Annotated in this window: 98 protein-coding genes and 2 pseudogenes (1 of these 100 running past the window's edge); 48 read left to right on the forward strand and 52 right to left on the reverse strand. The window is 67.5% G+C overall.

Annotation, left to right across the window (positions count from 1 at the left end; all coding sequences use genetic code 11):
• The coding region (locus ACIHAX_RS30465; protein WP_397281026.1) for a hypothetical protein at positions 1 to 340 on the reverse strand (340 nt) is incomplete at its 3' end.
• On the opposite strand from ACIHAX_RS30465, the gene ACIHAX_RS30470 reads away from it, so the two are divergent.
• The 5 genes from ACIHAX_RS30470 (at position 339) to ACIHAX_RS30490 (ending at position 5,083) form a co-directional block, all read left to right on the forward strand.
• Positions 339 to 794, forward strand: a complete 456-nt coding sequence (locus tag ACIHAX_RS30470; RefSeq protein ID WP_397281028.1) for a hypothetical protein — start codon at positions 339 to 341, stop codon at positions 792 to 794. The two genes, ACIHAX_RS30465 and ACIHAX_RS30470, sit on opposite strands and share 2 nt — an antisense overlap.
• A 15-nt stretch (positions 795 to 809) precedes the next feature.
• The gene (locus ACIHAX_RS30475; RefSeq protein ID WP_397281030.1) at positions 810 to 1,889 is read left to right on the forward strand and encodes a glycosyltransferase; all 1,080 of its coding nucleotides are present in this window, start codon (positions 810 to 812) and stop codon (positions 1,887 to 1,889) included.
• Positions 1,890 to 1,936: 47 nt separating this feature from the next.
• A complete protein-coding gene (locus tag ACIHAX_RS30480; RefSeq protein WP_397281032.1) occupies positions 1,937 to 3,547 on the forward strand; it encodes a DUF707 domain-containing protein in 1,611 nt (536 codons plus the stop codon).
• A 395-nt stretch (positions 3,548 to 3,942) separates the two neighbouring features.
• Complete coding sequence (locus tag ACIHAX_RS30485; RefSeq protein WP_397281034.1) at positions 3,943 to 4,587, forward strand: hypothetical protein; 645 nt, start codon at positions 3,943 to 3,945, stop codon at positions 4,585 to 4,587.
• The gene (locus tag ACIHAX_RS30490) at positions 4,538 to 5,083 is read left to right on the forward strand and encodes a TetR/AcrR family transcriptional regulator (RefSeq protein WP_397281205.1); all 546 of its coding nucleotides are present in this window, start codon (positions 4,538 to 4,540) and stop codon (positions 5,081 to 5,083) included. Before ACIHAX_RS30485 ends, ACIHAX_RS30490 begins: the two co-directional genes overlap by 50 nt.
• A gap of 46 nt (positions 5,084 to 5,129) precedes the next feature.
• On the opposite strand, the gene ACIHAX_RS30495 is transcribed toward ACIHAX_RS30490, so the two are convergent.
• Positions 5,130 to 5,333, reverse strand: a complete 204-nt coding sequence (locus tag ACIHAX_RS30495) for a DUF6011 domain-containing protein (protein WP_397281036.1) — start codon at positions 5,331 to 5,333, stop codon at positions 5,130 to 5,132.
• A 415-nt stretch (positions 5,334 to 5,748) separates the two neighbouring features.
• Here ACIHAX_RS30495 and ACIHAX_RS30500 point away from each other — a divergent pair, with 415 nt between their 5' ends.
• Both ACIHAX_RS30500 and ACIHAX_RS30505 read left to right on the forward strand, forming a co-directional pair.
• Entirely contained in the window at positions 5,749 to 6,276 is a 528-nt protein-coding gene (locus ACIHAX_RS30500) for a cupin domain-containing protein (RefSeq protein ID WP_397281038.1), read from the forward strand.
• An 8-nt stretch (positions 6,277 to 6,284) separates the two neighbouring features.
• Positions 6,285 to 7,175 carry an SDR family NAD(P)-dependent oxidoreductase gene (locus tag ACIHAX_RS30505; protein WP_397281040.1) on the forward strand — a complete coding sequence of 297 codons (891 nt, stop codon included), beginning with the start codon at positions 6,285 to 6,287 and terminating at the stop codon, positions 7,173 to 7,175.
• A gap of 106 nt (positions 7,176 to 7,281) precedes the next feature.
• On the opposite strand, the gene ACIHAX_RS30510 is transcribed toward ACIHAX_RS30505, so the two are convergent.
• From ACIHAX_RS30510 to ACIHAX_RS30520, 3 genes are all read right to left on the reverse strand, one after another.
• Positions 7,282 to 8,526 carry a cytochrome P450 gene (locus ACIHAX_RS30510; protein WP_397281042.1) on the reverse strand — a complete coding sequence of 415 codons (1,245 nt, stop codon included), beginning with the start codon at positions 8,524 to 8,526 and terminating at the stop codon, positions 7,282 to 7,284.
• Positions 8,527 to 8,736: 210 nt separating this feature from the next.
• Positions 8,737 to 8,895, reverse strand: a complete 159-nt coding sequence (locus ACIHAX_RS30515; protein WP_364437068.1) for a hypothetical protein — start codon at positions 8,893 to 8,895, stop codon at positions 8,737 to 8,739.
• A gap of 188 nt (positions 8,896 to 9,083) precedes the next feature.
• A complete protein-coding gene (locus ACIHAX_RS30520; protein ID WP_397281044.1) occupies positions 9,084 to 9,488 on the reverse strand; it encodes a Zn-ribbon domain-containing OB-fold protein in 405 nt (134 codons plus the stop codon).
• 381 nt (positions 9,489 to 9,869) lie between these two features.
• Here ACIHAX_RS30520 and ACIHAX_RS30525 point away from each other — a divergent pair, with 381 nt between their 5' ends.
• From ACIHAX_RS30525 to ACIHAX_RS30540, 4 genes are all read left to right on the forward strand, one after another.
• Entirely contained in the window at positions 9,870 to 10,691 is an 822-nt protein-coding gene (locus tag ACIHAX_RS30525; protein WP_397281046.1) for an acyl-CoA thioesterase domain-containing protein, read from the forward strand.
• A gap of 98 nt (positions 10,692 to 10,789) precedes the next feature.
• Positions 10,790 to 14,119: a protein kinase gene (locus ACIHAX_RS30530; protein ID WP_397281048.1), complete on the forward strand. Its 3,330-nt coding sequence runs from the start codon at positions 10,790 to 10,792 to the stop codon at positions 14,117 to 14,119.
• A 180-nt stretch (positions 14,120 to 14,299) separates the two neighbouring features.
• A complete protein-coding gene (locus ACIHAX_RS30535) occupies positions 14,300 to 15,523 on the forward strand; it encodes a PucR family transcriptional regulator (RefSeq protein ID WP_397281050.1) in 1,224 nt (407 codons plus the stop codon).
• A gap of 203 nt (positions 15,524 to 15,726) precedes the next feature.
• Positions 15,727 to 16,596, forward strand: coding sequence for a S9 family peptidase (locus tag ACIHAX_RS30540; RefSeq protein WP_195043138.1), 870 nt, complete (start codon positions 15,727 to 15,729; stop codon positions 16,594 to 16,596).
• Positions 16,597 to 16,641: 45 nt separating this feature from the next.
• Here ACIHAX_RS30540 and ACIHAX_RS30545 read toward each other — a convergent pair whose 3' ends face one another.
• Complete coding sequence (locus ACIHAX_RS30545; protein ID WP_397281052.1) at positions 16,642 to 18,972, reverse strand: ATP-binding protein; 2,331 nt, start codon at positions 18,970 to 18,972, stop codon at positions 16,642 to 16,644.
• 254 nt (positions 18,973 to 19,226) lie between these two features.
• Positions 19,227 to 20,162, reverse strand: coding sequence for an alpha/beta hydrolase (locus ACIHAX_RS30550; protein ID WP_397281054.1), 936 nt, complete (start codon positions 20,160 to 20,162; stop codon positions 19,227 to 19,229).
• A gap of 423 nt (positions 20,163 to 20,585) precedes the next feature.
• Between ACIHAX_RS30550 and ACIHAX_RS30555 the strand changes: the two genes are divergently transcribed.
• Together ACIHAX_RS30555 and ACIHAX_RS30560 are read left to right on the forward strand one after the other, a co-directional pair.
• Complete coding sequence (locus ACIHAX_RS30555; protein ID WP_397281056.1) at positions 20,586 to 21,278, forward strand: hypothetical protein; 693 nt, start codon at positions 20,586 to 20,588, stop codon at positions 21,276 to 21,278.
• 620 nt (positions 21,279 to 21,898) lie between these two features.
• A complete protein-coding gene (locus ACIHAX_RS30560) occupies positions 21,899 to 23,020 on the forward strand; it encodes an NDMA-dependent alcohol dehydrogenase (RefSeq protein ID WP_397281058.1) in 1,122 nt (373 codons plus the stop codon).
• 201 nt (positions 23,021 to 23,221) lie between these two features.
• Here the strand turns inward: ACIHAX_RS30560 and ACIHAX_RS30565 are convergent, their stop codons facing one another.
• The 7 genes from ACIHAX_RS30565 to ACIHAX_RS30595 form a co-directional block, all read right to left on the reverse strand.
• Positions 23,222 to 24,136 (reverse strand): mycofactocin-coupled SDR family oxidoreductase, encoded by a 915-nt coding sequence (locus ACIHAX_RS30565; protein WP_397281060.1) that lies wholly within the window; start codon positions 24,134 to 24,136, stop codon positions 23,222 to 23,224.
• A gap of 315 nt (positions 24,137 to 24,451) precedes the next feature.
• Positions 24,452 to 25,597 (reverse strand): CaiB/BaiF CoA transferase family protein, encoded by a 1,146-nt coding sequence (locus ACIHAX_RS30570; RefSeq protein ID WP_397281062.1) that lies wholly within the window; start codon positions 25,595 to 25,597, stop codon positions 24,452 to 24,454.
• On the reverse strand, positions 25,594 to 26,724 hold the full coding sequence (locus ACIHAX_RS30575) for a CaiB/BaiF CoA transferase family protein (protein WP_397281064.1): 1,131 nt from the start codon (positions 26,722 to 26,724) through the stop codon (positions 25,594 to 25,596). The genes ACIHAX_RS30570 and ACIHAX_RS30575 overlap by 4 nt, the downstream gene beginning before the upstream one ends.
• 40 nt (positions 26,725 to 26,764) lie before the next feature.
• Entirely contained in the window at positions 26,765 to 27,187 is a 423-nt protein-coding gene (locus tag ACIHAX_RS30580) for a Zn-ribbon domain-containing OB-fold protein (protein WP_397281066.1), read from the reverse strand.
• Positions 27,188 to 27,203: 16 nt separating this feature from the next.
• A complete protein-coding gene (locus ACIHAX_RS30585) occupies positions 27,204 to 28,415 on the reverse strand; it encodes a thiolase family protein (RefSeq protein WP_397281068.1) in 1,212 nt (403 codons plus the stop codon).
• Positions 28,416 to 28,419: 4 nt separating this feature from the next.
• Positions 28,420 to 28,923 (reverse strand): MaoC/PaaZ C-terminal domain-containing protein, encoded by a 504-nt coding sequence (locus ACIHAX_RS30590; RefSeq protein WP_364437027.1) that lies wholly within the window; start codon positions 28,921 to 28,923, stop codon positions 28,420 to 28,422.
• 36 nt (positions 28,924 to 28,959) lie between these two features.
• Entirely contained in the window at positions 28,960 to 30,117 is a 1,158-nt protein-coding gene (locus ACIHAX_RS30595) for an acyl-CoA dehydrogenase family protein (protein ID WP_397281071.1), read from the reverse strand.
• Between the two features lie 339 nt (positions 30,118 to 30,456).
• Between ACIHAX_RS30595 and ACIHAX_RS30600 the strand changes: the two genes are divergently transcribed.
• The 3 genes from ACIHAX_RS30600 (at position 30,457) to ACIHAX_RS30610 (ending at position 34,543) form a co-directional block, all read left to right on the forward strand.
• Positions 30,457 to 31,803 carry a phenylacetate--CoA ligase family protein gene (locus ACIHAX_RS30600; protein WP_397281074.1) on the forward strand — a complete coding sequence of 449 codons (1,347 nt, stop codon included), beginning with the start codon at positions 30,457 to 30,459 and terminating at the stop codon, positions 31,801 to 31,803.
• Between the two features lie 91 nt (positions 31,804 to 31,894).
• Positions 31,895 to 32,848, forward strand: a complete 954-nt coding sequence (locus ACIHAX_RS30605; protein ID WP_397281076.1) for a LysR family transcriptional regulator — start codon at positions 31,895 to 31,897, stop codon at positions 32,846 to 32,848.
• Positions 32,849 to 33,382: 534 nt separating this feature from the next.
• The gene (locus ACIHAX_RS30610) at positions 33,383 to 34,543 is read left to right on the forward strand and encodes a lactonase family protein (protein ID WP_397281078.1); all 1,161 of its coding nucleotides are present in this window, start codon (positions 33,383 to 33,385) and stop codon (positions 34,541 to 34,543) included.
• A gap of 12 nt (positions 34,544 to 34,555) precedes the next feature.
• On the opposite strand, the gene ACIHAX_RS30615 is transcribed toward ACIHAX_RS30610, so the two are convergent.
• The 6 genes and pseudogenes from ACIHAX_RS30615 to ACIHAX_RS30640 all read right to left on the reverse strand — a co-directional run bounded on the left by ACIHAX_RS30615 (position 34,556) and on the right by ACIHAX_RS30640 (position 41,335).
• The gene (locus tag ACIHAX_RS30615) at positions 34,556 to 36,037 is read right to left on the reverse strand and encodes an aldehyde dehydrogenase family protein (protein WP_397281080.1); all 1,482 of its coding nucleotides are present in this window, start codon (positions 36,035 to 36,037) and stop codon (positions 34,556 to 34,558) included.
• Between the two features lie 31 nt (positions 36,038 to 36,068).
• Positions 36,069 to 37,085, reverse strand: a complete 1,017-nt coding sequence (locus tag ACIHAX_RS30620; RefSeq protein ID WP_364437013.1) for an alcohol dehydrogenase catalytic domain-containing protein — start codon at positions 37,083 to 37,085, stop codon at positions 36,069 to 36,071.
• Positions 37,085 to 37,978, reverse strand: coding sequence for a hydantoinase B/oxoprolinase family protein (locus ACIHAX_RS30625; RefSeq protein WP_397281082.1), 894 nt, complete (start codon positions 37,976 to 37,978; stop codon positions 37,085 to 37,087). Before ACIHAX_RS30625 ends, ACIHAX_RS30620 begins: the two co-directional genes overlap by 1 nt.
• 85 nt (positions 37,979 to 38,063) lie before the next feature.
• Positions 38,064 to 39,056: pseudogene (locus ACIHAX_RS30630) on the reverse strand (hydantoinase B/oxoprolinase family protein); the annotation flags it as partial.
• A gap of 1 nt (position 39,057) precedes the next feature.
• On the reverse strand, positions 39,058 to 41,100 hold the full coding sequence (locus ACIHAX_RS30635) for a hydantoinase/oxoprolinase family protein (RefSeq protein WP_397281084.1): 2,043 nt from the start codon (positions 41,098 to 41,100) through the stop codon (positions 39,058 to 39,060).
• A 25-nt stretch (positions 41,101 to 41,125) separates the two neighbouring features.
• Positions 41,126 to 41,335, reverse strand: a complete 210-nt coding sequence (locus tag ACIHAX_RS30640; protein WP_067809743.1) for a hypothetical protein — start codon at positions 41,333 to 41,335, stop codon at positions 41,126 to 41,128.
• A 187-nt stretch (positions 41,336 to 41,522) separates the two neighbouring features.
• Between ACIHAX_RS30640 and ACIHAX_RS30645 the strand changes: the two genes are divergently transcribed.
• The 6 genes from ACIHAX_RS30645 to ACIHAX_RS30670 all read left to right on the forward strand — a co-directional run bounded on the left by ACIHAX_RS30645 (position 41,523) and on the right by ACIHAX_RS30670 (position 49,638).
• Positions 41,523 to 42,518 (forward strand): AraC family transcriptional regulator, encoded by a 996-nt coding sequence (locus ACIHAX_RS30645; protein ID WP_228827021.1) that lies wholly within the window; start codon positions 41,523 to 41,525, stop codon positions 42,516 to 42,518.
• Positions 42,519 to 42,634: 116 nt separating this feature from the next.
• The gene (locus tag ACIHAX_RS30650; protein WP_397281087.1) at positions 42,635 to 43,726 is read left to right on the forward strand and encodes a LuxR C-terminal-related transcriptional regulator; all 1,092 of its coding nucleotides are present in this window, start codon (positions 42,635 to 42,637) and stop codon (positions 43,724 to 43,726) included.
• A gap of 131 nt (positions 43,727 to 43,857) precedes the next feature.
• On the forward strand, positions 43,858 to 45,924 hold the full coding sequence (locus tag ACIHAX_RS30655; protein WP_397281089.1) for a hydantoinase/oxoprolinase family protein: 2,067 nt from the start codon (positions 43,858 to 43,860) through the stop codon (positions 45,922 to 45,924).
• A gap of 9 nt (positions 45,925 to 45,933) precedes the next feature.
• On the forward strand, positions 45,934 to 47,853 hold the full coding sequence (locus ACIHAX_RS30660; protein ID WP_364436995.1) for a hydantoinase B/oxoprolinase family protein: 1,920 nt from the start codon (positions 45,934 to 45,936) through the stop codon (positions 47,851 to 47,853).
• Positions 47,854 to 47,870: 17 nt separating this feature from the next.
• Positions 47,871 to 48,131, forward strand: coding sequence for a hypothetical protein (locus ACIHAX_RS30665; protein ID WP_364436992.1), 261 nt, complete (start codon positions 47,871 to 47,873; stop codon positions 48,129 to 48,131).
• 43 nt (positions 48,132 to 48,174) lie between these two features.
• A complete protein-coding gene (locus tag ACIHAX_RS30670; protein ID WP_397281091.1) occupies positions 48,175 to 49,638 on the forward strand; it encodes an aldehyde dehydrogenase family protein in 1,464 nt (487 codons plus the stop codon).
• 164 nt (positions 49,639 to 49,802) lie between these two features.
• Here the strand turns inward: ACIHAX_RS30670 and ACIHAX_RS30675 are convergent, their stop codons facing one another.
• The 12 genes from ACIHAX_RS30675 to ACIHAX_RS30730 form a co-directional block, all read right to left on the reverse strand.
• A complete protein-coding gene (locus ACIHAX_RS30675; protein ID WP_397281093.1) occupies positions 49,803 to 50,954 on the reverse strand; it encodes a lactonase family protein in 1,152 nt (383 codons plus the stop codon).
• Between the two features lie 134 nt (positions 50,955 to 51,088).
• A complete protein-coding gene (locus ACIHAX_RS30680; protein ID WP_364436983.1) occupies positions 51,089 to 51,517 on the reverse strand; it encodes a nuclear transport factor 2 family protein in 429 nt (142 codons plus the stop codon).
• A 68-nt stretch (positions 51,518 to 51,585) separates the two neighbouring features.
• Positions 51,586 to 51,957, reverse strand: coding sequence for a hypothetical protein (locus ACIHAX_RS30685; RefSeq protein ID WP_364436980.1), 372 nt, complete (start codon positions 51,955 to 51,957; stop codon positions 51,586 to 51,588).
• 111 nt (positions 51,958 to 52,068) lie between these two features.
• Positions 52,069 to 52,962: a CoA ester lyase gene (locus ACIHAX_RS30690; protein ID WP_364436977.1), complete on the reverse strand. Its 894-nt coding sequence runs from the start codon at positions 52,960 to 52,962 to the stop codon at positions 52,069 to 52,071.
• 57 nt (positions 52,963 to 53,019) lie between these two features.
• The gene (locus tag ACIHAX_RS30695) at positions 53,020 to 54,156 is read right to left on the reverse strand and encodes a lactonase family protein (RefSeq protein WP_397281097.1); all 1,137 of its coding nucleotides are present in this window, start codon (positions 54,154 to 54,156) and stop codon (positions 53,020 to 53,022) included.
• Positions 54,157 to 54,411: 255 nt separating this feature from the next.
• Complete coding sequence (locus ACIHAX_RS30700; RefSeq protein WP_364436971.1) at positions 54,412 to 55,170, reverse strand: glucose 1-dehydrogenase; 759 nt, start codon at positions 55,168 to 55,170, stop codon at positions 54,412 to 54,414.
• Positions 55,171 to 55,221: 51 nt separating this feature from the next.
• A complete protein-coding gene (locus tag ACIHAX_RS30705) occupies positions 55,222 to 56,721 on the reverse strand; it encodes an aldehyde dehydrogenase (RefSeq protein WP_397281100.1) in 1,500 nt (499 codons plus the stop codon).
• Positions 56,722 to 56,850: 129 nt separating this feature from the next.
• On the reverse strand, positions 56,851 to 57,459 hold the full coding sequence (locus tag ACIHAX_RS30710) for a GTP-binding protein (protein WP_397281102.1): 609 nt from the start codon (positions 57,457 to 57,459) through the stop codon (positions 56,851 to 56,853).
• Positions 57,440 to 57,820 (reverse strand): DUF742 domain-containing protein, encoded by a 381-nt coding sequence (locus tag ACIHAX_RS30715; RefSeq protein WP_067809767.1) that lies wholly within the window; start codon positions 57,818 to 57,820, stop codon positions 57,440 to 57,442. Before ACIHAX_RS30715 ends, ACIHAX_RS30710 begins: the two co-directional genes overlap by 20 nt.
• Positions 57,817 to 58,245: a roadblock/LC7 domain-containing protein gene (locus ACIHAX_RS30720; RefSeq protein WP_364436961.1), complete on the reverse strand. Its 429-nt coding sequence runs from the start codon at positions 58,243 to 58,245 to the stop codon at positions 57,817 to 57,819. Before ACIHAX_RS30720 ends, ACIHAX_RS30715 begins: the two co-directional genes overlap by 4 nt.
• Positions 58,246 to 58,259: 14 nt before the next feature.
• Entirely contained in the window at positions 58,260 to 60,548 is a 2,289-nt protein-coding gene (locus tag ACIHAX_RS30725) for a nitrate- and nitrite sensing domain-containing protein (protein WP_397281104.1), read from the reverse strand.
• Positions 60,549 to 60,717: 169 nt separating this feature from the next.
• On the reverse strand, positions 60,718 to 61,851 hold the full coding sequence (locus ACIHAX_RS30730; protein WP_397281106.1) for a lactonase family protein: 1,134 nt from the start codon (positions 61,849 to 61,851) through the stop codon (positions 60,718 to 60,720).
• A 251-nt stretch (positions 61,852 to 62,102) separates the two neighbouring features.
• Here ACIHAX_RS30730 and ACIHAX_RS30735 point away from each other — a divergent pair, with 251 nt between their 5' ends.
• Complete coding sequence (locus ACIHAX_RS30735; protein ID WP_364436952.1) at positions 62,103 to 63,233, forward strand: beta-propeller fold lactonase family protein; 1,131 nt, start codon at positions 62,103 to 62,105, stop codon at positions 63,231 to 63,233.
• Positions 63,234 to 63,301: 68 nt separating this feature from the next.
• Here ACIHAX_RS30735 and ACIHAX_RS30740 read toward each other — a convergent pair whose 3' ends face one another.
• Entirely contained in the window at positions 63,302 to 64,015 is a 714-nt protein-coding gene (locus tag ACIHAX_RS30740) for a GntR family transcriptional regulator (RefSeq protein WP_067809775.1), read from the reverse strand.
• A gap of 248 nt (positions 64,016 to 64,263) precedes the next feature.
• On the opposite strand from ACIHAX_RS30740, the gene ACIHAX_RS30745 reads away from it, so the two are divergent.
• Together ACIHAX_RS30745 and ACIHAX_RS30750 are read left to right on the forward strand one after the other, a co-directional pair.
• A complete protein-coding gene (locus ACIHAX_RS30745) occupies positions 64,264 to 64,464 on the forward strand; it encodes a hypothetical protein (RefSeq protein WP_067809778.1) in 201 nt (66 codons plus the stop codon).
• Between the two features lie 29 nt (positions 64,465 to 64,493).
• Complete coding sequence (locus ACIHAX_RS30750; protein ID WP_244892134.1) at positions 64,494 to 64,805, forward strand: WhiB family transcriptional regulator; 312 nt, start codon at positions 64,494 to 64,496, stop codon at positions 64,803 to 64,805.
• 548 nt (positions 64,806 to 65,353) lie between these two features.
• Here the strand turns inward: ACIHAX_RS30750 and ACIHAX_RS30755 are convergent.
• Positions 65,354 to 66,730: an aromatic acid/H+ symport family MFS transporter gene (locus ACIHAX_RS30755; RefSeq protein ID WP_364436947.1), complete on the reverse strand. Its 1,377-nt coding sequence runs from the start codon at positions 66,728 to 66,730 to the stop codon at positions 65,354 to 65,356.
• Between the two features lie 417 nt (positions 66,731 to 67,147).
• Positions 67,148 to 67,741, reverse strand: a complete 594-nt coding sequence (locus ACIHAX_RS30760) for a helix-turn-helix domain-containing protein (protein WP_364437095.1) — start codon at positions 67,739 to 67,741, stop codon at positions 67,148 to 67,150.
• Between the two features lie 93 nt (positions 67,742 to 67,834).
• Here ACIHAX_RS30760 and ACIHAX_RS30765 point away from each other — a divergent pair, with 93 nt between their 5' ends.
• Genes ACIHAX_RS30765 through ACIHAX_RS30785 form a run of 5 tightly spaced genes read left to right on the forward strand, consistent with a single transcriptional unit; the run spans position 67,835 to position 73,485 of the window.
• Positions 67,835 to 68,692, forward strand: coding sequence for a CoA transferase (locus ACIHAX_RS30765; RefSeq protein WP_364436944.1), 858 nt, complete (start codon positions 67,835 to 67,837; stop codon positions 68,690 to 68,692).
• Positions 68,682 to 69,857 (forward strand): thiolase family protein, encoded by a 1,176-nt coding sequence (locus tag ACIHAX_RS30770; protein WP_397281110.1) that lies wholly within the window; start codon positions 68,682 to 68,684, stop codon positions 69,855 to 69,857. Before ACIHAX_RS30765 ends, ACIHAX_RS30770 begins: the two co-directional genes overlap by 11 nt.
• Before the next feature lie 7 nt (positions 69,858 to 69,864).
• Complete coding sequence (locus tag ACIHAX_RS30775) at positions 69,865 to 71,532, forward strand: long-chain-fatty-acid--CoA ligase (protein WP_067809784.1); 1,668 nt, start codon at positions 69,865 to 69,867, stop codon at positions 71,530 to 71,532.
• Positions 71,529 to 72,317 carry an enoyl-CoA hydratase/isomerase family protein gene (locus ACIHAX_RS30780; RefSeq protein WP_397281112.1) on the forward strand — a complete coding sequence of 263 codons (789 nt, stop codon included), beginning with the start codon at positions 71,529 to 71,531 and terminating at the stop codon, positions 72,315 to 72,317. The genes ACIHAX_RS30775 and ACIHAX_RS30780 overlap by 4 nt, the downstream gene beginning before the upstream one ends.
• A 7-nt stretch (positions 72,318 to 72,324) precedes the next feature.
• Positions 72,325 to 73,485 carry an acyl-CoA dehydrogenase family protein gene (locus ACIHAX_RS30785; protein WP_397281114.1) on the forward strand — a complete coding sequence of 387 codons (1,161 nt, stop codon included), beginning with the start codon at positions 72,325 to 72,327 and terminating at the stop codon, positions 73,483 to 73,485.
• A gap of 78 nt (positions 73,486 to 73,563) precedes the next feature.
• Here ACIHAX_RS30785 and ACIHAX_RS30790 read toward each other — a convergent pair whose 3' ends face one another.
• From ACIHAX_RS30790 to ACIHAX_RS30805, 4 genes are all read right to left on the reverse strand, one after another.
• Positions 73,564 to 73,710, reverse strand: a complete 147-nt coding sequence (locus tag ACIHAX_RS30790) for an integrase core domain-containing protein (protein WP_397281116.1) — start codon at positions 73,708 to 73,710, stop codon at positions 73,564 to 73,566.
• A gap of 159 nt (positions 73,711 to 73,869) precedes the next feature.
• A complete protein-coding gene (locus ACIHAX_RS30795) occupies positions 73,870 to 75,345 on the reverse strand; it encodes an aldehyde dehydrogenase family protein (RefSeq protein WP_397281118.1) in 1,476 nt (491 codons plus the stop codon).
• Positions 75,342 to 75,500 (reverse strand): hypothetical protein, encoded by a 159-nt coding sequence (locus tag ACIHAX_RS30800; RefSeq protein ID WP_364436926.1) that lies wholly within the window; start codon positions 75,498 to 75,500, stop codon positions 75,342 to 75,344. Before ACIHAX_RS30800 ends, ACIHAX_RS30795 begins: the two co-directional genes overlap by 4 nt.
• Entirely contained in the window at positions 75,497 to 76,339 is an 843-nt protein-coding gene (locus ACIHAX_RS30805) for an N-acyl homoserine lactonase family protein (RefSeq protein WP_397281120.1), read from the reverse strand. The genes ACIHAX_RS30800 and ACIHAX_RS30805 overlap by 4 nt, the downstream gene beginning before the upstream one ends.
• A 465-nt stretch (positions 76,340 to 76,804) precedes the next feature.
• On the opposite strand from ACIHAX_RS30805, the gene ACIHAX_RS30810 reads away from it, so the two are divergent.
• Complete coding sequence (locus ACIHAX_RS30810) at positions 76,805 to 78,091, forward strand: MFS transporter (protein ID WP_397281122.1); 1,287 nt, start codon at positions 76,805 to 76,807, stop codon at positions 78,089 to 78,091.
• 25 nt (positions 78,092 to 78,116) lie between these two features.
• Here the strand turns inward: ACIHAX_RS30810 and ACIHAX_RS30815 are convergent, their stop codons facing one another.
• Positions 78,117 to 78,761, reverse strand: coding sequence for a TetR/AcrR family transcriptional regulator (locus tag ACIHAX_RS30815; protein WP_364436919.1), 645 nt, complete (start codon positions 78,759 to 78,761; stop codon positions 78,117 to 78,119).
• A gap of 202 nt (positions 78,762 to 78,963) precedes the next feature.
• Between ACIHAX_RS30815 and ACIHAX_RS30820 the strand changes: the two genes are divergently transcribed.
• From ACIHAX_RS30820 to ACIHAX_RS30840, 5 genes are all read left to right on the forward strand, one after another.
• Positions 78,964 to 80,412: an aldehyde dehydrogenase family protein gene (locus ACIHAX_RS30820; RefSeq protein ID WP_195042940.1), complete on the forward strand. Its 1,449-nt coding sequence runs from the start codon at positions 78,964 to 78,966 to the stop codon at positions 80,410 to 80,412.
• Between the two features lie 19 nt (positions 80,413 to 80,431).
• Positions 80,432 to 81,628 carry a CaiB/BaiF CoA transferase family protein gene (locus ACIHAX_RS30825; protein ID WP_397281125.1) on the forward strand — a complete coding sequence of 399 codons (1,197 nt, stop codon included), beginning with the start codon at positions 80,432 to 80,434 and terminating at the stop codon, positions 81,626 to 81,628.
• A gap of 52 nt (positions 81,629 to 81,680) precedes the next feature.
• The gene (locus ACIHAX_RS30830) at positions 81,681 to 83,255 is read left to right on the forward strand and encodes a class I adenylate-forming enzyme family protein (RefSeq protein WP_397281127.1); all 1,575 of its coding nucleotides are present in this window, start codon (positions 81,681 to 81,683) and stop codon (positions 83,253 to 83,255) included.
• Complete coding sequence (locus tag ACIHAX_RS30835) at positions 83,252 to 84,346, forward strand: Zn-dependent alcohol dehydrogenase (protein ID WP_397281129.1); 1,095 nt, start codon at positions 83,252 to 83,254, stop codon at positions 84,344 to 84,346. Before ACIHAX_RS30830 ends, ACIHAX_RS30835 begins: the two co-directional genes overlap by 4 nt.
• 292 nt (positions 84,347 to 84,638) lie before the next feature.
• A complete protein-coding gene (locus tag ACIHAX_RS30840) occupies positions 84,639 to 84,857 on the forward strand; it encodes a hypothetical protein (RefSeq protein ID WP_397281131.1) in 219 nt (72 codons plus the stop codon).
• Positions 84,858 to 84,941: 84 nt separating this feature from the next.
• Here the strand turns inward: ACIHAX_RS30840 and ACIHAX_RS30845 are convergent, their stop codons facing one another.
• Both ACIHAX_RS30845 and ACIHAX_RS30850 read right to left on the reverse strand, forming a co-directional pair.
• Positions 84,942 to 85,796: a hypothetical protein gene (locus ACIHAX_RS30845; protein ID WP_397281133.1), complete on the reverse strand. Its 855-nt coding sequence runs from the start codon at positions 85,794 to 85,796 to the stop codon at positions 84,942 to 84,944.
• Positions 85,797 to 86,151: 355 nt separating this feature from the next.
• Positions 86,152 to 86,628: a helix-turn-helix domain-containing protein gene (locus ACIHAX_RS30850; protein WP_397281208.1), complete on the reverse strand. Its 477-nt coding sequence runs from the start codon at positions 86,626 to 86,628 to the stop codon at positions 86,152 to 86,154.
• A 244-nt stretch (positions 86,629 to 86,872) separates the two neighbouring features.
• Between ACIHAX_RS30850 and ACIHAX_RS30855 the strand changes: the two are divergent.
• The 6 genes and pseudogenes from ACIHAX_RS30855 to ACIHAX_RS30880 all read left to right on the forward strand — a co-directional run.
• Positions 86,873 to 87,151 (forward strand): annotated as a pseudogene (locus tag ACIHAX_RS30855) (IS3 family transposase); the annotation flags it as partial.
• A 327-nt stretch (positions 87,152 to 87,478) separates the two neighbouring features.
• Positions 87,479 to 90,325: a DEAD/DEAH box helicase family protein gene (locus ACIHAX_RS30860; RefSeq protein ID WP_397281210.1), complete on the forward strand. Its 2,847-nt coding sequence runs from the start codon at positions 87,479 to 87,481 to the stop codon at positions 90,323 to 90,325.
• Positions 90,322 to 91,671, forward strand: a complete 1,350-nt coding sequence (locus tag ACIHAX_RS30865; protein ID WP_397281135.1) for a restriction endonuclease subunit S — start codon at positions 90,322 to 90,324, stop codon at positions 91,669 to 91,671. Before ACIHAX_RS30860 ends, ACIHAX_RS30865 begins: the two co-directional genes overlap by 4 nt.
• Positions 91,668 to 93,182, forward strand: coding sequence for an N-6 DNA methylase (locus ACIHAX_RS30870; protein ID WP_397281137.1), 1,515 nt, complete (start codon positions 91,668 to 91,670; stop codon positions 93,180 to 93,182). Before ACIHAX_RS30865 ends, ACIHAX_RS30870 begins: the two co-directional genes overlap by 4 nt.
• A gap of 34 nt (positions 93,183 to 93,216) precedes the next feature.
• On the forward strand, positions 93,217 to 94,851 hold the full coding sequence (locus tag ACIHAX_RS30875; RefSeq protein WP_397281139.1) for an AAA family ATPase: 1,635 nt from the start codon (positions 93,217 to 93,219) through the stop codon (positions 94,849 to 94,851).
• 20 nt (positions 94,852 to 94,871) lie between these two features.
• A complete protein-coding gene (locus tag ACIHAX_RS30880; protein WP_397281141.1) occupies positions 94,872 to 95,984 on the forward strand; it encodes a hypothetical protein in 1,113 nt (370 codons plus the stop codon).
• Positions 95,985 to 96,224: 240 nt separating this feature from the next.
• Here the strand turns inward: ACIHAX_RS30880 and ACIHAX_RS30885 are convergent, their stop codons facing one another.
• Entirely contained in the window at positions 96,225 to 96,449 is a 225-nt protein-coding gene (locus ACIHAX_RS30885) for an integrase core domain-containing protein (RefSeq protein WP_397281143.1), read from the reverse strand.
• A 789-nt stretch (positions 96,450 to 97,238) separates the two neighbouring features.
• Between ACIHAX_RS30885 and ACIHAX_RS30890 the strand changes: the two genes are divergently transcribed.
• From ACIHAX_RS30890 to ACIHAX_RS30905, 4 genes are all read left to right on the forward strand, one after another.
• Positions 97,239 to 100,361, forward strand: a complete 3,123-nt coding sequence (locus ACIHAX_RS30890; RefSeq protein ID WP_397281145.1) for a CHAT domain-containing protein — start codon at positions 97,239 to 97,241, stop codon at positions 100,359 to 100,361.
• Positions 100,358 to 101,020 (forward strand): hypothetical protein, encoded by a 663-nt coding sequence (locus tag ACIHAX_RS30895; RefSeq protein WP_397281147.1) that lies wholly within the window; start codon positions 100,358 to 100,360, stop codon positions 101,018 to 101,020. The genes ACIHAX_RS30890 and ACIHAX_RS30895 overlap by 4 nt, the downstream gene beginning before the upstream one ends.
• Before the next feature lie 111 nt (positions 101,021 to 101,131).
• The gene (locus ACIHAX_RS30900; protein WP_397281149.1) at positions 101,132 to 101,491 is read left to right on the forward strand and encodes an alpha-hydroxy-acid oxidizing protein; all 360 of its coding nucleotides are present in this window, start codon (positions 101,132 to 101,134) and stop codon (positions 101,489 to 101,491) included.
• Positions 101,492 to 101,675: 184 nt separating this feature from the next.
• Entirely contained in the window at positions 101,676 to 102,032 is a 357-nt protein-coding gene (locus ACIHAX_RS30905) for a hypothetical protein (RefSeq protein ID WP_397281151.1), read from the forward strand.
• A gap of 46 nt (positions 102,033 to 102,078) precedes the next feature.
• Here ACIHAX_RS30905 and ACIHAX_RS30910 read toward each other — a convergent pair whose 3' ends face one another.
• From ACIHAX_RS30910 to ACIHAX_RS30950, 9 genes are all read right to left on the reverse strand, one after another.
• The gene (locus tag ACIHAX_RS30910) at positions 102,079 to 103,002 is read right to left on the reverse strand and encodes an alpha/beta hydrolase (RefSeq protein ID WP_397281153.1); all 924 of its coding nucleotides are present in this window, start codon (positions 103,000 to 103,002) and stop codon (positions 102,079 to 102,081) included.
• 443 nt (positions 103,003 to 103,445) lie between these two features.
• On the reverse strand, positions 103,446 to 103,610 hold the full coding sequence (locus ACIHAX_RS30915; protein ID WP_397281154.1) for a hypothetical protein: 165 nt from the start codon (positions 103,608 to 103,610) through the stop codon (positions 103,446 to 103,448).
• A gap of 146 nt (positions 103,611 to 103,756) precedes the next feature.
• Positions 103,757 to 104,662, reverse strand: coding sequence for an alpha/beta hydrolase (locus ACIHAX_RS30920; protein ID WP_397281156.1), 906 nt, complete (start codon positions 104,660 to 104,662; stop codon positions 103,757 to 103,759).
• Between the two features lie 143 nt (positions 104,663 to 104,805).
• Positions 104,806 to 106,308 carry a sugar ABC transporter ATP-binding protein gene (locus tag ACIHAX_RS30925; protein WP_397281158.1) on the reverse strand — a complete coding sequence of 501 codons (1,503 nt, stop codon included), beginning with the start codon at positions 106,306 to 106,308 and terminating at the stop codon, positions 104,806 to 104,808.
• Positions 106,305 to 107,402 (reverse strand): hypothetical protein, encoded by a 1,098-nt coding sequence (locus ACIHAX_RS30930; RefSeq protein WP_397281160.1) that lies wholly within the window; start codon positions 107,400 to 107,402, stop codon positions 106,305 to 106,307. The genes ACIHAX_RS30925 and ACIHAX_RS30930 overlap by 4 nt, the downstream gene beginning before the upstream one ends.
• Positions 107,399 to 109,552: an ABC transporter permease gene (locus ACIHAX_RS30935; RefSeq protein ID WP_397281162.1), complete on the reverse strand. Its 2,154-nt coding sequence runs from the start codon at positions 109,550 to 109,552 to the stop codon at positions 107,399 to 107,401. The genes ACIHAX_RS30930 and ACIHAX_RS30935 overlap by 4 nt, the downstream gene beginning before the upstream one ends.
• Complete coding sequence (locus tag ACIHAX_RS30940) at positions 109,552 to 110,625, reverse strand: substrate-binding domain-containing protein (protein WP_067810311.1); 1,074 nt, start codon at positions 110,623 to 110,625, stop codon at positions 109,552 to 109,554. Before ACIHAX_RS30940 ends, ACIHAX_RS30935 begins: the two co-directional genes overlap by 1 nt.
• 38 nt (positions 110,626 to 110,663) lie before the next feature.
• Positions 110,664 to 111,686 carry an ABC transporter permease gene (locus ACIHAX_RS30945; protein WP_397281164.1) on the reverse strand — a complete coding sequence of 341 codons (1,023 nt, stop codon included), beginning with the start codon at positions 111,684 to 111,686 and terminating at the stop codon, positions 110,664 to 110,666.
• 11 nt (positions 111,687 to 111,697) lie between these two features.
• Complete coding sequence (locus tag ACIHAX_RS30950) at positions 111,698 to 112,747, reverse strand: zinc-binding dehydrogenase (RefSeq protein WP_397281166.1); 1,050 nt, start codon at positions 112,745 to 112,747, stop codon at positions 111,698 to 111,700.
• A gap of 260 nt (positions 112,748 to 113,007) precedes the next feature.
• Here ACIHAX_RS30950 and ACIHAX_RS30955 point away from each other — a divergent pair, with 260 nt between their 5' ends.
• Together ACIHAX_RS30955 and ACIHAX_RS30960 are read left to right on the forward strand one after the other, a co-directional pair.
• Positions 113,008 to 114,066: a LuxR C-terminal-related transcriptional regulator gene (locus ACIHAX_RS30955; RefSeq protein WP_397281168.1), complete on the forward strand. Its 1,059-nt coding sequence runs from the start codon at positions 113,008 to 113,010 to the stop codon at positions 114,064 to 114,066.
• 107 nt (positions 114,067 to 114,173) lie between these two features.
• Positions 114,174 to 115,343: the 5' portion of an MmgE/PrpD family protein gene (locus ACIHAX_RS30960; protein WP_397281170.1), read on the forward strand. 261 nt of this gene lie beyond the right edge of the window; the window shows 1,170 of its 1,431 coding nt (coding positions 1–1,170); the start codon lies at positions 114,174 to 114,176; its stop codon lies off the right edge, out of view.

The following is a 115,343-nucleotide window of genomic DNA, read 5'->3' on the forward strand; positions in this document are numbered from 1 at the left end:
CCGGCCAGGTCCCCGAATTCGTCGACCCGAATACCGCGGCACCCCCCACCAACGGTGGAACAGGCAGTGGCGGCGGAACCGGAAACAACAACGGCGGCAACGGCAACAACGGCAACAACAGCGGCGGAGACAACAACAACGGCAAATCCAACGCAAACGGAAACTCTCCCCAGCCCAGCAGCGACGGCGCCAACCCTCCCACCAGCGGCCTTCCGCCTTCATCATCCAAAAGCGGCTTGGACTCCACGGGCAACCAACCGACGCCGACCGGGTCGACCGGTCCGACCAACTCGACCAGCCCGCTCGGCAGTTCGGGGCCGTTGTCCAAGCTCGCGGACATGCTGGCTCAGCTGAATTCAGGCCCCATGTTCAGTGGTTCCCCCAGCCCGTTCGGCGCGTCCGGCCCGTGGGGCGCGTCCGGCCCATGGGGCGCGGCGGGTCCGTCCGGGTCGATCACTCCGGCGGGCCTCGGCGGCGGATCGGCCGGCGGCGGAGCGGGGATCGCCAGTCCGGTTGACGACAAACTGTTCCCTCGCGCCGGCGCCCCCGGGACCGGTACCCCCACCGACACCGGCCGCGCTGGACTCCCGGCCACCGCAACCCAAACCAACGCCGCCTATCCGATGGGGATGGGCGGCTACCCACTGGGCGGAGGTATGGGCGGCGGCATGGGCGGACAAGGTCAGCAACAACAGCAGGAGCGCAAACGTGCCGCCTACCTGGACGGTCCCGAGCACCTCGAGGAAGCCGTCGGCGACGATCCACTGTCGGTCCGGCCCATCATCGATCGTTGAGACAGGTGCCCGACCATGCGCTTTCATATCGTGAACTTTCCCAATACCGAGACCACCCGGCACTATCAGCCGTGCGCGTACACGCAGAAGAATCGGCGCTTCGCCTCGATGATGACCGAGCTCGGTCACGAGGTATTCCTGTACGGCGGCGAGGAGAACGACGCGGCGTGCGCGGAATTCGTCCCGATCGTCACCAGGGCCGAGCAATCCGAGTGGTTCGGCGGTGCCGATCTCTATAAGGACCCCATCAATCTCACATGGAGTCCCCATGATGTGCATTGGCAGATTTCCAACGAGCGCGCGGTCACCGAGATCGCCCAGCGGAAGGGCAAGCGCGACTTCATCGGAATTCTCGGTGGCACTTGCCAAAAGCCCATCGCGGATACCTTCCCCGAGCTGATGACCGTCGAATTCGGCATCGGCTACAGCGGGGTGTTCGCCAACTACCGGGTGTTCGAGAGCTACGCGTGGATGCATGCTGTCTACGGCTCGTATGCGAGTGTTCCCGGCGTCATGAGCGCCCGCGGCCAGTTCTACGACGCCGTGATCCCGAACTACTATGACGTGGCGGATTTCCCGTTCTCCGAGGACAAGGACGGCTACTTCCTGTTCATCGGCAGGATGGTCGAGGCCAAAGGCATTCAGATCGCAATCGACACCTGCACGCGGCTCGGCGTGAATCTGATCGTCGCCGGCGCGGGGGAAGTCCCCGAGGCCGACTGCGTCGAATACGTCGGTGTAGTCGACTCGACGCGCCGCGGCGAGTTGATGAGCCGGGCCCGTGCGGTTTTCGTGCCGACGCTCTATCTCGAACCTTTCGGTGGCGTCCACGCCGAGGCGATGCTGTGCGGGACCCCGGTGATCACCACCGATTGGGGTGTGTTCACCGAAACCGTGCAGCACGGCGTGCAGGGTTTTCGCTGCCGGACGCTGCGCGAGTTCTGCGATGCCGCTGACGCCGTCCACAAACTCGACTATCGCGGAATCCGTGACTACGCGATCTCGAAATTTTCCACCGACGTCGTCGCCCCACAGTACGAGGCGTACTTCGAACGCCTACTCACGCTGTGGGGCGATGGCTGGTACGCGACATAGGAGGTCAGTGTGACGGGACACTGGCGCGGGCGCACACGAGGCCTACCGTGCTGACGGAATCGGGGCGCCGGAACCTGGTCGTACTGAGGGCGGGCGACGAATCACTGCACGAGCAGTGGCTGGCCGGGCCGCATCCACGTACCTGGGATCTGGTGGTGAGCTATTTCGGTGACGACCCGGACCGCTACCGGGTGGCGGACGTGGCCAGGATCGACCGTAAAGGCCCGAAATGGCCTGCCCTGCATCATGTCCTGACGACCGATTTGGCTGCGGTGCTCGATCGATACGATTACGTCTGGCTCCCCGACGACGACCTGGCCGCCGACACCTCCAGCATCAACGAGCTGTTCCACTGCGCGGCGCAGCACCGGCTCGCACTGACCCAACCCGCGCTCACCGAGGACAGCTACTACTCCCACGAGATCACGCTCGTCGATCGACGATTCAACCTCCGGCACACGAACTTCGTCGAAATCATGGCACCCTGTTTCAGCCGGGAATTCCTGCGCCGTTGCCTGCCGACCTTCGACGCCACCCAGACCGGCTGGGGTCTGGACTTCCACTGGCCGCGATTCATCACCGACTCCACATCGATCGCCATCGTCGACGCCGTAACGGTCCGGCACACCCGACCGGTGGGCGGGCCGAATTACGCCGCGGCCCGGGCGGGTGGGATCGACACGTGGGCGGAGTATTGCGAATACCTGGTCACGCACGAAATCAGCGACTTGACGCCACGCGTGCATCGCGGCGTCGGAGCACCCAACCGGCCCGCGGAAACCCTCGAACCCACCGCGATCTGCGTGACCATCGACCGGTGGCGCCCCGAGCTGGCCGACTGGTTCGACTTCCACTCCGCGCAAGCGGAATTGACCATCATCTATACGGATGACCCCGATGTCCGGGCCGCGCTGTGCGCAGTGCGCGGTGAGCGGCCCGTCATCCTTCGCGACCACGCGACACCCAACGATGACACGGTTGCTCGCGAGGTAGCCAACATCGCCGACGCCGCCGCAACGGCCGAGGCGGCGGGTATGCAATGGCTGCTGCCACTCGGCCCAGACGAGGTCTTCTATGACGACGGTCGCCGCCGCTGGCAGATTCCCGGCGCCGGGCAGGTGACATTCATCGGACACGAAGCCGTCCCTTCCCCCGTGCCGGTGACCGATCCCATCCACGAGTGCACCGTGTTCCGGATCAGCGGTCGATCCCCCTTTCTCGACACTCCGGCCAACCGCAGCGCGGTCCGTCTCGGCCCCGCTGTCGCGCCGGTGGACGAGTACGGTTTCACCGGATTCGACGGCGTGCACGGCACCGTGACTGCGCCGATGATCCTGCACTACCCGTATCCGAGTTTCGAGAGCTGGCTGGCCCGAGCCGAAGAAGTCGCCGAGGTCGGAGGCCGCAAGGCGCGGCACTTCGCCCATCACTCCAGAGACCTGCTCCAGGTGGCCCTCGCCCACGGCGAGCTCTCAGGCGCACGTGCCTGCTTCCAAGCCGGAATCCCGTCCGCCGGCATGGTCGACCGGATGCTCCTGAACGGCGAACTCATGCGCGCCGAGCCGCTACGACTGATGCGCGACCCCCCGGCGCGAGAGCGGCTGCCGTCAGTCGGTGAGGTCGAGGGCAGCGCGCACGAGGTGTCGATGCCGTTGTAGCGGTAGACGTCGTCGAGCGATCCGAATCGGCCGAATATATTGCTGACCCCCAGTGCGATACGGCGCACCGGGTTGCGCGTGGCCAGGAAGACCAGGGTCGAGGCGGCAACCCGCGGCGCGGTCGCGGCGACAGGCGGCCCGCTCGTCGACGGCTGGCGCGAGCGGTCCGACGCCGAATGTGACGCTGCCGGAACGCGCCGTCCTGAGCGCGGCCGGCCACGGCGATCCTCCGGGATGAAAGGGATCGGGTCGGTCGGCAGAGTAGTCCGCGCGGCCGCCGTTGACCTTGGAATCCGCCGATCACCGCAGGCAGCGGACCCGCACGCGTTTGCGTGCGTATGTCGGTGCGCAAAGGGTAGGCCGCATATGCACCTACTTCGACGAATGGAGGCGTCATGAGAGACGTCGACGACACCGTTCACGCAGACCCCGGCCGTCGCCTTCGAATTCCCCGTAGCCGAGGAGCCCTCGGCGGGCTCGCGGTGCTACTGCTGGGCTTGTGGGGTGCGCTGATCCCGTTCATCGGACCCTATTTCGGCTTCGCGTTCACTCCGGACGACCCGTGGGTGTGGACGGCGGCGCGCGGGTGGCTCCAGGTATTGCCCGGCGTCGCCGCGATCATCGGTGGATTGCTCATGCTGGCCAGCCGCAACCGGCTCGTGGCGAGCTTCGGCGCGTGGCTGGCAGCGGCGGCGGGCTTGTGGTTCGTGATCGGGCCGATACTGGCGGACACCCTGAAAATCGGGGATGTGGGCGAACCCGTCGCCACGTCCGATCTGAAACGGGCCCTGCTACAACTGGCCTACTTCTATGGTCTCGGAGCGCTGATCCTGTTCTTCGCCGCGACCTCACTCGGCCGATTGTCCGTGCGCAGCGCACGCGATATCGCCTTCGCGCGACGCGAGGTCGACACCAGAGCCGCCGCCGAGGCCGACAGTCGGCGTCGCGTAGCCGACGCGCCGGGCCCTGTGGAACCCGCCTCCCGTGCCGATGCCACACCGGGGCCGCGACCGAACAAACCCGGGTTGTATCGCACCTGACCTCACCTCCGACGCTGCCGAGAACGGTGGCCGCCGTGCATCGCTCAATGAGGTCGCCCGCCGTGCGGATGTCGGGCCGGGCACTCTGTATCGCCATTTCCCGGATCGGCAATCGCTGCAGCTCGCGGTGTTGCAGGACCGCATCGAAGCTCTCTGCGGATGCGGCGAGGAATTGCTGTCCGCACCGGACGCGCACGCGGCGCTCGGAGAATGGTTGCGGGCACTGCTATTCCACGCTCGCAACGACCGGGGACTCGGTGCAGCCGCACTCACCGGGCCCATCGGTTCGAACTTCGAGTGCCGGGAAGCCATCAGGCGAACAGCGGAGAAGCTGTTGACGCGCGCACAAGGAGCAGGCACCGTGCGAACCGATACGTCCGCGGACGATCTCATCCAACTGGTGGCCGGGATCGGCCTCGCCGCCACGGACAGCCGCGATGCCGGCCAGCCCGATCGGCTACTCGGAATCGCCGTCGACGGACTCATCACCCATTGAACCCGCCTAGTGTATGTGCCCGTCTGCGTGGACTGGTACGGGATCGTCAACTGCTCCGCGGCGGAGAGAGGTCGAACAGAGTCGGGTCGTGGAGCTGCCGTGCCGCTGCGGCGCGCTGTTCGGCCCGCTCACGAACCGCGCAGGTCGGCCCGATGCCCTGGACCACCGATTGCGGTGACAGCAGCCAACCGTGACAGCGGTGGCAGTGCGCGACGAGTCGCACGGTGGGCTGATCACCGGTCTCGGCCACGGTGTCCTTCCAGAAGTCCGAACGAACTGGGTGTCCGTGCGGGGAAGGGCACCGCTACTTCGAGCCAGGGCAGACCCCTTTCCAGCCACACCCGCACGGTAACCCGCCGGGACGCAAGCCATTAGTGAGCCACACCGAACAAGACCGGGGGCAGCCGCATAGGGAGCCTCCCACCGGGCACCTGAGACTCGATCCTGGCCGGGATCAAGCCCTGACACCAGTCTTGAGTAGGCAACTCCTTTCGCTAGTTCGACCCCACACCGAACGGCCCCAGCCGTCCTCGCGTCGTCGGCGACATCAGATCATCGAAGCCATGACCCATGGATAGTATTTAATATTGCAGATGTCTAGCTCTAGCGCGTTTAATATAATATATAATGGCGGAGCGCAGCATGGACCTCGGGAAAGGAGCGTCATGGGTGGCGAACACCTGAACAAGACAGCGCGGCGAGTGATCGCGGGGCTGGATGCCGATGGCAAGTCGACGGTCGTCGCGGACGAGAACACCGCCACCCGGGTGGCCCTTCCGGCGTTCACGGTCAACGACGTCTGGCGGGTCGATTCCCTGCCCGGCCGGTACCAGGACGAGGACACGTTGAAAGCGGATGTGGAACTCGATCCGCCGGCCAACGGCCTGGTGGTCCGGCTCGCCACCTTCCCCCCGGACAGCGAGATCGATCCCGCGGTGTACGCGGAGTCGATCGGAAACCTGCACGGCGAAGACGCCAACGCCGACAGTGAGGGCATCGTCGGCCTGCACGCGACGGAGACCATCGATATCGCCACGATCCTCGACGGTGAGATATACGCGCTCTACGAAACCGGCGAAACCCTGCTGCGCGCCGGCGACACCGTGATCAACCGCGGCATCAAACATGCCTGGAGCAACCGCACCGACAAACCCGTGACGATGGTCGCGGTCATGCTGCCGGCAAAGGACTGAGGAGTTTCATGTTGTCATTCGACGGACGCGTCGCCATCGTCACCGGCTCGGGACGTGGCCTCGGCGCCTCGCACGCCAAGTTCCTGGCATCCCGGGGTGCGGCGGTGGTGATCAACGATCTGGGCGGTTCCGCTCAGGGCACCGGGGCCAGTTCTGGTCCGGCGGAGGAGGTGGTAGCCGACATCGTTGCCGCCGGGGGACGCGCGGTGGCGAACTTCGACTCGGTCACCGAGAACCCGGAAGGCATCGTGCAGACCGCGATCGACGCGTTCGGACGCCTCGACATCCTGGTCAACAACGCCGGCATCAACCAGGCGCACGCCTTCGGCCGCGATATCCTGCCATCGATCCGGCAGCACATGGAGGTGCATTTCTTCGGTACCGCCGGGGTCACCGCCGCCGCCTGGCCGCACCTGATCGAGAGCGGATCCGGGCGCGTCGTGAGCACCACCTCCCCCACCCTGATCGGCTTCCCGCAGCAGACACCCTACGTCGCCGCCAAGGGCGCGATCTTCGCCTTCACCCGGACTCTGGCCCTCGAGGGGCAGGAGGTGGGCATCAAGGTCAACGCGATCGCTCCGACCGCGGCGACCCGGATGTCCGACGCGGCGGATCTGCCCGACGAGTTCAAGCAGTTCATGCGCGACAACTTGCCGACCTCGCTGGTCAGCCCCGTAGTGGCGTATCTGGCGCACGAGAACTGCGCGATCAACGGCGAGGTGCTCCAGGCCCAGGGCGGCGAAGTGCAGCGGCTGGTACTCGGTTTCAACGAGGGCTTCACGAGCAAGGACCTCACCCCGGAGTTGGTGCAGCAGCACATCGACCAAATCCTCCATCCCGCAACACATGTTCCGTTCAAGACGATCGATGAGCAGGATCTCAGCGCGGTGGGCAAGTAGGACAGCTGTCGCGTCAGGGCAGCTGATGTCGCGACGAAAAGCGCGTCGGCCGGTACTCGCGGCCGCCGCGCTTTCACCTGGCCCACTCGACTTCCGGCCGTCGAAGTCAGCCCACGCTCAGCGGTGGCGACGGCGGGAACACGACGGGGAGCTCGGTCAGCGCCCGATGGAACGGGCCGGGGCGCCAGCTCAGTTCGTCGGCCGGCACCGCGAGCCGTATCTCGGGCAGGGAATCGAGCAGTTGATCGACCGCGTCCTGCGCGACCAGATAGGCCACGGATCGGGCCGGGCAGGCATGGAGCCCGACACTCCACGACAGATGGGAACTGTTGTCGACGTATTCGCCGACTACGACCGAGGGATCGTTGTTGCACGCGGCCATGCTGATGACGACCGGCTGGTGCGCCGGCAGCCAGACGCCGTCGATGAGCATCGGCTGCCGGGGAAAGGTCGTGCACATATTGGCGAGCGGCGGGTCGGTGAACAGCACCTCGTCCAGTGCAGCGCGGGTGGTCATGCTGCCGCCGAGCAGCCCGCCCGCGAACCGGTCTTCGGTGAGCAGCATGCGCACCGTGTTGACGATCAGATTGTGCAGCGGTTCGATCCCCGCACCGTAGAAGCTGAACAACTGCGCGATCATCTCGTCCTGGTCCAGCTGCACCGAATGCCGCAGCAGCCGCGAGGTGATGTCGTTGCCCGGCTCCTCACGCCGCAGCGCGATCAGGTCTGCCAGCGCCGCGATGAGCAGCGCCTCGGCCTTGTGGGTCTCGGCACCGTCGAATATCGCGGAGAAGGCGTCGGCAGCACGGCGGCCGATATCGGCGGGGCAGCCGAGTAGCGAATTGACCACCTGGAAAGTGAGCGGATAGGCGTACTCGGTGATGATCTCCGCGGTCCCGGTCGTGCAGAACGCATTGATCAGCGGAACCGCGATCTGCTCCACCGTATGGTGCAGCGCGAACATTTCTACCTCGCGCAACGCGGCCACGGTGGGGGTGCGGTAGCGGGCGTGTTCGGCTCCGGCGTTGCGAAAGGCGTTGGGCCGCCATCCCATCAGCGGAAGTACCGGGCAGCCGGCCGGTATCCGCGGCTGCCAATGACGGGGATCGGCCGGGAAGTGTTCGGGGTCGTTGAGAATCCGCCGTGCGACCTGGTAGTCGATCACCAGGGTGGCGGGTACGCCCGGCGCGAGGTCGATCGGCACGAGCGCGCCGAACCGCTCACGCATCTCGCGGTAGATCCGATGCGGGTCGGCGGCGAACTCTTCGGTGTACAGGGGGATTCGAGGGCCGCTGCCGTCGACCGGCGAACCGTAGTGGGCCGGACCGGGGGGCTGCGATGAGGTGGTCATGAACGTACTCCGGACTGTCGAGCAACCGATGCGGACCGCCGGTCGAGTACGACGGCGGCGGCCGGTCGGGATGGTATCCGGAGACGCACGATGCCCGTGGGAAGTTAAATATATCCCGCACTTAATCTTATCCGTTGTCGATGCGCAGCGTGGGTGACCCACAGGTAGCCGTAATCGCCCCCGCGGCCCACTCCCCGCTGGGCATCGTTTTTATTGTGGCGCAGTGAGGACCGTGTCCGGTCCGTCGGAGAACACGAGTCCGGTGTCGGTTACCGGGACGCCGGACGGAGCCAGACTTCCGTCCGCGGCGACGGTGTACGAGTGGACCTGGGTGGTGCCGTGCACAGTCAGCGCGTCGATGAGGAACACCTTCCGATTCAACCGCCACCGAGCCGCCGAAATCCGAGTATGCCCGGCAGTGGCTCTCCGCCGCCGGCGGTAAGCTGTCGAGCCCGTGGCGGCACTCCACATCGCATAGCTGTTACACCCTTCGGCCGTCTCCGCCCTCACCCCGGGGCGATGTAGCCGCTGCCTCCTGCCGCCGCCCCGGCTGTGTTTCACTGATCGGCGCTGACCGCGAAGACCGGAAACCTGTCGTGCCAGGGACGCGGCTGGAACTGCACGCGTACCGGTCGGCGCGGAAGCGAGGGGACTATCCCTTCGATGGATGTGTAGACCCATGGACCTTCATCGAGTTCGACGATGGCGATCGTCAGCGGGACCAGCCCACCCCGTCTATCCGTCGGAGCGCGATCTATCGCGCGCCAAGACACGATCGAACCCACGCCCGACGACGGCGTCCACTCGAGATCATCGGATCCGCAGGCTGAACATCCAGCGGTCATCGGCGCGAGCAGCATGTCACAGTCCGCGCAACGGCAAATCATCAACGCGTCACCTACACGACGCGCATCGCGGGCGCTGATGCCGTTCGATGTGTGCCTCGGATTGTGCGCGTGCATACAGGCCTCCGCGGGATGGTGCCGGCTGGTTCCGCTCCAGGGTCTCCGGATCAGGGCGTTGCGGCGACGGTCGATCGACCGGGGGCATACCTATTTCCCGCCCGCGCCGCGAGCTGTCGGGCCGCGATGCGGTGTCCGACGGCGCCGGCGATCCATCTCCTCCACCTGCGCCGTACGATGCACAGCGACTCGCATATATAATACATAATGCTTCAGATGCGGTACCGAAGAGTCGACTGGGGCTCGCGTCGTGTGCGATCGCCGGGTAGCTCGCTCCCAAGGCTCGGCCTGCCATGCGACGTGCGCTTCCGGTGTTCGACGACCCCTCCCGCGCCGACACGTTGCCCACCTGGCGAAATAGTGTTCCCTGAAAGGAATTCGATGCGACGCTCCGCGTTCTTCGACACCGACTCCGACGACCGGATCCTGTCCCCTCTGCCCACGGCCGGCAGTGGCTGGAACGGCGGTCAGATGCGGGGGATGGCGGTCAGCGCCGTACTTGCTCGCGCGGTCGAGCGCCGCCTGGCCGACCTCAGTCCAGACCGGCTTCGGCCCGCCCGCTGGACTGTGGACCTCTTCCACCCCGTCGCCATGCGCCCCTGTTCGGTCGAGACCGAGATCGTGCGGGCGGGCAAGCGGCTGCGTCTGGTGGACGCGCGCCTCCTCCAGGATGGGCAGCCCGTAGCCGCGGCCAGGGCGCTGTTCCTCGCAGCGGGCTCGGATCCAGCCGGTGACTGCTGGTCGGCGGGCAAGGCACTCCCGCCACCGCCTGCCTCATGGCGACGGAGCGAAGACCGTGCCCGCGTCTATTACAGCGACGACGCCGGCTGGGATGCCGATCCCGCCCAGCACCACAACAGGAGCCGGAACCGCTTGTGGCACGGGCCTATCGACATTGTCACCGGGGAGGAACCGTCACCGTTCCAGTTCGCCTGCGGCGTCGCCGATGTCTCCAATCTCGTCGCAAACCTGGGTACCCATGGGCTCGAATACATCAACGCCGACGTAACCGTGGCGTTCAGCCGCCTCCCCACCGGCGGCGAAATGGGAATCTCCGCGACGGATCGACAGGAGTACGACGGCATCTCGGTGGGCACCGCCGTGCTCTACGACCGGCTCGGCGCCTTCGGCTCGTCGACCGTCACGGCCATCACCGCGCCCGCCCCCGCCGACCTGCGGGTGGCGAGCACCGCGAGCCCCTAGGGCAGGCCACTGCTGCTGCTCGAGGCACGGAGTTATCCTCGGGAAGGACGACCCCACCGCCGGATCGTCCGCGAGTTCGTCCCGAATCGAGGCCGACGATGGGCGATATCCCGCCGACCCAGCGCAGCCCCTCCTCGGGCATCGTCGCGGAGTTGAGTGCCGAAGGCTTCGACGATGCCGAGGAGATCGGCCGCGGGGGCTTCGGCGTGGTGTATCGCTGCACGCAACCCGACTTGGATCGGGTGGTCGCGGTGAAGATCCTCACCGCGGAACTCGACCCGGACGGACTCCAGCGTTTCGTCCGCGAGCAGCAAGCCATGGGCCGCTTGTCCGGGCACCCCCACATCGTGGCGGTGTTCCAGGTCGGCACCACGCGCGGCGGACACCCCTACCTGGTGATGCCTTACCACGCACACGGCTCGCTCGAGCAGCGCATCCGGGACGACGGACCGCTCGGGTGGGCTGCGGTCCTGCGGCTGGGAGTGAAGATCTCGGGCGCGCTGGAAACCGCGCATCGCGCCGGGATCCTCCATCGCGACGTGAAACCGGGCAACATCTTGCTGACCGAATACGGGGAGCCGGAATTGACGGATTTCGGCATCGCGCGAATACCGGGAGGCTTCCGCACGACCAGCGGAATCATCACTGCCTCGCCGGCGTTCACCGCGCCGGAGGTACTGCGCGGCTCGCCGCCGACGCCGGTCTCGGACGTGTACAGCCTGGGAGCCACTCTGTTCTGCTCCCTCACCGGGCACGTGGCCTACGAACGTCGTGTCGGCGAGCAGGTGATGGCGCAATTCTTCCGGGTCTCCGAGCAGCCCGTCCCGGATCTCGGGGAACGGGACGTGCCGGAAGAGGTGCGTGCGGCCATCGAACACGCGATGGCCACGGAGCCTGCGGACCGGCCCGCGGGCGCCGCGAGCCTCGGCCAGGAACTGCGCCGGGTCCAGGAACGTACCGGCGGTCCGGTCGATTCCTTGGTTCTGCCGCCCACACACCGGTCGTCGGTCGCACCCGCTGAGGTGTCGTCCAGTCGACGGGAAAGAGACGCTGTCCCACCGACTCCCGCGACGAAGTACCGTCCGCCCGGCCTCCCACGGACGCCTCTCCCCAGGAAATGGCTGCTGGATCAGCTTCGGTCGAACGAACACACCCGGCTCACCTGGATCCACGCACCGAGCGGATTCGGCAAGACGACGCTGGCCGCGCAGTGGCGCGACGAGCTGCTACGTAAGGGCGCGGCGGTAGCCTGGCTCACCGTCGACGAGGACGACAACAATGTCGCCTGGTTCCTCGCACACGTGGTGGAAGCGCTCCGCTCGGCCTACCCGCGGCTCGCCGATGAACTCGCCGATGTTCTCGACGCGCATCCCGACCCCACCCGCGCGATGCTGACCGCGCTCGTCGACGCACTGCATACCCGGCAGGATCGGCTCACCCTGGTGCTCGACGACTGGCAACGGGTGAACGCCCCGGCATCGGTCGCCGCGGTCCGATTCCTTCTCGAACACGGCTGCCATCATCTGCCGATCATGGTGACGAGCACGTCCAGGTCCGGATTGCCGTTGAGCAGACTGCGCATGCACGGCGATCTGGTGGAGATCGACGCGACGGCGTTGCGATTCGATAGCGACGAAGTGCGCGAGTTTCTCGCGGAAGCGGGTGGATTGCGGCTGAACCGGGCCGATATCGACACCCTCGCGCGCGTCACCGACGGCTGGATCGCCGCGCTTCAGCTGGCCGTACTGTCGCTGCGCGCAGGCGAGGATCCCGCGCGTCTGCTCGAACGGCTCGCCGAGCACCCCGACATCGGCGAGTTCCTGGCCGAGAACGTGCTCGGCGCGCTCGACCCCGGCACCCTCGAATTCCTCATGCTCACCTCGCTCTGTGAGCGCGTCTGCGGCGACCTCGCCGCCACGCTCACCGGAAACGATCACGCCCAGGAACTGCTCGAGGACATCGAAGACCGAGGCATGTTCCTGCAGCGGGCCGACCCGGAGCGGCGATGGTTCCGCTATCACCAGCTGTTCGCCGGGTACTTGCGGCGACGGTTGGTCTCCGAGCGTCCGGACGAGATCCCCGCCCTGCGGCTTCGAGCGTCGACTTGGTTCGCAGAGCACCACCTGCTCAACGAGGCGGTCGATCAGGCGCTCGCGGCCGGGGACGAGGACCGGGCCGCCGACCTCGTCGAGCGAGATGGCCAATACCTGCTGGAGCGATCGCGGATATCGCTGCTGCAAGGCATTCTCGCCAAGCTGCCCGTGCGGGCCAGCCGCACGCGACCCCGGCTCCAGCTGCTCGCGACCTGGGTGAACCTCGTCCTGCGCCGACCGGGGCCAACCGCGGCGGCCCTGGCCCGATTCGATGCCGCCCTCGACGAGGCGGCCCCGCCCGAGAGTGAACGCGCGCAGATGCGGACCGAGGCCGACGTCCTGACGAGCGTCGGCGAGATGTTCGCCGACCGGGTTGCCGACCTGGACCGGCTGATCGGCGACGCGCTGGCGCGGCCGGAGGCCTTCTCGCCGTTCGTGGCGGGAGCGGCGGGCAATATCGCCACCTACGCCGCGATCCAGCGCTTCGATTTCGACGCCGCCCGCCGCTGGCAGCAGTGGGCCACCCCGTATCACGAGGCGACCGGTCCGTTTCCCAGGGTCTACGGCTGCTGCTTCGGCGGAATGGCAGCCAGGGAACAGCTCGACCTCCCGGCCGCCGAGGAGATGTTCCGAACAGCGCTCGATACCGCCCGCGCCACCATGGGGAACACTTCGCACGCGGCCCGTCTCGCAAGCGCCCTGCTCGGCGACTTACGTTACGAGACAGGTGATCTCGAGGAAGCCGCCGAGCTGCTCGAAGAGAGCAGGGGGCTGGCGACCGAAGGCGGAGGCGGTGTCGACTTCATGATGGCCACCTACGCGACGGGCGCGCGAGTCCGGGCGCTGCTGGGTGACCAAGACACCGCGCGGGGACTGTTGGACGAGGGCATGGCGCACGCCGAACGCCTGGCACTGCCGCGCCTGGCCGCACGGGTGCGCAATGAGCGGGTCCGACTTGGGTTCGAGCTCGAGCACGGCGAACCGGAGGCGATCCTGCGCCGACGCGCGCCCCAGCGCAGGGACGGGATAGCGACTTTCATCGATGAATGCGACGAAGACTCCGCCATCCGGCTGCTGCTCGCCGACCCGAACGCCGAACGCCGTAGCGAGGCGGTCGAGCGAGCGCGCACCCTCACCTCCGGCATCGACGCGGTGAGCAGACCGCTCGCCGCACTGCGCGCCGGTTTCCTGCTCGGCGTAGCGCTGCGGCTTACCGGCCGGTCCGAGGAAGCGGAGCAGACGCTCGCACCGCTGGCACGGCATTCCGCCCGACTGGGACTGTCCCGCCTACCCGTCGATTCGGCGGCCGGAACAGCGCCCCGGCCCACCGGCTGAACAGGGCGCCGGCGGTCGTAGTGGCCGGCTATCGCCTCCGCGAGCCGCCACGACCGAGTTCAGAGGGGCGATATAGACGCACACCGTGTCCAAGTTCTTGCACACTCCCGCCTCGGGACTCCCTTTAGTGTCGAGAGCACTCGTTATTCGGCGAAGCGCCACGAGGACAGGGAGCGAGAGTTGCCGAAGGGCTATCCGGCACAGGCCGGTCTCACCATCGATTATCCGGTGTCCGCGGTGGAGGACACCGCGCAGGCCAGCGGATACTTGCTGGCCGCCGTGCGGGATTGTCTCGAAGTATCGATCTGCCTGCTCGACGGGCCCGCACAGCCCGAGCAGCTCCGCAGGCTCGAAGAGGAGGCTGCGCGGTGGGCATGCGCGGACATCCCGATCGTCACCATCCTGCGCGTCGTCCACGATGGCGTCCGGCTCGGCATCGAACTGGCCGGCGACCGGGCGTCGACCGAGGCCGGCCAGCTCGGCGCCGTCGATACGGACCGGGTGCTGGGGTTGCTCGGCACCGTCACCGCCGCCGTCGCCCGCGGCTACACGCGGCAGTTGCACACCGCGGCCCATCAGCACCACACCGCCACGCGCGCCCTTGCCTCCGCACTGCTCGAGGGACAGCCGACCTCGACATTGGCGCGCCACAACGGCATCGAGGTCGCCGACGAGTACTGGATCCTGGCCGTCGCTGTCCCCCGTCCCGCCAGCGCCGCAGCCCAGTCACGTGTCCGGACCGAACGTCCGCTCCGGCGCATCCGAGCCGAACTCGCCCACCGTTCCCAGGGCGCCGCGCTGTCGATCCTCTCGCCCACCGGCGGCACCATCCTGCTGCCCACCGCACTCGCCGGCGACAGCACACTGGACGAGTGGATCGCCGCCATCGCCCGCATCGCCGGAGTTCCGGTCACCGCGACGCTCATCCGCGCGGCGACGCCGGATATTCCCTCCTGCGCCGCCCAAGCCCATGAACTGCTCGACTTGGTCCACCGGCTCGGATTGCGAGACGGGCTGCACCGCTTCGCCGATCTGGCACTGGAATACCAGCTCACGCGTCCTGGTCCTGGACTCGAATGGCTCAGCGCCCTGCTCGACCCCCTCGACGAGGAGCCCGAACTGCTCGAGACCCTGCGGTGTCACGTCGCCAACGGTATGAATCGAAGACGAACCGCCCAGATGCTGTACCTGCATCCGAACACCGTCGACAACCGGCTCAAACGAATAGCCCAGATCATCGGCTTGGACGCGACCCAGTCTTCCGGGCTGTGGTATCTGCGATCGGCTTTGATCGCCCGTAGGCACCGCGCTGCCGCTCCGAAGCGGGTCCGCCGCGAACCGCCCACCGGACCCGAGCTACCGCGACAACTCCGCGAAGTGGCCCTTCGTAAACATTATGCATAATGCTTGATACGTAACCTTTTCAATTTTGTGCGCTGAATCCGCTTCAGATGCCCGTCGCCGGGTAGGTCTCATGGGGAGACAGATCCGACTGACAAAGGAGGCGTACCGGCATGACGGACACGACGGCCAAGGCGAAGGACGCACTGACCGATGTCGCCACGAAGGCCATAGGGGCCGTGGCGCCGAAGAAGATCATCGAACCGATGGTCGAACTCTGGGCCCACGGCAAACGGACTCCCGTATATCGGCGTCCTGACGAGGTGGGGTTGGCATACGAGGACGTGTTCTTCCCCGCGATGGACGGCCTGACGTTGGAGGGCTGGTTCATCCCCGCCGACTCCGACCGGTTGATCATCCACAATCACTTCCTGCCGGGCAACCGCTATGGCTACGCGGGCCACCTCGACGGTTTACAGGACTTCGGCGGGTTCGAGGTGAGTTTCCTGCCCGAGTACAGGGCTCTGCACGATGCCGGTTACAACATCCTGTGCTACGACATCCGCAATCACGGCCTCAGCCCCGACGGCCACGGCCGCACCGTCGGTATCGGCCTGCTCGAATACCGTGATGTGATCGGCTCGATCCGCTACGCGAAGTCCCGGCCCGACACCGCGAACATGACCACCGGATTGCTGAGCGTGTGTCTGGGGGCGGATTCGACCTTCGTGGCGATCGACAAGCATCCCGGCGAATTCACCCACATCAAGGCGATGATCGCGTTGCAACCCATCTCGGCTCGCGCGTTCGTCGAGCGCACGATTGTCGAAGGCGCAGGCATCGACAACGGCGTCGAGCTGTTCGACCAGGCGTTGCACGCCCGCACCGGCTTCCACGTCGACGAGCAATCGCCGATTCCACGGGCCGCGTCGGTGCGTATGCCGACGCTGGTGGCGCAGGTACGGGACGACACGTTGACTTATCCGTCCGATGTGCAGGCGATCTACGACAACATCGCCGCCCGCGACAAGAAACTGCACTGGATCGAAGGGACCGACCAGCGCTTCCGCGGATACAACTATTTCGGCGAGCGCCCCGAAGTGATGCTGGATTGGTTCGACTCGCACATGAAGTAGAAGCTCATCCCGCGGCACCGGCCGGGTGGTGGCGAACGCCTGCGATCAAGAGCTCTCCCCCTTGGCGTCCTCCACGACCCAGGCGGCGATCTGGGCGCGGGAGGTGAAGCCGAGTTTGGTCAGGATGTGTTCGACGTGGCCTTGCGCGGTTCGCTGGGAGATGACCAGCGCGGTGGCGATCTGCCTGTTGGTGAGACCTCGGGAGACGAGATCGGCGACCTGCCGCTCGCGCTTGGTCAGTTCCGCGGCTCCCGAGGCGGAGCTCGGGACAGCGGGCTGTTCACCCAGTGCGTAAGCCGCTGCGGCGTCCATGTCCATCGCCAACCCCCGCCGACGGGCCGCGTCGAATCGGCGTTCCCCGAGCATCCGCCGCGTCCGCTGTTCGCATTCGCGGTGGAAGCGCAGCATGTTCGGGAAGACACTCGTGGCGCTGCTTCCGGCCGGCCACGCGGTCTCGGCGGCTCCCAGCAGAACGGCCGCGCGCTCCGCGTCGCTCGGGTCGACAGTCCACGCCAGTGCCTCGAGGGCGAAGGCGGCCACGAAGGGGTTGCCCAGGCGCTGGTTGACGCGTAGCGAGTCCTCCAGCAATGCCCGTGCGCGGTGATGGTCGCCTTCTTGCCAGGCGACGACGGCGAGACCGCGCAATGCGGCCGCGCGATGGAGTAGTTCGCCGGAAGTCTCCGTCACAGCGAGGATCTGCCGGTAGCAATCCGTTGCCTTGGCGACGTCGCCGCCCAGCTCACATGCCCAGCCGAGCAACGCCAGGGCGTTGAGCCGCAGATTCTCGGTGCTGCCCGGCCCGAGCGACCGCAACGACCGCTCGAAGGCTGAAGTCGCATGGGCGGCGTCGCCCCGGGCGAGTGCGAGGGCCCCCTCGGAGTAAGCGATGCGCGCCAGGGTCAACGGGCTCGGCGATCGCTCGGCGAGCACCCGTCCCTCCTCCAAGAGAGCGGTCGCCGCCTGGAAATCTCCTTGCGCAGCGGCCAACTGGCTGTCGGCACGGAGAGCGTTGACGCGATCGGGTATCGATGAGGCGAGTGGGTGGGCCAGGGCTCGGTCCAGCCAGGACCGGCCTTCCCCGTACATGCCGCGGAAGTTCCAGAAATCGAACATCGCCGCGGCCATGGTCATCCCGCCGTCTCCGGCCGCGCCGGTCTCATCGGAGAGAAACGATTCGAGCGCTTCACGCATGTTCGGTTGTTCGCGGTCGAGCCGGGCGACCCAGTCCGGCGCGCGTGCGCCGATCCACTCCGCGTCCCAGTCCAGCGCCAGTTGCCGGTACCACTGGCGGTGCCTGCGGCGCAGGTTCTCCTCCTCACCGGACACCTGCAGCTTCTCCCGGCCGTAGTCGCGCAAGGTCTCGAGCATCCGGAAGCGCACGACGGTGTCGAATTCCTCGCGGATCAGGATCGACTTGTCCACCAGGGACGACAGCACGTCCAAGACGGCGTGCGGCGCGAAGTCGAAGCCGCATACCCGCTCGGCGGCGTCGAGTTCGCAGGTGCCCGCGAACACCGACAGCCGCGCCCAGAAACGCCGCTCCGCCGCGGTGCACAGCTCATAGCTCCAGTCGACACACCAGCGCAGCGTCTGCTGCCGGGCCGGTGCGGTGCGGCTGCCCCGGGTGAGAAACGCGTAGCGGTCGTCGAGCCGTTGCAAGATCTGCTGCGGCGACATCGTGCGTATCCGGGCCGCGGCCAACTCGATCGCCAGCGGCAATCCCTCGAGCCGGGCACAGATCCTGGCCACCGCGGTTTTGTTGTCCTCATCGAGTTCGAAGCCGGGCAGCGCCGCGGCGGCGCGATCGGCGAACAACGTCACCGCGTCGAAGCGCGGCAACCCCCGCAGCGACGGTTCTCGGTCCGGATCGGGAACCGTCAGCGGAGACACCCGTAGCACAGCCTCGCCCTCGGCATTCAGCGGCTCGCGGCTGGTCACCAGGATCCGCAGGTCCGGACAGGCGCGCAAGAACGTCTCGGTCAGCTGGGCGACCGCATCCACCAGCTGCTCGCAGTTGTCCAGTATCAGCAGCAGTTCCCGCGAACGCAGAGACCGGACAAGCGTCTCGAGCAGCGCCTCCGCCGAATCGTCCCGCACATTCAGGCTCGCCGCCACCACTTCGACCAGCAGCCCGGGATCGGAAACGTCGGCTAGTTCGACCGACCACACCCCGTCACGGAAGTCGCGCCGCGCACTCGAGGCGGCGCGCAGGGCCAGTCTCGTCTTTCCGACGCCCCCGCTTCCGGTCAACGTCACCAGCCGCGACGTCGTCAGCAGATTCCGCACCTCGGACACCTCGGTGCGCCGACCGACGAAACTGGTCAACTCCAGCGGCAAGCTGCCTTCGAAGCTTCGCACGCCGGATGTGCTTGCCATGGCGGGTGTACTCACCTCCCGGCGTGTCCGCAGCGGCTTATCGGCGACCGGAAGGACACGACCGCGCGGTCGAACCGATACGTGGAGCGGATACCACCCGCGACCGCAGAACAAACCGTTCGTTCGGTCTACCGGGCCGGCACAAGCACCGCCGCTTCGGCCAGGAAGCACACCGAGCCGCCCACCCGCTCGCAAGCGATACTCGCGGCGGTGATGAGCGAGCCCGCGGCGCCTCGCTCCGTGTTCCGAGCCGATCAGCTCAGGTGCTTGCGGAAGAACGGCACCAGGTTCTCCAGCGCGACACCGGTCGGGCCCGGCTTGTCGTACAGGTCGTAGTGCGACGCGCCCTCGACCACGACGAGTTGCTTGTCCTTCGACGCAGCTCGACCGTACAGCTCCATGCTGAGCCGCTGCGAACCGAAGGCGCCGACCTTGTCGCCGATCACGACGCACAGCGGCTGGGTCAGGAAGACCTCGACGCGGTCGTACGCATCCCAGTCGGCCAAGGCAGCCTGACGACCGAAGTTGAAGCTGGTCTTACCACCAGGGGCTTGACCGCGATCGGTTTTGTAGTACTCCGTGGCCTCGACGACGTCGACATCCGTGATACCCGCCTGCTTCGCCGCGTCGACCGACGGAGGCAGCAGATCGTTGATCACCTGGGCCTGTCCGCGAGCCTCCGCGGTGCGCTGCGCGGCGATGGCCTCGAGCATCCCCATCGGGTTGTACTCCGAGAAGCCCTCTCGCATCAGCCGGCCGACGTTGCTGCCGACGACGGTGCCCAGTGCCTTGATCCGGCGGTCGATCTTGGTGGCTGCCACGGCGTAACCCGCTCCGCCGCAGATCGCGAGCACACCGATGTTGTCCGCGTCGACGTAGGGCAGGGTGACGAGGTAGTCGATCACAAAGCTGAAGTCGCTGGTCCGGAAACCGGGATCCTCGACCGACCGCGGATCGCCACCGCTTTCACCCTGGAAGCTCGCATCGAAGGCGGCCACCACGAAGCCCGCCTCGGCCAGCGCCTTGCCGTAGACGTTGCCCGAAGTCTGCGCCTTACAGCTACCGGTGGGATGGGCCGAGACGATCGTCGGATACGTCTTCGACTCATCGAAACCGGGTGGGAAGTAGATATCCGTGGCGATGTCCCAGGCCCAACCCTTGACCGCCACCGTTTCGATATTGCCTGCCATGATCTTCCTCTCCCGTGCTCGACCGCTTACAAAGGCAAATCTATGAGCGTTTGGGCAGCAGGGGCAGGGCGCGACGGCGCCTAGGAAAAATCCCTCCCACAAGGATTCCCCACGCCCCCGACGGGGCCGCACCGAAGCCGAGCCGACATTCGTGCGGTATCCCACTTACCTCGTCGAAACGGACCAGCGCTATCGCCGCCATGTGATCGATCGGCCCCGACGGCTCGCCGATGCCCCGAGCAGCGCTTACCAGCGCTGTGACCCAGCCCACCCGCGGAGGTTGACAACATAATATATAAAGCATAGTGTGCTCGATCACATCCTTCGAGCGAGAAAGGCCAGGTCGAGCTCAAACAGCAGCAACGGACTGCCGTCGTGCCCGTTCGCTGAAACATCACCCCCCGAAAGAACAAGGAAGTTCAGATGAGGATCAGCACCGTCGTCGCCACCACTGTGGCCGCCGCATTCGCCGTCGTCGCCGGAACCGCCGGCGCCACCCCGGACAACCCGGACGCCGTCGGTTTCACAGCGCATGCCGTTGGCGACCGGAGTGTCATCGAGACCGACGCGGGCTCGCTTGCGGTGGAGAACGACATGTTCGAAGTCAAGGCCGCCGACGGAACCGTCCTCGCCGCGACGCCGTTGCGATTCCGGGTCGACGAGTTCGAATTTCCCATCAGCGCGGAGGTCGCCGGTCGCACCGCCACCTTGACACCCCGGTTCGATCTCGAGCACGCGGTGTACGCACCGGTCGCCCTGCCGTACGAGGACAAAGCGCCGTGGAAGAACGAGTACGACCGTGAACAGGCCGCTTGGAGCCGCATGACCAGCACCATCACCATGGGCGCCACGCTCGGCACCCTCATCGGCGGCCTCGGCGGCGGCGCCGTGGGCTGTGTGCTCGGCGGAATCGCCGGCGCGACGATCGCCGCGGCCACGATCGCCGGCCTCTTCGGCCCGTTCATTCCCGCCGCCGCGGTCGGCTGCCTCGGCGGGATCGTCGCTGTCGGCGCGCTGGGCACCATCGCCGGACAGCTGTTCGTCACGGCGCCCATCGCCACTGTCGCCGTCATCCAGTATCTGTCTACCGTGAATTCACCGCTGCCGGAAAAGTGATCGGCCCTGCCGAACCCGACTGTCGATGCTCCAGTCCGGCGGGTGGAGCATCGACCGTCGTGAAATTCCTGCCGCCGAACTGCGCCAGAGCGTCGAGCACCGACTGCGACGCCGTGCAACCGCCCTGCTTCGGCCTGGTGTAGTAGCCGGCGCTGATCACGGCGAGCGTCGCCGGCATGGGAATGTGGCATCGGCATCAACTGCTTCGTCAGCGTCGGCAATCAGGCCGCGCTCGGCGGGCCCACCCGAGCACTGCCCACCGAAATCGGTTGCAGGCGAGACCCGATGGATGGCCCGATCCGCACCGGCGTGGTCGCCGAAGGCCGATCTCGCGACCGGGCCGCTGCGTGTTGTGACGGCGATTCGAGTGCTCGTCCCGGAATGCCGGGCCGGAACTTCACCTTCCGGGCCACTAGCCCGCAGTCGTCAATGAATGTGACACCTTTCACAGGCGAATCGGAGACTATCGGCGCGCGCAACCGGGACCAAGTGAATGTTTCCGAATTCCGGGTTCGAAAATCGTGAATTGACCGCTGCGGCAGCCGGTGCGAGCATGCGTTTATCAGGTATCACAAGGGGTCACCCGGTTGGCCCGGGCGAATTCTCCGAGGGAGTCATCGATGTTGACACGGGGCGCGGTGCTGCGCGAATCACCGGGAATCTACGAAATCGTCGAAATGGAACTCGACGATCCGCGACGCGGGGAAATCCGGGTCAGGATGGTGGCCAGCGGCCTGTGTCATTCCGACGATCATTTCGCCACCGGCGACCAGACTCCCGGCATTCTGCCCATCGCGGGCGGGCACGAGGGCGCCGGCATCGTGGAGGCGGTCGGGCCAGGGACGACCGGCTTCGCCGAGGGCGATCACGTGGTGTTCTCCTTCCTGCCGGTATGCGGCCGCTGCCGGTGGTGCGCGAAAGGGTTACAGAACCTGTGCGACCTCGGCGCGTTCCTGGCCACCGGCGCCCGCTTCGACGACCCGACCTCGTTCCGGCTGTCGCTGGGCGGTGCGCCGGTCGGGCAACTCGCCGGGCTGGGCACGTTCTGCGAGTACGTCACCGTGTCGGTGTCCTCGGCCATCCGCATCGATCCCGCGATTCCCCTGGACGTCGCGGTGCTCGCCGGTTGCGGTGTCGGCACCGGGTGGGGCGCGGCCGTCAACTCCGCGCAGGTGCGCCCGGGAGACGTCACCATCGTGATGGGTGTCGGCGGCATCGGGATCAACGCGGTCCAGGGCGCCGCCCAAGCGGGCGCGAGCGCGGTGATCGCGGTCGACCCCGTCGCTTTCAAGCGCGAGTCGGCGCGGAAACTCGGTGCCACCCATGCTGTCTCGTCCATCGAGGAGGCCGAGGAACTCGCCCGCTCCATGACCAACGGTCAAGGCGCGGACTCGGCGATCGTCAGCGTCGGCGTGACCACCGGCAAGCACATCGGCCAGGCGCTGCAGGCGGTGCGCAAGGCGGGCACCTGCGTCGCCGTCGGCCTTGGCGACACCTTCGTCAAGGACGGCGACATCGACCTGCACCAGCTCATCCTGTTCCAGAAGCGGTTGCAGGGCTCGCTTTTCGGCGCCTGCGCGCCGACCGCCGACATCCCCGCCCAGCTCGCGATGTACCAGCAGGGCACCCTGAAACTCGAAGAACTCGTCACCACCCGCTACGCGCTCGAGGACGTCAATCAGGGCTTCGAGGACATGAAGGCGGGCCGTAATCTGCGCGGAATCATCATTCACGAGGGCTGACCGTTACGCACCCTGCGCTCCTCCGGATCGGCCGCCGCATTCGTCTTCGACGCGTTTCATCCGGCCGAGCGACTGCTGACCCAGCCGCTGCTCGTCGTGTGCGGGATCGAGCCGTTCTTCTCCGCACACCTGTGACCGTGAATGCGATGGCCGGTCCGGTGCGCCGGGTCGGCCATCGCGACAATATGCGGCCGCGTGTGGTTACAGATCGTCGGGCGACACAGCCGGTGGGCGGTGGCGCTCGGCCTCGGGGCCGGACGTGATCGTCGCGAAGTTGGCACCCGGCAGGAGCAGGTGGCCCGCGTCGACGGGCAGCGCGACACCGGTGATCTGCTCGGCCAGGTCCGAGAGCAGGAAGACCACCGCGTTGCTCACAGCCTGTGACGGCAGCGCGGTGCGGCCCGCAAGAGGGGCATAGCCGTAGATGGCGTCGAGGGCGATCTTGCGGTCGACCGGTTCACCCGGCGCGACGAACAGCTTGTGGCCCATGGAGTTGTCCCAGATCTTGGTGTCGATCGCGCCCGGGCACACCGTGTTGGCGCGTACGTTGTGCGGGCCGAGCTCCAAGGCGGTGTTCTTGAGCAGGCCGATCACGCCGTGCTTGGCGGCGATGTAGGAGGTGTAGCCGGCCGTTGCCTCGAGGCCACCCACCGACGCGATCGCCACGATGGCTCCGGCCCTGCGTTCGACGAAGTGCGGCGCGACCGCTTTGATCGTGCGGAATACGCCGCCGAGGACGGTGTCGACGACAACCTGGAACTCTTGCTCACCGGTCTGCCAGCCCGCGGGACCGAGGTCCCAGACACCGGCGTTGGCGACGACACCGTCGATACCGTCGAGGGTGTCCACGGCCTGGGCCACCGCCGAGTCCAGGTCGTCCTGGCTGCGCACGTCACCGACCACGGTGAGCGCCCGGCGGCCCCGCTCCTCGACGAGTTTCCTGGTCTTGTCCAGATCGTCTTCGGTCGCCAGCGGGTACTTGATACCGGGGACCGGTGCGGCGATGTCGAACAGGACGACGTCGGCGCCCTCACGCGCGGCGGTCACCGCGTGCGAACGGCCCTGTCCGCGTGCGGCTCCGGTGATGAAGACGACTTTGCCGTCGAGTGTTCCCATGACGATTCCTTCGGTTCGATTTCGAGAATTCGCCGCAGGCACGGCGAAAAGATCGGGCAGGCGGTTCCGGACATCGGCGGATCCACGTGAGGCGCGTACCTGGATTCGACAGTAGAGAGACGTGGGGCACAGCAGTGTCCAACTTCTTGGACACCAACGTCGGGGACGGCCGCCACCACTTCATTCGCACCGAAGCGCGTCTTTCCCGATCGCTGATCGGCTTCCGGCGTGACCGGGGTTACGTTCGTCCTGCCGGGCCTCCGATTTCCCGCAATATGCAGGTGGATCGGGGCGCGTCGACGACCTCGCTCGTATTCAGGCGATCGCGCCGTCGGCGCGCAGCTCGGCCATGGCATCGGCACTGAATCCCCAGTCGCCGAGCACCTCGTCGGTCTGCTCGCCCGGCTGCGCGGGTGGGCGCTGGATCGCGCCGGGTGTGCGGCTGAACCGGGGGGCGGGAGCCGGCTGGACGACACCGGACACCTCGACGAAAGTGCCGCGGTCCCGCAAGTGCGGGTGCGTGGGCGCCTCGGTCAGCGACAGGACCGGGGACAGGCAGGCCTCCCGGCCGTCGGCCATGGCGCACCATTCGTCGCGGGTCCTGGTGCGGAAGACCTCGACCAGCCGCTCGCGCATCCGCGGCCAGCCGCTCCGGTCGTGCTGATCCGGAAGTTCTGACTCGTCGAGGCCGAGCACATCCAGCAGATTGCGCCAGAACCGGGATTCATTGGCGCCCACACTGATCCAACCGCCATCGGCGGTCTCGTAGACGTTGTACCAGGGCGCGCCCGAGTCCAGGCGGTTCACGCCGCGTTCGTCGTGCCAGGAGCCGGCGGCGAGCAGCCCGTAGAACAGGGTCATGAGCGAGGCCGAACCGTCGACCATCGCCGCGTCGACAACCTGGCCGCGTCCCGAGGTGCGGCTCTCCAGCAGGGCCGAGACGACGCCGAACGCCAGATACAGCGAACCACCGCCGAAATCGCCCGCTAGATTCAGCGGGATGACCGGCGGTTCTCCGGCCCGGCCGACCGAGTGCAGGACGCCGGTGAGTGAGATGTAGTTGATGTCGTGGCCGGGGGCCGACGCCAGTGGGCCGTGCTGGCCCCAGCCGGTCATCCGGCCGTAGACCAGTGCCGGGTTGACCGCCAGACAGTCGTCGGGTCCCACGCCCAGCTTCTCCGCGACACCGGGCCGGAACCCCTCGATGAGGATGTCGGCGCTGCGCGCCAGGGCCAGGACCGCGGCGACCGCCGAGGGCTTCTTCAGGTCGAACACCGCGCTGCGCCTGCCCCGGTTGAGCAGATCGAAGCGAGCGTCGACCGGGGCGCCGCCGTCGTAGCCGGGTGGCCGGTCCAGGCGCAGGACGTCGGCGCCGAGGTCGGCCAGCAGCATGGCGGCGAAGGGGGTCGGCCCGACCCCGCCCAGCTCCAGCACCCGCACCCCCGACAGCGGGCCGCTCATCGGGCCAGCGATCCGTTACTCGCGCCGATGTCCTCGGCGGCGGCCAACGGCGGCGGCCGCTTGCCGTCGAAGGACAGCGGCAGCCCGACGACCCCGATCTCGTCGGCACTGGGTGCGCCGATGATACCCAGTGCGCTGGTCTGCTCGTGGGCGATCATCTCGGCGGTGGTCTGCACCGGCGCGAACGGAACCCCGAAGTCCCGCAAGCGGTTCTGCCAGAACTCGCGCGTGTCGCCTGCCAGCCGCTCTCCGATCAGGCGATCGATCTCGGCACGGTTCACCAGCCGCGCCTGGTTGGTCGCGAAGCGTTCGTCGGTGGCCCATTCCGGCCGGTCCAGTGCCGCACTCAAGCGCGCGAACAACCCGTCGTTGCCGCAGCTCACGATGAGATCGCCGTCGGCGGCAGAGAATGCCCGGTGCGGGACGATGAACGCCACGCCCGATCCGCGCCGTTCGCCGGGCGCGCCGTCGGTGTTGTAGCCGGCCACGCCGATCGACATCCAGGCGATGGCGGTCTCGAGCAGCGACGCGTCGACCGCTGCGCCGTCCAGCTTGGACTGCCGCCGGTACAGCGCGGCGAGGATTCCGATGGCGGCCCACATGCCGGTGCCGAAGTCGATGATCGAGACACCGGCGCGCACCGGCGGTCGGTCGGGTTCGCCGGTGATGCTCATGATCCCGGAGAAGGCCTGCATGAGCGGGTCGTAACCGGGCAGGGTGTTCATCGGCCCGGTGTGCCCGAACGCGCCGACCGCGCAGTGCACGAGCTCGGGTTTGGTCACCCGCAGGCTCTCGGCGTCGAGCCCGTACTTCGCGGCCGAGCCGGGACGCAGATTGTGCAGGAAGACATCGGCGCGCTCGGCGATGAGCCGGTGCAGTTCGGCGAGCTGGTCGCGGTCCTTGATGTCGATGCTGATGCACCGTTTGCCCCGGTTGAGCGCATGGAAGGCGGCGCCGCTGCCCTTCCACATGCTCGGTCCCCAGCCGCGCGCGGAGTCACCGGTCGGCCGTTCGACCTTCCAGACCTCGGCGCCGAGTTCTGCCAGGATCTTGCCGGCGAACGGCGCCGAGGCGCTGTCGCCCAGCTCCACCACCACGATCCCCGCCAGGGGGAGTTCATTCTGCATCGCCCGCTCCTGACCGATAGTCTTCTGTCATCGTGCACCTCTACCTGGTGGTCGCGGTGGTGAAGACGGGAACCGTCTGCGCGCCGCGTTCGACGAACCGGACGGTGACGGGTGCGTCGATGGTGAGGGATTCCGGATCGCCCTCGATCTGGCCGAAGAGCATGTAGCCCTCGGCCATCTCGACGAATCCCACGGTGTAGGGAGTGATCGAGGCCCACACGGGCGTGGGGCCGCGCATGACCGTACTGAACGAGTAGAGGGTGCCGTTGCCGCTGGACTGCTCCCAGGCCAGCCGGTCCGAGCTGCAGTACGGGCAGTACGAGTGCGCAGGCCACACGGGCTCGGTGCAGTCGGCGCAACGCTGGAAGGTCAGGCGCTGATCGTCGAGTGCCGCCCAGTAGGGTGCGGCGTCGAGCAGCTCGTACGGCTGCGGCCACTCGTTGGGTGCGGTGGTCTCGCTCATGATGTCTCCGATCCGCTCAGGCCGTCGCGGCCAGTACGAGGACGCTGCCCGCCGCGAGCATGCCGCCCGCGCCCTGGACCAGCGCGGTTTCCGGCCGCACGGCAGGCGCCAGTCCGTGTGCCGTGCCCCGCAGCTGGCGCACGGCCTCGACGAGGGTGTCCATGTTGCAGGAGATGCCGGGCTGGCCGAAGGACAGCCAGCCACCATTGGTATCGGTGGGCAGGTCACCGTCGATGCCGGTGCGGCCTTCGCGGTAGACGTCGATGCCGTGGCCCTTCTTCGCGAAGCCCAGGTCCTCCAGGAGGATCGGGCCCATGTGGGCGAAGTTGACCGACAGTTGCACCATGTCGATGTCGGACGGGCCGAGGTCGGCCATGGCGTAGGCCTGGCGTGCGGCCTCGATGGTCGCGGTGTGGGTCAGGTTGGGCAGGGTGCCGAAGCCGGGGAACTTGCACTGGCGCATGTTCATCCGGTCGGTCAGGTACTCGTGTGTGGTGGCCGAGCCGTAGCCGTGCAGGTAGACCGGACTCTGGTGCGGGCGCACGTTGTCGGGCGCGGTGACGACGAGGGCGCCACCGGTGCCGCCGCCCCAGGTGGAACACATCCACCGGCGCAGCGGGGTGGCGACATACGGGGAGGCGAGCACCGTGGCGACATCGATCTCGCCGTGGCGTGCCTTGGCCGCGTGCGGGTGGTGCGCGCCCCAGCGCTGGTTGGCGACGGCGACTTCGGCGAGATCGGTTTCGGTGATGCCGAATTCATGGAAGTACCGGCGCGCGGCCTGGGCGTAGAGGGACGGGATCGTGGGTCCGTAGATCACTTCGTACTGCGGATCCGCGTCGGCCTCGGCGCCCATGGCCACGGCGTCGACGAACAACTCCGTCGCGTCGCTCTGCAGGCAGAGCACGTACTCGGCTTTGCCCGCGGCGATCATCTGCGCGGCCTGCGCGAGCGTGGCGGTGAGGCCGGCGCCGTGCAGGGTCAGCTCACTGGTGAACGTCAGGGGCATTTGCATGTGGGAGGCGAAGATGTTGCTCCACTGCGACCGCTTGTCGGCCCACGGCGAGCGACCGGTGAACAGGGCGTCCACCTGGTGCTTGGTGATGCCCGCGTCGGCCAGCGCGGCGACGGTGGCCTCGGCCGCCAGTTGCAGCGGGTCCTTGCGGTCGGCGCGGGTGGCATAGGCATCGCCCATGCCCACGATCGCGGCGACAGGTTGGGCGGTCATGGACTCAGCCCCGCACGTTTTCGGTCGGCAGCGAAGCGCCGACGAGGGCGTCGAGATCGGAGCGCTTACGCAGCATGAGCAGGCTCCACTCGCTGCGCTGGACCACGTCACCGTGCTGGTTGAGCGCCTTCATCAGGAAGGTGACGACGCCGAACTTGTCGTCCTTGTCCTTCTTGCCGGTCACCTCGGCGGTGACGTAGATGGTGTCGTTGATGAGCACCGGCTTCAGATAGCGCAGGTTGTCGATGCCGTAGTTGGCCTGGATGGACGGGCCGAACTGGATCAGACCGGTCATCAGCGAGTAGGTCAGCGAGCCCTGCACCAAGCGCTCGCCGAAGCGGGTCCGCGCGGCGTAGTGGATGTTGGAGTGGATCTCGATCCAGTTGCCGGTCAGCGCGCAGTAGTTCACCACATCGGCTTCGGTGATGGTGCGCCCGCCGGAGCGGAACACGGTGCCGACCTCGATCTCGTCGAGCGGCATATCGATGCGATTGTTGATGGTGGCCATCGGTGTTCCTCCTGGAAGTTTCTGCGGGACTGCGGCTTACGCGCCGGACGGCAGGCGCATCGACTTGGCGATGATGGTGCGCTGGATCTGCGAGGTGCCGCCGCCGATGGTGGACTGCACGCTCTCGCGCAGGTAGCGCTCCATGTCGGCCTCGGGCAGGTTGGCGTAGCCACCGAGGATCTGCATGCCGTCGAGGGCACACTGCTTGAGGGTCTCCGAGCCGTACAGCTTGGCCATGGAGGTCTCCCGCGGAGCGGGCAGGCCGGCGGCCTTCATCTTCGCGGCGCGGTAGCAGAGCAGGCGGGCGGCGTCCACGCGCGTCTGGTTCTCGGCCAGCATGTGCTTGAGCACCTGGAACTCGTAGATCGGCTTGCCGAACTGGACGCGCTCGTGGGCGTACTTGTTGGCCGCGTGCACCGCTTGCTGGGCGTTGCCCACGTAGGCGGCGGCCACCGCGCAGCGCTCCAGCTCGAGGTGGTCGGTGATGATCTTCCAGCCCTGGCCGACCTCGCCGAGCAGCGCGTCGGCGGGGACCCGCACCTCGTCGAGGAAGATCTCGGTGGTGCCGGTGGCGTGCCGCGACAGGGTCGGCAGCTTGCGGATGTCCACGCCCGGAGTGTCGTTGGGGATCAGCAGGACCGACAGGCCACCGTGCTTGTCCTCGGTGTCGGTGCGCACGAGCATGGCGATGACGGTGTCCTTGGCGGCGGCGCCCGAGCACCACAGTTTCTGGCCGGAGACGACCCAGTCGCCGTTCTCGTCGCGGCGGGCACGGGTCTTGGTGTTGGACGCGTCCGAACCGGCGTCGGGCTCGGAGATCGACACCGAGAAGCGGAGGGAACCGTCGATGAACGGCTTGACGTAGCGCGCCTTCTGCTCGGCGGTGCCGTACTTCAGGATGTTCATCGCGGTGAAGGTGGGCACCAGCACGGAGCAGGCGAAGTCGAAGCCGAACTTGCCCAGGCCCTCGGCCATCAGCGAGTAGTCGAAGATGTCGCCACCCGAGCCGCCGTCCGCTTCGTCGATGAGGATGCCCAGCCAGCCCTGCGCGGCGATCTTCTCGTACGCCTCGTAGGGGTACTCCCGGTTCACATCGCAGTGCCGGACGTATTCGACGGTGATCTCCTCGTCCATGAATTTGTTCACGACGTCGAGCCAGGCCGCCTGCGACTCGTCCAGAAAATTGGAATTCATTCTCTTACTCCGTTGTGCGATGCGATTGTTTTTCGCGCGATTCGGCGGATGGCAGGTACCGAGCCTGGGGCGGTCGGCCCGACGACCGCATGCCGATGTCGGGCGCGGTGCGCAAGGACACTGCGATGACCTCGCACGATTCCGGATTCCCGCGACGGGATTACCGGCGATATTCCGAGGCTGCACGACGGTGCGGCCGATAGCAAGTGATGAATCGTGAAGTGCCGTTTCACCGATTGCGAATTGAACCGCCGGAATCACCGATCTATGGTCGGAACAGAATTCCGCCGGACCGTCAATTTATCCCGGCGACGGCGAATCGGCCATTCAGGAGTGATGATGAGGAATATTCCGTTCTCGGCGCGGCACTGGAGCGCGGTCGAGTCCCTGCCCGCCGAGGACGCCCGTCGCGTGCAGGACGAACGACTACGCGAGCAGCTCGCCTACCTGGCCGGGAACAGCGCGTTCTACCAGGCCAAGTTCGCCGAGCAGGGGGTCGACGTGAGCCGGGTCGCCACGACCGCCGACCTTGCGGGGCTGCCGTTCACCGAGAAGCAGGAACTGCGCGACAGTCTCGCCGCCCATCCGCCGCTGGGCGCACACGTCGCGGCCGACGGGGCCGATATCGTCCAGGTGCAGGCGTCCTCGGGAACGACCGGCTCGCCGTCATATGTCGGACTGACCGAGCCCGACATCCGCACCTGGTGCGAGCTGGGCGCACGCGCCCTCTATGCCAATGGTTTCCGGCCCGGCGATCGCGTGCTGCACGGCTTCGGCATGAGCAAGGGTTTCGTGGGCGGACTGCCGATCATCCAGATCCTGCAGTACATGGGTGTGGTCGACATCCCCATCGGCGCCGAGGCCGGCGCAGAGCGGCTGCTGCGGGTGCAGGCCGATCAGCGGCCCGAGGGGCTCATCGGCACGCCGTACTTCTTGACCCACCTGGCCGAGCAGGCACCGCGCATCGTCGGCCGCGCCGCCGACGAGCTGGGTGTGCGCTCGATCAGCGTCGGCGGCGAGCCCGGCGGCGGCCTGCCCGCCGTCCGCGGGAAGCTCGAAGCACTGTGGGGCGCTACGTCACGGGAGATGCTGGGCGGCACCGATATCGCCTGCACCTATTGGGGCGAGTGCGAGGCGGGTGAAGGCATGCACTTCCTCTCTCCCGACCTGATGATCGCCGAGCTGATCGACCCGGAGACCGGCGAGCAGGTCGATCCGGTCGCCGGCGCGCAGGGCGAACTCGTCTACACCGCGCTGCGCAGGCAGGCCTCCCCCCTGCTGCGTTTCCGCACCCGCGACCACGTGGTGGTCACCGGCACCGACTGCGCCTGCGGCCGAACCGGTTACAAGGTGCGCTGTGTGGGCCGCACCGACGACATGCTCATCGTGCGGGGGATCAACCTGTTCCCCTCGGCGGTCAAGGAACTCGTCCTGGAACTCGCGCCCGCGACGACCGGTGAGATGCGGATCCGGCCGAACTTCGAGGGTCACTCCACACAGAAGCCGCTGCCGCTCGTGGTCGAGTACGGACGGCAACTGAGCGAGCAGCAGCGCGACGAGCTGCGCACCACGATCGAACAGCGGGTGCGCTCGGCGCTCAACGTCAAAACGATCGTCGACCTGGTTCCCGACGGAACGCTGAAGCGTCCCGACCACGTGAAGGTGGCATTGATCGAACGCGTCTGATCCTGACCAGCGAAGACACGCGCCCTAGTTATATACAATATATACTACGATATGATAGGGTCACTGACCGCTGCATGATCACGAAGGTGAGATGACCGCTTTCAACCGCCTGCACCTGATCCGCCAGATCGACCTGTTCACGCTGCGCCTGTTCCTCTCGGCCATCGAAGAGCGGCAGATCGGGCTGGCCGCGATCCGCGAGAACATCGCCGCGTCCACCGCCACCAAACGAATCCAAGTGCTGGAGAACATCGCCGGGGTCGAACTGCTCGTCCGGACCCCGAAGGGCGTGGTACCCAGCGCCGCCGGCACGATCCTGGCCCGCCACGCCCGCAGGATCTTCGACAGCCTCGACGACATGCGATCGGAGTTCGCCTCGCTCACCGAGGGCGTGCGGGGCGAGCTACGGGTCGTGTCGGCCCGCTCGGTGATCGTGCCGTTCCTCGCCCACGAGCTCGGCGAGTTCAGCCGGGAGTTCCCGCTGGTGGACCTGATCGTGCACGAGGTGGAGAACTCCGACATCGTGAAGGAGATCGCCCGCGGCGAAGCCGATCTCGGCGTCTTCGCCTCCGCCTACGGCCTCGACCTCGACGGTGTCGATGTCACCCCGTACCGCCGTGACCGGCTGGTCGTGGTCACCCCGCGCGGCCACCACCTCGCCGAGCGGGGCGCGGTCACCATCCTGGACCTGCTGCCGGAGAACCTCATCGCGCCGCAGGCGCTCGTCGCCGCGCTGCGTGCCTCCGCCCAGCGGGCCGGCGAGGAGTACAAGCCCACGCACGTCCTGCGCAGCGGCGGCACGGCGATCAGTCTGGTGCACGCCGGCCTCGGCGTCACCGTGCAGCCCGAATGCCTGGTCGGGCACGAGTGGTCCGGCCGGGTGGCCGTCCTCGATCTCGATGAGCCGTGGGCCGAGCGCCGGATCCACCTGGCCACGCCGCGAGGCCGCGAACTCGGTCCCTCCACCGAGCTTCTCGTCGAACACCTGCTCGCAACGTCCGCTGCGGAGACCACCGACGCCCTCGGTCTTCCCACCGATTCCTGAGGACACCTTCACGCTCGGTTCCGCCGTATCCGCCGATCTCGCGGCGGCCTTTCTGTCAGCCTGATCTTTCCGAATCCACGTGGCCCGCGCGCGTAAATCAGCGGCGAGGTAGATGATCGTCGACTCGTCGAGGTCGAGCGCTCCGTCGGAGCCGATCGCGAATCGGCGCAGGACCTCCTCGCCACCTCGGGTGTGGTCGGTGCCCAACGCCCCACCTGTCGTCTTGGAATCAGAGGCCATGAAGGGATCATGGGGCGCGGTCCACGGCACGACTGCCCGTGACTCGGACACTTTCCGGATCAGTCGAAGAAGCGGCGCGGTGGCGCCGACAAGCTGCGTGTCGAATCGATTGGCACCATTGCCCTTTCAGACCGGACATCCCGTGATCGTGTCCGAATATCTGGACAGTTCCGGAACCGGAGATTGCCTACCGTCTAGCTCACTTCGCCCCGCATCGCAGCGGCTGCCGAATACGGAGCGGCCAGGGGCGGAAGAACAAGGAGCGCCGATGCTCTGTTTGCGAAAGGTACGTCGATGACGACATCTCCCTCCCGCCGATCCGGTTTCAGCCGCCGTGGATTCCACAAGGCGGCCGTCGCGGTCGCCACGGTCCTGCTCAGCTCGGCGAGCTGGACACTCTCCCCCGCACCGCAGGCCGCCGCCGCCCTGTCGCCGCAGTTCATGCTGGTCGGCGGCACCGCGAGTGGCAGTATCGCGGTACTGCGGATGAACGCCGACGGTTCGCTGACCAAGGTCGCCGGCACTCCGTTCGATGTGGATCTCGGCCTGTTCTCGGTGGCGCTCGCGCCCGAGGGCCGGACCGTCTATGCCACGCAGGCGGCCTCCCAGAAGGTCACCGGCTATCACGTCGACGACCAGGGCGCGCTACGGCCGGTGGCGGGCGGCGAGGCGGTGATCGACGGCGGACTGCCCATCACCTCGGCGATCACCCCGGACGGCAAGTGGTTGTTCGTCGGGGTCGGTGGGTTCCCCGGTCGCATCGACGCGTTCGCGGTATCGGCCGCCGGTGCGTTGACACCGGCCGGCTCGATCCCCGTGCCCGGCGCGGGCGCGGGCATGCTGCCCATGGTGACCATCGACCCCGACGGGCGATTCCTGCGATTCGCGAGCGCGATCGACGGCAACGTCGCCGGTTTCGCCATTCACGCCGACGGGTCCCTGGCCGCACTCGGCGATTCGACACAGGTCGGCCTGCTGCCGGTCAATCCCGGGTACACACCGGACGGACGATTCGTCTACATCAGCCACGAACAGGGCGGCGCGGTCTCGGGATACGCGATCGGCGCAGACGGCCGGCTCACACCCACTCCTGGCTCGCCCTACGCGGTCCCGGCGATGCCGCACAATGCCGAGGTCAGCGCCGACGGGCGCCGCGTCTACATCCCGTCGGTCGCCGCGGGCAAGGTCAACGGTTTCGCCATCGGTGCCGACGGTGCGTTGTCGCCCCTACCCGGCTCCCCGTACAGCACTCCGCTCGGTTCGGGCCCCGGCTGGGTCGTGCTCAGCGACGATCAGAAGCATCTCTATGCCGCCGATGTCCTCACCACCGGAATCACCACCAAGGTGCACATCTATGACGTCCGTGACGACGGCAGCCTGGTCCCCTCCGCACTGCCCACGGTCGACACCGGAACCATCGTCTCCGACGGCCCGGTCATGGTGAAGACAAGATAGCCGCTCTGCGCCTCAGCCCAGATTCATATAGACCGCCTTCGGGTAGAGGTAGCTCTCCACGTGCTCGCGGCCGCCCTTCCAGCCGTAGCCGCTCATCTTCGTTCCGCCGAAGCCCACCGACGGGTCGAGTACGCCGTAGCAGTTGACCCAGACGGTGCCCGCGGTGAGACCCCGCGACACCCTGTGCGCGGTACCGAGATCTCTGGTCCAGACACCACCCGCCAAGCCGTAGGGGGTCGCGTTGGCCAGGCGCAGTGCCTCGTCCGCGTCGTCGAACGGGATCACCGTCGCCACGGGGCCGAAGATCTCCTCCTGTGCGATGGTCATCTCGTTGGTGGCGGAGGCGAACACCGTGGGTTCGACGAAGAATCCTGAAGCCCGGTCGCCGTCCAGCCTCCTGCCGCCACTGACCAGTTCGGCCTCCTTGTTCCCGATGTCGATGTAGTTCAGCACCCGTTCGAGTTGACGTCGCGAGATCAGCGGGCCGAGCTGGCTGTTCGGGTCGAGACCGTCGCCCACCCGAATCGTCTTGGTGAATTCCGCCATGCGCGAGACGAATTCGTCGTGGATCGAGCGCTGGACGAAGATCCGCGTGCCGGCCACACAGACCTGACCGCTGTTGGTGTACACGCCCATCGCCGCGCCGGGGACTGCCTTGTCCAAGTCGGCGTCGGCGAAGACGATGTCGGGTGATTTGCCGCCGAGTTCGAGCTGGAGCCGTTTGATGTTTCCGGCCGAGGCGCGCACGATCGTCCGCGCGGTACCGACCGAGCCGGTGAACGCGATCCGGTCGACGCCGGGGTGCTCGGCGAGCGCGGCGCCGGCATCTCTGCCGAACCCGGTGACCACGTTGACGACGCCGTCGGGCGCCCCGGCTTCGGTGAGCAACTCGGCCACTCGCAGCACCGACAGCGATGCGTCTTCGGCTGGTTTGAGGACGGCAGTGCAACCGGTCGCCAGCGCCGGGCCGAAGATCCACCACAGGCCGATGAGCGGGCCGTTCCAGGGGATGATCCCGCCGACCACGCCGACGGGCTCGCGATAGCGCAGGGTCACGAAGTCGCCGGGCAGCGAGTTCGGCGGCGTGGTGGCCGTGCCCGCGTCGACCTGCGAGGCGAAGAATTGCAGCACCTGCGAGGTCCACTCCCGCAGTCCCCGGGTACGGGCCAGCGGGGCGCCCATGTCGAGGGTCTCGATGGTGGCGAGTTCCTCGAAATTGTCGAGGACCAGATCGTGGACGCGCAGGATCAGCGAGCGACGCTGGTGCGGAGTCCAGCGGCTCCAAGGGCCTTCGAAGGCCGCGCGCGCGGCCGCGACGGCGGCGTCCACGTCGGCGGCGCCGCTCGCGGCGATGGTGCCGAGGGTGCCGCCGGTGGCCGGATTCACGACGTCGATGGTCTCGCCGGACGCGGCGGGCACCCAGCGCCCACCGATCAGGTTGCGCTGGGCGTTGCCGACGAACTCGGGCACGGGATGGGTTGCAGTAGTGGTCATGGTTCTCTCCGGATCAGCAAAGGGGCGTCGGTCAGCCGAACAGAAAGACGCCCTTGCCCGCGTCCTGCTTGTCGAACCATCGGTACGCCTCGTCGGCCTGCTCGATGGTCCAGGTGTGCGAGTACAGGTCATCGACCGGGAGGTTGTGCGCGACAACGTAATCTGCGCATCGTGCCTGCTCGATCGAAGACATGGTCCAGGACGTCATCAGCGTCCATTGCTTCTTGTAGACCGCCTGGGTCGTGAACTGGACGTGACCGGGCAGGCCGATGAACACGGCCCGGCCGAAGGTGCCGAGGACAGCGAGCGCGTCGTCACCGGCGCGCCCCGAGGTCTCCATGACGACATCGGCCATCCGCCCGCCGGTGTACTCGGCGACCGCCTCCGCGACGTCCCGCTGGCGAGAGTTCACCACCAGATCGGCACCGAACCGGCGACTCTCGGCCAGCCTGCGGTCGTCGACATCGACTGCGATCACCCGGGCGCCCATCGATGCCGCGAACATCGTCGCCGAAAGCCCCACGGGGCCCTGTCCGATCACCACCGTGGTCGTATCCGAGACACCGCCGAGCCGCTTGATCGCGCCCCACGCCGTCCCGGTGCCGCACCCGATGGCTGCGCCTGCCTCGAACGACAGTCCCTCCGGCATCGGCAGCAGCGCCGAGGCCGGCACCAGGGCGAACGGCGCGTGACCACCGTCGACATGAACCGCCATGGTCTTACCCGGCGCGGTCTCACACATCTGCGGCCAGCCCGCGCGACAGCGGCGGCAGGTGCCGCAGCCGAAGTAGTGGTGGATCATCACGCGGTCGCCGACGGCGAACCGGGCCGGGTCGACGCCGTCGCCGAGCGCGTACACCTCGCCACACGGTTCGTGACCCTGGATCACCGAGTGGTCGAAATCGAAAGCGCCGTGGTAGAAGTGCAGATCCGAGCCACACATCCCCGAGGCGCGGACCTTCACCACGACCTCGCCGGATCCCGGTTCGGGCTCGGGGAAGTCCTTCAGCACCGTCGTCCCGTCTCCCGGGAACACGATCCCCTTCATCAGTTGTCTCCTGTCTCTTGCGGGCGATCGGACCGACGGGCGTCGCGCAGACGCGCCGTCGCCTCGCGATCGATGCGCAGTCCCTCGGGATCCAGACGCGGGTCGCCATGAACGACCACGCCGTAGTCGCGCGCTGCGCCCGCGATGCTCACGTACTCGTTGCGAACGTCGGCGAGCACCCGCTCGGGATCGCGACGCAACGGATCGCCCCAGCCCCCACCGCCATTGGTGAGGCAACGCAGGATGGTGTTCGGCTCGGTGGCCCACACCTGTTCGGCGGCGAAGTAGTGGTACCGGCCGTCGATCGGGTCCAGCGCCTTGGTCTCGGGATCGAGCACGCCGGCGACGGGAACGCTGTCGGCGTAGACCTGTGTGCCGGTGCCCAGAATTCCCGGGGTCGCGTCGTCACGTGGCGGGAACAGCCACATCGCTCCGGTTGGCCCGGCCTGTCCGCCGTTCGCGCCCACACCGGACGGCTGTTTGGTGCGGAACGGCGACAGGTAGTGCGCTCCGGCGGTGAGCCACAGCGCGTCCTTGAGATTGGCCGCGCCGCCGCGGAACGTTCCCGCACCGCCGGTGTCGATGGCGTGTTCCTTGCGCAACAGCACCACGGGCGAATCGCGTTCGATCGTCTCGGTCGCGGGATCGAGGTTGTTGAGCGTGAACAGAACCGTGTAGCTGTCGCCGTCGCCGACGTGAGTGGCGCCCCAGGGGCCGTGCTCGCCGCCGCATTGGGTGGCCGAGGTCCACGCGGTGCCGTCGGCCCGCAGTCCCGACGCGTTGTGCGTATTGGTCGAGCCGTAGTCGCCACCCACGCCGTACCGGCCCAGTACGGGATTGAGCGCGTCGAAGATCGCCGACGCGACGGCGCCGGAAGCCTCCCAGAACATCATGATCCCGCCGTCCGGCGGAAGAGATGGAGACGATGGTGCCGGGCGGCACCGCGATGTCGACGTTGCGCCAGGTGCCCGAGGTGAACGGCACCTTCGGATCCAGCAGCATCGTGAGGGCCACTCCCACAGCGGTTTTGGCGTCGAGCACACCACAGTTGATGCAGGTCCGCGCCTGGGGCGAGGTGCCGGACAGGTCGATCTCCATGTTCTCGCCGCGTTTGCGCACGAGCACCCGCACGGTGTAGTCGATCGTGTCGTCGAGACCGTCGGCGTCGATCAGCGCCGAACCCTCGTAGTCGCCGTCGGGTATCAGCGCGATCGCATCGCGCATCCGTTCGGCGGAGGTGTCACAGGCATAGTCGAGCGTGCCGAGGTACGCGGCGAGGCCGTACCGATCGATGTTCTCCAGTACCAGTCGCTCCCCCAGCTTCAACTGCTGGAAGATGCTCTTGAAGTCGGGCAGCAACATGCCGCCCCACCGGGTGTTGTCGAAGATCAGGCTGAACGTGGAGCGCACCGGTTCGTCCTGCGACCACAGCAGCATGGGCGGGATCACCAGCCCGTTCTCGAAGACGTTGCTCTTGGTTGCCGAGAAACCACCGGGCACCGTGCCGCCCATGTCGAGCTGATGCGCGCACATGGTGACGAAGGAAACGATCTCACCGTCGACGAACACCGGACGGGTGAACGCCACATCGTTGACATGCCTGCCACCGCGATAGGGGTCGTTGCAGATCAGCACGTCACCGGGACGCAGGTTCTCGGACCCGTACTCCTCCACGGCGTTTCGGACGGCGTCGCCCATGGTGCCGAGGAAGACGACCAGGCTGTTGCTGACCACGGCCATCGGATAGCCTTTGCCGGCGGGACCGCTGATGGTGCAGGCGAAGTCGTACCAGTCGCGGATGATGGGCGAGAACGCCTCGCGCATGAAACCGGTGGACATGTGCTCGACCGCGTAGCGCAGCCGGTTGGCGATCACGGTCGCGCTGAACCGGTCGCACCCGTATCGATCGTGGAACTGCGCCTCGGAGAGGTCTCGGAGCCGAGGGGCGGCGGGGATGGGGGGACTGGACATGTCACTTCCTCTGGATCACGATTTCGCCGTACCGGCCGACGGTGGCCTGCTGCCCCGCGCCGACATGGGTGGTGGACAGTTCTTCCTCGACCACCGCCGGGCCGTCGAGCACATCACCGGCTCGCAAGCTCACGCGGTCGTAGACGTGGGCCTGCTGGGCGCCGACGCCATCCGCGTCCAGGTCACCTAGATAGCGCAGAGTCACCGTGCGGATCGGAGTGAGCGGCCCGTCCGCCTCGGAACGGACCGCGAGTTCGGCGTATTCGACCTTGGGGGTGTCGAGCACGGCGCGGACCCGGAACGTCACACCCTCGACAGGCATGGTCTCGAACCGGTTGCCCGAGCGTGCTTCGTAGGTGTCGTGGAAAGCGGACACCATGGTGGCCACCGCCGCTTCGTCGATCGTGCCGCTCGGCACGGGCACGAACGGGGTCTCCCAACTCTGTCCGGCCAGGTGCGCGTCCATGCTGCGCAGCATCCGCACCGATCCGCCGCCGGTCCGCGCCCGCAGCCTTTCCTCCATGTCGGCGAACAACGCATCGATCGCGGGAGCGGCCTCGCCGGTGAGCATGAGATACGCACTGCGGTCGACCGTGAACACCTGGTCGGTGGACAGCAGGCCGACGGCGGAGAACAGGCCCGGGTTCGGTGGCACGATGACCTGCTTGCACTGCACCGTATCGAGGACCGCGGGCAGCAGCATCGAGCCCGCGGCGCCGAAGGCGACCAGGCTGTAGTCGCGGGGATCGACGCCGTTCTTGATGGCGACGTTGAACACGCCTTCGGCCATGTTGTTCACCGCCATCTCGTAGGCGTAGCGGACTCGATGGGCCAGGTCGAGTTCGGTGTCGAGGGACTCGAACGCCCGCCGTGCCGCGTCGGCGTCGAGCCGCAGTTCCCCACCGGCGAAGTCGCCGGTGCCCAGGATCCCGATCAGCAGGCAGGTGTCGGTCGTCGTCGGTTGGGTGCCACCGCGGCCGTAACACGCCGGGCCTGGCTGCGCCTTGGCGCTGTCGGGCCCGACCTGGATTTCTCCGGCGGCACCGAGGGATACGATGCTGCCGCCGCCCGCGCCGATGCTGGAGATGTCGTTGGCGAGGGCGTTGACCACGAGGTCGTGCTCGAGTTCGAAGGTGGTGTCGACGAAAGGTTCCCCGGCGCTGACCACGCTGATGTCACAGGACGTGCCGCCCACGTCGGCACACAGCAGGTCGTTCTCGTCGATCAGCGCGCCGAAGTGGGCGCAGGCGACGGTTCCGACGGCGGGACCGGAGAACACGATCCGGAACGGCTGCTCCATCGCCTGCGCCGACGGCACCAGGGTCGCAGCGCAATCGGCGAAGTTGAGCTGACCGGCGAAACCCAGTTCGCTCAACCCTTTCTCGAGGCTCGCCGTGTAGTCGGTGTAGATGATCTTCATCAGCGTGTCGATCACGGTGGTGGAGGCACGCGCGTATTCCTTCGCCAGCGGGGACACCTCGCTCGAGATCGAGCACGGCACGTCGCCGAGCACCTCGCCGACCAGCTCGCGCAGCCGCAGCTCGTGCGCGGGCTCGACATAGGCGTTGAGCAAGCAGATCGCGACACCGGCGACCTCGCACCGGCGCAGCACCTCGAGCTCGGTCCTGGCCTGATCCTCGTCGAGCCCGAAGAGCACCGCGCCGTCGGCGGTGATCCGTTCGCGGATGCCGCGCCGCAGGTAGCGCTGCACCAGCGGCCTGGACGCGTCACCGAAGCTGCGCCGCCAGTGCGGGTCGAGGGTGGCCTCGGCCGGACGCCAGACGCGGCCCATGTCGAGGATGTCGCGGTGCCCCTCGGTGGTCAGGAAGCCGATCTTGGGCAGCTGGCGGGTGATCACGGCGTTGAGACCGTGCGTGCTGGCGTGGTTGAACACCGCCGCGTCCACTACGCCGAGGATCTCGGCACCACGCAATACGGGCCCCGCGACCTCGGCGTAATCGGTGGAGATCTTGGCGGTGTGGATCCGCCCGTCGCGCCAGGCGACGACGTCGGTGAACGTGCCGCCCACATCGACTGCGATCATGGTGTCTCCTGTAGTGATTCGATGCTCAGACGAAGTCGGCGAGCAGCTGGATGGGACCGAGGCGGTGCCACGGCTCCCGCGTCACGGAATGCAGGCAGTGCTGGCACTTGACCACCCGCACCCAGCCCCGCTCGGCGACCACGGGATACGCGCGCAGTTCGGCGGCGCCGCATCGTGGGCAGGTGCCGTCGCGGGGTTCGCGGGTCACCTCGAGGGGTGTCGGTGCGTCGGGCATGACGGGTCCTCCTACGGCAATGGTTTTGTTCGGCGAGCGCCGTGAGGACGACCGTAGGATCGAGAGATCTGGGTCACAATCCGCCTGACGAAGGCGCGTTGTCCTTCGAACGAACCGTCATGTCGCCGGTGGACGATATATTATATTGGCTATGTGACACCCTCACGCCTGGAAGGAGGGTCTGCCGTTGCCGTCAGCACCCGCGGCGTGCGTGAGCGCCTTTCGCACGGAAGATCCGGCCGCGGCCCACGACCACGTGGCCGCCACCTTCGCCCACCACGAACTCGCCCTCGACGAGCGTGGCGGCGTCGACTTCACCCTGGAGACGGTGCGGTCGGAGAGCCTGACCGTCGGCCGGATGGCCTACGGCACCGCCGCGCGCATCGACGGGCCGGCGATGCAGACGTGCTATCACGTGAATCTGGCCGTCGCGGGACAGAGCACGGTGGCGCAGCACGGCACGCGCCGCTCGTTCGGCGCGGGTGAGGCCGGAGTGGCGTTCGTCCACGACGCTCCGGTATCGATCCGCTGGAGCGCCGACGCGGCGCACTATCACATCAATCTGCGCCGAGGTGCCTTCGAACGTCACGCGGCCAGGCTGCTCGGCCACCGGGAGACCGAACCGGTCCTGTTCGACCTCACCTTCCCCATCGATTCCCCCACCGGCCGTGCCCTTTTGGCCTCGACCCGATTCGTCTACGACGAATTGGCCCGCGAAGGCGGGGTGTCGACGATGCCGCTGGCCTGCCGCGAACTCGAGTCGACACTGATGACACAGATCCTGCTCACCGCGCCGAGCCAGCTCACCCCGAGGCTGACCGGCTCGGCACCGGACATCGGCCACGCTCGGGTACGGGACGCCGTCGCCTATATCCACGCCAACCCCGACGCCGACGTCTCGACCGCCGAACTCGCCGCCCGTGCAGGAGTCACCGCCCGGGCGCTGCAACTGGGCTTCCGCGACGCTGTGGGCATGTCACCGAGCGCCTACGTCCGCTCGGTGCGACTCGACCGGGTACGTGCCGAATTGGCCTCCGGCCGAGCCACTTCGGTGAGTGACACGGCGATGAAATGGGGCTTCTTCCACCTCGGCCGCTTCGCGCATCAGTACCGCGAACGGTTCGGCGAACTGCCCTCGGAGACCGCCGGTCGCGCCGGCGGCGATGTCACCTCCGCACCATGAGGCAGCGTCGACCGGCCCGCACGGCTCCCGGCGACAGCCGGGAATCCATCGGTGGTCCGGCCCTCGGCTCGTGGCCCACCAGATCGTGTCGAAGACAGCGGATACAGGAGTCGCGCATGTCCAGTTCATCGAGACAGCGCAGTGTCGCTGAGTTGAACGCCACCATCGCCGAGATCGCCGCGCAGGCGCACGCCGCGATCGATCGCGATCCGGCCGAACATCGAGCCGCCACCGACGAATGGAACCTGGGCGAACTCTGGGACATGGTCACCTCCCACGCCTTGCGCGAAGCGGACGCGGGCGCGCCCTCTCCCACCCGGCTGGCCGCATTGCTCGGTGTGCTCGACCGGATCAGGGCGGCGGAATCCATGCAGGCGCAGATCCGGCTCGCGAACCGGACGCGGCGGCTGAGCAGGGTGCACGCGGCACTCGCCGAGGTGAGTGGCGAGACCACCGTGGACTCGCTGCTGACCCGGGTCCCGGAAGCGGCGTGCGGTCTCGGTTTCGATCGGGCCCTGGTCTCCACCGTCGACGGGGCGTGGCGTCTGCACACGATGTTCGTCGTCCGCGATCCCCGGTGGGCGGCCGACATCGTCGCGGTCGGACGGGAGAACCCACCGATCCTCGACAACGGCTTGGTCGAAAATGACACGGTGGTCGACGCGCGCGCCGTGCTGGTGCACGAGGTGCAGGACAACCCCCGGGTCAACCGCCCGCTGGCGGCGATCACCAAATCCTCCTCCTACGGGATCGCACCCCTCGTGGTCGACGGCGCCGTGGTCGGCCTCGTGCACGGCGATTGCTACCACCAGCAGCGGGCGCTCGACGAGGTCGATCAGCTGCTTCTGTCCGCCTTCGCTCAGGGGTTGAGCCAGCAGCTGGCGAAAGTGTCCGTGCTCGAGGGCGTCTCGGCGATGCGCGCTCAGCTCGACGGGTTGGGCCGCTGGTCCGCGCCGCGACCGGCTGTCACCGCATCGATCGCGGCGAGCCGGTACGACTACGCGATTCTCACCCGCCGTGAAGTGCAGATCGTCCGGCTGCTCGCCGCGGGCGACTCCAACGCGCGCATCGCCCGCAAGCTCACCATCTCCGAGGGCACCGTCAAAACCCACATCACCCGCGTGCTGCGCAAACTCGGCGCCGCCAATCGCGCCGAAGCGGTTTCGATCTGGTTGCGCAACGCGGACCCGACGACGATCCGCGCCTGATCCGACCGGACCGGCCGAAGGTCGTACGAATCTCTCACCCGCGGTGGATGTCCTCGCGCCCGCCGAGCGGAAAAGTGACCTGCGACATAGAGCGGCACCATCGCCGCTGCACACGGGCCCGGAGGCGCGGTATGACACAGAGTGAACGGAAGGCCGACTGGATCGTCGGCATCGACGTCGGTGGCACGTTCACCGACATCATCGGCCTGAATCAAGCCACCGGCGAGGTCCGCGACGGCAAGGTCCTGTCCACCATGCAACAGGAGATCGGCGTCCTCCGGTCGCTGGCGGCGATCGATGTCGCCGTACCCGAGGTCGCCGAGATCGTGCACGGACACACCGTGGGGATCAACGCGCTGCTGAGCCGGACGGGCGCGCACACCGGGCTGATCGCCACCGGCGGCCATCGCGATCTGCTCGACATCGGGCGCATGCACCGGGAATTCGGTGACCGTTTTTACGATCCGACGTGGCTGCGGCCCCACCAGGAACGTCCGATCGTGCGGCGCGAGTCGCGCTTCGGGGTACCCGGCCGGCTGCGCTACGACGGCAGCGAAATACTCGCCCTCGACGAGGACGCCGTGCGCCGCGCTGCCAGAGAACTCGGTGCCCAGGGCGCCCGCTCGGTGGCGGTCTGCCTGATGAATTCCTACATCGACCCCGCCCATGAGCAGCGCACCGCCGAGATCGTCGCCGAGGAACTGCCCGGCGCCTATATCCAGACCTCGGCGTTGTATCCGGTGACGCGCGAGCACGAGCGCACCACCACCGTGGCCCTGGACGCCTATGTGGGTCCGGCCGTCGTCGGTTATCTCCAGCGCTTGATGGCCCGGCTCGCCGAACAGGACTACCGGGGCACCTTGTGGATCATGATGATGAACGGCGGGGTGGCGACCTTCGCCGACGCCGGGCGGGCGCCGGTGTTCCAGCTCGTCTCCGGCCCGGTCGGCGGGGTCAGCGGCAGCGTCAAGCTCGCCGGCGAGAGCGGCGTGCCGAACCTGCTCACCATCGATGTGGGCGGCACCAGCACCGACGTGGCCGCGATCCGCGGCGGCAGGACTCCACTCACCGACACCTGGACCCTGGAGACCGGGCTGACGCTGACCATGCCGCTGGTCGACGTCGAAAGCATCGGTTCCGGCGCGGGCAGCTTGATCCGCCCCAGCGCGCTCGGCACCGTCGCCGTCGGCCCGGCCTCGGCCGGATCGAATCCCGGCCCGGTCTGCTACCAGCGTGGCGGCGTGGCGCCCACACTGACCGACGCCTGCGCCGCGCTCGGCATCCTGGCGCCCGACCTGTTCGCCAACGGCGCCATCCGGCTCGACGTGGACGCCGCGGTCGAGGCGCTGCGCGCAACCGGCAAGCAGTGGGGCATGTCGGCACTCGAACTCGCCTCGGCCGCTTACGAGATCGCCTGCCAGGACATCGCGGCGAAGGTGCGCAGCATCTCGGTGTACCGCGGACTCGATATCCGTGAGTTCGCTCTGCAACCGTCCGGGTCGGCGGGGCCGATGCTCGCCGACCGGGTCGGTCAGATCCTCGGCGTGGACAAGGTGATCGTGCCGCGCAGTCCCGGCCAGTTCTCCGCTCTCGGTCTGCTGCGCAGCGACCTCATGGTGACGCGCGCGCGATCCATCATGACTCCGCTGGCGCCCGACCACGCCGAGGCGGTGGAAGCCGCGTTCACGGGATTGCAGGACAGCATCAGAACCGATCTGCGGGATCAGGGCATCGACGTGTCGCGCCTTCGCTTCGAACGCGCCGTGTTCGCGATGTACCGCGGCCAGACCTGGGACAACCGGCTGCCGATCGAGGCGGCCGCGCTCACACCCGAGCGGGTCGGCGAGCTGATCCCTCGATTCCACGAGTCCTACCAGGACTCCTACGGTTTCGCGGCCCCCGAGATCCCCGTGGTCGTGTCCACCGTCGAGGTGACCGCGGTGATCCCGCGCGAACTCCGCGCCGCCGACCACACGCCGGACGAGGGCGGGTCGTTCCTGCGTACCACCCGGTTGACCGTGCCGGGCACCACCGAACCCGTCGAGGCGCCGATCCACGTCCGTGAACGTCTCGCACCGCATCGCCCGGTGCCGGGGCCCGCCCTGATCGCCGAGAAGTTCGCGACCACCCTGGTGCTGCCCGGCCGCGCCGCCCACGTGGACGACGACACCAATCTCATCATCGAGCCGCAGGCCTGAGGAGCAACCATGACCAGCACCACCCATACCCCAGGCCTCGCGGTCGACGTCGAGCTCGACATCCTGCGCTACGGCCTCATCGAAGTCGCCCGCGAGATGCTGGATTCCCTGATGCGCAGCGCCTTCTCGCCGGTCTGCCGCGACATCCTCGACTGCACCAGCGCCATCCACATGCGCACCGACGACGGCTGGGAGACGGTCGCGCTGTGGGAGGGCTGCATGCAGCACGCCTTCACCGCGCCGCATATCGCGAATTTCGTGATGGACGACTGGGACATCGACACGATGCAGCCCGGCGACGTCATCTTCGTCAACGACCCGTGGCGTGGCACCATCCACCAGTCCGACGTGAACCTGCTGCGTCCGGTGTTCGTGGACGGCCGGGTGGAGTTCCTGCTGCACTCGACCTCGCACCTGGTCGACCTCGGCGGGGCGATCCCCGGCGGCTTCTCCAACGGCACGCAGACGCACTTCGAGGAACAGCTCAAACTGCCGCCGACATTGTTGTACGCCAACGACGTTCCGGTGCGGCCGACCTTCAACTTCCTCCTGGAGAACAACCGGGTGCCGCAGCTCGTGCTCGGCGATCTGCGCGCACTACACGGCTGCCTGGTCGTCGGCGAACGGCAGTTGCAGGAACTCGTCGCCCGTAGCGGGTTGGACAAGATCCGGGCCGCTGGGCGATACGCCATCGAGTCGACCGAGGCGAGCATGCGCCGCGGTATCGCGAGCATTCCAGACGGCGATTACACCGCCGAGGACTTCCTCGACGAGGACGGCGTGAGCGGTGAAGCGATCCCCGTGCACGTCACGGTGAAGGTCCGCGGGGATTCGATGGAGATCGACTTCTCCGGTTCCGGTCGTCAGCCGCTGGGCAACTGCGGCACCGCCTGGTGCGAGGCCACCCGATGCATCGAGGCGGTCAAGCTGATGGTCGACCCCTCCACGCCGGTCAACAGCGGCACCTTGCGCCCGGTCGAGACGATCCTGCCGTCCGGCAGTGTGGTGCAGGTACTGCCACCGTCGAGCTGCTCCAACCACGCCGATATCGGCGCACGCGGCATCAATGTGGTGACCCAGGCGCTCAGCCGGGCCACCGACGAGGCCTTCGCCTGCGACACCGGCACCGCGGTGGTCGTCAGCCTCGGCGGCATCGACACCCGGGCCGGGCGCGAGGGAACACCGTGGGGCGCGTTCGCACTCGCGGGCGGGGGCTGGGGCGGCACGTGGAAGGAAGACGGTGTCTCGTTCTGCGTGATCCCGATCGGCAACTGCCGCACCTCCGTGCAGGAGCACCTCGAGATCGAGAGCCCGCTGGTCGTCGTCCAGCACGAGATGGTGGTCGATACCGCAGGTGCCGGTCGGTATCGCGGTGGCGCCGGCTCGGTGTATTCGATCTACGCCGAGTCCGACACGATGGTCACGGTCACCGCCGACCGAATCCGCGTCGGCGCACCGGGCTCCAACGGCGGTGGCGCGGGCGCTCCCGCATTCGGTTGGTACATCGAGGGTTTCGATCTCGCCCGGCACTGCGACCCGCTCGACCTGCGCGGCATCGAGCCGTTGTTCGGCATGTTCGACGCCGACGGCAGGCCCGACCCGAACCACGGTGAATTCGGGCGGGGCGCGCGCTATCGGACAGGCAAGTTCTCCGGTCTGATCCTGAGAGCCGGCGACGCCCTGCGGTTCGTCATCGGTGGTGGCGGCGGCTGGGGTGATCCGCTCGAACGCGAGGTGGACCGGGTCGCGTCCGACGTGCGGTCCGGACTGGTGAGCACCGAATTCGCTACCGCCGGTTACGGCGTCGTGCTCAGCGACGGAGTGGTGGACGAAGCGGCCACGACGGCACAGCGCGCGCGTCTGGCGAGCGAGCGCGCCGAAGGGCGCTGGCAGGTGCCGGTCGCCACTCCCCGCACCTGGACACTCTGAAGACGAGGACCAATTCCATGTCAGTAGATCGACTCCTGTTCCCCCGCCCCGAGACCGAGCGCGTATATGTCGAACGGGTGCCCGTCGACGGCGCGTGCCCGGCCTGCGGTGCGGCGAAGCTGGCACGCTATCCCGTCGCCAACTTCCTCGGCCCGCGCATGGTCGTGAAGTGCCAGCAGTGCTTCCACCACGTGTCGGTGACCCGCCCGGAGCCCGAGGACCATTGGCCCGCCTGGCGCTCTCCCGCCAGGGACTGGCCCGCTTCCCGCGTCGGTTGAGCGCTCTCCCACCATCCGATCTCTACCCGCGAAGGATTCGCGCATGACTACTCCGATCCGTGCGGCGTCCAGCTACATCGACGGTCGCTGGACCGGCGGCGACGGCGACCCGATCGCCACGATCAACCCCGCGACCGGCCTCCAGGTGGCGCTCACTCCCGCCACCGGTCCCGTCCAGGTGGCTGCGGCGCTGTCGGCGGCTCGACGCGCGTTCGACGACGGGGCATGGAGCCGGCTCCGCCCCGCCGAACGCGGTGCTCTGCTGCACCGCCTCGCCGACCTCCTCCAGGCGAACCGGGAAGCGCTGGTCCGGCTCGCCGCCACCGAGATCGGCACCCCGGTCGGCAGCGGCGCCACCCTCCACGTCGACCTGCCCGCCAAATTCTTCCGCTGGTTCGCCGACGCCGCCGTTCGCGGACCACGCGACGGCTACGAACAGCCGATGCCGCTCGACCACGATCCGATCACCACCAGCAGCCTGCTGCTGCGCCAACCCGCGGGCGTGGTCGCGGCGATCGTCGCCTACAACGTGCCGATCATGATGAGCGCCTACAAACTCGGCGCGGCACTCGCCGCAGGCTGTTCGGCGATACTGGTCACCTCGCCCAAGGCCGTGCTGCTCACCGCCGCGTTCGTCGAGCTGGTCGAGGAAGCCGGATTCCCCGCGGGCGCGGTCAATTTCGTGTTCGGCCCGCCCGCGGTCACCGAACAGGTCGTCACCGCAGGCGAAGTCGACATGGTCACCTTCACCGGCTCCCCCGCGGTCGGCAGCAGAATCCTCACTCTGGCCGCGCCGTCGTTGAAGAAGGTGGTCCTCGAACTCGGCGGCAAGTCACCCAACATCCTGCTGCCCGGTACCGATCTGGAACGCGCCGTTCCCGCCTCGGCGTTGCGATTCACTCGCAACAGCGGCCAGGCGTGCGGCGCCACGACGCGAAGCTTGGTGCCGCAGAGAAACTTCGACGAATATGTCGAACGTTCGGGCGCGTTCCTGCGCAGCCTCACCGTCGGTGACCCGCTCGCGCCGGACACCGTCCTGGGGCCACTCATCACCGGCGAACACCGCGCCGACGTCGAGGGCTTCCTCGCCCGAGCCCGCGATGCCGGCGCCGACATACCGGTCGGTGGTGGCCGGCCTGCGGGCCTCGACAACGGATTCTTCCTCGAGGCGACCCTGGTGACCGGTGTGCCCAACGAAGCCGAGATCGCCCAGGAGGAACTGTTCGCACCGGTGGGTGTGATCATGCCCTACACGGACCTCGATGACGCGGTCCGCATCGCCAACGATGTCAAATACGCACTCAACGCCAATGTCTGGGGGCCGATCCCCGAGGCCATCGAGTTCGCCCGGCGACTGCGGTCGGGCACCGTCACCATCAACGGTGGCGGCGGCATGCGGGCCGACGCCCCCTGGGGCGGTCCCGGCCACAGCGGCATCGGCAGAGAAGGCGGCGAAGAAGGGTTCCGCGAGTTCTTCGAAGTCAAGCACCTGCAGTGGCCGCTGTGAACCTGCCGACCGGCGAAGTCGCCGACCTTCACCGAGCATGGGGCGTACGTGTCATCGGCCGGCAGCCAGGACGAACGTGGAAAGGCCGCCGCGCGTCTCGTGGATGACCGGACAACCACCGGCCCGCCGGGATCGATCGATCCCGGCGGGCCGGTGCGCGTCGGTCAGCGAGTAGCTGCCAGCGACAGCGTGCGGCCGTCGGCGACATAGGTGCCGGTGTAGCTGTCCACCGACTCGTCCAGGTGGAGGACGCCGTCGGGACCGATCCGGAAGCGGTGCAGGATCTCCTCACCACCGCGCAGGGGGTCGGTGCCCAGCGCCCACAGCGTCGTGCCGCTGGGCGAGAGCACCGTGGCCTCGGCGCACGTCCCCGGCTTGCCGGGCGCGAACTCGACATCGGGCAGGGGAATCAGGACCCCGTCGGGCTGTACCGCGAACGAACTGATGTGTCCCGAGCCCATGTTCGGCACGTACAGGAACCGGCCGTCGGAGGTCATGCTGCTGACATGCGGCAGCAGACCCGTGGGGAACGGCGACCCGGCGATCTCGGTGAGGGTACCGTCCTCGGCGCGCGCGTAGCCGGAGACCGAACCACTGATCTCGTTGACCACGTAGACGTGCCTGCCGTCCGGGGACACCCGCGGGAAGATCGGGTTCAGGCCGGTGCCGACCCGCTGCTTCACCGGCGACACGGAACCGTCGGCGCCGATGTCGAACACCAGCACCTGGCGCAACAGCAGACTGGCGACGTAGAGCTGGCGGCCGTCCGGGGAGACGGTGCCCGAGGCGACGCCGTCGGCGGCATCACCGAACGGGACGGGGGCACCGTTGGCGACCGGTGTGCCGTCGGCGCCGATTCGCACGGGGACGACCCGCGCGTTGTGCAGGCCGACCAGGACGTAACCGTCCCGGCCGTTCGGGGCGAAGGCGATGTCGACGGGCACGTCCGGCAGCGGCAGCGCCGTCCCCGGTGTGAGCTCACCGTCGGCGCCGATCGCGTACGGGATCAGGCGCGGATCGCTGCCCGGAGCGGCGAACAGGAAGCGACCGTCCTGGGTGGCCGCCTGCGGCCAGTTCAGCGCGCCGGGTGTCGGGCGGCCCGCGATGGGTGTCAGCTGCCCGGAGTCGGTCGCGTTGTAGCCCGCGAGGCCGGCGCTGAGGAAACCGTGAGCGTAGAGGTGATAGCCGGCGGTGTCAGCTGCGGCGGGCGGCGCTGTCGCTGTGAAGCCGGGCAGCACGATCGCGGCGAGTGCGGGAATCAGAACCCGCCTGCGCCACACTCCCCGACCACCTGTCGACGTCGAATCAAAGGTCATGTCTGGGAGGCTATGGTTTCCCGCTCTGCGCGGATGTCCAGCAATTTGCACACCGGGCAGCCCCTCTGCAACTCGGCACACAGCACGAACCCCTCCGGCCACGGGCCGGAGGGGTTCGGGTCTCGGCGCGGCGCTCAGGCGTCGGCTTGGGCGGGCATCAGGCCCAGCTGGGTCAGAAAGCTGACGTTGTCCCAGTACACCCGGTGCTCGGCGACCTTGCCGTCGCGCACGGTGAAGGTGTCGATGAGCGGGAAGGTGACCGTGCGGCCCGACGGCGGGACCTCGCCCTCGGCGGTCGCGAGCGGCCCGGTCTGGACACCGGTGAACACGAGTTCGGCGATGGCGGTGTCGCCATCGGTCCAGATGTTGCGACGCTCGATCTTCATCCCGGGGAAAGCGGTGATGAAGGCGCCGATGAGGCCGCGCAGCGCTTCGATGCCGGACATGGGGCCGGACGGGAACTCGGCCGCGACATCGTCGGTGAACGGGCTCGCGGCGCGCTCGAGATCGCCGGCCTCCAGTCCCTCGTAGTGCGTCTCGACGAGGGCGAGCAGGTCGCTCATGGTGAACCTTTCGGATGGTTGTGGGCCCGGCTCCCGGGCGGTACAGCGATGGACCGGCAGAGCCGGGATCAGGGCTGGACGCCCATCTCAGGGCCGATGTACTCCCGCACCCGGGCGGCCTTGCCGTCGCGGACGTCGACGATCTGCAGCAGGTGCAGCTTCATCTCCTGACCGCCGATGGTGACCTCCGTCGTGCACTCGTTGAAGAAGCCGTGCTCGGTGAAGGTGATACCGCCGGGCACGAAGGTCGGCACCGCACCGTCACCGGAGCGCTCGTACACCGCGGCGACGGCTTCGCGGACGGTGACCCACTTGTCGTCGGCGCTGTGCCAGACGAGGCAGTCGTCATGGCTGATCTCGATGAAGAGATCGATGTCGGTGAGGGCCTTGACCCAGTTCTCGGCGAGATCCCTGGTGGCCTGGTCCGGTGTGCTGCTCATCGGTGAACGTTGCCTTTCTGTCCTGACGTATGCAGGCGTCCTGCGCCACCCATGCTGCGCGGATATCCGCCGGGCGGATGTCCAGATTTCTGGACACCCACCCGAGCCCGCTCAGCGATGGGCGGCCAGCGCATCGGCCAGGGCGATGACGCCCTCCGCCGTCTTGACGTGCGCGAGATCGATGTGCTGGCCCTCGAAGTCGACGGCCGCGCTACCGGCCGCTTCGGCCGTCCGGAAAGCCTCGATCATGCGCCGGTAGAAGTCGACGGTGTCGGGCGACGGGGAGAACACCTCGTTGGCGATCGCCACGTGGGACGGATGGATGGCGACCAGCCCGCGGTAGCCCAGCTGCCGGTTGTCGAGGCAGAACCGGCGGGCGCCGTCGAGATCCTTGATGTCCTGCCACACGCCCGCCAACGGGTGGTGCAACCCGTTGGACCGCGCGGCCAGGACGATCCGGCTGCGCAGATACAGGGTCTCGAGCCCGGCCGGGGTGAACTCGAAGCCGAGTTCACGACCCACGTCGGCATTCGGCCCGGTGGCGCCCAGCAGCGACGCAACCCGCGGACTTGCCGCGGCGATCTCCTCGCAGTGCGCCATCGAGACCGCCGTCTCGTAGGACACGATCAGCCGGACGGTGCCGACGTCGATGCCCTCGCGTTGCTCGATGTGCCCGAGCACCGCGTCCAGGCGCACGATCTCGGCGGCGGTGAACACCTTGGCCAGGAACAAGCCGGTCAGACCCGGACGCACGATCGCTTCAAGATCGGCGCCGAGCAGTCCGCTGACCTCCGGGTTGGCTCGGACCCACAGATCCGGGCGCACCCCTTCGGCCGTGAGGCGGTCGATGGTGGCGGCGACGATGCCGCGGGCCTCGGCCTTGTCGGCGGCGGGCACCGAGTCCTCGAGGTCGAGGATCAGCGCGTCGGCACCGGAGGCGACACCCTTGTCGGCCCAGGCGGCCTTGTGGCCGGGAATGAAGAGCATCGAACGGTACGGTTTCATCGTGGTTCTCCCTTGGCAGCAGCCCTGTCGGTACGACAAAATATAATATATGAAGTATCAACCCTGCGTAGCGATGCCTGCGGACGGACCGTCCGAGAAGATAAGGCCCGTGTCCACGGGCTCTCCGGCGGAGGTCAACCGTCCGTCGGCTGCCATCGCATAGGCGTGCACGCGAGACGTTCCCGCGACCGTGAGCGCGTCGACGAGGAAGACCCGCTGCGACACCGAGTCCACCAGGACACGGCCGGGCATGGTCCCCATCGGGGCCGGGTAAGGCGAGCCGGGCAGCGGTGTCAGCGCGCCGTCGCCGGCGACCGAGAAGCCCGCGATGCCACCTGCCATGGATTCGGCCAGGTACATGCGCCTGCCGTCCGAGGTGAACATCGCGCCGTGCGGCAGCGGCATCAGGCCGGTGCGGAACGGTGACCCGGGAACCGGATTCAGGTGGCCGTCGGCCCCGATCGCGAAGGCCGAGATGTCGCCCTGGGCCTCATTGCTGGTGTAGAGGAAACGGCCGTCCGGGGTGACGCCGGGAATGGTCGACATGAGACCCGCGGCTGCCGAATCCACCAGCGTCAACGCACCGTCCGGGCCGATCGCGAAACTGAACACTGTCGCCTCGAGCCAGCCGACCGCGAACAGGAATCGCCCGTCGGGGGTGATGGCGGGCATGCTCAGGCCGCTCACTCCCGGAATCCGCGCCGGAGCGGCGCCGGTCGGTTCCAGGGCGCCCGATGCGGCGATGCGATAGGAACGGATCTCGTTGGTCACGGTGCCGGTGGTGACGAACAGCGTCCGGCCGTCGGGCGACGGCAGCACTCCGACGCCCGGCCCGCCGAGGTCGAGGTGCGCGCCGGGAACCGGGCTGAGCGTGCCGTTCGCGGCGAGCGCGTATCCCTCGACGGTGCCCGAAACCGTGTTGATCGCATACACTTTCCGCCCGTCGGAGGTGACCGACAGCGACAAACCGCCGGTCCCGGCGGGGAACGGGGACCCGGCCACCCGCGACAGGGCGCCCGCCCGATCGAGACCGAGCACACTGATGTTCGACGAGCCTGCGCCGCCGATCACCAAGAACCTGACACCCGGGTCGGCGGCCGAGACGGGCGTATTCAGCCAGCCCGCCGAGGCGAGGAGAAACGCGGCTGCGAGCCCGGCGGCGGCCCGGCGTGAACGACGTGTGGTCCGGAACATCTGTACTACCTCCAACTGACCGGCGAGCACCGCTGCCCCCGACCGGATAAAACGCGCGCGGTATGCGCAGGAACGGAAATGGGCGTGAATGCCTCAGCGCTATTTCCAGATGTGACGGTAGGCAGCTCTCAGCGCTTTCCCTGTCCAGAAATCTGGACAGCCGAAAAGTCTCGGCTGCACCGTGTTCGCGAGCGGATCCGGACAGCAGAAAAGGCCCTCCCGGCCGGAAATCGGAAGAGCCTTTTCGGAATTCGATCAGTACAGCGTGTACCCGCCGTCGATCGGAATGGTCGTGCCGGTGACGAACGAGGCCGCGTCCGACAGCAGCCACATGGCCGCTTCGGCGTGCTCGACCGGCTCGCTGGCACGGCGCAGGGCGTGTGTGGCCGCGACGGTGTCGGCGTAGGAGGGGTTCTTCTCGAGGTACTCGAGGTACATCGGGGTCTTGGCGGTCGAGGGGCCGATGCCGTTGACCCGAATACCCACCTCGCCGTATTCCGCGGCCGCGGCCTTGGTCAGGCCGGCCAGTGCGTGCTTGGAGGCGCTGTATTCGGCGGCCATCGGAATGTAGATGAACGAGCCGACCGAGGCGGTGTTGACGATCGAACCGCCACCGGTCTCGATCATGGCCGGAATCTCGTGCTTCATGCACAGGAACGCACCGGTGACATTGATCCGGAACACCCGCTCGAATTCCTCGCGGCTGATGTCGACCAGTTTCTTGCCGTTGTTGGGCACCCCGGCGTTGTTGAAGGCGCCGTCGAGCCGGCCGTACGCCGACACCGCGGCATCGACCATCGCCTTCACCTGGTCCTCGTCGGTGATGTCGACGGTCACGAACTGCGCGGCGTAGCCTTCGGCCGTCAGCTTCTCCGCCAGCGCCTCCCCCGCTTCGGTGGCGACGTCGGCGATGGTGACCTTCGCGCCGTTCTCGGCGAAGAGGCGCGCGGCCGCCTCACCGATACCGCTCGCGCCGCCCGTCACAATGATCGAGCGTCCGTCGATTCCAGCCATGGATCTCTCTCCTGTGGTCTTACTCGGTGATGGAAAAGTTCTGTGCGGGAATCAGTTACCGAATCCCGCGGTGTCGCTGGGCGCGCTGTCGAGCACCAGCGTCTTGGTCTCCAGGAACGACCGCAGGCCCTCGGAGCCGCCCTCCCTGCCGATACCCGACATCTTGAAACCGCCGAAGGCGATGGAGAAGTCGGTGCGCGGGCCGTTGTGCCCCACCGTGCCGGTGCGCAGGGACCGGGCCACGCGGTAGGCGCGATCGGCCTCTGTGGTGAAGACCGCGGCGTTGAGCCCGTAGGGGCTGTCGTCGGCCAGGGCCACCGCGTGGTCCTCGTTCTCGGCCGGGACGACGACCAGCACCGGGCCGAAGATCTCCTCTGTCGCGATCACCGAGGAGTTGTCGACGTTCGCGAAGACGGTGGGCTCGACGAAGAAGCCGCGGTCCAGCCCGGCGGGGCGGCCGCCGCCGGTGACGAGCCGGGCGCCGCCCGCGGTTCCGGCGGCGATGTAGTCCTCCACGCGTTCGCGCTGACGGGCCGAGGCGAGTGGGCCCATCTGCACGGTTTCGTCGAACGGGTCGCCGACCTTCACCGCGGACATGGCGGCGCCGAGCGCATCGGCGAGTTCGTCGTGCCGATGCTCGCTGACGATGACGCGGGTCAGGCTGTGACAGACCTGCCCGGCGAGATAGCTGATCCCGCCCGCGAGGACCTTGGCCGCGGTGCCGATGTCGTAGTCGTCGAGCACCAGCGCGGGCGACTTGCCACCCAGTTCGAGAGTGCAGCGGGCCATCCGGTCGGCACAGATCGCGCCGATGGTCCGTCCGGCTGCCGTCGAACCGGTGAAGGTCACCTTGTCCACGCCCGGGTTGCGCACCAGCGACTCCGACACCCGGCGATCGGCGGTCACCACATTGAGCACCCCCGGCGGCAACCCGACCGCGTCGCAGATCTCGGCGAACAGGTAGGCCGAGGTGGGTGCCTCCTGCGGGGGCTTGAGCACTACCGTGCATCCGGCGAGCAGGGCGGGCGCGCACTTGTAGGCCATGAGCCCGGCGGGACCGTTCCACGGCACGATCGCCGCGACGACACCCACCGGTTCGCGGATCAGCAGACCCGCCCCGCCGGACATGGGGGTGTGCTCCTCACGGAAGGCGAAGGTCTCGGCCAGATCGGCGTAGGCGTTGAACGCCCCGGACAGGAACAGCGGGAGCCGGGTCTTGGCCAGCGAGTAGACGATGCCCGACTCGATCGACCACAACCGGGCGAAGTCGTCGCCACGACGGGTCAGCTCGGCGGCGATCGCACGCAGGTAGCCCGCGCGTTCGGCGGGCGAGAGCCGCGGCCACGGCCCGTTGTCGAAAGCCCGGCGGGCCGCCGCGACCGCAGCGTCGACGTCGTCGGTGCTCGCGGCGCCGACGGTGGTCACGATCTCTTCAGTACCGCAGTTGAGCACGTCGAAGGTCTGCGGTGACGACACCGGCACCCAGCGGCCGCCGATGTAGGACGCCTCCGGGTGCGCGGGCAGTACCCCGATCTCGACCGACTTCGTCATGGAAAGTTCCTCTCACACTGTGACGCAAGCTACGCCACGACAATGTGTACTATATAAAATATTCTCACGCCAGCTTCGCGAGCCCGCCCGACCCGATGAGTGGGCTGCGACGGCCCGGTTTCTCTCGCCTCAGCCGACCGGGCTCGGCCTGCCACGCCGGGCGGCGACGATGTACTCGAACAGGCACACCAGCACGTCCTTGCACGACTGCCGGTCGCGGGCGTCGCAGAACAGCACCGGCACGTGCGGCGGCAACGACAACGCAGCGCCGATCTCCGCGGGCGCGTACCGGTCGGCCCCGTCGAAGCAGTTCACCGCCACCACGAACGGGATGCGGCGGGACTCGAAATAGTCCACGGCGGCGAAACAGTCGGCCAGCCGCCGCGTGTCGACGAGGACCACCGCGCCCAGCGCACCGCGGGAGAGTTCGGGCCACAGGAACCAGAACCGGTCCTGGCCGGGCGTGCCGAACAGGTACAGGATCACCCGGGGATCGATGGTGATGCGGCCGAAGTCCAGCGCGACCGTGGTGGTGCGCTTGCCCTCGATCCCGCGCAGGTCGTCGACCGAGGTGCTCAGCTCGGTGAGCTGTTCCTCGGTGCGCAGCGGCGTGATCTCGCTGATCGCGCCGACCAGCGTGGTCTTGCCCACCCCGAAACCGCCTGCGACGAGTACCTTCACCGCCAGTTCTTGAGTGTGGGCGACGGCGCCGTTGCCGTCAGAGTCTACGAATGCCATCCAGTACCGCCTGCAGAAGTTCGGGATCGGGGCCGACGTCGGCCTTCGGTGGCGACCGGAAGATCACATATCCGGCCGAGATGAGATCGCCGACGAGCACCTTCACCGTGATCAGCAACAGATTCATATGGGCCGCGATCTCGGCGATCGACAACGGCCGGTTGCGGCACAACCGGAAGATCTCGGCGTACTCGCGGTCGAGGCTGTTCACCTCGCCTTCGTAGCCCACCGAGATGACGAGCGTGAGGATGTCGAGATCGGCCACGTCTCGGCCGGCTCGGCCGCGGGTGAGCGCGAAGGGACGGACCAAGGGGCCGGGATCGTCCTCGTAGCCCCATTCCTCCTCGGGTTCGCCGTTCACAGCAGCGGCGTTCTCGACGTTCGCGGGGCGGCGGACAGCTGGTCGCGGACCTGGCCGACGATCACGTTCATCTCGTAGGCGATCAGTCCCAGATCGGCGTCGATATCGGCAAGCAACGCCAGACAGGCGCCGTGACCGGCCTCGGTGACGAGCAGGTAGCCGAGTTCGAGTTCGATGACGGTCTGGTGCAGGCCGCCCTTGGCGAATCGCGTGCCCACCCCGCGTGCGAGGCTGTGCAGCGCCGACGCCATGGCGGCCAGGTGCTCGACGTCCTCGCGATCGATCCCGTCCGAGCCGGCCAGCGCCAGTCCGTCCGCGGACAGCACCACCGCGCATTCCGCGCCGGAGGTGCTGTTCACCAGGTTGGTGAGCAGCCAGTCGAGGGCCCCCGCGGGCGCGTGGCGAACCATCATGTCGTCGTTCATGTGCGGACCGTTCTTCACTGGTGCGGATGGGTGGAGCGGGCGCGGCGGGTCCCGCGTTGCAGTGCGGACATGGCCGAGCGCACCGCGTCGGGCGCCCGGCCACGGATCGGCGGCGGGGGCGCGACCTGATCGATCGCGGATTCGTCCGCGTCGACGCGTAGTTCGGGTGAGAGGTGACTGAGCCGGTCGCGCCGCGGCAGCGCGGGACGAGTGTCGGCGGCGATCGGATGACCGGCCACCGATACCGGCCGATGGCCGTTGCGACCGGTGTGCACTGCGTGTGGCTCCGCGAGTTCGGCCATTGCCCGGGCGGATTCGATCGGTTCCGGCAGCGCGACCCCGGCGATGCCGTCGGGGCGCGATACCCCGAACACCCCGGGCACTCGCTGGACGGGACGCCGCGCGGCCACGGGTTCCATTGCGGCCGTGATGTTCTCGTCGCCGCGTTCGAGCATCGCCCACGGCAGCAACACGATCGCCCGCACCCCACCGTAAGCCGACTCCTGCAGTGTCACCGTGATCCGGTGCCGGTCGGCCAGCCGACTGACCACGAACAGGCCCAGGTGCCGGTGTCCGGCCAGCGCCATCTCGTGGAACTGCGGCGGCTGCTCGAGCAGGGCGTTGAACCGCGCCCGTTCCTCGAGATCGATGCCGATACCCTGATCGTCGATCTCGACGACCACGCCCTTGCCGACGGCGGCGCCGTGCACCGACACCGTGGAATCCGGCGGGGAGAAGGCGGTGGCGTTGTCGACCAGTTCAGCCAGCAGATGGATGACGTCGGCCACAGCCGTGCCGGTGACGCTCACCGCGGGCAGCCGCACCGCGTTGACCCGGGCATAGCCCTCGGTCTCCGAGACCGCACTGCGCACGATGTCCTCGAGCGCGACCGGATTGCGCCAGCGCCTGCCCGGCCTGCGGCCGCCCAGGATGAGCAGGTTCTCGGCGTTGCGACGCGCGCGGGTGGCCAGGTGGTCGAGCTGGAAGAGCAGTTCGAGATTCTCCGGATCGTCCTGGCGGGCCTCGGCGACATCGAGGATGTCGAGCTGACGACGCACCAGGGCCTGGCTGCGGAAGGCGATGTCGAGGAAGACCTTGTTGAAGCCGTCGCGGGTCCGCGCCTCCTCGGCGGCAGTGGCCATGGCGGTGCGCTGGGCCAACGAGAACGCCTCGGCCAGTTGACCGATCTCGTCGTGACCCCGGTCGGCGACCGCGGTCTCGGCCTCGACGTCGACCTGTTCGCCGTCGTGGATGCGGGCGATGATCGCGGGCAGCCGGTCCCGGGCCAGGACCAGCCCGGCGGAACGCAGGGCCTGCAACCGGCGGACCAGGCGCCGGGCCAGGACCAGCGAGACACTCAGCGCGGCCAGGGTGACGACCAGCATGATCGCGGTGGCGATGCCGAGCCGCCAGAGCATGGTGTCGGCGGCAGCGGCAGTCAGATCGACGGTGACCCGGAACTGATCGCGGACCACAGCCATCATGCGCGTCGCGACCGCCTTCTCCGCGGCGGACCACTCCTCCTCCGGTGTCGACATCTCGCCGCGTTCGGCCATCTCGTTCTCCGCGACTTCGGCCACCCGCCAGTCGGGCCCGGTGGTCATGGCGCGCAGGCTCGCCCGCACTCCCGCCGGGAGCAGCGCATCCACCGCCGTCAACTGGTCACGGTAGACGCCGATCGCCTCTCCGAGAGTGCGCCGCTCGGCCGGCGCTCGCATGCCGCGCGCCAATCCGGCGGACACCAGGCCGACCACACGGGCATGACTCTCGGCCACCTGCAACAACGCCAGCGAGTTCAGTTCGGCGTCCATCGTGGTCATGTCCGAGGACTTTTTCCGGGCGCCGTCGCGGCCCGCGCCGAGCAACGCGGCGACGAGATCGCTGTAGTAGCGGTCGATGTCGCCGGTGGCGGCGCGGCCGCTGTCCACCGACTCCCGAATCGTGGTGATCCGCCCGATCAGTTCCGCCAGCGCCTGCACAGATTCCGCGCCTGCGTCCGCATCCATGTTCTTGGCGGTGGCGGCGATGCGAGTGGTCTCCTGGATGGCGCGATCGGTGTCGTCGCGTCCGGCGCGCAACCCGGCCGCGCTCGCGGGAGACCGGTCGACGGCGGTCAGGCTGGCCAGGCGCTCGGACTGCACCGCGGTGACGAACCGCAGCAGCGGGTCGATCACCCCGCTGCGATAGTCCGCCCACTCCTTGACCTCCTGGGCACGGATCGCGACCAGGCTCACCGCGACCACACCGGTGCCGAACAGCACCATGGACGGGATGAGCGCGATGGCCAGCACGCGGGTCCGCACACTGGCACCGAAGCGCGCACGCAGACCACGGGGGCGTTCTGGCCGGTGGTCGTCCGCGCTCGGATCCGGTGTCGCCGTTGGCACTGGCGGTTCTCCTCGGTGCAGGGCGGCTCGCAGAGCCGGTCGGTGTAGATACCCGGTAGCAGGCCCGGCCCGCCCCGGTCGTTGGTTATCGGGGAGTGAGGTAAGCCGACGGGCCGTCGTGGAAGATCACGCCGGTGTCGGCAGAAGGCCTGCCGGAGGCGGTGACGCCGCCGGCGGCGTCGATGTCGTAGGTGTGCACGCGCGCACTGCCTTGCACGGTGAGCGTGTCGATCACGTACAGCTGTCGTTCGCCCGGTCCGAGCACCACGCGGCCGGGCAAGGCGCCTGCCGGAGCGGGGTAGGGCGAGCCGGGCAGCGCACGCAGCGCTCCGTCGGCGCCGATGCCGAAGCCGTCGATCTCTCCCCCACCGGAGGCGGGCAGATACATGCGTCGCGAGTCGGCGGTGATCGCGGTGCCGTGCGGGGTGCCGCCGGTCGGGTACGGCGAACCGGGCGCGGGTGAAAGCCTGCCGTCGCGGGCTATCACATAGCCGGAGACATTGTCGGTGCCTTCGTTGCTGATGTAGAGAAAGCGCCCATCCGGGGTGACGGTGGGCAACGCGGGACGTTCACCGGTGGCCAGCGGGGCACCCAGCGGGGACAGCGAGGCATCGGGCCCGATCGAGAAGGCGGCGACGGTGCCCGCGACGAAACTGCTGACGAACAGCGTGCGCGCGTCGGGAGTCAGGACCGGCAGGCTCAGCGCGCTCATCCCTTCCACCCGGGTGGGCGGCGCGCCCGTGGGTACCAGCAGTCCGTCGGCGGTGATGTCGAAGGAGCGCACCTCGTTGGCGACGCCGCCGATGGTGGCGAACAGCCGCCTGCCGTCGGGCGTGATCGTCACACCGATCACCGGTTCACCGAACGCCTTACGACTGCCCGCGATCTCGCGCAGCGATCCGTCGGCCCCCAGGTCGTAGCCGATGATCGAGCCCGACACCACGTGTCCGGTGTAGACCCGGCGACCGTCGGGGGTGATCTCGAGGGTGAGCGATCCGGTGTCACTGGCGAACGGCGCCCCCGGGACCTGGCTCAGACCACCGTCGGCCGCCACACGCAGAACGCCGATGTTCGATGATCCGGTGCCTGCGACGAGGAGGTACCTCGGCATCTCCGAGGCGGGATCCGCGTGGGCGAGAGTCGGCAGCCAGCTCAGCGCCAGGGCGGCCGAGAGCGCCAGGACGACGCGGCGCGAAGGGGTGACAGTGTCGACGAACATCTTCGGGCAGTACCTCCATGTACTTCGAGCGGACGAACATCGCTCGGCACATGCACAATATAGTATGCGTCACATCGCGGGTAGCTTCCGGACTGAATTGGACCCAGAAGTATAAAAGCCTCTGAACTGCCCCAATTCTCGGTGTGGTTCATCATGATCGATCACAGCTCAGAGCATTAGCCATATTTAATATGGGATTCTCCCTCCTGGTGTGCACTCGGCACACCAGAGCTCGACGAGGAGATCCGCCGATGCCCAGGCCGTTCCGCGGGAACCGCGGCGCCATGACAACTCTGCTCACCGTCCTGCTGTGCGCCATAGGCGCAGTGGGACCCGCCGCCCCCGCCTCGGCAGCACCCGCGCGGCCGCGGTTTCTGATCACCGCGGGCACCGCGTCGCTGGGGATCAGCGTGCTGCGGGTCGAGCGCGACACCACGCTCACCCCGGTGCCGGGCAGTCCGTTCCCGACCGGTTTCGGCGTGCTGTCGCTGGTCGCCTCGGCCGACGGTCGCACGGTGTACGTACCGCATGCCGGCGATTTCGGTGTCTCGGGCTACCGGCTCGACGACAACGGCGCCCTGACCCCCATTCCGGGCGCGGCGGTCACCGTCGGCGGGCCGCCCACTTCGGCCCGCCTCTCCCCCGACGGCACGGTCCTGTTCGTCGTCGTAGGCGGCGCGCCGGGGCATGTCGAATCGTTCACGGTCGCGCCGTCCGGCGCGCTCACCCCGACCGGCGCGTCGCGGGTCGCTGTCGAGGGACTCAGCGCGGTGGGCATGGCCGGCGTCGATCCCAGCGGCCGATTCCTGCGCGTGGCCACCTACATCGGCGACACCGTGTCCAGCTACGCCGTCGGCGCGGGCGCCACCCTGACCCCACTCGGCACACAGACGGTGCGGTTCGGCCCGGTCGCGCCGGGCTACACCCCCGACGGCCGGTTCCTGTATGTCAGCAACGAATTCGGTTTCGACGTGTCCGGATACGCGATCGCCGACGACGGCCGCCTCACCCCGACCCCTGGCTCCCCGTACCCGACCGGCGGCGTGCCGCACGGCGCCGTGGCGAGCGCGGACGGTAGCCGCATGTACGTGCCCAACGCGGTGGGCTCATCGATCGCCGGTTTCGCCGTCGGCGCCGACGGCGCCTTGACCCCGCTGCCAGGCTCGCCGTACCCGGCGCCCGCGGGCACGATGCCGGGTCAGGTCGCCCTCGATCCCGACGGGCGGCACCTCTACCTGGTGGACGTTCTCACCGCCCAGATCACCACCCGGGTGCACACGTACACGATCGGCCCCGACGGCGCCCTCACCCACACCGGTCGCGACCCGGTCGACACCGGTGTGTTCATGTCGGACGGACCGGTCGCCGTCCTGACCCGCTGACCCGCACCGACGACGAACGGCGGCGCGCACCGGGCCGGTGGGCGCCGCCGCTGCCGCATGCCGTCGGTCTAGGCGGTGTTCTTCTGCTCCTCCGACCACATGCCCTGCCGCTCCAGCATGGCGATGAGTTCGTCCGCGCCGGACATGATGTGGTCGCGCATGAGTGTGGCGGCCGTCTTCACGCGCCGCTTCTGCAGCGCCTCGAGGATGGCCGGATGGAAATGCAGGGTCTCGTTGGCGTGGCCCTCGATATTGCCGTAGAAGCGGTTCGGCAGCTGCTTGACGATCGAGCCGAGCAACATGGCCAGCCTGCGCGAATCGGCGGCCAGATTGATGGTGCGGTGGAATTCGTGGCCCAGCGCGACGATCCGCTCGGGATCGTTGTCCCCGGCCATGACGCGTTGCTGCTCGGCCACGACCTCGGCGAGGTGGTCGAGCTGACGCTGGGTGATGGATTTGGCCGCGCGCCCGGCCAATTCGCCAGCGAGGGTGGCCTGGGCCCAGAACAGATCGCGCACGTCCTGCCTGCTGAACGCCGCGACCATGAATCCGCGCCGGGGCACCAGTTCGACGAATCCCTCACCGCTGAGGAGCAACAACCCTTCGCGAACCGGGGTGTTGGAGACACCCACCGCCTCGGCGATCGGTTCGGTGCGCAGGAATTCGCCGGTGCGGACCCGACCGGAGATGATGAGTTCGCGCACGTAGGTCGCCACGTCCTCGGAAAGCTGCTGACGCTGGGAGTTCATGCGGCGAGGCAGCCCCTGCGCAGTCGATTCCATGGGGATTCGATCCTTTCCGTTCGGCCGATCTATGCATTATGCCTCACGTATTACCGAGCAGATGGCACCGGCGAACCGATGACCACACCGCACCCCGGAAGCGGCGGCGGCCGCAACGAGGCCGTTCCCGGAGCGGTCGGCGCCACCCACGACCGCAAATGATATATTATGCTTGATGTGGCCACGAACAATGGAGTTGGTGGCCCGCCCAATCGCTCTCTCGCCGACCTCGCGAAGGGTTCGCGGACATGAACGTGCTGATCGAGATGACGGCCCTGTGCCTGACCAGACCCGCGCGCGACGCCGGTGCGGAGGCCGCGGCCGCGTGGTACGCGGCCAAGGCCCGTCTGCACGACCATCTCGCCGGATCGGGCGGGCCCGACAGCGCCCTGGAACGGCAGCTCGCCGACTCCGCCCGCCGGCGAGCCCGGCAGCTGGCGGGTACCTGACACCCTGCAGAGCGCCCCAGGAGACGACAGTGCGCGAGTTCCCCCTGATCCTGCCCCCGCCGCTGGCCGAGTCCTGGGCGTGGCAGCGCCACGCCACCTGCCGCGCCTACGATGTCGACGTCTTCTACGACAACGGCAACGAACCACGCAAAGTCCTGCTGGCCAAGCAGATCTGCCAGGGCTGCCCGGTTCTGACCCATTGCCGCGACTACGCGGTCGAAGCCAACGAGCCACACGGCATCTGGGGCGGGATGACCCCACGGGAACGCAACCGCTACCGCTGGCTCAACTATCGGCCCCGCCGACCGGACCTCCCGGTCAGCGCAACGCCCGACGCCTGACCCTCGCTGCGCGGGTCACCCGCCACACCCGCCGCCGACTTTTACGGTCGCGACGCGACCCTGTTCGAGCGTTCGTCGCCGAGCTCGACGGCGACAGCGCGACCCGCGCGCGCTCGCCGGAGATGACGAGGCCGCCCGTGCGGTAGCGGTGGGCCGTCCCCCGGGCATCGGCCGCCGGTCCGATGCCCGGCTGCGTCCGCTGGCCTCACCGCGAGCGGAGCTGCTGCTGTTCACCGCACTGCGCCACACGGGTCGCGCTGCCGAGGCCAACCGACTGGAGGCGTCGATCCTCCGGCGCTGCAAGCGATCCGGTCTGGTACGGCTCCCGCTCGACGAACCCGCCGGACCCGATCGCCGAACTGACCCGCACCCCGGGCGCTCGTCCCGTCTTTTCCGCGGGGCACGCTGCGGCGACATCGCGGCCGGGCACGGTGTGCGGACCCGGCCGGTGCATCCTCTGTTGTCGGGATCCACCGGCTCGGATTGCCGTACGGTCGGGCTCATTACGGTGTCGCGATGATCGCGATCCGTTCAGGAGCCGGTGGATATCAGCGCGCCGGTTCCGTCGCTCCGTCTCGCGGCGCGATTCCGGCCTGCCCCGGAGCCGGAACCGCCGGCGCGGCTGTTGCACCGGAATCCCGGGTTCCGGCCTGCGGCACCAGCAGGACGATGACGGCGGCGAGGATCGCCGGGACCGCGAAGGCGTAGTAGTTCCACTGGGTGCTCAGCGCCGAACCGAGTATCCAGCCGCCCATCATCGGCCCCAGGATGGATCCGGTGCGCCCGAGCCCCATCGCCGCGCCGACGGCTGAGCCGCGGCATGTGGCCGGGAAGTAGGCGGCGATGTATCCGTAGGTGAGGGAGCTGCTGCCGATGGAGCCGAGGCCCGCACCGGCCACGGCCGCCATGAGCACGGCCGTGTCGGCCTTGCGGCTCAGTACCAGCAGCGAGACCGCTCCGATCAGGAAGAACGGCACCAGGATTCGCTTGGATCCGAAGCGGTCGGCAAGCAGCGAACCACCGAGCATGCCCGCCACCGCGCCGACCTGCAGCACCAGCAGGAACTGCAGCGAGGAGCCCAGCGCGTAGCCTGCCTGTCGCATCAGATGCGGCAGCCAGGTGTTGAGGCCGTAGCCGATGAGCTGGGCGCAGAAGCAGACCAGGACGAACAGCGCGAGAGCGGGCAGGTAGCGGGCGGTGAGCAGTTCCCGGAACCCCGCGGCCGGCCGCTCGGCGGGTCCGGCCGCGCGGGCGCCCAGGTCGGCCCGCGCCGCCCCCAGATCGAGGCCGTAGGCGCCGGCCAGCTCGCGAGCCTCGTCGTCGCGGCCGCGGGCAAGCAGATAGTTGACCGACTCCGGCAGCCAGAAGTACATGACCGGCAGCACGATCACGCACAGCGCGCCGACGCCGTAGAGAACGCGCCAGCCGTGGTCGGGCAGCAGCGCGATGGCGACCAGAGCGGCGACGATGCCGCCGACCGAGTAGCCGGTCAAGGTCAGGCCGTTGTAGATCTGCCTGCGGTCGCGCGGTGCGTACTCCATGGTCAGCGCGACCGCCGAGGGGACGACGCCGCCGAGCCCGATGCCGGTGATGAACCGTGCGGCGCCGAGGAATTCGGGTGAGGTGGCCAGCGCGCAGATCGCACAGCCCAGCGAGAACCACGCCACGCCGATCATCATGATCCGCCGCCGCCCGATTCGGTCGGTGAGCGGACCGGCGACCAGGAAGCCGACCATGAGGCCGAACAGCGTCCAGCTGCCGATCAGGCCGGCGGTCGCGGTCGTCATCCCCCAGCCGGGCTCCTCGAGCAGACTGGGCACGGTCGCGCCGTAGACGATCAGATCGTAGCCGTCGGCCACGATGGTCAGGAAACAGAGCAACACCACGATCAGACCACTGCGTGGGTGCCGGACAGTACGGCTCATGCCGTCCTCCTCGGGGAAATGCGCGACGTTGGTTCGGGACCACACCGCAACCGCGCAGCGACCGGAAACTCCTGATACCTCTCAGGCGGTCGTGCGATCCGGCTCACAATAACGCACAATATATGATGCTGAGTACATTCCGGGAGAATTCGCCGCCAGGCCGGGCATGACAGCGACGAAGGTGGCGCTCTCCCCGGGGACGCCAGCCTGCGCCTTATTTGCGCAGGTCAGGGTCTTTGCATCACAACGAGACGCTGAGGAACGAAGAAAACCCCAGGTGAGCAAATCCCCAGTTCGCGTGCGTTCCCATCTTCGATGTGCCCCGCCGAGGCATTGAACCTGCGTCCATACGCGCCCGCCACGATTCGGGCGAGTGAGAGGGGCAGCGCAATCATGCCCGCGCGCACAGAGCGATCTCTAACCTACAGTGACCGACAGTGTCGGTTTACCATGCGGCGAGGCGTCCTCTCGGGTGAGGTATCCCCACATTTCGTCGATCATCGGCTGTAGCAACAGCGTTCCGAACTGGCGCACCATCAGTCCGATGATCTGGGTCGATTCCGGGCGGTTCGTCGACGCGAGACCCGACTCGCGCAATTTGACCACCTCGCTGCGGCTCAGCTCGGTGAGCCGCTCGAGCAACCGGCCCGAGCCTCGTGGATCCAGCACCGTCCGCCGGATGTAGTTCACCACCGACGGGTGCGTCTCGAGCATCCGCCGCACCGATTCGTCACGGCGCGCGGCGACCTCGGCAGGTGTACCCACGTCGGGAACTGCCGCGATCGCCAGAGCGTAATAGTCGACAACCAGTTGCTCCACGGCCGCGCGCAGCCCGTCCTTGGTTTTGAAGTGGTGTTGCACCAGCCCCACCGTCACCCCGGCCGCTGTGGCGACGCCGCGCATCGAGACCCGGTCCTCACCGTGTTCGGCATACAGGTCGAGCGCGGCGTTGCGGATTCGGGCCTTCGCGGTGAGGTCCTCGTCACTGGCGCGGGGGTCGATCACGGTTATCTCCTCCTGTCGCCAGGAAGCATACACTTCACCCAAAAGACTTTACATTCACACCGGATGCCATACAGTCGTATAGCGAGAGAGGAGTTGTGTATGCCACAGCACAAGGCGCTGCACGGGGTGCGTCTGGTGTCCCTCGCCGTCAACCTGCCGGGGCCGATCGCCGCAGCGCGATTGCAGGCCATGGGCGCGACGGTCACCAAGATCGAGCCCCCGGCCGGCGACCCACTACGCACGGTCGCCCCCCGCTGGTACGACGAGCTCAGCGCCGGACAGGAAGTACTGCCGCTCGACCTCAAAGACCCCGAGGACCGAGCGGCGGCGGAGCGCGTCTTCGCGGACTCCGATCTCCTACTCACCGCGATGCGCCCGTCCGCGCTGGCCACACTCGAACTCGATGACTCGACCGCCAGACACCCCCACCTCTCCCATGTGGAGATCGTCGGTCACATCGGGACCGACGCAGAGCGGCCCGGCCACGACCTGACTTACCAGGCCGCATTCGGCACTCTCCAGCCGCCGGCGATGCCGACCGTTCCCGTTGTCGACCTGCTCGGGGCCGAGCGTGCCGTTTCGGCGGCGTTGATCGCGCTGCGACTGGCTGCCGAGTCGGGTGCGGGACACCACGAGCACGTGGTCCTGGAAAGGGCTGCCGCCGATGCGGGCGCGGCGGTGCGACATGGGCTCATGGGCGCGGGCGCGCCGCTCGGCGGGGCACACCCCGGCTACGGGATCTACGCCAGCTCCGACGGACACGTCGCCCTGGCCGCGCTGGAACCGCATTTCTGGTCGCGCGCTCGCGCGGCGTTCGGCGTGGGCGGAACCGAACACGAACTGGCCGAGGTCTTTCTGACCCGCCCCACCCGCGAGTGGGAACAGCTCGCGGCTCACCTCGACATCCCCCTGGCCGGAATCCGCCATCAAGCGCAAGGAGACAGAAATGAGCAGTAGGGAAGCCGTCATCGTCGGCGCGGTACGCACACCGGTCGGCCGCCGCGGCGGCAAGCTCAGCCGGTGGCACCCCGTGGATCTCCTGGGGCACACGCTGCGAGAGTTGGTCGCCAGGTCCGGCGTCGATCCGTCGGCAATCGAGGACGTCATCACCGGCTGCGTTTTTCAACACGACGCACAGTCGGGCAATCTCGGACGGCACGCAGTACTCGCGGCGGGGTTTCCCGAGTCCGTGCCCGCCGTGACGATCGACCGGCAATGCGGTTCTGGACAACAGGCCGTGAGCTTCGCCGCCCAGGCGGTGATGGCGGGTTCGCACGACCTGGTGATCGCATGCGGTGTCGAGTCCATGTCGCGGGTGCCGATGCCCGCATCGTTCCAACCCGGCGCCCCGTTGGGCCCGCAGTACAGCCCGCGGGAACTCGACCGCTACGAGGGCCGCCTGATGGCGCAGGGACCGTCGTCGGAACTGATGAACGAGAAGTTCGATCTCAGCCGTGAAGCGCTGGACGCGTACAGTGCCCGAAGCCACACCCGAGCGCTGGCCGCGACGGCAGCCGGGAAGTTTCGGGACCAGATGATTTCGATCGCTGCCGACCCCACCGACCCGAACGGTCCGACCATCGAGGCGGACGAAGGTATTCGGGCACACGTCGACCTCGACAAGATGGCGGGGTTGCCGCCGGTGTTCTGCGCCGACGGACGGACCACCGCCGCGAACTCGTCACAGCTGAGCGATGGAGCCGCAGCCCTGCTGATCGCCGACCGCGAGTACGCCGAGCGCCACGGTCTCACCCCGCGCGCCCGATTCCGCGCGCTCTCGGTGGCCGCGGCAGACCCCGTCCTGCAGTTCAGCGCCGTCCTCGACGCCACCCACCGAGCGCTGCACCGCAGCGGTCTGGCCGTGGCGGACATCGACCTGTTCGAAGTCAACGAGGCCTTCGCCGGTGTGCCACTGATGTTCCAGCGGGAGTTCGGAGTTCCCGACCACAAGCTCAACGTCAACGGCGGCTCGATCGCCATCGGCCACCCGCTGGGTTCGACCGGCGCCCGAATGCTCACCGACTTGCTGACCGAACTCGAACGAACAGGCAAGCAGCTCGGCCTTCAGACGATCTGCGAAGCCACCGGAACCGCGAATACCACCATCATCGAACGCATCTGAGGAAGCCATGACCTACGAGATCGTCAGCGGACTGCCATCCACGCACGGTGACCATTACCAGCTCAACACCACAACCCTCATCCGGCACGCGGCGCGCACCTATCCCGAACAGGAGATCGTGTTCCGTACCTCAGCCGGAGGGTGGGACCGATACAGCTACCTCGACGCGTACCGCCGCATCGGGCAGGCCGCAAACGTCTTGCGCAAGCTCGGTGTCGGGCCCGCGGACGTGGTCGGCATTCTCGATTGGAACAGCAAGCGGCACTTCGAGCTGTACTGGGCAATTCCTGGCCTCGCGGCCGTGATGCTGCAGATGAACCTGCGACTGGGAGCCGACGACCTCGGCTATGTCACCGCGCACAGCAACGCGTCGGTCGTCCTGGTCGACGAGAGCTTGCTCCACGTCGCCGAAGCGATCGCGGAGCACGCATCCGATGTCCGCACCTGGGTGGTGATGTCAGATCGCCCGCTCGACGAGATCTCGACGTCGCTGCCGAATGTTCGCCATTTCGAAAGCTTGATGGTCACCGCCGAATCCGACATCGAGTGGCCGATGGTCGACGAGAACTCCGCCTACAGTGCGTGTTACACGACCGGCACGACGGGCCGTCCCAAAGGGGTGTACTACTCGCATCGCGGGATCTACTTGCACAGCATGGCGATGGCCGCCAGGCTGGCATTGAGCGCCGACGACGCGGCGATGCTGATCACACCCATGTTCCATGGGCAGTCCTGGGGTCTGCCGCAAGGCGCGGTCTATGCCGCTGCCAAGGTCGTGCTCCCCGGCCGGTATGTCGCCGAAGACACCTCAGTCCTCGTCGACGCGATGATCGCTGAGCAGGTCACCGTGGCCAACGGCGCTCCGGCGATCTTCCAGCCCATGCTCGACTACATCAAGACTCTCGACACCAAGCCCGACTTCCGCCGCGCCCGGCTGCTTTCCGGGGCGACCGAGCCTGCGTTGTCGCTGATGCGTGGGTTCCACGATCTCACCGGCGCCGACATCATCCACGCCTATGGCGCTACCGAGACGACCCCGCTTGTTACCGTCAACGCGGGGACCAAACCCACGCTGGGTGACACCCTCACCGACGAGCAGAAGTGGGATCTCAAGCGCTGCCAGGGCTTGCCGGTCACCGGGATCGACGTCAGGATCGTCGACGACGAGGGCAATGACTTGCCGCACGACGGCCACTCGGCGGGCGAGATTCTGTTTCGCGGACCGTGGATCATCGAGCGCTACTTCAAGCTCGACGACGATGCCGATCGGTTCATCGACGGGTGGTGGCGAAGCGGCGACGTCGGCACCATCGACGAACGGGGCTACCTCAAACTCACCGACCGCCTCAAAGATGTCATCAAAAGCGGCGGCGAATGGATCTCCTCCATCGACATGGAAAACGCCCTGCTGGCGCATCCGAAGATCGCCGAAGCTGCCGTCATCGGTGTGCCACACCCGAAGTGGCAAGAACGCCCCGTCGCCCTTGTCGTGACCGCCGACGGGCAGGAGCTCCCCCTCGCCGAGATCCACGACCTGCTCGCGAGCGCGTTCGCGAGGTGGCAACTGCCCGACACAGTCCTCTATCTGGACAGCCTGCCCCGCACCAGCGTCGGAAAACTGGACAAGAAGACCATGCGGGCCGCGCACAGCTCCCTCTACGGAGCGTCGCGATGACCACCGCCCAGGCACCCCTGCGTTCGAGCCGCGACGGTCACGTCGTCGTTCTCGAGATCAACCGGCCCGCTGCCCGCAACAGCCTGAACGAAGCCGTGCTCACCGCGCTGAATTCCGAACTCCATGCGATACGTAACGACGACTCGGTCCGTGCCGTCATCCTCACAGGTGCGCAGGGAACGTTCTGCGCGGGTGCCGACATCACCGCCTTCGACGCCATCAGAAATGATGGCCTGCTCGGGAACCGCGCCGCCACCGGTGGCGCCATCTGGGCCGAGCTCGGCCGGTTCCCGAAACCGGTGATCGCCGCGGTCGAGGGGCTGGCTCTCGGCGGTGGGTGCGAGTTGGCGCTGGCCTGTGATTTCGTCATCGCGGGTGAGTCCGCGAAGTTCGGCGTTCCGGAAGTCAAGCTCGGCGTGATACCCGGAGGCGGCGGCACGCAGCGGCTCATCCACGCCGCGGGCAAGCCCAAGGCGATGGCGATGCTGCTCACGGGCGAGCTCCGCTCCGCCGAGTGGGCATGCCACGCGGGCATCATCGCCGAGATCGTTCCCGACGGCGACGCGCTTGCCGTCGCCACAGCGATGGCCACCCGGATCGCCGCGAATTCGCCGCTCGCTGTGGCGCTGGTCAAGGACGCCGCGGTGCAGGCCCTCGAAACCTCGTTGGCGCAAGGTCTCGAACACGAGAAGCGCAACTTCCACGTCGCCATCCATTCCGCTGACAGCCGCGAAGGACAAGCGGCATTTCTCGCCAAGCGCGCACCTGAATTCACCGGAAAGTAGATCCGCCATGAGTGAACTGTTTCCCACGTACCGATCTCCCTGGGAGACCGACGACCAGGCATTGCTGCGAGCACACGCCGCCGAGTTCTTCCGCAAGGAAGCCACACCCAACCAGGAGCGATGGGCAGCGCAACACCAGGTCGACCGCGAGTTCTGGACGAAAGCCGGCGCGGCGGGTCTACTGTGCCTCGACCTGCCCGAAGAGTACGGCGGAGGCGGCGGAAACTTCGGGCACGAAGCAATCGTCCAGCAGGAACTCGTCTACGCGCACGACACCGCGTTCGCGTTCTCCGTGCACTCGACGATCGTCGCGCACTACATCGCGACCTACGCCACCGAAGAACAGAAGCAGCGCTGGCTGCCGAAGTGCGCGAGCGGGGATAATGTCCTCGCCATCGCCATGTCCGAGCCCGGCACGGGCTCGGACCTGCAGTCGGTGCGCACCACCGCGGTGCGCGACGGCGACGACTACGTGGTCAATGGGTCGAAGACGTTCATCTCCAACGCCTCGCATTGCGACCTGCTGGTCATCGTCGTCAAGACCGACCCGTCCCAAGGCGCCAAGGGCCTTTCGCTGCTCGTAGCGGAGACACAGGATCTGCCCGGGTTCGAGCGTGGCCGCGTGTTGCACAAGATAGGCCAGCATGGACAGGACACGCGCGAACTGTCTTTCGTCGATATGCGTGTACCCGCGGCCAACCTCCTCGGCGAAGTCGAAGGGCAGGGTTTCGTCCAACTGATGAATCAACTGCAACGCGAACGGCTGATCATCGGCATCGCCGGTGTCGCGATGGCCGAGGCCGCCGTCGCCGAGACGATCCGATACGCCAAGGAACGCCATGCCTTCGGACAGTCGGTCTTCAACTTTCAGAACACGAAATTCCTTCTGGCCGAGTGCAAGACAGAAGTGCTGGCCGGCAAGACACTGATGGACCACTGCATCCAGCGCCACATCGACGGCACACTCGATGCGACCACCGCGTCGATGGCGAAGCTGTGGGGTACCGACAAGCAGTGCGAGATCGTCGACCGCTGCCTGCAAGTCTTCGGCGGCTACGGCTACATCATGGAATACCCGATCGCCCAGATGTATGCCGCTGCGCGCGTCCAGAAGATCTACGGTGGCACCAACGAAATCATGAAAGAACTGATCTCACGGACTCTGTGATCCCATTCGGCGGCTCACCGGCACCTGGCACGCCCGATACCGCGTGAACCGTCGACGGGTAAAGAGCCGGCTTCGGTTTCAGACCAGCGCCGGTCGGCGTGGCAGGTTTCGAGCGTAGTACGCGGCTTCGTACTCGGCCGGGGTCAGGTAGTCCAGCCGGGAATGTAGGCGTGCGTTGTTGTACCAGTCGCACCATTCCATGAGGGCGAACTCGACCTCGATCACGGTCTTGAACGGGCCGATTCACCGAACGACGTATCTCGCCTCGACCCGGCGGGAAATCCGCCTCGACTGCCAGCTGGCCGGACACAATTCCCGGACGCCGCGAGATCCTCCAAGGAATGATGGGTTGTGGCACTTGGCCTTCCCCGATGCCGACCACAATTACCGGTCGAGGAGGGTAACCACAGACTTGGTTTCGAGATACTCCTCGATTGCGTTCGGCCCGTTTTCACGTCCCCATCCGGACTGCTTGTAGCCACCGATCGGCATCTGCACTCCGCCGGCCCGATGGACGTTGATGCCGATGCGTCCGGCGCGGAGCCGACGGGCGACTCGATGGGCGAGGGCGACATCACGGGTCCAGACACTGCCGGCGAGTCCGTACTGGGTGTCGTTGGCGACAGCTATGGCGGTTTCGAGGTCGGTGTAGGGCATCGCCGCGAGTACCGGTCCGAAAACTTCGTCGCGGACGATCTCCATGGAAGGTGTCGCATCGGCGACCAGGGTGGGTTCGTAGTAGAAGCCTCGATCTCCGATCCGTTTGCCGCCAGTGACGACACGGGCGCCGTCAGCGGCGCTGCGGTCGACGAACCCGGCGACACGGTCGAGGTGTCGGCGGGACACCAGGGGCCCGAGCACCGTGTCGGGGTCGTTGCCGTAGCCGACCTTCATGTCCGCAGCCAGCTCGGCGATCACGTCGGTGAGTTCCGAGTAGATCGACCTGTGGACGAGGAGCCGTGTGCCGGATGTACATATTTGTCCGGAGTTCCAGAAGGCCCCCAGCGCAATGCCTGCTGCCGCCGCAGCGATGTCGGCGTCAGGCGCGACGATCACTGGTGATTTGCCGCCGAGTTCGAGCGAGACCTTTTTGAGGTTGCCGGTGGCCGCAACAACGATCTTGCGGCCGACCGCGGTCGAGCCGGTGAAGCTGATCTTGTCGACGTCTCGGTGTTCGGCCAGCGCCGCACCAGTTGCCGCGAAGCCGGTGACAACGTTGACCACTCCGGGCGGGACCCCGGCGTCGAGCAGTATCCCTCCCAGCACGAGTGCGGAAAGCGGTGCTTCTTCCGATGGCTTCAGCACGCATGTGCACCCAGCCGCCAGAGCGGGTGCCAGTTTCATCGACATCGCGATCAGGGGCGCGTTCCACGGCACGATCATCGCGACCACACCGACCGGTTCTTTGTAGGTGGCGCCGTGCATTCGGCGGTCGGACGGGCCGATGTCGGTCGTGCTGCCGTGGATCTTGTCGGCCCAGCCCGCGTAATAGCGGAACTGGTTGGCGGCCTCGGTGACCATCAGCAGTGCTTGTGACACTGGCATCCCGACGTCGCGACTTTCGACAGCTGCCAGTTCGTTAGCGCGCTCAGCCATCAGATCCGCTGTCCGCCAGAGGATCATGCCGCGTTCGGCACCGGAAAGGCGGATCCAACGCTCGTCGTCGAATGTCCGCCGTGCGGCTCGCACGGCGTCGTCCACGTCTGTCGCCGCGGCCTCGGCTACCCGAGTGATCACCTGCTCGGTGCCGGGATCAATGACCTCGAAGTCACCGTGCTCGACAGCAGAAACCCACGCACCATCGATGAGCAGCTGCCTTGGACCGCCCCATGCCCATGCCACCTTGTTCGGTACGGTCACGGGTGCTCGTGGATGTGAGGCATCGGATGAGGGATCTTGGTTTCTGGCGGCGGGCCCTTTACCGCAGCTGAGTCACCGGCGACCAACTCGACCTCCAGCTCGCGCAGCTCGAGCTCGGTGCTTCCCGCATCGATCACTGCTGCCGGCGTTTTCACGCCGTCACCACGTGTTCGGCGGGACCGCGCATCGAAGTGGCGCTGGTGATCTCCGCACCGCCCGCGCGCAGCTCGGCCCAGTCGGTCGGATCGTGGCTGATCCAGACGGTTGTTCCGGGCTGGGTGGCCAGTAGTTTGATCTTCTGCAAGGAGCTGTGCTTGTTCGGCCGGTCGACATCGAACGGCATGCCGATGGTCAGGTCGACGTTGTCCCACTTGTGCGCCGCGTCGCTGGTGAGCACGAGCGTGCTGTCGTCGGGCATGCGCAGTTTCAGACCGAGCGTGCCGGGGGTGTGCCCGTGCAGCGAGAGCAGGGTGATGCTGCCGTCACCGAAGAGGTCGTGGTCGTAGCCTGCGGGAACCTCGTTCCAGACAATCTTCTGCGCCGCCGCGATGTCGTCCTCCCGGAAGAAGGCCGCGTCGAGGTTCGAGGGCGTCTTGGCGTAACGCAGTTCACCGGCGCCGATGAAGCCCTGCGCGTGCGGGAAGAGATCGAGTCCGCCGGTGTGGTCGAAGTGCATATGCGACAACACGACCCGGCGGACATCGCGGGTGGTGTAGCCGATGGCTTCGATCTGGCGGTCGAGCCGGTACTCCTCGGGAAAGTCGATCCGGAACGCCGCGGCGAGCTCGCCGTAAGCGACGGCCGGGTCACCGGCGCCCACGGTGGCCAGACCGGCGTCGAAGATCAGCAGTCCCTCGTCGTGTTCTATGAGAAACGTCGGAGCCGGGATGGTTTCCTGCACACCGCCGGACCCGAGCATCAGAATGCCGCAGTCGACAGTGAGTTGCGGTGCGTCCAGTGCCCACACGCGGCGGACGGGCTTCGGTGTTGCCATGGGGACTCCAATGTCTTGCCGAGGGTGCCCGGGCGACCCGAAAGGACCGCTAGGCATTATGTATTGCGCATTTTCGATCGCACCGATTCACCAGCATGCCACCACACTTGTGTCCTGGGTCACAGGCTGACACGCATACTATCTTCGCGCTCATCGATTTTCAACAGATGAGTTGATCTTGCCTCTACCTGCAAGAATATGGGCGAATAGCACGCTCTGCCGACCGGCGCAGACACTCACTGCCGAGAGCCCCACGCCGGACCCAGTCGAGAGGGTCGCCGCTAGCTTCTCGCCGAAATTGACAATATTTCGTGCACAATCTCCTAAGCTGCTGTCGGGCACAGCCTCTGGTCCGAACTCTCGTCGATCCGGCATCCCGTTCCGAACCGCCACTCCCCTCCCCATGGCAGCCCCGCCGCCTTCACCTGGAGCGCGCGGCATTCTCCGCAAAGCAAGGAAGACCCGATGAGTTCACACCCAACCCCCGTCACCGCCGGTCGCGACCGACGTAGCCAATTCGCGGTCGTGCTGTTCTGCGCGTTCCTGAACATGCTGGACGGATACGACGTGCTGGTGATGGGCTTCGCGATGCCCCACCTGCCGGACGGTTTCGCCTCGAACGCGCAGAAGGGTTACCTCGTCAGCGCCGCGCTCGCAGGGATGGCGGTCGGCGCGATAGGGCTTGCCCGGTTCGCCGACATCTACGGCCGTCGACGGGTCCTGCTGGTCGGCCTCGCGGTCAACACCCTCGGGCTCGCGGCCTCGGCGCTGTCCACGAACTTCGAGTCCTTACTGGTGACACGGTTCGTCACCGGCATCGCCATCGGCATGATCAGTGTCGTGATCGTCGTGCTCGGCCAGGAGAGCGCCCCAGAAAACCGCCGCAGCATCGCACTCGGCATCGTGATGATCGGCTATCCGGTCGGCACGATGCTGGCGGGCTTCGCCGGCGCGGGACTCATCACCTGGGTCGGTGGCGCCTGGCAGGGCATGTTCTGGGTCGGCGCCGTGCTCGGCGCGTTGTCGCTGGTAGTGACTGCCGTCTTCCTGCGTGAGTCCCCCGACTTCCTCGCTCGCCGGGCTGCCGCGCCGCGAGAGCGCGAAATCGTATTCCCGCGCGCGAATTCGCTTCTCGGGCACGCGCTGCGCACACGCACGGTGCTGCTGGCCGGAGGATATTCGATGCTGACCGCCGCCTACTACTTCGTGGGAACCTGGACACCGCAGCTGATCAAGAACGCCAGCGGTGACGCGGGCAGCGGCGCGCTGGCCGGCATCATGATCGGACTCGGTGCGGTGATCGGCGGTACGGCTTTCGGCGCGGTCGGACTGAGGTTCGCCGGCGCTCGCATAGCTGCGGTGACCTCGCTGGTGGCGGCCGTCGCGATCGCGGTGTTCGCGGTGACCCTGCGCGGGCCGCTCGCGCTGACGACGGCGACCGTGCTCGGCGCGGCGATCTACGCCGCGCTGACCGGCTACACCGCGACCTCCACAGCGGTCTACCCCGTACTCGCACGAGCCAAGGGATACGGGGCGATGATGGGCGTCGGACGCGCCGGGGCGATTCTGTCGCCGATCGTCGCGGGGTATGCGCTGAGTGTGCTGACCCCGCGCACGATGTACCTCGCGGTCATCGTCCCGTTGATCATCGCGGCGGTCACGGCGGTGGCACTGTCGCGCGTCCGCCGCGTCGGCGACGCCGCGGTGGGGGTGCCGGTGCCGGGAGCTTCCCCGGCTGCGGCGGATTCCTGAATCGCCGCCGCCCTCGCGACCTCGCTCAGGATCCGGCGGTGAACATACCGACCAGGGCCCCGGACACCTCCTCGGCGAATTCCTCGACACCGAGACCGCTACTGGCGTCGAACCATTCGCCGATGAGGGCCAACCCACCCAGGGCGAGGTTCAGGGTGATGTGCAAGCGGTCGGCGGAGATGACCTCCGGCGCGGTGGCGAGTTCGTCGACCACGGCACGAAAGATCGACGTCTGCTCTCGTCGGAGTTCGTCGCGCCGCTGCTCGAGCGCCTGGATCGGCACCTGGACCTTGAGGAAGAGCGGAACGAATTCCGGATACTCGGCCAGGGTGATGACGGCTTCTTCGCGGAACATCCGCCGGAGCCGGTCGAGCGGTGGGCCTGCCGATTCCGCGATGACCCGCAGGCGGGGAAACACTTCGGCGGCCGCGTGCTCCATGCAGCGGAGGAAGAGTTCCTCTTTGGAGGGGAAGTAGTAGTAGAGGCTGGAGCCACGCATGTCGAGGACGGCACCGATGGCCTCGAAGTTGGTTGCCTCATAGCCGCCTTCGGCGAACAGCCGCGCCGCGGTGTGCTCGATCAGCCGGACGCGTTCGGCACGTTTGCGCATGGCCCTGGTCCGGGGCTCGCCAGCACCGATGCGCTCGGTACCTACGTGCGGCGCGCTCAACAGCAAACCTCCCTGTCCGACCGGGTACGCCCACGCTGTCGAGGCGATCCCCACACTGCGGCGATTCCACCGAACCTTACACTGCGGCAGCTTGCCACCGTCCAGCATAATATATAATCTACTCCACTATAGAATTTCTGGTTAGTTGAAGAGAGCTGTTCGCGGCTCTCCGCCGACCGTCACACCGGCAGAAGGTGGAATCGTGGAAATTTCCAGCGTGGACGTCGCGCACCCCGACGACGTGCTGATCGGAGGAACCTTGCGGCCCGCCACCGGGGATCGCTACACCATCGTGTCGCCCTCCACCGGCCTGCCGGTCACCGTCGTGCGGCACCCGTCGGTTGCTGACGGTATCGCGGCCATCGATGCCGCCGACGCGGCCCGCGAGACCTGGGCACGCACCGGCCTCGCCGAGCGGATCGCGGCGACCGCGCGCTGGTTCGATCTCCTCGACGCCCGCGCCCCGCAACTGGAGGTGGTGTGGGCAGTCGAGGCAGGAATGCCGCTGCGGCACGGCCGCGCTTTACACCGGTTCGGCACGACCGCCGCGTGGCGCTCGGCAGTCGGCAATGCCGAGGCGATATTGCGCGAGGACCGCCGTTCGTCCGAACTGGGCGATGTGCTGCTACGGCGGGAACCGGTCGGGGTGGTGGTGGCGATCCTGCCCTATAACGGCCCCGTCGTCACGATCGCGTCCAAGGTCGTTCCCGCGCTGCTGGCGGGCTGTCCGGTGGTGATCAAGGCAGCGCCGGAATCCCATCTCACGATGGCCCTGGTCGCCGACTGCGCACTGCGGGCGGGCTTTCCCGCCGGTGTGGTCAACATCGTGTGCGGCCCGGTCGAGGTCGGTCAGGCCCTGACACGTGATCCTCGGGTCGATCTGGTCTCGCTCACCGGCGGGCACGTCGCCGCGCAGGACGTCCTTGCCGCGACCCACGGACGCTACGCGCGAACCCAGCTCGAACTCGGCGGCAAGTCGCCGGCGCTGATTCTCGACGACGCTCCCCTCGACCGGACACTGCGGGCCCTCGTGCCCGGCGCCACCAACGGCACCGGTCAGGTCTGCGCCTCGCTGTCGCGGATCCTCGTCTCCGAGCGCCGCCACGACGAGGTGATCGATAGTCTCCGCTCCGGCTGGGAGCGGTTGACCATCGGTGACCCGCTCGACCCGAAGACCCATCTGGGTCCGCTGATCAACGAGGCGGCGCTGCGGCGCACCGAGAATTTCGTCGCCGCGGCCGAAGCCGATGGCGCGCGGCTGGTCACCGGCGGTCGCCGGCCCGACCATCTGAGCTGCGGATGGTTCCACGAACCGACCTTGTTCACCGGTGTCGGCGAACACTCCGACCTCGTGCAGCGAGAAGTGTTCGGGCCGGTCACGGCCGTGCAGGTCTACCGCGATCTCGATGATGCAGTGCGTCTGGCCAACGCGACAACCTTCGGCCTGTCGGGCGCGGTGTTCACCGCCGACACCGCCCTCGGTGTCGAGGTGGCGGGTCGCATCCGCTCCGGCGCCGTCGCGGTCAACTCCTTCGGCCCCGTGATGAGCGCGCCGTTCGGCGGCGTCGGCGCCTCCGGCTGGGGCCGCGAATCGGGACCAGAGGGAATTCTGGGATTCACCGAACTCAAGCAGATCCTCATCGGGGCGTGAACCCGTGACCCGCGACCCGATGACACCGTCCACCGATGCCGAGCCCGCAGCCCGGCAGGGCCCCCTACACGGCCTCAAGATCATCGAATTGGCCGGGCTCGGCCCGGGGCCGTGGTGCGGAATGCTGCTCAGCGACCTCGGCGCCGAAGTTCTGCGGATCGACCGGCCCAGCGCCGTGGGCGCTCTGCGCACCGACCTCGGCGCGAGCAACGGACGGCAACCGGCCTTCGTCAACGATCGCGGGCGGCGCTCGGTCGCCGTGGATCTCAAACATCCCGACGGCGTGGACACCATGCTGCGTCTGGTCGAACGGGCAGATGCGCTCCTGGAGGGCAACCGGCCCGGGGTCACCGAGCGCCTCGGCGTCGGACCCGAGGACTGCCTGGCCCGCAACCCTCGCTTGGTCTATGGCCGAGCGACGGGTTGGGGACAGGACGGACCACTGAGCCGAACCGCCGGCCACGATCTGAACTACCTGTCGCTGTCCGGTCTGCTGGCGGCCATGGGTCCGGCGGGCGGCCCCCCGGCGATCCCGCTGAATCTGCTCGGCGACTACGCCGGTGGTGGACTCATGCTGGCGATGGGTTTGCTGGCGGCGCTGTGGGAAGCGCGCGGCAGCGGCCGCGGTCAGGTGGTCGACGCCGCCATGGTGGACGGGATCGCCCTGCTGGGCGGTGTCTTCTACGGACAGCGACAAGTGGGGATGCACGGACTCGAGCGCGGAACCAACATGCTCGACGGTGGCGCCCCGTTCTACACCGTGTACGAGACCGCAGACGGCGGCTGGATGGCAGTCGGCGCGATCGAGGCCGCCTTCTTCGCCGAACTCCTCGATGTGCTCGGGCTCGAACCAGAACTCGCCGACATCCAATGGGACCGCACGCAATGGCCACGGTTGCGTATCAGGCTCGCGGCCGTATTCGGCACCCGAACCCGCATGGAATGGGAAGCCGCCTTCGCCGGACGCGAAGCCTGCACCACCCCGGTCCTCGACCTGGACGAAGCCCTGCGACACGAACACGCCAGGGCACGACACAGTTTCGTCCCGGTGGACGGGGTCCTCCAGCCTGCCCCCGCGCCGAGATTCAGCCGGACACCCGGTGCCGTGCAGGGCCCCGCGGTCCCCGCCGGAGCGAATACCTCACGCGCACTCATCGACTGGGGCTTCGACCCACCGGACATCGATGCTCTTCGCGCCACTGGAGCGATCCTCTGACAGACAAGGAACACCGAATGAGTCACTGCCGCCTCACTCACCGGAGCACCCCATGGCGCTGAGCCTGAACTTCATCACCGACGCGATCGCCGCCCAGATGCCCGCGGTCGACCCCCACCGCCCCGCTGTCGCACTCGGCGGAGAAGCCGCACTGAGCTGGCTCGACCTGCGCGCCACCGAACTACGCTACGCACGGGCCCTGCAGCAGGCGGGAGTGCGCAAGGGCGACCGGGTCGGACTGCTGCTGCGCAACTCCACCGACTACGTCGCGCTCTACCTGGCGATCGGGCGCGTCGGCGCGATCGCGGTACGCCTCAACTGGCGGCTCACCGCACCGGAACTGCAGTTCGCGCTCAACGACTCCGACCCCGGGGTGCTCGTGCTCGACGCCGAGTTCGCCGCCCTCGTGGCGGCCATCCGCGACGGCGTCACCGTCGGTACCTACGTCGTGCGCGGCGAGCCCGGAGCACTCGACGGAGCCACGCCACTGTCGGTCTTCACCGCCGAGGAATCGGACGCGACCGGCTTTCCCGTCGTCTCCCCCGAAGACCCGGTGTCGCTGATGTATTCGTCGGGGACCACCGGACGCCCCAAGGGCGCCCTGTTCTCGCACGGCAACGCCCTGTGGATCGGCTCGATCCAGGCCCAGCGCTGGCGGATCGACAGCTCCACCGTGTCTCAGACCAGCGGACCGCTGTTCCACGCCGGCGGATTCGAGGTCCTGTTGCTTCCCGCCCTGCTCACCCACGGCACCGCCATCGCCTTCCCGTCGGGCAGTTTCACCCTCGAGAACTTCCTCCGCGTCGGCGACCAGCACAACGCCACCGACATGTTGCTCTACCCGTTCATGCTGTTCGACCTGCTACGCAGCGGCGAAGACATCACCCACCTGGTGCCGCAGACCCTACGGCGCATCGTCACCGGCGGTGACATCGTCATGCCCTGGGTCAACGACGAACTCGACAACCGGCTACCCGGCGTCGAACTCGTCCAGTCCTATAGCCTCACCGAAGGCGGCGCGGTGAGCACCAGCCTGGAATTCGATGTCGCCCGCGGCCACGAGAGCAGCATCGGCACGCCCCAGGCGATGACCGAGATCAAGGTCATCCGCCCCGACGGCTCACCCACCGACCTCGACGAGGTCGGCGAGATCTGCGTCCGCAGCGGCGGGGTGAGCATCGGCTATTGGAACCGCCCCGAGGACAACCGCGCCACCTTCGTCGACGGCTGGTGCCACTCCGGCGACCTCGGCCGCGTCGACGCCGACGGCTTCCTCACCATCGCCGGACGAGCCAAGGACATGTACCGCAGCGGTGGGGAGAACGTCTACCCCGCCGAGATCGAGATGGTGCTCACCGGACATGCCGACATCGCCGACGCCGCGGTCATCGGGGTCGCGGACGAACGCTACGTCGAGGTCGGCGCGGCGCTGATCGTCGCAGCGCAGGGCAGCGCCATCGACGCGGCGGAGCTCCGGTCCTGGCTGGGCGAACGCCTGGCCAAATACAAAGTGCCCAAACACTTCTACTTCGTCGACGAGTTGCCCCGCAACGCCAACGGCAAGGTCCTCAAGAACGTTCTGCGCGACACCTACGGACAGACCACAACCACGGAGACGAACCCATGACACGAGCAGCACTGTTCGAACAGGCAGGCGCGCCACTACGGCTCGCCGACCTCGACATCGCCGACCCCGGTCCCGGTGAGGTCGCCGTCGATGTGAAGGCGACCGGCGTCTGTCATTCCGATGTGGGAGTCTTCTCCGGCAAACTCCCCGCCCCGCTGCCGCTGGTGCTCGGGCACGAGGGCGCAGGCGTCGTCACCGCCGTCGGTGACGGTGTCGATGAGCTCTCGGTCGGCGACCATGTGGTGCTGTCGTGGCTGGCGAGCTGCGGCACCTGCTACTACTGCCAGCGTGCCGAACAGCACCTGTGCGGTCGGCCGCGCACCATGCTCGGCGCCCACATCCTGCCCGACGGCAGCACCAGGATGAGCCTCGACGGCACACCGGTGCGCCAGTTCTGTGGACTGGGCACCTTCTCCCAGCGCACCGTCGTCCCCGCCGGGGCGGCCATCCGGATCTCCGACCGGGTACCCATCGCTTCGGCGGCACTGCTCGGCTGCGGTGTGCTCACCGGATTCGGTGCCGCGGTGAAGACCGGCGGTGTCCGGGTGGGCGACGCGGTCGCGGTCATCGGCTGCGGCGGCGTCGGACTCAACGCCGTCCAAGGCGCCCGGATCGCCGGCGCCACCACCATCATCGCCATCGACGTCCACACCGACCGGCTCGCACTGGCCACCGAACTCGGCGCCACCCACACCCTCACCGCAGGACCCGACGTGGTCAAGAAGGTGCAGCAGCTCACCGGGCGCCGCGGCGCCGACGTCGTGATCGAAGTGGCGGGTCGGCAGGAAACCGTCGATCAAGCCGTCGCCATGGCCCGCCGCGGCGGCACCGCCGTCCTCGTCGGCGCCGGACCAGGCGTCGGTGTCAGCGAGGTCTTCAACAACGTCGTCATGTCCGGCAAGACCGTCAAGGGCTGCCTGTACGGCTCGGCCCACGTCAAACGCGACATCCCCCAGCTCGTCGAGCTCTACCAGCGGGGCGCGCTCTTGCTGGACCAGTTGGTCACCGAGACCTTCGACTTCGGCGACATCGGCAAAGCGGTCGAATACTGCGCAGACGAGAACGGCGCCCGCGCAGTCGTCCTGTCCTGAGCGCCGACCGGGCTCGGGGTCCGGGGGATACCGAGCTCCGAGCCCGACGAAGGAATACGCCCATGACCGCCTCCGAAACCGGGCCCAGTCACACCTACCCCAACAGCAGACCGTGCGGCGGGTGCCCGGACTCCGCAGGGAGGAGGTCGCTCACCTGGCCCCAGTGAGGGTTACCGGCTCTCTACTCCCTGCGGCTGGAACTGCGGACAATCCGCTTGTGCCTGTCTGGAAGTGGTTCAGAGCCATTCGTCGATCGCGGCGATGTGTGTAGAACGGCCAGGTAGCGGAGGGCGTGTTTCTCGTAGCGGGTGGCCACGGCGCGGTAGCGCTTGAGCCGGTTGATACCGCGTTCGACGGTGTGGCGTTGCCGGTACACGGCTTGGTCGAACGCCGGTGGCCGCCCACCGCGGCGGCCACGGTTGCGGCGATGGCTGGCCTGGTCGGCCGGGCCGAGATGGTGGCAGGGATTCCATGGCGGCGTAGCCAGGCGTGGTCGGCGGCCGAGGAGTAGGCACTGTCGGCCATAACCCGATACGGACGCCGGCGCAGCCGCGCCGGGGCACGCGGATGCCGTCGAGAACGGTCGTGACAGGCGCTAGCTCAGAGCGAACTCCCGAGCGGCGCGCAATGTAGGTGCGACGACGTCCGTCAAATAGGCGGTGTTCGACGAGGTGCCCCAGTTCAGGTGCACGTTGCGACCGCGCTGATAGGGGTGCGGGAAATTCGCGACAATCGTGTCGATCCCGCCGAGGGTGACATATTCGAGCGGCAGCTCGTGGGACAGGGATTCGCAGTTCTCGATCGCCGGATCGATGGCGGAGCGGATAGTGCTGCCTTGCAGAACGCACACCGTCGGCTCCAGGGCACGCACGGTCGCCACTAGGTGCGCGAGGCAGTTCGCGCTCATGACCTCGGTCGCCGCGGAATTCGTCGTCCCCGCCGCGACCGCCGAGCACAACCGCAGATTCACCAGTGCGTAGCAGGCCATCACATGCTGGTACCCCGCATTGGTCAGTTCGAGCAGTTCTCCCGCGCGATCGGCACCAGCTCGGCGCCCGAACGCGAGCCGCAGCGCGCTGGTCGTCCCCCGCATGTGCGGTTTGCGCTGGGAGAAGCTGACATTGATCGCGTTGTCCTGATCCTCCCGCCGCTCCTCGAGGGAGATGTGCTCCCAGGCCCGCCCGACCTCCATCGCGAGCAGCATCACCCGCCAGGGGCGGCCGTCTTCGACCATGTCGTAGTGCAGGCCGATGTGCGACATCTGCCCCTCCCAGAATTCCCGCGGCGGCCGCTTGAGCGTGCCGGATCGGGTGTACAGCGCGCTGTTCCGGCACGACTGGAGGTTTCCGCAGCGGAAACCGCCGGGGCCGAGGACATTGGTCGCCATGTATTCGCGGACCGCCGCGATCCGGTGCAAGGTCCGGGCAGGCTTGCTCGTCCAGGTGGGCACGCCGCGATGCTAGCGGTTCAGGAGCACCTGCTCGGTGACCGCCGGGAGTTTGTCGAAGGAGCTGTGCCTGCTCGGCAGCAGCCGCGTGGTCGTGTCCGGGAGGGCGGCGAGTGTGACAATCGGCTGCCGGGAGCCGTGCGTGCTGGTGGCGAGCCAGCCCGAATGCGCGCGAACGCGACGTCGGTGACCTCCCCGGCGTGGCCGGGATAGGACTGTGCCCGCACCACTCGGGGTCGAGGACTACCAGCGGAGTCTGCCGAGAACTGTTGACAGTCGGCTTCACCGTTGCGGTGGAGCCGGTCGCGCCTACGTGTCATCCCGGAGGTACCGGACGATATACACGCCTGGTCGATCGCTACATGGCTGGTCCGCATCGACCGGTCATCGGGGAAATCGATCTCCAATCGTTTGGAGATCTGCCGCGGGCTCCACGCCTGCGCCCAGCGGCGATCAGCCCGGTGTGGCTTGTTCCGTCCGGTCCACGCGCCGATGTCGGGGCTGGCCACCGCGACCCCGTCAGGCCCTGCGATCTGCCCGGCCAAACGCTGCTGGATGTACTCGCGCAGGCGGGGGTTCGTCGCCAGCTTGGCGCTCTTCGGGCGCCGGGCGAACAACTCGGCTTTCCACTGGGCAACCGACGCGCGGTAATCCATTTCCCGCCCCGAGTCGCGGCATTGCGCCGCAGTTCGCGTGAGATCGTCGACGGGCTACGCCCCAGCACTGCGGCGAGCTGCCGGACACCGTCGCCTCGGGCCCGCAGCAGCGCGATCTCCTCCCGCTCGGCGAACGACAGGAACCGGCCCGACGGAGGGCTCCACGAATACGGCGACATCCCGCCAGCATCACGGAACCACCTCGTCCCGGCGACCGGCGAGACACCCACCGCGACAGCGCATTCCGTCGGCGGATCACCCTCGGCGATCTTGCCCCAGAACGCACGCTCGACCACTCGCTGAGGCCGGGATGCCCCGGCGACCGCATCGGGGCTCGCCCCGTAGCCTCCCGCACCCAATTCGACGGTCTTCCCACAACATCCTCCTGACCTCGGATGTTGCTTCCACCGGTTGAACCTGCTGGAATTCCGTTCCAGGCGATTCGTACATGCGCTCAACAGGTTTCACATGGTCGGGTCGATGGAACGCGTCGGCGCGGCAGGCGATAACGCCGCCATGGAGAGCTTCTTCAGCCTTCTACAACGCAACGTCTTGGACCGGGGACGGTGGGACACCCGCGAGCAGTTACGGATCGCGATCGTGACCTGGATCGAGCGCACCTACCACCGCCATCGACACCAAATCCGCCTCGACCGGTTGACCCCGATCGAATTCGAAACCATCATGTCCTCGGCAGCCACACGGCTGCCTAATCACTGTCGCCTGATCGTGCAGCAGCTCCCACGAGCGATAGAGTGGGAGACAGGTCTGGAGTGGTCACCACACCACCGACCACATCATCAGGCAGGTCGGGCAGGGAGGGCTGGCATGGCTCGAGAGTCGAGCGAGCTCGAAAGACGATTCGCGAACCTGGCACTTGCCTCAGCCAATTTTGGGTATCTGCTTCCGCACGAACCGCTCTTGGTCCTCTATGGCGCATCATCGGAAGTTTGGGCGTCCACTGTCCCGGCTGACTCGGTGGTGGCAGCACGTCAGTTCGGTGAGGTTCTCGCCGCCAAGCTTGGCCACATGGCCGGGGTGCGACCGCCGACGGCAGACCAGTCGTCTCGTCTGCGGGTGCTGACCCGCGCTGGGCTACTGCCTGCGCGAGTCCTTGCAGCGTTCGAGGATCTTCAGGGTTACCCGGATGGTGATGCTGACCGGGCAGAGGTGGCGTCGCAGCTGGTGCAGCGATGCTTTGAGCTGGCTGTCTGGTTCTTTCGACTCCGGACCGCCGACCAGGAGCCGATGCTCTTTGTCCACACCAGCCCGTCCGACCTGCGCATTCTGACAGAGCGAGTGGTTCCGGTGGATGCGGTCGAGCCGCGGCTGCGCCGCGAATTCGACCTCCGAGTAAGGCCCACGTCCCTACCGGCTTCAGAGCGCGAGCGCCTGATCGTAAGTGCCCGCAACGCTGCCTGTGAGCCGCTGGCAGAAGAGGCAATCGCGGCGGCGGTGCAGCGCAGGCTCATCGAGGCGGGGTGGAATCTTCTGGGCCCCGATGCAGATGATGAACGACTCCACTCACTCGGTTGCGTGTTGATCGAGCCTCGTCTGCCTGGCGGCAGCCGTCCCGACTTGCTGCTGTTGGTTGGCGGGCAGGTGGTGGGAATTATCGAGTGCAAGAGGGACGGCGCGGATCTCAGCACGGCTATGGAGCAGGCCGGAAGGCTGGCCGCCGCAGCGACGGCCTCGCCGTGGCCGGTCTGGCGCTCTCCGCTGCCTTATCGGTACGTGAGCGACGGCCAGCGGCTGCTCTTCTACAACGCCAATGAGCCAGACCCGCGCGCCCGGCTGGTCAGCGGCTTCCACCGGCCAGCCACGTTGGCTCGTTGGCAGCATGAGGCAGAAGCAGACGGTGAGGCTCCTACCTATCGCGCCAGGATGGCGGCCCTGCCACCTCTGCAGGAGGGCACGCAGGCGGCCGGACAACTGCGCTTGCCGCAGCTAAAGGCAGTTTTGGCAGTCGAGCAAGCCCTCGCGGCGGGAGATCGCCGCGCTCTGGTCCAAATGGCCACCGGCACAGGACGGAATTATGCCGAGGCATTCGCGGCTTACCGCCAGCTCAGATACGCCAGGGCCGCCCGCATCCTGTTTGTTGTTGATCGCATGGTGATGGTGGATCAGCTACTAGCTGTATTCCGGCAATTCACTTTCCCTGATACGGGGCGGAGTCTGGCTGATGTGTACCAGGTCGCACAGCTAACGCCGACCGGCGTTCCATCATCGGCATCCGTCGTCGTGGCCACGGCACAACGGTTGGAGGGCATGCTTGCAGGCACGCCCGAGCAGGAGCACGGATCCGCCCGTGTATCGGCCTATGAGACCGCCGAGCAGCTCTCGCAGACCGACACCGCGCCGCTCGAAGTAACCTACTCCGCGGCCCTGCCGCCTGACGCCTTCGACCTCGTCGTCGTAGACGACTGCCACCACCAGGTCTACGGACGAGGGCGTGCCCTCCTGGAGTACTTCGACGCTCCGGTGGTCGGTTTTACCGCCACCCCGGTCGCCCCGGTATTCGGCTTCTTCAACGCTAATCTGGTCAGCGAATACCCCTTCGAACAGGCCGTCGCCGACGGACTCGTCGTGGACTACGCCCTCTACCAGGTACGGTTCGAGCCGTCCGGACGCGCGGCGCTGATGCCGATGACCGAGCACATCACCGCCAATGCTCCACGCCGCGCCTGGTACGAGCAGTTGGACGAGGACTTGGCGCACGCAGGACCGCCCAGCGCCCCACGGATCGTGAGGTCGGAGCAGCTCGCTTCTGTCGTGACGGCGTTTCGTGATGAACTGCCTACGCTGTTCCCCGAGAGGGCGCCTGAGGGCAGGCTGAGCGTCCCCAAAACCGTCGTCTTCGCAATCAACGACGCGCACGCGGAAGACGTCGTGCACCACATCCGCGAGGTGTTCGGTGCCGACGATCCCTTCTGCCAGAAGATCACCATGCGCAGTCATAACCCGGATCAGCTGCTGAGGGACTTCCGGACCGTTCCGCAGTTTCGGATTGCGGTGGTAGTGGACATCATGTCCGACCCCACCGACATGCGGGCAGTCGAGTGCGTGCTATTCCTGCGCGATGTCCGCTCCGCCGCCTATTACGAGCGGCTGCTGGCACAAGGGGCGCAGCCCATCGCGCCAGCGGTGCTCCGCGCGGTCACCCCAGGAGCATTCGCCAAGACCCAGTTCGTCGTGATCGACGCGGTGGGAACTTCTCGTCACCATCACCGACGGCTCGTCAATGTGACCGATGCGTCCGGCCGGGCTGGCCGGCGGGCCCTGGAGCGTCTGCTAACCCGCACGGTGGACGCCGACATGACCGCTAACGAGACGGCCGAACTCGGTGTGCGGCTTGCTCGGATCGTTCCCGGGTTGAGCGACGCCGATAGCGCTTCCGTGCGGAAACTGGCTGGCTTTTCCTTGGAAGGGTTGGTGGCTCGGCTTCTCGGCACCGTCGATCCGGATCATATGGCGCAGGTCCACGCAGACTGGGGGTCGGAGGCCGTCGAGGAGGAAGTCCGCGATGCTGGTGCACTGCTGGGCAACAGGCCTGCGCTCCGGCAGATGCTGCTCCGCCTCTACGACCGCCCGGCTGCACCTAAAGCGGAGGAGCCCACCAGACAGAATGCGGCTGCCGGTGGCATGCGACGGCGTCTGGCCGCGTTCATGCAGCAAGCCGGGCCCTTCACACCGGCCCAGGCGTGGTGGATCGAGAACATTGCGGAGGCTACTGCCATCGCCGAGGACCGATTTGATCCCCGAGACCTCGACACGATCCCATTCTCGGGACGGGGTGGCACCGATGGGTTCCTTGCCACGTTCGGCGCCGACGCCGCGATCGACCTTCTCAACAATTTGAGTGAGGCGCTCGCTTGAACCGTGACCTTCCCACCGGATGGACCCTGTTGAAGTTGGCTGACGTCCTGCGCGAACCGTTGGCCAACGGCCGGTCTTTGCCCGCCCGCGAGGGCGGCTTCCCCGTGCTGCGCGCGACGGCTCTTCGCCCCGTGACGGTGGACTTCACCCAGACCAAGGGCGGCGACGAGACGGCTCACAACAACCCGCCTGCCCTGGTCGAACCCGGTGATCTGCTGGTCAGCCGGGTCAGCGGCTCTCGCTCCCTGGTCGGCGAGGGCGCTTTGGTGGACGCACCTCCCCGGACGACAGCGTTCCCCGACACCATGATTCGCGTACGGGTACAGCCTTCCCTGGTCGCCCCGCGATACCTCGCGCACTTATGGAATTCGCCGGTGGTGCGCCGCCAGCTCGAGGACCGGGCCCGGCAGGGCGGCGCTACGATATACCGGATCAACCACCGTGACCTGGCGCAGACTCTGCTTCCGCTCCCAGCACTTGACGAGCAAGTCCGGATCATCAGTCTGGTGGAGGACCATCTCGCCCGGATCGACGCCACCACGACCCGCACCTCCGGGGCCGTCAATCAGGCCGATGAACTGGTCCAGGCAATGAGCGCCCAGGCCAGCCTCGGCGGGCTGTCCGGTGCCGACCGTGCCCCAGGAAGCCTGCCGCCCGCAGGCACCCACGACGGCACCCTGCCGTCCTTGCCCGCCGACTGGCGGTGGACCCGCCTGGAGAGCGTCGCCGAGGTGACCCTCGGGGTAACCAAGACCAGCAGACGGCGGTGGGATCCCACGGAAGTGGAGGTCCCCTGCCTTCGGGTTGCCAACGTGCAACGAGGCAGACTGGCCCTGGACGACATCCACATAATCCGGTTGCCCATGCAGAGGGCCCAGGCCGCCCGCCTCCGCACCGGTGACGTGATCCTGGCCGGCGGCGGAGAAGGTGGCCAGCTGGGCCGCGGCTGGATCTGGGAGGAGCAGGTTCCCGACTGCGTCCACCAAAACCATGTGTTCCGAGCGCGCATCACCCATCAGCAGCTACACCCGAAGCTCCTAGCCTGGCACACCAACGGATTCGGTCGCCAATGGTGCGAACGCAACGCCACGCAGGTCACCGGGCTTGCGTCCATAAGTCTCGGGAGAATCCGGCTGATGCCAGTGCCCGTCGCGCCACCTGAAGAGCAACAACGGCTGGTCTCTCTGGTCGATGCGCACCTCACGTCCCTGCAGGCCGCCTCCGCCGCAGCCCAACGAGCGGTTGACGTGGCCGTCCGGCTGCGGAGCAACCTGCTTCAGCAGGCGTTCACGGGCCAGCTGTCCCACACCGCCCCCCCGTTCGGGCAACAGGAGTCGTCGCTGTGAACCCACCTTCCTCCTCTCGCTCCGGGCCCGACCCAAACCTGGCCAAGGTCCTGTGGTCCTTTGCCGACGTGCTGCGAGAAGACGGAGTCTCGGGCATCGAGTACGTCGAGCAGCTCGCCTGCCTGATCCTCCTCAAGCTGGCCCACGAACAGAGCCAGCGTCCGCTCAACCCTGTGGACGTGATCGGCTACGACGCGTGGGCAGCGATCCGTTGGAGCTCAGGTGAGGACCAATGTCAGCGCTACGAACAGGCCCTGGACCGCCTTGCATACGGGCCGGGCAACCTCGGACTGCTGTTCGGTAAGGCTCAAAACCGCATCTCGGACCCCGTCAAGCTCAGCCGCCTGGTCGACCTAGTCGATAGCTACCGCTGGTCAAGGAGCGACAGCACTGGCAGTGGCGCGGTCTTCGAAGCCCTGTTGGCTCGGCTGACCGCCGACACCAAGACCGGCACCGGGCAGTTCTTCACCCCTCGCCCGCTGATCGAAGCGATCGTGCAGTGTGTCCAGCCGGGAGTCGGCGACACGGTCATCGATCCGGCCTGCGGCACTGGCGGCTTCTTGACCAAGTCGTTCGAGTACCTGATCGAGCACTTTCCCTCCGGCGTCACGCGCGCCGAGCGTACCCGACTGACCGAGGGCGCATTCGGCGGCACCGAACTCGTCGATGCCACAGCACGGCTGGCAACGACGAATCTCCTCTTGCACGGACTGACGCGGGCCGACGCCCATCCCTTGATCGCTGTAGGCGATGCGCTCGCCCAGCCTCCGACACGGCACGCGACCCTGGTCCTCACCACGCCCCCGTTCGGCAGGCGGTCCACGATCGCAAGGGAGACGAACAGGTACTACCGTCCTGACTTCTGGGCAGAGACCGGCAACCGGCCGCTCAACTTCCTCCAGCACGTCCACAGCCTGCTACAGCTCAAGGGCCGAGCAGCCGTCGTGGTACCCGACAATGTGCTGTTCGAAGCCGGAGCTGGCGAGCATGTCCGGCGTCGGCTCCTTGAAGCGTGCGATGTTCACACCCTGCTTCGGCTTCCGCCAGGCGTCTTCTACGCAACCGGCCTCAAGACCAACGTCCTATTCTTCGACAAGCCCGCTCCGAGGGCGGACGGCAGGCCGTCGACCAAGCAGCTGTGGGTGTATGACCTGCGCTCCCACCGCCCCGTGCCCACCAGGACGACCACACTGACCGGCACCGACTACGAAGACTTCGTGTCCGCGTACCGGCCAGGCCAGCCCCGCAGCGAGCGGGTCGAGTCGCACGTGTTCCGGTCCTTCAACGTGGAGGACCTGCTCGCCCGGGACCGCACCAACCTCGATCTTTTGGCCGTTCACCCACCGGATGATCCGTTTGCACCCGCCGAGCCCGAAGCCGACCTGCATCACATGGCACAGGAAATCGCGGGTGAGCTTCGCTCGGCCCTGAAAGAGTTGACCGCTCTCACCCAAGCGCTGCAACCGTACGGCGCACGCGGCGACCGTCCGGATCGGGGACCAACGACGTGACCGCGACTGTATCCGCTGCGACTGGGGGAAACGCATGCGTCTGCTGCGCCTGAGCCTTCCCGCCTACCGCGGGCTGCGCGACTTCCACCTGGACCTCACCGATGCGGTGGATGGGGGTCATGCCATCGCTACGCTGATCGGCCCGAACGGCGGTGGCAAGTCGCGGGCCCTGCACGCGCTCGCCGAGATCTTCGGTGCCCTGCACCGGCCGAAACACCGTACGGCTTTCCCCTTCGAAGTCCAGTACGAGCTGCGCGACACGACTGTCCGGGTCGTGCAGCCCGCCCGCTCAGCGACCCTCGAATTGACCGTGGCCCAGGCGGGCCGCAAGCCGACAAGAGTGCCGAGGGCGCATTGGCCGCGCCATCTCCCCGACCATGTCTTCGGCTATCAGGCCTACCCACACGCCCCCTGGACTGAGGAGTTCGATCAGCACCGCCGCTTCGCGACGCGCCGCCTAGGAGATTGGCGCCGACAGTTGCGAGAGGATCTCGATACATGGCTCGCCAGCCGGTCGCCCGAGGATGCCTGGCCGGAACAACTCACCCTCCCAATCCGCTGTCCCCTGTACACCCCCGTCTTCCTGTGCACCCCTGCCCACTTGCCGCTACTGCTTCTGGCGCAGACGACTCACTGGGCCGACTCGTTCGGCACCTACTTGAGGGAGCACTCTTACATCCAGCACGTCGCCTCGGCCGTCCTACGCGTGAAAGCACCCCGCACCGTGCGCGGGGCGCTGTTGGCTACGCTGCCGTATTGGGGCCTGGGCGGGCCCGCACGCACGCTGTTCGCGGCCGTGGCCGAGTCCGGCCGCTTCGGCCCGATTCCCGACGCCGACCCGGTGGACGGCACTGGGAGCCCCGCCGACGGATTCCGGATCGTCCTCGGCACCGCCGAGGACGTCCGGGCCTTCCGTAACCTCTTCGACAGTGACCTGTCGATGTTCGGGCTGCTCGCCACCCTGCTCGACGCCGGGTACCTCACCGTCGAGGTCCGCCTGCACAAGACCGGCGCAGTAATGCTCGGACTGGACGACCTGAGCTCCGGAGAGCAGCAACTTCTGACCATTTTGGGCATGCTGCGGCTCCAGCGCGCGCAGGAGTCACTCTTCCTCCTGGACGAGCCCGACTCACACTTCCACCCCCAGTGGAGCCGGCGCTGGTACAGCTCCGTGCGCGCTGTGCTGGGGACGCATCGGGACTCGCAGTTCATCACGGCCACCCACGAACCCCTGCTGGTGGCCAACATGACCCGCCAGCAGATCCGGATCGTCTCTACTGATCAGCAAGGACGGGCTACTGCCGTGATTCCCGAGGCCACCCCGCGGGGCCAGGGTGCCGGCGGCCTGTTAACCACTGATCTGTTCGGGCTACCCACGCAACTAGATGAACACACACAAGAGCTGATTGACCGCCAGTACGCACTGTTGCCGGCAGCAGCGCACGACGAGGTCCTTCAAGAGGAGCTCCGCGAGGTCACCGGGGAACTCGACGCGCTGGGCTTCTCGACCGCGAACCGCGATCCACTCGTGGCCGCCTTCCTCGCCGAGCTTCACCGCCGACGCCGTGCCCTCGTCGAGGCCGCGACCGGCGCCAGCCCTCCGTCGCCGCAGGTCTTGGAGGCCATGGTCGCCGAACTGTTCAACGAGCACTTCTCATCGGTGATCTGACGCCGATGAGACATGTGGATATGAGTGGGCTCATCTCCCCACCGGCTTGGGGGGCCAAGACCAAAGCCACCCTGAATGCCGTGCGGGCCGCGATGACCAGCAACATCAAGCGCGTCTTCACCGAGCACTGGGCTGATGACGAGGTGCGTGACCCACTGCTCGCGCTCGTCGGGCAGAAGTGCTGGTACTGCGAGACCACCATTCAACGCGCGGATGTCACCGTCGATCACTACCGGCCGAAGTCCGAAGTGCTCGGCGAACCAGGCCATGATGGTTACTGGTGGCTTGCCTACACGGTCGACAACTATCGCATCGCGTGCAAGCACTGCAACAGCGGCGGTGCCCGGTTCGACGGCATGCGGGAAGGCCGAGCGAAGGGCAGCCGGTTCCCATTGCTGGCTGGACCGCGCGCCTGGCACCAACACGACGACTTGGGGCTGGAGCAGCCCGTCCTCTTGGACCCAGCCCGCATCGGCGATCCTGACCTGCTCGGATTCGACACGGCCGGCTACGCCCGGCGCAGTCACACGCCTTACTCCGAGGCCGAGGCACAACGCGGGGTGTGTCGCGCCGACGAGACCATAAGGATCCTGGCGCTCAATGCCTCCCAGATCACGGAACAACGCTGCTTCTTGATGAAGGAGATCGAGATACTCGCCCAGATTCCGGGCGCCCTGCCCAGCGTCCAGGCACTGATTGCCGCGAAAACTGCGACTACGGCGCCATGGAGCGCAGCAGCCACCGCTGCCCTATCCCTGCACCGTGCATGCGCCCAGACGAGACACGAGCCTGATCCGTCCATAGCGCAGCGCCCAGCCACCCCGGTCATCGACCTGGGGCATTCGACGGTTGACCTGAGAGACTTACTCAAGTACTTGGACCCCGCCGAATTGGCCGTCGGAATCGGGCTGACCGGCCGTCACAACAACAAGGTGCACTCGGGAGTGCTTAAACCAGACGGTCGCATCAGCGTCTGGAACCGCCCGTGGGGCACTCCGAACTCTGCCGCCCGGGCAGCCACCGGTAGCGACGACATCGACGGCTGGACGTTCTGGCGACTGACGACTGACGGTGTCGAGCAGACGCTCGACGCATTCCGCGCCACACACGTCCCTCCGGGCACAGCGACTTAGCGACTTGGCGGCGCCCGGCCAGCCCGGTGGGACCACGGGCGGGAGCACACGTTTGCGGGGCCCGGGCCATGACCCGTGCGTCGCGGTGACGCTCCGTGCGGACGCTGGTCGCGGCCGGCCTTCCCGGGGCCGAGACCATGAGGGCCAAGGGCCAAGACGCGAACCGTCCTCGTCCCATTCTTCTACCGGCAGGCGGGCGAGGCGTCAAACTGAGGTTCACCCCGAATGCTGGACGGGGGTTCAAGCAGCCTTCGCTGCGATTGTCAGGGACTGGTCATATCGGATAGAGCCGAGTATCCCGAAGGGGGAGCGCCGTCGATGATTGTTGTATCGGTGTCTCCAATTGTCAACCGAGGCAACGAGCTCAGCTCGGGTGGTGTAGGTGTGGCGGTAGTGTTCGTGTTTGAAGGTGAACCAGAACGATTCGGCGGGACTGCTGTCCCAGCAGATGCCCATCACACCCATCGACCGTTGTAGTTGGTGGGGTTTGGCAGGCCTGCACTGTCAACCCGGTCAACTCGCCGCCACGATCGGAGTGCAGGTCGGCCACGACGTGGGCCGGGACACGACGGTAGTGCCCGTCATGGATCGCGCAAAAGAACATGTCACGCTCACCACAGATCAGGTAGGTGACATCGGTCAACCACACCGCGTCGAGAACGGCCCTGGTCGAAGCGGCGGCGTACCAGATCCGGCGGGAATACCGGCGGACCGGCGGTGGCGGTTCCACCACTGCCTAACCGATCAACCACAATCCGCGCTCTCGCCGCGCCGAATCATGGGGCTGCTGTACGGAGTACGGAGAGGTGACATCGTCGTCTCCCTCCCCGTACGCGGGCATTTGAGGAGTGTGTAACGGACACCTCACCCCAACGAGCAGGGCCGACTCTGCACTCCGTACTGTCGGAGCAGCCCGCGCGATCAGCGGCATGAGCCTGTGTCCGATGAACAGTCTCATAGGTTCGGCCTGCTAGTGCTCGGTATCGCCGTAAGGGCTCACGACGTGCTCTTGACGTTTCGGCTATCCTGAAGCGCCACAACGAGATACAGCGTCGGGGCAGCGTTGAAGAATGGGGGGATATGCGGCTGTCGCGTGACATCACCAGGTTGGCGTTTCTGCTGGAGGTGGACGGCACACCACGGGCCTGCCTGGCCGTCGGGCTGTCGGTGATCAGTCCGTTCAGCTCCCACGTGGGAGCAGCAGCGAGCCCGTTCAGCCGCGCGCATTCGTTCGGCCTCCGAATGCTGAAGTCGGTGGACGAGCTGAGTTTCGAACGCCCTCCGAATCCCTGGGGGTGGTACGTCGAGCAGGCCGCCGACGACACCCTGTCGGTCCGCTGCCCAGACAACGAGCCGCTCGTGCCCGCCCTTGACGTCGACCTGCCACCCGGCTGGGAGGAAACAGCCAAGGCCACGCGTGAGGTCATGCTTGTGGTGTCGCACATGCTGTCTGCGACGGATGATCCCTTGAGCGCGCTCGCCGGAGAGATTGGGAATCACTCGGTCTGCGCCGGTCTGATACGGTTCGGGGCGCCCGAGTTCCGAGTGGATAAGGTGACTGTCTGGAATCCGCTGGGCGAGCTGTGGGACTTAACAGCCGACGTCGCCCAACAGATCATCTCGCTGGACGAGGCGAAGCGGCGGGCCCGTGTACTGGCGCAAGACGAATTCTTCTGTGCCGCTTTTGAGGACACGATCGATTCGTACATGCGGGATGAAATCGATCGGCCCGGCATATTCGGCTCCCAATATACTCATTGGCGGCTAGTCACCGAGGTCGCCGATGCCTGTGGAGCTGAAAAAACTTGGCAGATCGCGGCGAAGCGCACTGTTGAGGCCGCGGTCGAGGTAGTAGCGGAGCAGTGCGACCGCGCGGTGTTCAACGACGCCGAGGCGGTGAACACACAGCTGATCGCCCGGCAGAGCAACCCGGTCGACGCGCTGGTAGCGGGTGCCCGGTTGCGGTTGGCGAGCCGGGGACCAACGGAACTTGGTGCCGACGAGTACGCGCACGTTGTGCAAACGACCGGTGTGGCCCGACTCACTGCGGACCTGTATCGCTGGTGGTTCACAAGGGGAGAGTTGTTCCAGAAGGAGATTCCCCGGCTAATCAAGGAAGCTGCAGCGCTGCTGACGCGGGCGCTGGAACTGGATGGGGCTACGCCATTGCTGATGATCACGTTGGCGCAGATCTACATGGACGAGAACGGGGTCAACCAGGACGCAGCGGTGGCCGCGATGTCGCTTGGCGCGACCACCCCTGACCTCGCTCTGTTCCTGTTCAGGGTGGTCGATGGTGCTGGCGAACCGCAAGTGTTCACAACGCCGTTCGAGGAGTTCGTCACCACATGGGGCAGGACGGTCACCATGAAGGTGATCAGCCAAGGCGTCAACCTAGCGCGCGAACGTGCCGATCAACGGCTACTACGCACCGTGCTGGACTGGGCGGACAGACTGGACGTACGGTGGGATGCGGCGCACCGCAGGCAGCTGATCGAGGCACGGGCACACGTGCTACCCGACGATCCCACCTCCTGCCACGAGCCTGCGATGTCCATGCCGGACGCATGGACACCGGCGCAGCGAACGGCGGCGATGTTGCATGCGGCCGCGCACGCCCGTGATCGCAGAGAACCGGCCATGGGCCTTACCCTGCTGCGCCAGGTCAAGGGTGATCGAAGCGACGTGGTCGGGCTGTTGTCGGCCGATTTGTACTACCAGGCCGCGACTGTGGGTGAGCCGCGCACTGACCCAGTCGCGTTCCCCTGGGGTTACTACACGTACGCGGCCCTGGGCTACGCGTCCCTTGGCTTCACGGAGCTCGCACAGTCGAGTCTGGTGCCGGTCGCCCAGCACGTCGGCAACCTGCGCGGCGACGAGCTGCGCGGTGCGTTGGCTGCGATCATCGTCGACCTGCCAAACTTCGACGGCAGCAGCGCATTCGGGCTCGGCGAGATTCTGCGAGACATCGCGCACACGGCGGTATGGCAGATAGTCGTGGAATACGAAACGGTGCCGTGGGGACTCATGCTTGGGCTGCACCAGGCGGCGAAGGGACCGGAACTGGGCTCGTGGTGGCGGATCGACGGACCGGTCGCCCTACCAATGTCCATCCAGCACTTCATCGCACGACTGCAGGACCTCGGACAGTGGGCCGTCGGATCGGACGCGAACCTGCTGGACGAGGCCGACGATCGACCGCACGGCCGAGACGACAGCGAGATCGCCCGGAACCTGCGGCGGACCGTCTCGTCGCTCATCGACGCGGAACTGAGTCGCCGCTCGACGCCGTTGGTCGACGATCAGTATCTTTGGGCGAAAGCTCCCACGCTGCTCGATGATCGGACTGTGTTGCTTACCTGGTTCCTACCCAGGTTCGTGAACGGTGCTGTTGTCCTATTCGCCGTAACCAGACAGGGCCGCTGGCTTTTGGTCACCCTCGGTGAGGGGAAAGGTGCGACCAGGCACCCGGTGGCGGACCTGGTCGAGTCGATCCGGGACGAGGTCCAGCGCGACCCGCTGTTCGCCGACGTGACCCCTGAGGGTGTCCGACTGCTGGAGCTGGGCGGGAACCTGACCGGCGATCACTGGTCGGAGTGGCGTGCACAGGGAAAGGATCGGCTGCTGGTCTGGCCGCACGGCGCCGTGCATTACCTACCGATAGCGTTGTGCCACAACGCTGGTCGCCTGATCGCCGACGACTGGACGGTCACGACGATCGCTGGACTCGAGTCCCTGGTCTCGGTCGACGGGCGCGCGAGGCAGTACGGGACGACCGTGCTGGCCTCCGCCGCCGGGGGCGTTCCCTTTGGCATGCACAACGAACCCGCGCTGGAGGAGCACGCTCGAATGGTAGCCGATGCGATAGGCGCTGAGGCGGTCACAGGCGCAGGAGCGACGCGCGCCAGGCTACTGGCCGCACTGTCCACTTCCGACGTCGTCCATATAGCCGTGCACGGGACGATGGACCAGGACGCGCCTTGGCTGCAATGCCTCTACCTCACTCCGGACAACGACGATGACGGCCGGGTTTTCGCGTACGACTTCCTCGGCGTCGACCTGCGTGGCGTCCGCCTGGTCACGCTCGCCGCATGCGAATCGGCGCTCGGTCGGTTCGACCATGGCGATAACGTCCGCGGTATTCCGTCCGCGCTGATCACCGCGGGCGCTCAGGCGGTCGTCGGCTGTCTGTGGCCGGTGCGCCCAGCGCCTGTCGCGTACTTCTACCACCACATGCACCGGCGGATCGCGGAGGGCGCTGATCCGGTAGCGGCGTTTCGCGAGGCGCAGCTCACAACTCGGATTCAGCACCCTCAATACCGTGACTGGGGAGCATTCACGTACCTGCACGGTCGGAACAAAGGAGTCACAGCGTGACCGAGGTCATGATGCACGACATCGAGCTCGAGCCGGAGCCGATGCTCGGCCGCCAGATCGACAATGGGCCGCTGCGCGGCAGGTTCACGTTCGGCTGGGACGTGCTGGGCGCCGACCACGAGACCGTGCGAGCGGACTGGCTTGCCTACGCCAAGGCGGCGCCTAACCGCGAGTTCCGCCAGCTGGTGATGGTGTGCTCGTTCCGCCCGGAGACGCCGGAGAGTAAGGGCGTCTTCCGGCACGCTTCGCTGGGTGTCAAACTGTCCACCATCCCAGGCCGCACCGCGAACCCATTGGCGCGGCTGATCGACCCCGGCGAACGCACGCGCCCCATTCCGGGTCCTGGTACGGGAATGAGTTTCACTGTCAAGGCGGTAGTGCTGGACGTGGGCGTACAGAAACCACCTAGCGCCGCCGCGGCGAACGAGGAGTGGATCGTTCGCGGACACGGTGCGTCGCAGCCGAACCCGCAGTGGGAGTTCCGCCCGGTCAAGCGGTTCCCACTGGTCGGCGATCACCCCGTAGCCGCGCTCATTGAACTGGTGCCGGATGCGGTTAACGCCGCGGAGGTGCTGGTGGCGGCCGAGTTGGAGCACCGCAGTTGGGGCGTTCGTCGTTATCGAGCGAAGCTCGGCTCTCCGCACGCCATCCTGCTATGAGTTGTTCCCGTTCAAGCGGCCAGATCATCGCGCTTGCGCGCACATGAAGCGGGGGTTACGTCGTGCTCGGCGGCTACGACGTGGTTCTTCGACACGGAATGTGCAACCTGAATGCCCACACCACGACCGCCCCGTGGTCGAGTGCCACTTCTGCTCGACAGTGAAAACCGTATAGGATCCGACGTTTCAAAGCCGTCGTCCCTCGGCACCGACGCAGTCACTATCGGCCCACCCCGCGTCTACGGGCTCGCGCTCAGCGATTGGCGCAGCGCTCGCGGCGCCGCAGAAAACATCGTCGCCGAACTCGACCCCACCGTCGACCTCCCACACCTCGGTACTCGACCTCACTCCCGACGCGCTACACCAGATCTGACATCACCAGCCGATTGTCCAGTCGCGTTGGAAAGGTCGCTGAAATCGGCTAGCCATTTCAGGATGCTCATACCGACTTGGTGGAAGCGATGTGGTTGAAGACCGATCTGGGACATCCGTCCGCGCCGGGCCCGGGGTCCCGGGTCCGCGGACCGGCGGGTAGCGGTATTACCACTGCCTAACCGATCAATCACGATCCCCGCTCTCGCCGCGCCGAATCATGGGGCTGCTGTAGGGAGAGGTGACATTGCGCCCTCCCTCCCCGTATGCGGGCATTTGAGGAGTGCGTAACCGACATCTCACTCCGATCAGCACCGACTACTACAGCCGGGTCGAGCAGGGCCGCCGACTCGCGTCCATATCGTTGCTGTCCACCTTGGCCGAGGTCCAGCGGCTCGACGACGACCAGCGGGCCTACCTGTTCGAACTGGCGCGCGAATACCAGTGCGAACCTGACCGCGACCGAACCGCGGAGCCGAAAACACGCTGGCAACGGCTCTTGGACCAGCTGGCCGAATCACCAGCGCTCGTCCTCGGCCCCTTCGCCGACATCGTCGCCTCCGCCGAACCGGGATCTCCCGCAGCAGCGGCCCTCCGCGTTCTTTCTGCGGACCTTCCCGGCCACCGGCTGCCGCACTGACCAAGGCGTGGACGACCACGACACACGATCGCTCACGCACGCGGTCCTACAGATGTTCGGCGTAGAAGGCCTGCAGCTTCTCCAGCGCCTGGTCGACGTATTCCTTCTTGTCGTACAGGTCGTAGTGGCTCGCGCCCAGCACGACGAAGAGGTTCTTCTTCTCCGAGCGGGCACGGTCGTAGAGTTCGAAGCCGTCGCGATAGGAACCGAACCCACCGGGCACATCGCCGACGATAATCTGCAGCGGCTGAGTCAGCAGCACCTCGGCCAGATGGAAGGCGTCGAAACCCAGCGCCGCCGACAGACCGGAGAACCGCAGTTTGTTCGGCGAGTTCGGATTCTGGCCGCGCGGCGTGGTGTAGTACTCCACCGCGTTCACGACGTCGACGTCGGTGAGCCCCGCCTGCTCACGAGCCTCCACCGAGGGCGGAATGTAGGTGGTGATCACCGGGTCACCACCACGCGCCTCCGCGGTCCGCTGCTTACCGATCGCCTCCAGTGTCGCGACCGCCGCGTTCGGCGACATGTCACCCTCACGCATGATCCGGCCGTAGTTCGCGGCCACCACGGTACCCAGCGCCTTGATCCGGTGCTCGGTCATCGTCGCGTTGGCCGCGTAGGCCCCACCCCCGCAGACACCGAGCGCACCGATCCGCTCCTCATCGACGTAGTCGAGCGTGACGAGATAGTCCACCGCACACCGGAAATCCTCGACGCGAGCGGCCGGGTCCTCCAGGTAGCGGGGTTCACCACCGCTCTCACCCTGATACGACGCGTCGAATGCCAAGGTCACGTACCCCATCTCGGCGAGGCGTTCACCGTAGACGCTGCCCGCGGTCTGTTCCTTGTAACTGCTGATCGGATGACCACATACGATCGCCGGATACTTCTTCGACGAGTCGAACCCCGGCGGGAACCGCAGATCAGCGGCCACATCGATGTCCTTGTTCTTGAAACGCACAGATTCCACCTCGAAAGCTCCTCGTCTTGTCGGCGCCACGCGTACAACTCGTGCACACTCGATCGTCGCGCCGATGCCAAGAGACAGCCAGGGACAAACTCGACCCAGGAACCGTCGCGTAGGCGCAGAGCAACCCCGACGCCCAACAGGCATGATCACGTACGGCGAAGCGGCCGTCCCGCCCGGAGCAAAACCGGCGGTAAACGCAGGTAAGAAGGCAGAAAGCAGGTCAGACCCGGTCTCCGACCGCACCTGACCTACTACTCTGTGGAGCTACCGGACCCCTGACCCGCTCAGGAGTTCAAACACTTATGATCACCGCCCGGCCCGTCTACAGCCTGTAGTCCGCTTCGACTCCCAACTGACCACGCGAAGACCGCAGGTCGTCCCCGTTCCCGTCTTCGATGTGCCCCGCCCGGGAGCCTGGCGGGAACCGAGCAGGTCAGCACCTATCACGCCCGGACCGTGGTGGCGGCGCTCGCCTTCGCCGGTCTGCCGGCTGTCGTGCCGACCACCGCCGGCCCGCAGCCTGCGCGGCTGCCGGGGACCCTGCACACCGGACCCGACTCGACCCTCTGGGTGATCACCACGACGTTGCTGACCACAGTCGTGGACACGCCGGCCTCCCTGCGTTTCGACCGGCATCTCGTGCTCCGAACGGCGACCGCCGGGCCGTCGGCAGACCAGCGGTGCTGCCGCCCCGGACAAGGCCGCGGGCCCGGCACCGCGTCAGCGATGCCGGGCCCGCGAATCGTGGCTGCGGTCAGAGCTTTTCGGTGAAGAACGGTGTCAGCGCGGCGACCGCCTGGTCGACGTATTCGGGCTTGTCGTAGAGGCCCACGTGGCCGGCGCCATCGACGAGGACCAGCGCGGTGGTCTCCGGCAGTCGCTTGTGCAGGTTCTCGGCCTGCCACAGCGACCCCGCCGCGGTGCCCGCGACCAGCAGGACCGGCCGGTCGAGGAGTTCCTCGGCGCGGTCGAAGGCGTCGAAGGCGAAGATGCGGGGCACGCTGGCGGTGAACAGCATCCGGTTGTCGGAGTTGGGGTGCTGACAGCGTGGCGTGCGGTAGTAGTCGTGCGCCTCGACCAGGTCGGCGGGAGTGGTCTCGTCCACGGTCTCGGGGACGTAGTTGATCTCGGCGACCTTCCCACCGGCGGCCTCGGCGGCCCGCTGCGCGGCCACCGCGTCCAGGGTGGCGATCTGGGTCTCGACCGGCGCGCAGCCGTCCCAGCCGTTGCGGAAGGTCGCGCCGATGTCGACCGGGCTGACGGCGCCGACAGCCTTGATCCGGCGGTCGGTCATGGTCGCGTTGATCGCGTACCCGCCGCCCGCGCACACACCGAACGCGCCGATCCGGTCCGCGTCCACGTAGTGCAGGGTGGACAAGTAGTCGACGGCGGCACGAATGTCGGCCACGCGGGCCGACGGGTCCTCCAGGTGCCGGGGCAGCCCGCCGCTCTCGCCCTGGTGCGAGGCATCGAAGGCCAGGGTGACGAAGCCCTGGGCCGCGAGTTCCTCCGCGTACAGTCCCGCCGTCTGCTCTTTGACACCGCCGCCAGGGTGCACGGCGACGATGGCCGGGTAGGTGCCGTCCTCGGAGAACTCCGCGGGCAGATACAGGGTGCCCGCCAGGGTGACGGTGGCGTTGCGGAACTCGATGTCCTCCATGTGCTGTCCTCTGCTCGCTCGTGTCGTCTCGATGACTCCACTCTGCGACCCGGTGACCGGTACCGACAGGACGAGCCTCTTCCTGGGAAGGATCCTTCCCCCGTTCGCCGCCGCACGGGCGGGCACGGCGGCGAACAGGCCGGTCAGTGCACCGCGGCGAACATCAGCCTGGTGTCGTCGGCCTCGTCGGGGTCGAACTCGGCGACGATGCTGCCCTGTTTGGCGACCAGGATGCGGTCGGACAGCGCCCGGATCTCGGGCAGGTAGGAGGAGATGACCACCACCGCGACGCCGTCGTCGGCCAGCGCGCGGATCATGGCGTGGATCTCGGTGATGGTGCCGAGGTCGACGCCGCGGGTGGGTTCGTCGATGATGGCCACCAGCGGGGTACGGGTCAGGCTCTTGGCCAGTACCACCTTCTGCTGGTTGCCTCCGCTGAGTTCCTCGAGCTTCGCCCGCTCCGGTTGCAGCGTGCGCACGTGGAATCGTTCGACGAAACTGCGCGCCACCGACTTGCGCTCCCCCGGCCGCACCAGCAGCGGCAGGCGCGCCGCGCTGCACAGGTGGCCGAAATAGATGTTGTCGGCGATGGAGAAGTGCCCGAAGAAGCCGGAGGCCTTGCGGTCCTCGGTGACGTAGACGATCCCGGCGCGGCGGGCGTGGCGCGGGGTGCGGAACCGCACCGGGTGCCCGGCCAGCCGGACGGTCCCGCCGCGCAGCCGCCGCCGTTTGGCCACCCCGCCGACGATCATCGCCGTCTCGCTGCGTCCCGCGCCGACGAGACCGTAGATGCCGACGATCTCACCCGGATGCGCGGAGAAGGACATGTTGCGGACGGCGGGCAGCAGGGTGAGGTCGTCGACTTCGAGCACCGGCGCCGGGCCGGGTTCGCGCCCTGGCGGCACGCGCTGGTATTCGACGCTGCGCCCCACCATCATCCGCACCACCTCGGTGCGGTCGAAAGCGGGTTTGTCCAGGGTGCCCTGGACCTGTCCGTCGCGCAGGACGGTGATGCGATCGGCTTCCTCGAAGGCTTCGTCGAGCATGTGGGTGATGAAGACGACGCCGATGCCGTGGCGCTTGAGCCTGCGCATCGAGAGGAACAGTTGGAGCCGTTCCTCGGGGGTGACCGAGGCCGTCGGCTCATCGAGGATGACCAGGGTGGCGTTGCGGTGCACCGCGCGGGCGATCTCGACCATCTGCTTCTGCGCGATACCCAGCGCGCCCGCGGTCATCTCCGGCCGGATGTGGAAGTTGTGGGATTCCAGTAGCTCGCGCGCCACCACATTGAGCTGGGAGAGGTTGTTGAACGGCTTCTCGTCACCGAGGAACAGGTTCTGCGCCACCGTCATGGACTCCACCAGGGAGCCCTCCTGGTAGACCATGGCAACGCCGGCCTGGGCGGACTCCTTGGGTGTGGCGAAGCGGCGTTCCCGGCCGCCGACGGTGAGGGTGCCCGCGTCGTGGCCGATCGCGCCCGAGATCACCTTCACGAGGGTGGACTTGCCCGCGCCGTTCTCGCCGAGCAGCGCGTGGATCTCGCCGGGTCGCACGTCGAAGTCGACGTCGCGCAAGGCGTAGGTGCCGCTGTAGTGCTTGCTGACACCGGCCAGCCGGATGACCGGCTCGATGGTCTTCCCGGTCACGGCAGACTCCTCTCGTTCCGCGGCCCGGCGCACAGGAGGTTGCCGAAGCCGTTGGCCGCCAGAATGATTCCGTGCGGTCCCGCCGCGACACCGGTGATGCCGTGGCGGTCACCGTCGGCACGCGAGTGCAGGCTCTCGGTGATCCGGCCGCGGGCGTCGAGACGGAAGGCCAGGCCGTAGGATCGGGCCGGCGCCCAGGGTTTCACCACCCCCAGGACGCGCAGCTGCCCCAGTTGCAGCGTGTCGGTGTAGGGGTTGGCGCAGCGCAGGCGTGGCACGAACCATTCGTCGGGGCGGATGGTCGCCCGCATCTCGGCGAGCAGCTCGGGTTCGTCGAGCAGCAGTTCGGTGAAACGGTTGCGGGCATAGGGCGCCGCGACCCACCAGCCGTCGCCCGCGGCGCGAATGCGCCCGGGGTAGACCGGCAACCTGCTGCCGACCGGTGCGCCGGGCCGGTTCAGGGCGTCGATGCGCCTCCGTTCGATGCGGTGCTCGAAGCCCAAGGAGATCAGAACCTCCGTGTCCGAGACGATCTCGATGCCGCTGGGGTGAGCGAGGCCGTCGGCGGCGATTTCGGCGTGCGCGAGATCCACGCGCACGATCCGGCCGGATCGGTCGCCTGCGACCAGGGCCTGCGCCCAGTCCCGGTGCGCGGGTTCCACCGAGCCGATCGTCGCCAGCAGCGCGCCGTCGGGCAGCCGGGTCAGATCGGTGACACCGGTGGCCACCAGCGGGTCGGTGCACAGGTCGTGGGCGGTGCCGCGGCGGTCGATCCGGACCAGGCCGACGCCTTCGACCGCGACGATCAGATCGTCACCGGTGTCGAGGAGGCTGCCCGCGCGACCACCGACGACGGCGTGCGGCGCGGCCGTACCGCCGTCGAGGGTGAAAACTGTGTTCCCACTGGAGAAGACGATTTGCCCACCGGGGCGCACGAGCACGTCGTCGGGTGCGTGATCCCCCGCGGGCAACAGCAGCTCGGCATCGTCGAGCCGCCGGTTCGGACGCAATCCGGCCTCGAAAGGGGGCACGCTGCGGTGCCGGGCCCAGCCGGGGTTGATCCATTCCTTCAGGGTGGTCAAAGCACGATTCATCGGTCCGCCTCCGCCATCGGGCGGCCGGGCACGATCAGGCCGGGGACCTGCGCCGGATCGATGGAGCCGACCTCGCCCGGGTCCAGGGTGAGCCGGCCGATGCGGTTGTTGCTGACGCCGCACAGATAGAGCTGCCCGGCGCGTTCCTTCACCGAAGTCACCATCGGGTGCGCCGCCAGCGTGGAATCCCAGAGCACTTGCAGGATCTCGCCCCGGTCACTGAACTTCATCACGCACGAGACATTGAGCTGCGGCACCACCCAGCTGTCGAGAGGCACTTCCTTGGTCATCCGCCTGCGCACCGCCGGGTAGCGGTTGAGCAGGTCCGACATCGGCGTGCGCAGCGAGACGAAGGGCAGCCAGTAGTTGCCGTCGGAGGACCGGTTGAGGTTGTCGGGATTGCCCGGCAGGTTCTCCAGGACCGGTTCCAGCTGTCCCTGTTTCGGGCCTGCGATCCACAGCCGGTCCACCCGGCACAAGCCGGTGGAGGCGATGAGGATCGACTGCCCGTCGTGCGCGGTGCAGACGCCGTTGGGGAACACGCTGTTGGACACCACGACCTCGGCGCTGCCGTCGGGGTCGATCCGCACCACGCGGCCGTTGGGTCGCGATTCGACCAGTTCCACCAGGTATTCGGCGGCATTGGTGCGAGTGGAGAAGTCCGAGACGTAGATCGAGCCGTCCGGGGCGACGTCGAGGTCGTCGACCGCGCGCAACCCGGAGTCGTCGATCAGGGAGAACCGGCTGCGTGGCACCTTGGTGGCGACCGGTTCGGCTTCCCCGTCCGCGTCCAATCGGTAGACGCCCATACCGCCGACCGCGACCAGCAGCCGCCCGTCCCGGTCCCAGGCATGACCGAGCGGGAAACCGCCGGTGCGGGCGAAGATCTCGCCCTCGTCGGGGGCGTCGGCATGGAAACGCCAGACCCAGCCGCGGCGGTCACCGCAGTAGATTTCGCCCTCGGGTCCGACGGCGCAGTCCTCGGCGCCCTCGATCCGGCCGAGACCGATCGGGGTGGCGTCGGTCATCTTGTCGTTGATCGTCCAGACGGTGCCGGGCACGGTCACGTCGACGAGTTCGCCGAGGGCGATCCGGCCCGGGTCGATCTTCAGCTTCTCGGCGGTGCGCTGCCGGTACTTGCCCCACTGCTGATCGAGGACCGCGAAGACCAGCAGCGCCAGCGCGAGAACCACGGTGTACCAAGAACCTTCGAGGTGCATGACGACCGTGGCCTGCTGGATGATCTGTACGACCACGATGCCGACCGTCGCCCGCAGCACCGAACCGCGACCGCCCGCGAGGCTTACCCCGCCGAGTACGACGGCGGTCAGTGCCATCAGCTCCCACCCTTGTCCGACATCGGGGTCGGTGCGCCCGACCCGGGCCGAGGTGAGCAGGGCGGCCAGCCCGGCAAGCGCGCCGGACAGCACGTAGACGAAGAAGGTGACCCGGTCGACCGGGATGCCGTTGCGGCGCGCCGATCGCCGGTCGCTGCCGACCGCGGCCACCCACCAGCCCCACCGCGACCGGGTGAGGCCGACGTGCGCCGCCAGCAGCACGCACCCGAAGAAGACCCAGGCCGTGGGAATCAGCGCGATCGAGCCCTCGCCCAGGAAGTCCCAGACGATATCGGGTCTCGGCATGCTCAGCTGGAAGCTGTAGGCGCTTTGCAGCGCCGCGGCCGCGCCACCGAAGGCCACCAGGGTGACCAGGGTGGTGATGAAGGGCCGCATCTTCCGGTAGGCGATGAAGTATCCGTTGACCGCGCCCAGCAGCGCGCCGCACACGACGGCGGCGGGAGCGACGACAACCATCGGCCACTCCCATGCCCGCGCGGCCACCATGGCCCCGATCGCGGTGAATCCGACGATCGATCCGACCGATAGGTCGATGCCGCCCGCGACCAGCACGACGGTCAGGCCGATCGCGAGCAAGCCCTTCTCGGAGATTTCGTCCATGATGGTCGGCGCGTCCGCGAGGCCGACCGGTGTGCTCAGCACGACCAGCACGCTCAGTCCCACGGCGAGGCCCAGCGGCACCGCGCCTTCCATCCAGCGCTTCTCGAACAGGTCCGACAGCGTGCGAGCAGGTGCGAAGCGGTCGCGCCAGGAGCCGCCGGTCTGCCCGAACGCGTCGATGCCGCGTGCCATCACTGCCCCTTGTAGCAGGCGATGGTGGTGGCGTCGACGTTCCCGCGATCCACCACCGTGTGCGGAACGAAGGCCACGGTGTGCGTGCTGCCCGCGGGCGCGCCGGTCTGTACCAGCTGCTGGGCGGCCACCACCGCCGCGGTGCCGACACCCTGGACGTCGTAGGAGGCCGAGGCGGTCACCTTGCCCTGGCGCAGCGCGTCACACCACAGGGTGTCGGCGGCCATGGTGTAGACCCCGAGCGAGTCGGCCGGGATCACCCCGCGCGCGACCGCGCTCTGCACCGCGTCACCTACCGCGATGGAGTTCAGGTCGTAGGTGACCAGGAAGCCGCAGACATTCGTCTTCTGCTGCTGGATGATCGATTCGGCGGCCTGCTGGGCGAGGGAGTTCTGCCACTGGCTGTGCGCGGTGGTCACCACCTCGAACCCGGCCGGGTCGGCGATGTTGTGCACGCCTTTGGACCACAGCAGCGAGGCGGCGTCGTTGCCGGGACCGTCGATGATCGCCAGTCGTTTGGGAGCGCCGCGCTTCTCGCAGTCCGAGACCGCCCGGCTGGTGATGTCCTCGGCGGCGGCGATGTTGTCCACGCCGATGTAGGCGTCGCCGAGCCGGCTCGAGATCATGTTGACCACGACCGTGTAGATGCCGGCCTTCTGGGCGTCGGCGATCTGCTTGGTGAGGACGCCGACGTCGGGGTTGTGCAGGATCAGCACGTCGGCGGCCTTGCGGTCGATGATGTCGCTGATGATGCGGGTCATCTTGTCGGTGTCGAAATTGGGGTCGTAGACCTGGAATTCGGCGCCGAGGTTGCCGAAGGCGCGCTCCATGGAGGCGCCCCAGTTCATCGTCAGGTTGTAACCCTTGTAGAGGATGGGCACGAAGGCGACCTTCTTGCCCCGCATGGACTCGTGCACCTTGGTGCTCGCGTCGAAGAGCTGAACGGTCTCGCCGAAGGTCTGGCCCGCGCCGCCCGCGGCGGGACTGTTCGCCGATCGGGCACCGGTGGAACAGCCGGCAAGGGCGATCGCCGAGGCCGAGGCGAGAGCGAGGGCGAGCATCTTGTTCTTCATCGTCGAAGACTCCTGAGAGAGAGGTGATTCGGGGATGGCTAGAGTTCGCCGCTCTTGGCGGTTTCCTCGTCGCGGGGGTGCAGCCAGGCGTCCAGGGCGACGGCCACGATGAGCACACCGCCACGGATGAGGTCCTGGACCGCGGTGGTGAGTCCGTGCAGGACGAGCAGGTTGTCGAGCACGGCGATGAACACCGAACCCGCGAGCACGCCGAGGATCGAGCCGCGGCCGCCCGCCAGGGAGATACCGCCGATGACGGTCGCGGTGAGCGCGGTGAACAACAGTGGGTCGAACGAGGTGACGGTGGTCTGCACGCTGCCCTGGATGGAGACCGTCAGGTACCCCGCCAGCAACGCCAGCAGCGCGGAGATCATGTAGGTGCCGACTTGCAGCGGCCGCACCGGGGCGCCGGTGGCGCGGGCGGTGGCGAAATTGTCACCCATGGCCCGGATGAGCCGTCCGGCCGAGGTATAGGTGACGAACAGCCAGGCCGCGAGGAACACCAGCGCCGCAAGGACGACGGGCCGCGGGACGCCGAACACCGCGCCGTTGCTCAGTTCGGCGATCCGGGATCCGGCGGGCAGCGCGTAGAAGTTGCTGTCGAGCAGGAAGACGTCGACCCCGCCGATCACCAGGAGCCCGGTGGCCAGCGTGACGAACAGCGCGGGCACTTCCACATAGGCGACCAGCACGCCGTTGATCAGGCCGGTGACGAGCGCGATCACCGCCGCGATCGCGATGGCCTGCGGTTCGGGCATGCCGCCGGATATCAGGGCGAGGGTGGCCTGCGCGCAGCCCAGTGCCACACCGGCGATGGACAGATCGATGCCCTTGCCCAGGATGACGATCGCCGCGCCGACGGCGAGGATGCCGAAGGCCGCCGACAGCCGCAGCAGGCTGGCGAAGTTGCCCGCGGTGAGGAACCCCGGGGTGGTCGCCGCGCCCGCCGCGCACAGCAGCACGGTGATGCCGAGGACGAAGTAGGCCTGTTCGGAGCGGCCGAGCCGGGCACGCAGTCCCGGGCGCGGCGCCGCGACAGTCCGGTCGGTGGTTGTCGTCATGGTCTCGGTCCTCAGAACTCGATGACGGCTTTGCCCGCCGCCTGCTGGTCGAAATCCGCATAGGCGCGCACGGCGTCGCCGAGCGTCCAGCGGTCGGTGAACAGCCGATCCAGGTCGATGCCGTGATCGGCGACGAACCGGGCACAGTCGGCCTGGCCGGTGAGCGAGAAGGTGTAGGAGCCGAGGACGGTGAGCTGTTTGCGGATGATGTCCGGGCTGACCTCGACGGTCACCTCCCCGCCCTCACCGACGAAGGCGACCCGCCCCCACTGCCCCGCCGCGCGAGCCGCCGCGGCGCGGGCGACGGCGGCGCCGGAGCAGTCGAGGGCGGCGCTCACGCCGAGCCCGGCGGTCAGCTCCCGGATGACCGCCACCGGGTCGTCCGCGCTCGAATCGATGGTGTGGGCGGCGCCGAACTCACGGGCCCGGGCGACCCGGTCGGCCTGCACGTCGACGGCGATCACCCGCGCGCCCATCGCGGCACCCAGCTGCACCGCCGACAGGCCGACCGGTCCGAGACCGAACACCGCCAGGGTGTCGCAGGCGTCGACGCGCAGCCGTCGCAGCGCGCCGAAGGCGGTGCCGGTACCGCACGAAATCGCCGCGCCGGCAGTGAAACTCAGTTCGTCGGGCAGCGGGACCAGGGTGCGGACGGGCACCCTGAGAAAGTCGGCGTGGCCGCCGTGGGCGGTGGCGCCGAAGATGACCGCGCCACGCCTGCACATCTGGGTCCAGCCGGACCGGCAGTTGTCGCAGGCGCCGCAGCCGTCGTAGTGATGGATCATGACCCGGTCGCCGAGCCGCACGGTGCGGGGATCGACGTTCACCCCCAGTGCCACCACCACGCCGCACGGCTCGTGTCCGCCGATGATGCCGCCGTCGTCGCCGGACAGGCCGAAGGCGGCCAACGCCTGCCCGGCGGGCGCCCGGTAGAACCGCAGATCGCTGCCACACATCCCCGAGGCCTTCATCTGCACCACCGCGTCGTCGGGTCCGGGTGTGGGGTCCGCGAATTCGGCGATCTCGAGGTTGCGATCCCCGTTGAACACAACTCCCCGCATGCCAGCTTCTCTCCTCCAGTCGGGACGGGCAGCAGCAGACTGCGTCGCTCCGTCGATCGGTCGAGGCAATATAAAATATGCAGTGTGGTGAATCACAAGAGGCGGGGGCGGAAGTAGACCGAACGGAGTACCCACTCCGACCTGGGCATGAAGCCCCGGCCGAGCAGGTGGGCCAATTGGAGCGATTCACAACACAGGTAGCGAATATTGAATATTCTGTATCAGCGGAGTAGAGGAACGGGAGCTGCGCGGTGATCGAGATGACGACTGCGAGCCGCGACCGGGCGGGCGGGGCGGATCTCGCCGCGCGCCTGGCCGCGCTGACGGCCGCCGCCGCCGAGTTGCTGGACCGGCCCATCGACGCCCCCGACGCCCCTTCCCCCGAAGCGGCCCGTCACCTGCTCGCCCGACTCTGGGACGACACCCTCGCCCTCGTGACCGAGGCACCCCCCGGCACCGACATCGCCCCCGCGGCCGCCCTGCTGACACGCATCCGCGAGGCCGAGGCCGAGCTCGCCGCGTTGCGCGGCGCCGACAGCGCCCACCACCTGCGGTTGGCCGCGAGAGCCGTGGCGGCGCTGCGTGGCGCTCGCGGCACCGACGAACTCCTGGCGCGCGCGGCGGAGGCGGTGGGCACCATGGGCTTCGACCGCGCCCTGGTCTCGACGACCGAGGGCACGACCTGGCATCTGCACACCATGTTCGTGGCTCGCGATCCGCACTGGGCCGACGAGATACTCGCCGCAGGACGCGAATCCCGTCCCACGCTGGACGGACACTTGGTCGAGACGGACATCGTCAGCAAGGCCGAGCCCGGGCTCGTCTTCGATGTCCAGCACAATCCACGAGTCGTGCGGCCGCTGGTGGAGTTCACCCGGTGCAGCTCCTACGGCGTCGCCCCGATCGTGGTCGGGGACAGCGTGGCCGGGCTCGTGCACGGCGACTACTACTTCCAGCGACGCGAAGTGGACGCCACCGCGCGGGCCATGCTGGCGGTGTTCGCCGAAGGGCTGGGTCACGCCTTGGCCGGGGCGGCCTTACTCGACGGTCTCACCGCCGTACGCTCGGGACTGGACCGGCTCACCCGCGCCCATACACCCCCGAACTCCGCCACCACCCGGCTGCCCGCACTCTCCGATCGGGAAGCCGAGGTGATGGACCTGCTCGCCGCGGGCCGGGCCAACCGGCAGATCGCCCGCGATCTGTCCATCACCGAGGCGACGGTCAAGACCCACATCACCCATATCCTGCGCAAACTCGGTGTCGCCAACCGGGCCGAGGCGGTGGCTCGCTGGCTGCGCGCGACATCCCTGCCATGACGGCCCGAGCGCGCGAGGCGTCCGACCTTGTCATCGATAATATATAATGCGAAAACCTCCCGGCCCTGTTCGCGGCCGGTGGCCCGTGAGTGCGAGAGGAATCCCCCATGCCCGAAACGATTGCCGAGCAGCTGGCCCGCTTCACCACCGGCGCCGACTACGACACCCTGCCGCCCGAGGCGGTCCAGGAGTCCAAGCGGCTGCTGCTGGACGCGATGGGCTGCGCGCTGGGCGCGGTCGACGAACCCAAGGGCCGCATCGGCATCGAGTACGGCAGGCTCACCGGCGGCACCGCGGGCGACGCCACCATCATCGGCACCGCCGACCGCGTCTCGATCTTCGGCGCCTCCTTCGCCAACGGTGAGCTGATCAACGCCCTCGACTTCGACGCCGTCCTGCCACCGGGGCACGTCTCCCCTTACGTGCTGCCCACCACGATGGCCATGGGCGAGAGCCGCGCCAGCTCGGGCCGCGAGGTGCTGGCAGCGGTCGCGCTGTCGCACGAGATGTCCTATCGCTTCTACAAGGCGATGGATTACTTGCGCGATGTGCAGAACGATTCGATGGACCTGTCCCCCGTGATCGGCTACAGCGTCACCGTTTTCGGCGGCGCGGCCGCGGCGGGCAAGCTGGCCGGGCAGTCCACCGAGACCCTCGCCAACACCCTGGGCATCGCGGCGGCGATCGCGCCGGTGAACTCCATGCGTCCGTGGATCGAGCACGCCCCGAGCGCCACCATCAAGTATCTGCTCGCGGGCACCCTGACCCAGGCCTCGCTCACCGCGGTGCACATGGCCGGCCTCGGCCATCGCGGTGACCTGCGGATTCTCGACGACGCCGAGGTCGGCTTCCGCCGCTTCATCGGCACCCGCCGCTGGGAACCGGACAACATCACCGACGGACTCGGCACCGAATGGCGCTTCCTGGCCGAGCAGTCCTACAAGCCCTACCCGCACTGCCGCATCCTGCACGCCCCGCTGCACGCGCTCACCGAGATCATCGAGACCAACGATCTGAAGCCGGAGGAGATCGATGCGATCCGCTGCTGGGGGGAGGCGGCGGTCATGCACCCGCTGTGGCAGAGCCGGATCGTGGAGAAGCCGCACGACGCGCAGTTCGACATCGCCCACGGCCTGGCCGTCGGCGCGCACCATGTCGTGCCGGGAAAAGCCTGGCACGCACCCGAACTCGTGTTCAGCGAGTCCGTGCTCGGGTTGATGGACAAGGTCACCTTCGCCCCGCATCCGGACTACTTCGCCGAGTTGTCGGCGCATCCC

It is taken from the genome of Nocardia sp. NPDC051929 (assembly GCF_044548645.1).
GTDB lineage: Bacteria > Actinomycetota > Actinomycetes > Mycobacteriales > Mycobacteriaceae > Nocardia > Nocardia sichangensis.

What these genes read in the sequence shown, in the direction of transcription:
- ACIHAX_RS30510 (WP_397281042.1), bottom strand. Translation starts at nt 8,526, where the DNA reads ATGACCACCTCATCGCAGCCCCCCGGTCCGGCCCACTACGGTTCGCCG.
- ACIHAX_RS30720 (WP_364436961.1), bottom strand. Translation starts at nt 58,245, where the DNA reads ATGAACGACGACATGATGGTTCGCCACGCGCCCGCGGGGGCCCTCGAC.
- ACIHAX_RS30765 (WP_364436944.1), top strand. Translation starts at nt 67,835, where the DNA reads ATGCCACAGCACAAGGCGCTGCACGGGGTGCGTCTGGTGTCCCTCGCC.
- ACIHAX_RS30665 (WP_364436992.1), top strand. Translation starts at nt 47,871, where the DNA reads ATGTCAGTAGATCGACTCCTGTTCCCCCGCCCCGAGACCGAGCGCGTA.
- ACIHAX_RS30710 (WP_397281102.1), bottom strand. Translation starts at nt 57,459, where the DNA reads ATGGCATTCGTAGACTCTGACGGCAACGGCGCCGTCGCCCACACTCAA.
- ACIHAX_RS30670 (WP_397281091.1), top strand. Translation starts at nt 48,175, where the DNA reads ATGACTACTCCGATCCGTGCGGCGTCCAGCTACATCGACGGTCGCTGG.
- ACIHAX_RS30530 (WP_397281048.1), top strand. Translation starts at nt 10,790, where the DNA reads ATGGGCGATATCCCGCCGACCCAGCGCAGCCCCTCCTCGGGCATCGTC.
- ACIHAX_RS30810 (WP_397281122.1), top strand. Translation starts at nt 76,805, where the DNA reads ATGAGTTCACACCCAACCCCCGTCACCGCCGGTCGCGACCGACGTAGC.
- ACIHAX_RS30695 (WP_397281097.1), bottom strand. Translation starts at nt 54,156, where the DNA reads ATGTTCCGGACCACACGTCGTTCACGCCGGGCCGCCGCCGGGCTCGCA.
- ACIHAX_RS30780 (WP_397281112.1), top strand. Translation starts at nt 71,529, where the DNA reads ATGACCACCGCCCAGGCACCCCTGCGTTCGAGCCGCGACGGTCACGTC.
- ACIHAX_RS30540 (WP_195043138.1), top strand. Translation starts at nt 15,727, where the DNA reads ATGGTCGAACTCTGGGCCCACGGCAAACGGACTCCCGTATATCGGCGT.
- ACIHAX_RS30470 (WP_397281028.1), top strand. Translation starts at nt 339, where the DNA reads ATGCTGGCTCAGCTGAATTCAGGCCCCATGTTCAGTGGTTCCCCCAGC.
- ACIHAX_RS30770 (WP_397281110.1), top strand. Translation starts at nt 68,682, where the DNA reads ATGAGCAGTAGGGAAGCCGTCATCGTCGGCGCGGTACGCACACCGGTC.
- ACIHAX_RS30635 (WP_397281084.1), bottom strand. Translation starts at nt 41,100, where the DNA reads ATGATCGCAGTCGATGTGGGCGGCACGTTCACCGACGTCGTCGCCTGG.
- ACIHAX_RS30650 (WP_397281087.1), top strand. Translation starts at nt 42,635, where the DNA reads ATGTCCAGTTCATCGAGACAGCGCAGTGTCGCTGAGTTGAACGCCACC.
- ACIHAX_RS30835 (WP_397281129.1), top strand. Translation starts at nt 83,252, where the DNA reads ATGACACGAGCAGCACTGTTCGAACAGGCAGGCGCGCCACTACGGCTC.
- ACIHAX_RS30955 (WP_397281168.1), top strand. Translation starts at nt 113,008, where the DNA reads ATGACGACTGCGAGCCGCGACCGGGCGGGCGGGGCGGATCTCGCCGCG.
- ACIHAX_RS30625 (WP_397281082.1), bottom strand. Translation starts at nt 37,978, where the DNA reads ATGATGTTCTGGGAGGCTTCCGGCGCCGTCGCGTCGGCGATCTTCGAC.
- ACIHAX_RS30850 (WP_397281208.1), bottom strand. Translation starts at nt 86,628, where the DNA reads ATGTCGCCGTATTCGTGGAGCCCTCCGTCGGGCCGGTTCCTGTCGTTC.
- ACIHAX_RS30500 (WP_397281038.1), top strand. Translation starts at nt 5,749, where the DNA reads ATGGGTGGCGAACACCTGAACAAGACAGCGCGGCGAGTGATCGCGGGG.
- ACIHAX_RS30950 (WP_397281166.1), bottom strand. Translation starts at nt 112,747, where the DNA reads ATGCGGGGAGTTGTGTTCAACGGGGATCGCAACCTCGAGATCGCCGAA.
- ACIHAX_RS30685 (WP_364436980.1), bottom strand. Translation starts at nt 51,957, where the DNA reads ATGAGCAGCACACCGGACCAGGCCACCAGGGATCTCGCCGAGAACTGG.
- ACIHAX_RS30555 (WP_397281056.1), top strand. Translation starts at nt 20,586, where the DNA reads ATGAGGATCAGCACCGTCGTCGCCACCACTGTGGCCGCCGCATTCGCC.
- ACIHAX_RS30475 (WP_397281030.1), top strand. Translation starts at nt 810, where the DNA reads ATGCGCTTTCATATCGTGAACTTTCCCAATACCGAGACCACCCGGCAC.
- ACIHAX_RS30590 (WP_364437027.1), bottom strand. Translation starts at nt 28,923, where the DNA reads ATGGCCACCATCAACAATCGCATCGATATGCCGCTCGACGAGATCGAG.
- ACIHAX_RS30620 (WP_364437013.1), bottom strand. Translation starts at nt 37,085, where the DNA reads ATGAAGGGGATCGTGTTCCCGGGAGACGGGACGACGGTGCTGAAGGAC.
- ACIHAX_RS30585 (WP_397281068.1), bottom strand. Translation starts at nt 28,415, where the DNA reads ATGACCGCCCAACCTGTCGCCGCGATCGTGGGCATGGGCGATGCCTAT.
- ACIHAX_RS30930 (WP_397281160.1), bottom strand. Translation starts at nt 107,402, where the DNA reads ATGAATCGTGCTTTGACCACCCTGAAGGAATGGATCAACCCCGGCTGG.
- ACIHAX_RS30520 (WP_397281044.1), bottom strand. Translation starts at nt 9,488, where the DNA reads ATGCACGCGCACAATCCGAGGCACACATCGAACGGCATCAGCGCCCGC.
- ACIHAX_RS30575 (WP_397281064.1), bottom strand. Translation starts at nt 26,724, where the DNA reads ATGCAGAATGAACTCCCCCTGGCGGGGATCGTGGTGGTGGAGCTGGGC.
- ACIHAX_RS30785 (WP_397281114.1), top strand. Translation starts at nt 72,325, where the DNA reads ATGAGTGAACTGTTTCCCACGTACCGATCTCCCTGGGAGACCGACGAC.
- ACIHAX_RS30595 (WP_397281071.1), bottom strand. Translation starts at nt 30,117, where the DNA reads ATGAATTCCAATTTTCTGGACGAGTCGCAGGCGGCCTGGCTCGACGTC.
- ACIHAX_RS30505 (WP_397281040.1), top strand. Translation starts at nt 6,285, where the DNA reads ATGTTGTCATTCGACGGACGCGTCGCCATCGTCACCGGCTCGGGACGT.
- ACIHAX_RS30755 (WP_364436947.1), bottom strand. Translation starts at nt 66,730, where the DNA reads ATGAGCCGTACTGTCCGGCACCCACGCAGTGGTCTGATCGTGGTGTTG.
- ACIHAX_RS30570 (WP_397281062.1), bottom strand. Translation starts at nt 25,597, where the DNA reads ATGAGCGGCCCGCTGTCGGGGGTGCGGGTGCTGGAGCTGGGCGGGGTC.
- ACIHAX_RS30940 (WP_067810311.1), bottom strand. Translation starts at nt 110,625, where the DNA reads ATGAAGAACAAGATGCTCGCCCTCGCTCTCGCCTCGGCCTCGGCGATC.
- ACIHAX_RS30660 (WP_364436995.1), top strand. Translation starts at nt 45,934, where the DNA reads ATGACCAGCACCACCCATACCCCAGGCCTCGCGGTCGACGTCGAGCTC.
- ACIHAX_RS30690 (WP_364436977.1), bottom strand. Translation starts at nt 52,962, where the DNA reads ATGAAACCGTACCGTTCGATGCTCTTCATTCCCGGCCACAAGGCCGCC.
- ACIHAX_RS30745 (WP_067809778.1), top strand. Translation starts at nt 64,264, where the DNA reads ATGAACGTGCTGATCGAGATGACGGCCCTGTGCCTGACCAGACCCGCG.
- ACIHAX_RS30735 (WP_364436952.1), top strand. Translation starts at nt 62,103, where the DNA reads ATGCCCAGGCCGTTCCGCGGGAACCGCGGCGCCATGACAACTCTGCTC.
- ACIHAX_RS30730 (WP_397281106.1), bottom strand. Translation starts at nt 61,851, where the DNA reads ATGTTCGTCGACACTGTCACCCCTTCGCGCCGCGTCGTCCTGGCGCTC.
- ACIHAX_RS30885 (WP_397281143.1), bottom strand. Translation starts at nt 96,449, where the DNA reads ATGGGTGTGATGGGCATCTGCTGGGACAGCAGTCCCGCCGAATCGTTC.
- ACIHAX_RS30655 (WP_397281089.1), top strand. Translation starts at nt 43,858, where the DNA reads ATGACACAGAGTGAACGGAAGGCCGACTGGATCGTCGGCATCGACGTC.
- ACIHAX_RS30580 (WP_397281066.1), bottom strand. Translation starts at nt 27,187, where the DNA reads ATGAGCGAGACCACCGCACCCAACGAGTGGCCGCAGCCGTACGAGCTG.
- ACIHAX_RS30490 (WP_397281205.1), top strand. Translation starts at nt 4,538, where the DNA reads ATGCCACACCGGGGCCGCGACCGAACAAACCCGGGTTGTATCGCACCT.
- ACIHAX_RS30805 (WP_397281120.1), bottom strand. Translation starts at nt 76,339, where the DNA reads ATGGCAACACCGAAGCCCGTCCGCCGCGTGTGGGCACTGGACGCACCG.
- ACIHAX_RS30900 (WP_397281149.1), top strand. Translation starts at nt 101,132, where the DNA reads ATGCCCACACCACGACCGCCCCGTGGTCGAGTGCCACTTCTGCTCGAC.
- ACIHAX_RS30485 (WP_397281034.1), top strand. Translation starts at nt 3,943, where the DNA reads ATGAGAGACGTCGACGACACCGTTCACGCAGACCCCGGCCGTCGCCTT.
- ACIHAX_RS30705 (WP_397281100.1), bottom strand. Translation starts at nt 56,721, where the DNA reads ATGACGAAGTCGGTCGAGATCGGGGTACTGCCCGCGCACCCGGAGGCG.
- ACIHAX_RS30565 (WP_397281060.1), bottom strand. Translation starts at nt 24,136, where the DNA reads ATGGGAACACTCGACGGCAAAGTCGTCTTCATCACCGGAGCCGCACGC.
- ACIHAX_RS30610 (WP_397281078.1), top strand. Translation starts at nt 33,383, where the DNA reads ATGACGACATCTCCCTCCCGCCGATCCGGTTTCAGCCGCCGTGGATTC.
- ACIHAX_RS30680 (WP_364436983.1), bottom strand. Translation starts at nt 51,517, where the DNA reads ATGAGCGACCTGCTCGCCCTCGTCGAGACGCACTACGAGGGACTGGAG.
- ACIHAX_RS30545 (WP_397281052.1), bottom strand. Translation starts at nt 18,972, where the DNA reads ATGGCAAGCACATCCGGCGTGCGAAGCTTCGAAGGCAGCTTGCCGCTG.
- ACIHAX_RS30945 (WP_397281164.1), bottom strand. Translation starts at nt 111,686, where the DNA reads ATGACGACAACCACCGACCGGACTGTCGCGGCGCCGCGCCCGGGACTG.
- ACIHAX_RS30525 (WP_397281046.1), top strand. Translation starts at nt 9,870, where the DNA reads ATGCGACGCTCCGCGTTCTTCGACACCGACTCCGACGACCGGATCCTG.
- ACIHAX_RS30700 (WP_364436971.1), bottom strand. Translation starts at nt 55,170, where the DNA reads ATGGCTGGAATCGACGGACGCTCGATCATTGTGACGGGCGGCGCGAGC.
- ACIHAX_RS30605 (WP_397281076.1), top strand. Translation starts at nt 31,895, where the DNA reads ATGACCGCTTTCAACCGCCTGCACCTGATCCGCCAGATCGACCTGTTC.
- ACIHAX_RS30920 (WP_397281156.1), bottom strand. Translation starts at nt 104,662, where the DNA reads ATGGAGGACATCGAGTTCCGCAACGCCACCGTCACCCTGGCGGGCACC.
- ACIHAX_RS30615 (WP_397281080.1), bottom strand. Translation starts at nt 36,037, where the DNA reads ATGACCACTACTGCAACCCATCCCGTGCCCGAGTTCGTCGGCAACGCC.
- ACIHAX_RS30550 (WP_397281054.1), bottom strand. Translation starts at nt 20,162, where the DNA reads ATGGCAGGCAATATCGAAACGGTGGCGGTCAAGGGTTGGGCCTGGGAC.
- ACIHAX_RS30600 (WP_397281074.1), top strand. Translation starts at nt 30,457, where the DNA reads ATGAGGAATATTCCGTTCTCGGCGCGGCACTGGAGCGCGGTCGAGTCC.
- ACIHAX_RS30875 (WP_397281139.1), top strand. Translation starts at nt 93,217, where the DNA reads ATGCGTCTGCTGCGCCTGAGCCTTCCCGCCTACCGCGGGCTGCGCGAC.
- ACIHAX_RS30560 (WP_397281058.1), top strand. Translation starts at nt 21,899, where the DNA reads ATGTTGACACGGGGCGCGGTGCTGCGCGAATCACCGGGAATCTACGAA.
- ACIHAX_RS30675 (WP_397281093.1), bottom strand. Translation starts at nt 50,954, where the DNA reads ATGACCTTTGATTCGACGTCGACAGGTGGTCGGGGAGTGTGGCGCAGG.
- ACIHAX_RS30935 (WP_397281162.1), bottom strand. Translation starts at nt 109,552, where the DNA reads ATGGCACGCGGCATCGACGCGTTCGGGCAGACCGGCGGCTCCTGGCGC.
- ACIHAX_RS30740 (WP_067809775.1), bottom strand. Translation starts at nt 64,015, where the DNA reads ATGGAATCGACTGCGCAGGGGCTGCCTCGCCGCATGAACTCCCAGCGT.
- ACIHAX_RS30860 (WP_397281210.1), top strand. Translation starts at nt 87,479, where the DNA reads ATGGCCGGGGTGCGACCGCCGACGGCAGACCAGTCGTCTCGTCTGCGG.
- ACIHAX_RS30880 (WP_397281141.1), top strand. Translation starts at nt 94,872, where the DNA reads ATGAGTGGGCTCATCTCCCCACCGGCTTGGGGGGCCAAGACCAAAGCC.
- ACIHAX_RS30830 (WP_397281127.1), top strand. Translation starts at nt 81,681, where the DNA reads ATGGCGCTGAGCCTGAACTTCATCACCGACGCGATCGCCGCCCAGATG.
- ACIHAX_RS30640 (WP_067809743.1), bottom strand. Translation starts at nt 41,335, where the DNA reads ATGCCCGACGCACCGACACCCCTCGAGGTGACCCGCGAACCCCGCGAC.
- ACIHAX_RS30825 (WP_397281125.1), top strand. Translation starts at nt 80,432, where the DNA reads ATGACACCGTCCACCGATGCCGAGCCCGCAGCCCGGCAGGGCCCCCTA.
- ACIHAX_RS30775 (WP_067809784.1), top strand. Translation starts at nt 69,865, where the DNA reads ATGACCTACGAGATCGTCAGCGGACTGCCATCCACGCACGGTGACCAT.